The following is a 115,343-nucleotide window of genomic DNA, read 5'->3' as shown; positions in this document are numbered from 1 at the left end:
CCGGCCCGATGGCGAACCTCAGCGGTGACGCAATCGTTGAGAAGATGCTTGGCCATGAGCTTAACGATATCTATCCGCCGGCCCGTCCTGCGCACAGTGACGAGACATTACTGCGCGTGGAAGGGCTGCACGATGACGCGCTGTTGAAAGATATCTCCCTGCACCTGCGAAAAGGCGAAATTCTGGGCATTGCCGGGCTGGCGGGAGCGGGCAAAACGGAACTCTGCAAGGCGCTGTTTGGGGCCAGCAAAAGCCGTGTAGCGCGTGGTGAGCTAAATCATCAGCCCTGGCAGCCGCGCGATCCGGCGGATTCGGTATTGCGCGGTCTGGCGCTGGTACCGGAGGAACGGCGTAAAGAGGGCATTTTTATTGATGAACCGGTGAGCATGAACCTGGCGGTCACCGCGGATAACAGCTTCTCGCGCTGGAGCCTGTTCGGCCACCGTCAGGCGTGGCGCTGGGCGGAAGAGGTGATTGCCCGCGTCGGCGTGCGTGCGCGTGGGCCGGGGCAGGTGCTGCGTCGTCTGTCGGGGGGCAACCAGCAGAAGATTGCCATCGGCAAGTGGCTGCGCAACGACGCCAGCGTGTTGATTTTCGATGAGCCGACCAAAGGCGTCGATGTCAAAGCGAAAACCGATCTGTTCCAGTTAATTGACGGCCTGGCGCGCGAGGGCAAAGGGGTGATTTACGCTTCCGGTGAATTCGCTGAACTGGTGGGGCTGTGCGATCGCATTTGCGTGCTGTGGGACGGACGTATCGTGGCGGAAATCGCCGGGGCCGAGGCCCACGAAGAGACACTACTTTATTATTCAACCGGAGGAACGGCGTCGTGAGCAAGGCCCTTTCAGTGACGGCGGCAGCGTCTGGTCGTCAGCAAATTTTTGATTTTCTCTACAAGTGGGGCATGTTGCTGACCGTGGTGGCGCTGGTGGCCATCTTTGGCCTGGCGTCGGACAACTTCCTCGATCCGAACAACATTATCAATATCCTGCGCTCCATTGCCATCGTGACGGTGATTGCTATCGGGGTATCAATTTCGCTGACCATCGGCGGGTTTGACCTGTCGGTTGGTTCAACGGCATCGCTGGCTAACGCGCTGGTGGTGTCACTGTTCGTCTGGTACGGCTTCGGCACCACCGAATCGATACTGATTACCCTAGCGCTTTGTACTCTGGTTGGCCTGTTTAACGCGTTTCTGATTGTCATCCTGCGGATCCCGGACATGCTTGCCACGCTTGCCAGCCTGTTTGTTATCCAGGGCGTGGCGATGACCTACAGCTACGGCGGGTCAATTACCGAAAACATGGTGCTGCCGAGCGGCGACATGGCTGAAGGGACCATTCCGGCGGCATTCAGCCTGCTGGGACAGGTGCCGACTATCGTGATCATCATGCTGGTGGTAACGATCCTCGCACAGCTGGGGCTGTCACTGACCACCCACGGACGACGCATGTATGCCATCGGCGGTAATCCGGAGGCGGCACGTCTCTCCGGTATTCGCACCACGCGCTACAAGGTGGCGGCCTACGTGATTGCCTCTCTGCTCGCCGGATTAGGCGGCATTTTACTGGCCTCGCGGATTGGATCGTCACAGGTGAATGCGGGCGGCGGCTATCTGATGGATGCGGTTGCGGCGGCGTGGATTGGCTTCTCGCTTGCCGGGTCCGGAAAACCGAACGCACTGGGTACGCTCGTCGGGGCAGTCATTCTTGGCGTGCTGTCGAACGGTCTGGTGATGCTTTCCGTACCCTATTACGCGATGGACATTATAAAAGGGCTGGTGCTCGCCGTGGCGCTGGCGATTACCTACATACAAAAACGCTAACGATTGATCACAACACAACGGGAAAACAGAATGAAAAAAATCACCCTCTCTCTGGTGGCATTAGGGTTACTGACGTCGCTGCCAGGCCTTGCGGCAACCCCCGCACCGCTTCCGCCCGCCATTGCAAATCATGACGGCCCCATACGCATTGCGGTGATCCGTAACCTCGGCTCTGACGACAACACCACGCAGTTTGTCGCCGGTGCCATTCAGGAAGGCAAAAAGCTCGGCTTTAAGGTCAGCACCTTTTTGAGCAATGGCGACGACGCCAAATTCCAGGACTTCGTCAATCAGGCGATCAGCCAGAAATATGACGGGATTATCCTCTCTCAGGGGCGCGACCCCTATGCGACCGCGCTCGTGAAAAAAGCCGTCGATGCCGGCATTAAAGTGTCGGTGTTTGATACCGCCGTTCAGGGCGACATCCCCGGGGTGACCGTGACCCAGCAGGATGATGCTTCCCTGACCCATCTCTCCTTCGGCCAGCTGGCGAAAGATTTCAACGGTAAAGCCAACATCGTGAAGCTGTGGGTTGCCGGTTTCCCGCCGATGGAACGTCGTCAGGCAGCCTATAAAGCGCTGCAGAAGCAGTATCCGGACATCAAAGAGCTGGAGTCTATCGGTGCCGTTTCGTCTGACGTGCAGGGAGATACCGCGAATAAAGTGGGCGCTATTCTGGCGAAATACCCGAAAGGCAAAATTGACGCCATCTGGGGAACCTGGGATGCCTTCAGCCAGGGGGCCTACAAAGCCCTGAAAGAGAACGGCCGCACCGAAATCAAACTCTACAGCATCGATATCTCAAACCAGGATCTTCAGCTGATGCGCGAGCCAGGTAGCCCATGGAAAGTGAGCGTGGCGGTGGATCCGAAGCTGATTGGTGCAACCAACGTACGTCTGATTGCCAACAAGATTGCCGGTGAAACCACACCCGCCACGTATGATTTCAAAGCGGCGGCGATCCCGCAGGCGCTGCTGACCGCCCAGCCAGGCGCGGTGAACGTGGCGTCGCTGGGGAAAATCATTCCAGGCTGGGGTCAGACCGAAGATTTTATCGCCCCGTGGTTTGCGACGCTTGAAGCGAAACATCAATGAGTGTGCTTCCCACGCCTGAATACAGCCGCAATATGCGGCTGATTGGCCATAGCGACCAGGGCGGTCGCCCGGACGGCGTGCAGCTGATGGTGCATCGCGGTTTCGCGTACATCGGGCATATGGTCTCACAGGGCTTTTCCATTGTGGACGTGCGTGACCCGAAACATCCCAAACCGGCAGGCTATATGCCCGCGCCGCCCGGCACCTGGAACGTTCATCTTCAGGCGCACGACGATCTCCTGCTGGTCATTAATGCGCGAGACTTGTTCGCAGATGCCCGTTTCGCTGACGAAAAGGTCTACTACACCCGTCAGGTAGGAGAAACCGTACGCGACGTGCAGGACAAAGGCTGGAGCGCCGGGTTGCGGGTGTTTGATATCTCCACCCCTGACCAACCGCGTGAGATCGGCTTTTTATCCCTGAGCGGCATCGGCATTCACCGTATCTGGTACGTCGGCGGGCGCTGGGCGTATGTTTCGGCGCTGATCGACGGCTTTACCGACTATATTTTCCTGACGATCGATCTGGCCGACCCGCAAAAGCCTGAGGTGGCCGGGCGCTGGTGGCTGCCGGGGATGAACCAGGCCGACGGTGAGCAACCCAATTGGCCGGAAGGTAAACGCTACGCGCTGCACCACGCGATTATTGCCGGGGATACCGCTTACGGGAGCTGGCGCGACGGGGGACTGACGCTGCTGGACGTGAAGGATCGCACGCAGCCGAAGCTGATTAGCCATCGCAACTGGAGCCCGCCGTTTGGAGGTGGCACGCACACCGCGCTGCCATTGCCGGATCGTGACCTGCTGGTGGTGCTGGATGAAGCGGTACTGGATAACCAGGAGGACGGTGAGAAGTTCATCTGGCTGTTTGATATTCGCGAGCCGTCGAACCCGGTAAGTATTTCCACATTCCCGCAGCCGCAGGAGCGGGATTATGTGGCGAAAGGGGCGCATTTTGGTCCACACAACCTGCACGAGAACCGGCCGGGAAGCTTTGTCAGCTCAACGCTGATTTTTGCGACCTGGCAGAATGCGGGCGTGCGCGCGTTTGATATTTCCAATCCTTACCGTCCGGTTGAAACCGGTGCGCTGGTGCCGGCGGCGCCTGAGAGGATGATGGATACGCGGCCGAATCGACCGCAGGTGATCCAGTCATGCGATGTGTTTGTCGATGCGCAGGGCATTATCTACAGCACGGATTATAACGGTGGATTGTCGGTGATTGAGTATCTGGGGTAACGGCGCGCTGGTGTCTTTCTGACGGCCCTCTTCATCGGGAGAGGGCCGAGGCGTTTAACTGTACTGACGCACCCGCGCCACCAGATCTTCGGCGGTGTCGATACGGTCGGCAATCACAATCAGCGCCTTGCCAAGCGTAATCGCGTGGCGCAGGCATTCGTGGCGCATTGCTTCATCCTGAATGGTCTCGATATCCGCCACGTGCGACAGACCGACACTGCGGCGAATCAGCTCCGTGCCGCAGAATCCGATCGCGTCTTTCCATACCTTTTTCAGGAATTCAGAGGCGTAGCCCGGTGCAGCAAGTGCCGCATCGCGCGTTTTCTCACTGGCCAGGATCTGGAAGCGCTCCGCGAAGGTGTTCCACAGCGTCTGAATGTCGGCCAGACGCTGTTCACGGGCCGCGGCGGCATCGCGAATACCCAGATGCCCCGGCAGGCCGCAGAAATTGAGCAGCAGGTTGCCGATGGCGGTGCCGACGTCAAAACCGATGGGGCCGAAGTAGCCGAACTCTGCGTCGATGGCTTTCAGACTGCCGTCTGCCACGAAAATCGAGCCACTATGAATATCGCCATGCAGCAGGGCTTCAGCGTGTGAGAAGAAGCGGTGCTTCAGCGAGGCCACGGCAATTTTTAACTGAGCGTCATCGTGCAGGGCGGCAACGTCTTTTTCCAGTTCAGCAGGGTAGTTGTTACGTTCGTGGACCTGGTACGGATCGTTGAAGAACAGATCTTCGGTGATCTCGCACATCTCCGGATTAAGGAATTTCGCGACCTGCGCTTTCTTTTCATGCGGGTGCAGGTAAAAGTCGCTGGTATGGAACAGCGTGTGCGCGAGGTATTCACCCAGCTGACGCGCCGCCTGCGGGTAGTAGGTATTTTTGATCAGCTCCCCGCGCCAGATGGCATGGCTGGAGAGATCTTCCATCACCATCACCGCCAGTTCGGGGTCGAAGTGGTGGATTTTCACCGTGTGCTGCGGGCTGTGCTGGTAGTGTTCGACCAGCGTTTGCGCCTCCAGGCGGGCGCGATCCAGGGTCAGTGGCCAGGATTCGCCGACGCAGCGCACATACGGCAGCGCCTGCTTAACAACGATGCGGCTTACACCCTCGGTATCGAAAATTTTGAACACCAGATTGAGGTTACCGTCGCCCACTTCCTGCGCCTCCACCAGCGATGAGGGATCATCAAGGCCGCCGAACTGCTTTGCATACTCCACGGCATCCTGGGCGGTAAAGGTACGGTATTGCGACATTGCCTGTTCCTCACTGGTTTTGCTAATAAAGACATTTAGACGTCTATACATCTGGATTTCATCCTGACACAATGTGCTACAACAACGCAACAGGGAATTAACGACATGCAGACATTACAGACGACCAGCCTGCGAGTGGCGGAGAATCAGTTATTTATTCTCGATCAGCAGGCGCTTCCTCAGGAGAAACGCTGGCTTGACGCCTCGACGGTAGAGGCGCTGGTCGGCCATATTCACGCCCTGCGCGTACGCGGGGCACCGCTGATTGGTCTCTCTGCAAGCCTGCTGCTGGCCCTTCTGGCGGAAAACGGCAAAAGCCGTGATGAACTGGCTGTGGCGCTGGAGACCCTGCGGGCATCCCGCCCGACGGCGGTGAACCTGATGAACAACCTCGACCGCATGAAGCTGGCTCTCTGGCAGGAGGATTTTGTGCCTGCGCTGGTGGCGGAAGCGCTGCGTCTGATTGATGAAGACAAGCAGCTGTGCGAGGCCATCGCGAATGCCGGCAGTACGCTGGTGAAACCCGGCAGCCGTCTGTTGACCCACTGCAATACCGGCGGGCTGGCGACGGCAGGGGTTGGCACCGCGCTCGGCGTGATTGCCCGCGCGCATCAGGAAGGACGCGTCAGCTCTGTCTGGGTGGATGAAACCCGCCCCCTGTTGCAGGGTGGAAGACTGACCGCATGGGAGCTCGGCGAGCTGGGCGTGCCGTACCAGCTGATCGCCGATTCCATGGCCGCCAGCCTGATGGCAAAAGGGCTGGTTGACGCGGTGTGGGTGGGCGCAGACCGTATTGCGGCTAACGGCGACGTGGCGAATAAAATTGGCACCTATTCTCTGGCGGTTCTGGCAACGTTCCACGGTATTCCGTTCTATGTCGCTGCCCCGCATACCACGCTTGACCCGGCGTGCCCAAACGGTGAGGCAATCCCCATTGAACAACGTGCGGCCAGCGAAGTGACGGGCGTGGCCGGGAGCTTTGGCGCGGTGCAGTGGGCTCCTGAAAACGCGCAGGTCTACAACCCGGCCTTTGACGTCACGCCAGCGGCATTGATAAGCGGTTGGGTGCTGGATACGGGCATCGTCACGCCGGAAGAGGTGGCAAAAGGGAAATTCGCCTGAGGACGACTATCCTTTAAGGGGTTCCCTTTAGGAGGACAGTCACGTGACGCTTGATCCTGATACAGACTTAAAACTGGAACGCGTGGTGGATGCCCCGCGCGATCTGCTGTGGCTCTGCTGGACGACACCCGAGCACATCAAAAATTTCTTCATTCCGGTTCCGCACAAAGTGACCGAGTGTGATCTTGACCTGCGCGTTGGCGGGCGGTTTAACACGGTGTTTGAGGTAGACGGGCAACGGATGGATAACCGGGGGGTGTTTCTCGAAATCGATCCCGGCAGGAAGCTGGTCTTTACCGACGGTTACACGGAAGGCTGGAAGCCCGCCGAAAAGCCGTTTATGACGGCCATTCTACTGCTGGATGATGTGGGGGAGGGCAAAACGCGTTATACCGCCATTGCTCGCCACCCAACGGCGGAAATCCGCGAGCAGCATGAACAGATGGGCTTCCACGAAGGGTGGGGGATTGTGCTGGACCAGCTGGTGGCGTATACGAAGGGGTTGAAACACTGACGTTTTTTCGCCCCCTCTCCCTGAAGGGAGAGGGGAAAAATCATGCCAGACGCGGATACGCATCTGCAATCGCATCGCCGGTGAACTGCGCAACCCACCCCTCGGGGTTATCAAAAATACGAATGGCGGTAAAGTTCGGCTCTGAGCCCATATCAAACCAGTGCGGCGTTCCGGCAGGGACGGAAATCAGGTCGTTTTTCTCACACAATACCTGACACACCTCGTCGCCAATGTGCAGGCAAAACAGCCCCGCACCCTCAACAAAGAAACGCACTTCATCTTCCCCGTGAGTATGCTCGTTCAGGAACTTTGCGCGCAGCGCCTCTTTTTGAGGGTTATCGGCACGCAGGCTGATGACATCCCAGCTCTGATAACCTTTCTCTGCCACTAACGTGTCGATCGCGTGCTGATAAGCCGCGATAACCGCATCGGGGGCAGGATCGCGGCCTAAGTCGCGGTCTGCGGCCCAGCGTTCAAAACGCACCCCTCTGGCGTTGAGCTGTTGGGCGATCTCGGCAGCGTCGGTGCTGTGCCAGCGAGGTTGACTGGGGTCTTTATCGGAATAAATGGTCAATGCGCTCATGAAGGGATCTGCTCCGGGTTAATCTCGTCGAACTGGTGTACCTGATGGTGATGGCTTGCACCGTCATCATCGCCGCGAATCAGCTGCAGGGTGCGAAAACCTGCCTGCTCAGCGGCGTCCAGCTCCTGATGTATATCCGACAGGAACAGGATCTGCGATGGGGGGATACCCGTTTGTGCCGCAATGTTCTGGTAAGACTGGACGTCGCGCTTGGCACCGATGTGGGTATCAAAATAGCCGCTGAACAGATGAGTAATATCACCTTCGTCGCTGTAGCCAAATAACAGTTTCTGCGCCGCGACGGAGCCTGAGGAATAAACATAGAGATCAATACCCTGCGCTTTCCATTTTTCCAGCGCAGGCAGTACGTCCGGATAGAGGTGGCCGGTAAAATCGCCGTTAACGTAGCCGTCGTGCCAGATGATCCCCTGCAGCGCCTTTAACGCGGTTGACTTGCGGTCTTCATCCATAAACGTAAAGAGTGTGTCGATAAGGTCGCTTACGCTGGCGTGCGGGTGGTTAATTTCATCACGCAGGTTGTCCAGAATCGATTTGACCGGCTCGGCGTACTGCTGCGCGGACACAAAGGCCGACAGACGCTCACGCGCGTAGGGGAACAAAACATCATGGACAAAACGGATATCGCTGGTGGTCCCTTCAATATCCGTCACAATCGCGCGAATCATACTCTCTCCCAGTGTCGTAAACGCATTTCGCATTCAAATAAGAATTCCAGTCCTTCCAGATGACGGCGGGCCTCGGCCACATCGCGTCCCCAGCAGGTTAAGCCATGACCGCGCAGAAGAAAACCATAATTAAACGGGTGCGTCTGAGCGTATTCGGCAATGCGCACGGCGAGTGCGTCGATATCCTGGTCGTTATCAAACACCGGGATGGCGACCGTATCCAGATGCGTGCTCTGCCCGGAGAGGGATTTTTGCATCTCAAAGCCGGTGATCTTCAGCTCAGGCTCTTTGACCAGCCGCGACAAGACCGTGGCATTGACGGTATGGACGTGCAGAACCGCGTTGGCTTCGGGAAACAGACGATAGATGAGCGTGTGAAGCCCGGTTTCAGCCGACGGCGTGCGGCCAGACGGTGCACGGTTGGTCGCAATCTCCACCTGCAGAAAATCGTCGGTGGTCAGGCTGCCTTTATCTTTACCGGATTCACTGAGCCAGCACAGATGCGCATCCTGACGCACGGACATGTTGCCGCCGGTCGCGGGAGCCCAGCCTTTTGCGCCGATCCAGCGGCAGGCGTCGACCAGGTGTGTGAGTTGCAGGTTGTCGGTCATCTTCCTTTTTCCCTCTCGGTCAGGAATATTCATATTGTTTAGACGTCTAAGCGTCTTGATTGCCAAAGACTAACATCGTGTTATAGTGTCAGCAACATAAGTATTACATGCAGGCACAACACAATGAGCAATAACGCATTGATTCCTCAGAGTAAACTTCCCAGTCTTGGCACCACCATCTTTACGCAAATGAGCGCACTGGCCCAGCAGCACAACGCCATTAATCTCTCGCAAGGGTTCCCGGATTTTGATGGCCCGCGTTATTTGCAGGAACGTCTGGCGTACCACGTTGCGCAGGGGGCGAACCAGTATGCACCGATGACGGGCGTGCAGGCACTGCGGGACGCCATAGCAGACAAAACGGCTGAGTTGTATGGCTATAAGCCAGACGCTACCAGCGACATCACGGTGACAGCAGGGGCGACCGAAGCGTTGTATGCCGCAATTACCGCGCTGGTGCGCACGGGTGATGAGGTGATCTGCTTTGACCCGAGTTATGACAGCTACGCGCCGGCGGTTGAACTCTCCGGCGGGGTGGTGAAACGTATCGCGCTACAGCCACCGCATTTCCGTCCGGACTGGCAGGCGTTTGCTGCCTTGCTGAGCGACAAAACCCGTCTGGTTATTATCAATACCCCGCACAACCCGTCGGCGACCGCATGGCAGAAAGCTGATTTCGCAAAGCTTTGGCAGGCGATTGCCGGGCGTGAAATTTACGTGCTGAGCGATGAAGTGTATGAGCACATCTGTTTTGCGCAGGAAGGGCATGCCAGCGTGCTGGCCCATCCGCAGCTTCGCGAGCGTGCCGTGGCGGTATCGTCATTTGGTAAAACCTATCACATGACCGGCTGGAAGGTGGGGTACTGCGTGGCTCCCGCGGCCATCAGCGCTGAGCTGCGTAAAGTACATCAGTACCTGACGTTTGCCGTAAACACGCCGGCCCAGCTGGCCCTGGCTGATATGCTGCGCGCCGAACCGGAGCACTACCGCGACCTGCCGGCATTCTACCGTCAGCGTCGGGATCTGTTTGTGAATGCGCTAAGCCAGAGCCGTCTGGAGATTTTACCCTGCGAAGGGACCTACTTCCTGCTGGCGGACTACAGCGCGATTTCGGATCGGGATGACGTGAGTTTTTGCCAGTGGCTGACAAAAGAGGTGGGCGTTGCTGCCATTCCGCTGTCCGTATTTTGCGACGACCCGTTCCCGCATAAGCTGATCCGGCTCTGTTTTGCGAAACAGGAATCGACGCTTCTCGCGGCGGCGGAGCGGCTGAATACACTCTGAGCGTGTCATCCCTCTCACGTTAGAATAACGGCGGTCTGCGCATAATAAGTGAGAGTAATATCAGTCAAAATAACGCGAAAGCGCGTTATAAAATATAAGTCAGGATTATGTATTAACAAAGAGAACGGGCTGTGAGCGACACAGCCCGTCGCTGTTATTTTTCTGTTACTTCGTTAATGAATTTCGCGAATGCCGTACTGTTTAATGCCGAGCGGTTATAAATCATAAAAATGTCAAGCGAGGGAAGGGTGAACGGTGCAGTGATTTTTTTGAGTCTTAGCACTTCACTGTATTTATCAAATAAAATTTCGGGTACGTAACCAATTAAATGAGAGGCACTTATCATCGAAATAATAGTAAATACAGAGTCACAGCGAAAACCGATTGTCTTTTCCGCATGCACTTTTTCTGCCATCGATTGATAGGTTTTAACGCCCGGCTCATCACTGAGGAATATCGTAAACTTCTCTTCCTGAAGCTCTTCCATGGTGGCCACCTCTTTCATCCGCGGATGATCCTGGCTGCAGACCAGCAGGACGGAATAGGATGCATATGGCACACAAATCATTGAACGGTTACTAACCGGGGCCATTGAGAAAATTAAGTCTGCTTTACGGTATGCCAGCAGATCCTCTGCGGAGTCAGCAGAGAGCAGCATGTCATGCAGTTCAATCTCGTAATTGTGCTCTCGCATCAATAATTTAAGCGGGCCCAGCAGGTTTTCTGTGGTCAGGATTTGCGGGCTGTACACCACAAAATTCTTTTTTAGCGTTGAGCCATGCATGATGTTAATCGTCTGCTCAAGCTGGTTGAGGTTTTGCTCAAGATGATGGTGCAGATTCACGCCTACCGTGGTGGGCGTAATCCCTTTCCCGGAACGAATGAACAGGGGATCGTTGAGCTGATTACGCAACCTTTGCAGCGACTGGCTGACCGCCGAGGGCGTAATATAGAGCGTTTCTGCTGCCTTGCTGATGCTTAAGTGCTGATAAATACACTCGAAAATTACCAGCAGATTAAGATCAAATTTTTTCAGATCGTAGAGATTAGCCATGTTTCATCCTGAGTGGACTGCGTTGCGTTAACACATCACTGATAACTATAGAAGGAAGTTAATCATTTGCCATCCATGCAATTAACTTACTTAATTAGAGTTGTATGTTGACTTAATATATCACGATGGCAGATTTATAAAATAGAGCTTCAATGAATATTAAGATATTTTTATCTCTAAAACTGCGAGGGTGTTTGCAGTAAAATAGTCTCAATTATATATAGACAAATAATTATCATTCATTTTTATTAATCCTCGCCGGCGCGTATTCAGTCCTGCGCGATAAACCGTGTTCGATGAAACCTATCACAGCCATAGATACGATTAGCGCTCATGTACATTGCCCTCGCGCTGTGCGGGTGTTGTAATCAAGGCGCTGTTACGGCCTTGATATGAGGTTTGTAGAGCGCAACGCAACGCCAGCAATTGCTGGCACTGAAAGTTCCTGTGGAAAGTTCAGGTATCAGGGCCGCCCACCAGGGCGGCCTTTTTACTTTTGGCTTTTCGTTAATTCAGTTCATCACGTTGTCTTGTTCGGGTTGTTAGGTATGGCTGATTGATTTGATAAAGCAAACGCATTAGCCCACCCGGCGAAAGTTGGTTACCTTACATCTCAACGAAAACACGGAGGAAGTACAGATGTCTTTGATTAATACCAAAATTAAACCTTTCAAAAACCAGGCGTTCAAAAACGGTGAATTCATCGAAGTGACCGAGAAAGATACCGAAGGCCGCTGGAGCGTCTTCTTCTTCTATCCGGCTGACTTCACCTTCGTTTGCCCTACCGAACTGGGTGACGTTGCAGACCATTACGACGAACTGCAGAAGCTGGGCGTAGACGTTTACTCTGTTTCTACCGACACCCACTTCACCCACAAAGCATGGCACAGCAGCTCTGAAACCATCGCGAAAATCAAATATGCGATGATCGGCGACCCGACTGGCGCCCTGACCCGTAACTTCGACAACATGCGTGAAGATGAAGGCCTGGCTGACCGTGCTACCTTCGTTGTTGACCCGCAGGGCATTATCCAGGCAATCGAAGTTACCGCTGAAGGTATCGGCCGTGATGCTTCTGACCTGCTGCGTAAAGTGAAAGCGGCGCAGTACGTTGCTTCTCACCCAGGTGAAGTTTGCCCGGCGAAATGGAAAGAAGGCGAAGCGACTCTGGCACCGTCTTTAGACCTGGTTGGCAAAATCTAAGTTTCCCGCCGTCTTTCGCGCAGAGCATCGCCTGCTCTGACGCGACAGGCTCCGGAAATGACAGTCGTAATGGGCGCGCCCGCGCCCATTTTATTCCAGCACCATGATGCAAGTTGCATTCAGGCCGCCCGAATAAGGCAGCTTGCATGATGACGTTTTTAGAGAGGGAAGAATAATGCTCGACACCAATATGAAAACCCAGCTCAAGGCCTACCTTGAGAAACTGACCAAACCTGTTGAGCTGATTGCCACGCTGGACGACAGCGCTAAATCGGCAGAGATCAAGGAACTGCTGGCAGAGATCGCCGAACTGTCACCGAACGTGACCTTCAAAGAAGATAACGGTCTGGCGGTGCGCAAGCCCTCCTTCCTGATCACCAATCCGGGTTCTGACCAGGGGCCGCGTTTTGCCGGTTCTCCACTGGGCCACGAATTTACCTCGCTGGTGCTGGCACTGCTGTGGACCGGTGGTCATCCGTCAAAAGAGGCGCAGGCGCTGCTCGAGCAGATCCGCGATATTGACGGCGATTTTGAGTTTGAAACCTATTACTCACTCTCCTGCCATAACTGCCCGGACGTGGTGCAGGCGCTGAACCTGATGTCGGTGCTGAACCCGCGCATTAAGCACACGGCGATTGACGGCGGTACGTTCCAGAACGAAATCACCGATCGTAACGTCATGGGCGTTCCGGCGGTCTTTATGAACGGTCAGGAGTTTGGCCAGGGCCGTATGACGCTGACCGAAATCGTTGCCAAAGTGGACACGGGTGCCGAAAAACGTGCGGCAGAAGCGCTGAACAAACGTGACGCGTATGATGTTCTGATTGTCGGCTCAGGCCCGGCGGGCGCGGCGGCGGCGGTTTACTCCGCCCGTAAAGGCATTCGTACCGGCCTGATGGGCGAACGCTTCGGTGGCCAGGTGCTCGACACCGTGGATATCGAAAACTACATCTCTGTGCCGAAGACCGAAGGCCAGAAACTGGCTGGCGCACTGAAGGCGCACGTCAGCGATTATGAAGTGGATGTGATCGACAGCCAGAGCGCCAGCAAGCTGGTTCCGGCCGCGGTTGAAGGGGGGTTACACCAGATTGAAACCGCCTCCGGCGCGGTGCTGAAAGCGCGCAGCATTATCATTGCCACCGGCGCCAAATGGCGCAACATGAACGTCCCGGGTGAAGATCAGTATCGCACCAAAGGCGTCACCTACTGCCCGCACTGCGACGGCCCGCTGTTTAAAGGTAAACGCGTGGCGGTGATCGGCGGCGGTAACTCCGGTGTGGAAGCGGCGATTGACCTGGCGGGTATCGTTGAACACGTCACCCTGCTGGAGTTCGCCCCAGAGATGAAAGCGGACCAGGTGCTGCAGGACAAAGTGCGTAGCCTGAAAAACGTCGATATCGTGCTGAATGCGCAGACCACGGAAGTGAAAGGTGACGGCAGCAAAGTGACCGGTCTGGAATACCGCGACCGCGTGAGCGGTGACGTGCATAGCGTGGCGCTGGCGGGGATCTTCGTACAGATTGGTCTGTTGCCAAACACCACCTGGCTGGACGGCGCGATTGAGCGCAACCGGATGGGCGAAATTATTATCGATGCGAAATGCGAAACCAGCGTGAAAGGGGTGTTCGCGGCAGGGGACTGCACCACGGTTCCGTACAAACAGATCATCATTGCCACCGGTGAAGGGGCGAAAGCGTCTCTGAGCTCGTTCGATTATCTGATTCGCACCAAAACGGCATAAAAAGAAAGCAAGACTACACCTGCAACAGCAAGAGGCCACCGAAAGGTGGCCTCTTTTTTTTTACCTGACGACCATCACCGGAATGTGGGTGTGACGGATCACGCTCGACGCGTTAGAACCCAGCAGGTGGGTGGTAATGGAAGGATTACGGGAACCGATCACCACGACGTCTGCTTTCAGTTCATTGGCCAGTTCATTAACGGCATCCCGCACGCTACCGAACCTGACGTGAGTTTTGATACGTGAAGGGTCGATGCTGAAATGCCCGACCATGGTTTGTAGACGATTTTCAGCTTCGTGCTGAAGATGCTCTTCGAAGCGACGTACATCGGCGGCAAAGCGGTGCAGACTCAGGCTGGCGGAACCCGGTAACACGTGTAAAAGATGGATGATCCCGTCCTGCTGCGCCAGGAACTCCGCGTGGCGTACGGCCTTGTCGCTCAGCTCCATCTCGAAAACATCAACCGGCATAATGATTGTCTGATACATACCCGTTTCTCCTTGTTTATAAACGCTGAATTCATTCAACCACAAAATATGAATGGTTTCTGTAAGCGCGGCGCCACTTTTTGATCTCGCCAGGAAAAATCTCAAAAGATCCGTCATCACGGGCAAGTCTTCTGGGGTAGCTACCCTTTATACACTGTCCTGGATCCTTTCGGAGGTTGCATGAAAGCACTCACGTATCACGGCCCACATCATGTTCGCGTCGAGAATGTCCCCGATCCCATCATTGAACAGCCAGACGATATTATTCTGCGGGTCACGGCTACGGCGATTTGCGGGTCCGATCTGCATCTCTATCGCGGCAAAATCCCGAAGGTGCAACACGGCGATATTTTTGGTCATGAATTTATGGGGGAAATCGTTGAGTGCGGCAGGGAGGTGAAGAGTTTACAGAAGGGCGATCGCGTGGTTATCCCGTTTGTGATTGCCTGCGGTGACTGTTTCTTCTGCCGTCTGCAGCAATACGCGGCCTGCGAGACGACCAACGTTGGGCAGGGCGCCGCGCTGAACAAAAAGCAGATTCCCGCGCCGGCCGCGCTGTTTGGCTATAGCCATCTCTACGGCGGCGTGCCGGGAGGCCAGGCGGAATATGTTCGCGTACCGAAGGGTAACGTTGGGCCGTTCAAGGTGCCGCCGCTGTTGTCCGATGACAAAGCGCTGTTCCTGTCAGATATTTTACCCACCGCCTGGCAGGCGGCAAAAAATGCGCAGATCGACAAAGGATCGAGCGTGGCCGTGTTCGGCGCCGGGCCGGTGGGGTTGCTGACCATTGCCTGCGCGCGACTGCTCGGGGCGGAACAGATCTTCGTTATCGACCATCACCCGTATCGCCTGCGATTCGCTCAGGCGCGCTACGGCGCAATCCCTGTCAACTTTGATGATGATAGCGATGCCGCCGAAAAAATCATTGAGCAAACTGCCGGCCAGCGTGGTGTCGATGCGGTGATTGATGCCGTCGGGTTCGAAGCCAAAGGCAGCACCACGGAAACAATCCTCAGCAACCTTAAAATTGAAGGCAGCAGCGGCAAAGCGCTGCGGCAGTGTATCGCGGCTGTCCGGCGCGGCGGCGTTGTCAGCGTTCCTGGCGTTTACGCCGGGTTTATTCACGGCTTCCTGTTTGGCGATGCCTTCGATAAAGGGCTGAGTTTCAGGATGGGGCAGACACACGTCCACGCCTGGCTGGGCGAGTTGCTGCCGCTTATCGAAAAAGGGCTGCTTACGCCGGAGGAGATTGTGACCCACTATCTGCCGCTGGCGGATGCGGAACGCGCCTACAAGATTTTCGAAAAACGGGAGGAGGAGTGCCGCAAGGTCATTCTGGTGCCGGGAGCGGAAACGCCTGACGCGGCGGCACAGCAGGTGAAAGGCCTGGTCAATGCTTTCCCGGGTGGGGTGGCGTGAGATTATCGCTTACCGATGACGCTCAAGATAAAGCACCGCCATGACGATGATCGCCAGAATAATGAGAAAAATAAGTGTGATAACCACTATCTCACTCATGACCGTCCCCGCGGCACCCAAACAGATTAAGCGTGGGTTAAGGGGTTTTCGGGCGATATAGGATAATCGGGTGAATTTGCGGAAAGAGGATGCGGGTGCATCCTCTGTGCAACGCGGGAGCGTTTGTTCAGATGGGGTTAACGCAGGTAGTCGCCCGCGGCTTCTGGCTGGTAGAGCAGCTCCAGCACTTCCAGATGCGCCGCGGCACCGCCTGGCAACGCCCAGTTGATGGTGTCTCCTGTACGCAGACCAAGAAGCGCGGCACCCACAGGGGCAAGGACCGAAAGCTGTGCGCTGCTGTCGGTCATCTGCGCCGGGTAGACCAGCGTTCGGGTCAGCTCTTCACCGGTGGCCAGGTTACGGAATTTAACCCGGCTGTTCATGGTGACCACGTCGTGCGGCATGGATTCAGGCGTGCACATCTGCGCCCGGTCAAGCTCTTCATTCAGGGCGTCAGCCACCGGAAGCGAAGCGAATTCTGCTTTTTCCAGCAGTCTGTCAATACGTTCTGCGTCAAGCTCATTGATGATGATGGTGGGTCTGGACATTTTTTACTCCATGTCGTTAATGCTGCGTGTAACGCAGAAACCAATCCAAAAGAAAACCCTCGCCGTCTGGCAGCGAGGGTTTAACTCTTCTGATGATACTGGCTGAGCGCACAACTTTGAAGTGATACAGGTCACATTCATGGGTCATATGAATTTTCGGTGAAAAACGTGCTCCCTTGCCAATTTGCATTATTCTTTTTAAGCGCCCCTGTGGGCGACTATCCGCATTCAGTGTTTCTTCTCAGGAGATCTCATGAGCGATTACGACAAAATTACGTTGAAAGACGGCAGTTATTTATATTTTAAAGACTGGGGAAGCGGGCAACCCGTGGTGTTTAGCCACGGCTGGCCGCTGACGGCGGATGCCTTTGAAGACCAAATGTTATACCTGGGGTCAAAAGGATTTCGCGTAATTGCACATGACCGCCGCGGACATGGCCGCTCAGCGCAGCCGTGGGATGGGCACAATATGGATCAGTACGCCGACGATCTGGCTGAGCTGACGGCGCGTCTGAATCTGAAAGACGCTGTTCACGTGGGGCATTCAACCGGCGGTGGCGAAGTGGCGCGCTATATTGGTCGCCACGGTACGGATCGCGTGGCGAAAGCGGTACTTATTGGTGCCGTGACACCGATTATGATCAAAACCGATTTCAACCCGAACGGTGTGCCGAAAGAGGTGTTTGATGGTATTCGGGAAGGCGTGATTAACGATCGTGCGGCTTTCTTCTATGCGCTGACCGAGGCGTTTTATGGCTATAACCGCCCGGGGGCGAAAGAGTCCAAAGCGGTGCGGGAGAGCTTTGTTGAGCAGGGGCTTCAGGGGTCGATCAAGGCGCTGTATGACTGCGTCAAAGCGTTCTCTGAAACCGATCTGCGTGAAGATCTGAAAAAGATGACTATCCCGACGCTGGTGATCCACGGCGACGACGACCAGATAGTCCCGATCGAGACCTGTGGTCGGGTGGCTGCAGAGATCCTGCCGAACGCTGAACTGAAGGTCTATGCCGGGGGTTCTCACGGCATATGCACCACGCATAAGCACCAGATCAATGACGATTTGCTGAAATTTATTCAGTCTTAATTCCTGGCGGATTGCGTTACGCTGAGTGTCCTGATCCAGGGTACTGAGCGAAACGCAATTCGTGTCTGCCCCACCATTAAGAGAGCACTATGTATTTCTATCAACCTTCTCTGGGACACGGCCTGCCGCATGACCCACTGAACGCGATTATTGGCCCACGCCCGATTGGCTGGATCTCCTCGTGCGACAACGCCGGTCAGCTGAATCTCGCGCCGTATAGCTTCTTTAACTGCTTTAACTATCGTCCGCCCATCATCGGTTTTTCCAGCAACGGCTGGAAAGACAGCGTGCGTAATATTACCGAAACCGGCGAGTTTGTCTGGAACCTGGCGACGCGCGATCTGGCTGAAGCGATGAATGCGACCTCGGCTATGCTTCCCCACGATGAAAATGAATTTACCTTTGCGGGATTAACGCCAGCGGCCAGCCAGCTGGTGAACGCCCCGCGGGTGGCAGAAAGCCCGGTTAACTTTGAGTGTCGCCTGTCGCAGTGTATTCAGCTTACCGGGGCCGACGGCACACCGGTTGATACCTGGCTGGTGCTCGGCGAAGTGGTGGGTATTCACATCGCCGAAACGTTGCTGGAAGAGGGGATTTATCAGACGGCGAAAGCGCAGCCCATCCTGCGTGCGGGTGGGCCGACGGCTTACTATGGCATCAGTGACGAGCACCGGTTTGACATGACCCGACCGATCGTCAATCAGTGACCGGCTTTATCAATGACGAATTGTTTTCCGCAGTTACCCGGGTGTGGCTGCGGAGCAAATGAGGTTGCAGAAAGCGGGTTATTAATGGTGTCTGCCTTCAGTGAGATCTGCATTTCAGTCAGGTAGGACGGGTTGCCATTACAGGTAAGCTTGAACGCTTTGACATTCTCCTTGCCCCAGCCTTTGGCCACGGCGCTGTCAAAGTCGCTGCGGCTTACGGTTTTTCCATAGTTATCGGCGAGGAACTTGCCGACCGCGCTGTTTTTTATCTCCTGATTCATGCGCACCATCGTGCCGAAATACGCGTCAGGATCAAAACCAAAGCACACGCCGTGTTTGGCATATTCGTAGCGTTCCAGGCAGGAGTTACCGCCAGCACCCGGCATAACGCTGTTCAGCTTAGCAGCACCTGAAAGCGACAGTCCGGTTTCGGCGGCAGCGCATTTGCGGCTGGCCTTCACCTCCGGCATGTTCGGGATTGGACGGGTTGCGCAGCCAAAACGCATCCAGCGACGTTCATCCACCCCCCGTGCGGCAACAGACTTTGGCAGCCCCGGCCATAATCCGTGCACAGTCAGAAAATCGGTTTTGTTATTACTCTCTTTTTGTAAACGGCACTCTTCGGGCTCGTTACGGTTACGGTCGGCCATGCTCTGGCAGAACCCGGTTTGCCAGGAAAGAGCCAGAACGTAGCGATCGAAATCGCCATACTGCGTTGCCTTGAGTGGGTCGGCCTGTGCGGAGAATACACAGAGTGCCAGCGCGATTGCGCCAGACGGAATAACGATATCCTTCCTGAACATGTGATTTCCTGATCGAATGAGCATGAATAATTTCTGGAAATTATTAAAGCACAAAAAGCGCCCGCAGGCGCTTTCTGGATATCAGGAATTTAGCTTAAGCTGCGCCGGGTACCAGCACCTGCGTAGCAATAATCACGATAATCAGCCCCACAATCACGGGGACGGAGGTGCGTTTGATCACTTCAAAAGGCGAGATTTTTGCCATCCCGGCAACGGCTACAACCACACCCGATACCGGCGAAATGGTGCGACCGAGGTTTGACGCCTGCAGCATGGGGATGGAGAGATAGGCCGGGTTAATGCCTGAGGAGTGAGCCAGTTTCGGGATCATCTCAACAAAGGCGTAGAACGGCGCGTTACCTGAACCGGTGGTCATGGCGGCCAGCATGGTCAGCACCACCAGAACCAGCATCAGGATAATACTGGCCGAGCCGAACGAGGTGGCGATGGAAATCAGGCTCTGAATAAAGCCGATGGTGCTCAGGCCCTGAGCGAAGACGCCTGCTGCAACCAGCAGCATAACGACCCCTGCAAACGCATCCGCCATACCGCGATAGGCCACTTCCAGACCCGAGAAGACTTTCTGCGTGTTAAACCCACGCACAAACTCCAGCAGGGCGGCCAGCAGCATGCAGATCACCAGAATGGTGATGATGTGCAGCTGCGGGCCCCATTTACCGTCAAAAATAAGCACGCCAATAATAGGTGTGAACGGCAGAATGGCATAAAACGCTGGCGCGGTGGTGGTGATTTCACTCACGTCCAGCATCTCGTGGCTGATGTTCTCTTTCTTATCGAGATAACGCTGCCAGAAGAAGTGTGCGATGCCCATGCCGACAATGGCGACGATAGAAATGGGCAGCGTGGTTTTGAACGCAAAGTCGATAAGCGACATCTCAGCGGCTTTGGCTGCGAGCACGACATCACCGGAGGTGGGGGAAAGAATAATGGCGGCTGGCGAGGCGCAAATCGCGGCGGCCGCGCCGCGGCTGATACCGACGTTAACCATAATCGGGAACAGGGTAGCCATTAACAGTACGCCCAGACCGGTGGCGGACGACACGGCGAGAGACATCAGGCAGGCAAGGAAATAGGCCGCGACCATCAGCAGATAGGGGGAGTTAATGTACTGCAGCGGTTTGGAGGCCAGTTTAACCACCATATCATTCGCGCCGATATGGGTCATGTACGCCGCAAAACCGCACAGCATCATGATCATCATACCCAGGTCGCCACCGCGGCTCATGAGCAGGATTTTAATGTATTCAACAATGTCAGTGGCGGTGTAGCCCGTACTGTCTGCGCTGGCCGGTAACACCTGATGGCCCATGATGGCGCTGATAATGAGCAGGGTTAGCCCGCCGACAAATAACACCCCTGTGGCCGAGTAACCTTTAATGATGTAGCGCGCTACACCGACAATGACGACGACTCCGATAAGGAGCTCGATAAACGTAAGCATGGTTTCCCCTGTATCCTTGCTGCCCGAGAGCACAAATAATCAATAAAAAAGAAGGATGAAATGTGCCGAATTAATGTTCTGTCCTTGCTGATTAAAATCAATAAACAGACTACTAAAGAAGATATTAACGGTATTTTTGCCATAGCCCCGGCATTTATCTCATGCGCATATTGACCGGTATAGATATCACTATATGTCAATTAAATGATAATGGGTTGTTAAATATTTTGTGGGTTTAAATTCGCCGCAGAAAGAAAAGGCAAAAACCCTTTGGGAACTGGGTTTTTAATGGCTGCCGGCAGCCCTCCGGGACGGGCCCTGGAGACCGTCATTGCTGGCGTTGGTTGGGTTATCCAGCGTATTAAAGCCTAATAAAGGCTTACTTTTGTTGTGCTTATTATGGCGTGAAGGTATGTTCCTCTCAGAATATTCCCAGGAAGAAGCTGATTAATTAGGAATAACGCTGATGCTGTTAAGCTTTGATTAAACTATTTTATGGTAAACTTTGCCTCGAATACTAAGAATGGTAATTGCATTGTGATTGTACGTAATAAATTTTTCCTCATTTTGTTGTTTATTTTTGGGCAGTTAGCATTGTCGTCTGTTGCACACGCCGAGAGCAATGCAACCGATAAAGGCTGGTTCTCCACCTTCACTGATAATGTGTCGCAGACCTGGACTGCGCCAGAGCATTATGACCTGTATGTTCCGGCAATAACGTGGCATGCGCGTTTTGCCTATGACAAAGAAAAGACTGACAAATATAACGAGCGCCCGTGGGGGGCTGGTTTTGGTCAGTCGCGTTGGGACGAAAAAGGGAACTGGCATGGCATCTATCTGATGGCCTTTAAAGATTCCTTTAACAAATGGGAACCGATCGGGGGTTATGGCTGGGAGAAAACCTGGCGTCCGTTAGCCGATGAAAACTTCCATGTGGGGCTGGGCTACACCGCCGGTGTGACCGCACGCGACAACTGGAACTACATTCCGATTCCGGTGCTGCTGCCTCTGGCCTCTATCGGCTATGGTCCGGCAACGTTCCAGATGACCTATATCCCGGGGACATACAACAACGGTAACGTTTACTTCGCCTGGATGCGTTTTCAGTTTTAACTGAAAAAACGTCACGTACTGGTGAAAAAGTGTGCAGTCGTTGATTCCGTTGAGATAAAAAACCGTCAGCAGAAATTAACGCGACTTTAGTCACTTTTTATCAAAGAACCGCTGGACAAAAGGTCCCACAATTGATGTACTGGTACCCGACACAGCATTTGTGTCGTTTTTTAATGTAAAGGTAATTTTGATGTCTAAGATTAAAGGTAACGTTAAGTGGTTTAATGAGTCCAAAGGATTCGGTTTCATTACTCCTGAAGATGGCAGCAAAGACGTGTTCGTACACTTCTCTGCAATCCAGTCTAATGGTTTCAAAACTCTGGCTGAAGGTCAGCGTGTAGAGTTCGAAATCACTAACGGTGCCAAAGGCCCTTCTGCTGCTAACGTAATCGCTCTGTAATTCAGACGCGTCAGCAAGAATTTCAAAACCCGCTCACTGAGCGGGTTTTTTTTCGCGTTGAATCAGCTAAGCAGATACATTTTGAGGAAGCTGGCAACGATCAGCACGCTCAACAACACCACACCTGCGCTCATCAGGTTCTGTTTCATTCTGTCACCCTCGTTCAGTATTGCGTTCAGAGTGACAGAGAAAAATTAAGCCAACATTAACGCAGCGTCTGTTAGTGCGTCGTGGCGGAGGAAAATAGCCAGAATGCGATCCCCGTCATCGCAAAGGAGCCGAGCATATTAATCGCAATGTTCATCAGCGCCCAGCCGACACGCCCTTCCTGAAACAGGAAAACCACTTCCGCCGAGAACGTTGAGAAGGTGGTTAAACCGCCGCAAAAGCCGGTGGTAATCAATAGCTTCCACACGGGATCGATATGCGTCATACGGTTAAACCAGGCCAGCCCCACGCCAATAATGAAAGCACCTATCAGGTTAGCCGCCAGCGTACCCATTGGAATAGCCTGATGCAGGGGATTAAAACGCATACTCAAAAACCACCGCGCAACGCTACCCGTACCCCCACCAATAAAAACGGCTAAAAGTAGTTGTAACACTGTAAATACCTGCTATTTGATGTGTAAGAGTGGCGAGTTTAACGCGGTTTTTGCTGAGGGGACAAATATGTATGTTGCGGTAGGACAGTTTGCGGTTACGCCTGACTGGCAAGAGAATGCAGATAAATGTGTCTCTCTGATGAGGCAGGCCCGCCTGAAAGAAGCTTCCTTGCTGGTGCTGCCGGAGGCGCTGCTGGCAAGAGATGACAACGACCCGGACCTGTCGGTGAAGTCTGCCCAGCCCCTGGACGGCGGATTTTTACAGCACCTGCTGGCGGAAAGTGCGGGCAATGGTTTGACCACCCTCTTTACGGTGCATGTCCCCTCGACGGCAGGACGAGCGGTAAATACGCTCGTGGCCATCCGTGACGGCGCGATCGTTGCGCGCTATGCCAAACTCCATCTTTATGATGCCTTCAGCATTCAGGAATCGCGGCGGGTGGATCCGGGAGACAGCATCCCACCGCTGCTTGATGTCGATGGCTTTAAGATTGGGTTGATGACCTGCTACGACCTGCGTTTTCCTGAGCTGGCACTTACGCTCGCGTTAAAGGGGGCTGACGTGCTGGTTGTGCCTGCCGCGTGGGTCAAGGGGCCGCTTAAAGAGCATCACTGGGCAACGCTCCTTACAGCGCGTGCGCTGGATACTACCTGTTATGTTGTGGCCTCGGGGGAGTGCGGCAATAAGAACATTGGGCAGAGCAGGGTGGTGGATCCGCTGGGTGTTACGATAGCCGCTGCGGCGGAGGCCCCGGTTTTGCTGATGACAGAGTTACAGCGGGAGAGGATTACGCTTGCACGGCAGCAATTACCGGTTCTTCGCAACCGTCGGTTTGCGCCACCGCAATTATTGTGATGTTTTTTTCAACAATGCTTGATTCACCTTGTTACAGATTGCTATTGTGTGCACGCGTCAAATGACCGTTAATACAATCAGGTTTTTGGCGCTGAATGCAGCCTGGTTTATGTAAAGAAGGTATCTATGGGTGAGATTAGTATTACCAAACTGCTGGTGGTTGCCGCACTGGTCGTCCTGCTGTTTGGTACCAAGAAGTTACGCACGCTGGGTGGTGACCTGGGTGCCGCCATCAAAGGCTTTAAGAAAGCAATGAACGACGATGATGCGGCTGCGAAGAAAAGCGCCGAGGGTGACATCCCGGCAGAGAAGCTTTCTCACAAAGAGTAACGGCAATGCCTGAGGGCTTGCGAAAAAAAACCGGCTCAAGAGGCCGGTTTTTTTGTATTACTGTAAGTGAATATTACAGTCTTATTTCACTTCTTCGCCTTTTGCCTGCATATCGGCATGGTAAGAGGAGCGAACAAATGGGCCGCAGGCTGCGTGGGTAAAGCCCATCGCCATCGCTTCGGCTTTCATCTCATCAAACTCATCCGGGCTCACGTAGCGCTGCACGGGCAGGTGGTGGCGGCTTGGCTGCAGATACTGTCCCAGCGTCAGCATGGTCACACCGTGGCGGCGCAGATCGCGCATCACTTCGATGATCTCAGCATTCGTTTCACCGAGACCAACCATCAGGCCTGACTTGGTGGGAATATGGGGATGCGCTTCTTTAAAACGCTCCAGCAGCTTCAGAGACCAGTTATAGTCCGCACCAGGACGTACCTGACGGTAGAGACGTGGCACGTTCTCCAGGTTGTGGTTAAACACGTCTGGTGGCGTTGCGGTCAGGATGTCCAGCGCGCGATCCATACGGCCGCGGAAGTCTGGAACCAGCGTCTCAATTTTGATGTTCGGGCTTTTCTCGCGAATAGCGGTAATGCAGTCAGCGAAGTGCTGAGCACCGCCATCACGCAGATCGTCACGGTCAACGGAGGTAATAACGACATAACGCAGCGCCATATCGGCGATGGTCTGTGCCAGTTTCTGAGGTTCGTTGGCGTCGGGCGCTACCGGGCGGCCATGAGCCACATCGCAGAACGGGCAGCGGCGGGTACAGATGGCACCCAGAATCATAAACGTCGCGGTACCGTGATTGAAACATTCAGCAAGGTTCGGGCAAGAGGCTTCTTCACAGACGGAGTGAAGGCCGTTCTTGCGCATCGCCGCTTTGATCCCCTGGATACGCGAAGAGTCAGCCGGAAGTTTGATTTTCATCCATTCCGGTTTTCTTAACAGCGCTTCGCGCTCTGTAGCCACGTTTTTAACCGGGATAAGGGCCATTTTATCGGCATCGCGGTATTTAACACCGCGTTCCATCACAATGGGTTTACTCATAGCGTGCGTGTTCCAGTTGCGAATATCGAAGGAAAGCGTTTCTATTCAAGGGAATGTTGTATTTATCAACTATTTTTGAACGAACGACAGGCAGTATATCATTGAAACGGTCGGTAAAGCAGCCTGCCAGGTCGCCAATTTGTAAAATAGTTGTTGTTTTGTGCGTTTTGCCCGGCAGGGGACAGGGGCTTGTGCTGTATCAACCAGTCAGAAGGCCTGGCGGATGACGCGGATAACGTTTTCCAGCACCGGATCGCGCAAGCTGAGTTTGTTGTAATGCAGTGAAATCTCGATAGATTCCGCATTGAGCTGGTTGAGAGGAATGCTCTCCAGCGGCCAACATTTACGCAACAAGGTATACAGACGCGAAGGCATGATGCAGAGCATGTCGCTGCTGCCAATCAGGGAGGCAGTGGTGAACATATTGTAACTACTGAAGCTGATCTGGCGTTCCGGGAATATCTCATCGATTCGCTGACGCAGCGCATGGTTGGACTGTCCTTCGGTCATGAAAGACGAATGATCGTAGTTGCGCAGATTTTCAATGGTCAACGGCCCGCTCAGGGCGGGATGCTGCTGGCGGCACACCAGCACCAGGTTATCCGCATACAGGACATGTTGTCCGAGCGCTCGGGCGCTAAAGCTGCCGCTTTCTATAATCAGGTCGGTCTGAAACTGAGCAAGCTGAATATCAGGCTCGTTGAGCGGCACATTTCGCAGCAGGAGCTGGGGAACATGCTCTTTTATCGCCTGAAAAATAGCGGGCATCACCAGCACGCCGACAGACGGGGTGCAGCCGATAGTGATGGTTCTCTGTTTGTCATAGCTGCCGGTTAAATCCAGCGCACCCAGAATCGACTCCAGCCCCTGGCTGATGTACTCATGCAGATGGGTGGCGTAGGCCGTCGGCGTAACCCCCTGGCCCTTACGAATAAATAACGGGTCGGGAAATATAGCGCGCAGTTTTTGAATTGACTGGCTTATTGCTGAAGGCGTGAGATTAAGAATTTTCGCAGCATTAACGATACCCTTATGGACATATACTGCCTCAAAAATAGTCAACAAATTGAGATCAATATTACGTAAAGTCCGAAAAATTTGTGGCTTGTCCTCACCACCTGGGTCATTCAGTCGTTTGGCTGGTAAATTATTATACTCCACGCTTTCACTCCGTATACATTCACATTATGAATGATAGTTGAATTTATTTATTATGCTTGTAGAGATTCGTAAAGTGTTGGTTTTGTTTCACTTGTTTATCAAAAACAAACAGTTGTGTGATTATCACGCAAGTTACTTACGCCCTGTATGCAGTTCTGGCTGGAGGCTAAATAATATGTAGCGGTAATATTCGGGCGCTTCGAAAATATAGAATAAGCGGATTATTGTAAAGCGTAAAAGCGGTAAATAAACAGTGGCCCGTCAAATAATCGAGCCATGATGCATGATATATTAAGCAGTGATATATTCGTAAGATGGATTGTTAAGTAGGGCTAAAACGTTCTTCAAAAGCACAGGACGAATATTCTCGGGCGTTGCGCTTTCAACCCACTGGCGCATTTGCGTCATCTCCATTCCGGCGTAGCCGCAGGGGTTTATGCGCTGGAAGGGGGTAAGATCCATATTAATATTCAGTGCCAGCCCGTGGAAGGAGCAGCCCTTGCGGATACGCAGCCCCAGTGAGCAAATCTTACTTTCTCCTACATAGACGCCCGGCGCATCGGCACGCGGATGGGCTTCAATACCGTATTCCGCCAGCGTGTTAACCACGGTTTGTTCCAGCAGGGTAACCAGTTCGCGAACGCCGAGCTTTCTGCGCTTCAGGTTCAGCAGAACGTACATCACCTGCTGCCCGGGCCCATGGTATGTGACCTGCCCACCGCGATCGCTTTGGATTACCGGGATATCTCCCGTCATCAATAAATGTTCCGCTTTTCCCGCCTGTCCCTGTGTAAATACCGGCAGGTGTTCGACCAGCCAGATCTCATCAGGGGTGGTGTCATCGCGTGAATCGGTGAAATCATGCATGGCCTGGGAGACAGGCTCGTAAGGTTGCAGCCCGAGATGACGGACAAGAATTTTATCCTGATACAAAAGGACGTCTCCGAAGACGAGGGACAAAAGGTGAGGGAGAGTATATCACAAGCGGGGAGGCGGGTTACCCGGCAAACCGGGTAACCGCAGAGGGACTACAGCACCATACGAACAATTTCGATATTGCCGAGCTCTTCGTACAGCGTCTCAACCTGCTCAATGTGGGTTGCGGTAATGGTAATGGATACCGAGTGGTAGTTGCCCTTGCTGCTTGGTTTTACTGACGGAGAGTAGTCACCCGGCGCATGGCGCTGTACCACTTCAACCACCTGATCAACCAGCTCAGGTTTCGCCAGACCCATTACTTTGTAGGTAAACGGGGTAGGGAATTCAAGCAGTTCGTTAAGTTTGGTTTTCATGTCAGCTCCGGCGTAACGTCAAAAAGAATAACTCCCACGACAGGTGGGAGTTATCAGGATATCTAGTATATGGGGATCAAAATCACACTTTCAAGTGTTCAATTTTTAGCCAAACCAGTGATGGAACATCAATTTAATGTAATCAATGATTTTGCCGAAGAAATTGCCTTCCGGGATTTCTTGCAGAACAACCAGCGGACGCTGATCGATGGTTTTACCATCCAGCTGGAAGTTGATGGTGCCCACCACCTGGTTTTTCTGCAGTGGCGCGTGCAGCTCAGTGGTGTTCAGTACGTAGCTGGCTTTCAGATCTTTCATGCGACCACGAGGAATGGTCAGGTACAGATCTTTATCCACGCCAAGGGAAGCACGGTCGTTATCACCGAACCAGACTGGCTCAGAAGCAAACTCTTTACCGGCTTTCAGCGGGTTCACGGTTTCGAAGAAACGGAAGCCCCAGGTCAGCAGTTTCTTGCTTTCCGTCTCACGACCTTTGAAGGTACGACCGCCCATCACGGCAGAGATCAGACGCATCTGGCCTTCGGTGGCAGAAGCAACCAGGTTGTAGCCAGCTTTATCGGTATGGCCAGTTTTGATGCCGTCAACGTTCAGGCTGTTATCCCACAGCAGGCCGTTACGGTTGGTCTGACGGATACCGTTGAAGGTGAACTCTTTCTCTTTATAGATGGAGTATTCGTTCGGCACGTCACGGATCAGCGCCTGACCAATCAACGCCATATCACGTGCGGAGCTGTACTGACCATCTGCGTCCAGACCATGTACGGTCTGGAAATGGCTGTTCTTCAGACCCAGCGCGGTGACGTAGCTGTTCATCAGACCGACGAAGGCATCCTGGCTTCCCGCGGCGAAATCGGCCATTGCCACGCACGCATCGTTACCGGATTGCAGGTTAATACCACGGATCAGCTGAGAAACAGGAACCTGCATGCCCGGTTTCAGGAACATCAATGATGAACCTTTAAATACCGGGTTGCCGGTTGCCCACGCATCGTTACCGATGGTGACCAGATCCGTTTCTTTGAACTTCCCTGCTTTCATGGCCTGGCCGATAACGTAGCTGGTCATCATTTTGGTCAGGCTGGCCGGATCGCGGCGGGCGTCGGCATTCTGTTCAGCCAGCACTTTGCCAGAGTTGTAGTCGATCAGGATATACGATTCCGCGTCGATTTGCGGAACGCCAGGGATCATGGTCTTGATATTCAGGTCATCGGCGTGAGCTGCAGAGAGAGCAGTTGCGCAAAGGGCCGTGGTCAGCGCCATGCGCTGCACAAAACGAGCAGAAAAAGTGGTCTTCATGGTCAGAACAACGACATCCGTGATGGAATTAAAAAAAGTGCCTTACTATAGCAAATGCTATTCAGGCAGGCATCCGACTTTAAGCATGAGTTTGTGAATGTGTTTTACACAAATTGACACTTTGGATGCCGCCAGTTCATTATTTCGCTACAGCGATAAATGATTGTAGTTGGGCTTCATTTTGCAGGCGCTGCTGCAGAGACGCTGCCTGCGATTTGCTGGCAAACGGCCCCATCTGAATACGCCATACTGCGCCGTTTTGCGCAACGCGTCCCGGAACACCAAACTGCTGGCTCAGACGCTGTTGATACTGCTGCGCACGGGCCTGATCGCTTACCGCCCCAACCTGAACCACAAAGCCGCCACTGGCCGCCGCTGGAGCCGCAACCGGTGTGCTTTGCGCCGTCGCCGGAGCCGTTACGGGCGCAGGTTGTGTGGCAGGAGCGGCAACAGGAGCCGGTGCTGGCGTTGGTTCGCTGCCTTCCAGCACGCCGGTGGCTAACGTAGTCGGCGCGCCAAGGAAGCCGCTACTCTTTACCGGCGCACCCGTCGTGTCTTCGCTCTGCAGCGTATCATTGCTGATTGGGCGCACTTCTCCTGCTGGCTGAGAAGACTCTGCCGGAGAAGAGACGCTTCCCATGCCGCCGTCCAGGTTCGGGCGGTCAGGAAGGGCGTAAGTCTGTTTCGCCACCGTCGTACACGCGGTACCTGGCCCGGAGAGGGAGCCATCCTGCGCCACGATAATCGGGTCAATACGGACTTTGGTATTGTTCGAGGTGTTCAGGCGGTCTGCAGCCGCGCGTGACAGGGAGATCACCCGGTCGTTACCGTAGGGACCACGATCGTTAATGCGTACCACGATCATACGACCATTCGCCAGGTTGGTGATACGGGCGTAGCTCGGGACAGGCAGGGTCGGGTGAGCCGCCGTCAGTTGCATCGGATCGAACGCTTCGCCGGTCGCCGTCAGGTTGCTGCCTGGCTCGGCATCATAAATGGCGGCAAAGCCAGCCTGGCTAAAGCGGGAGGGATCCTGAACAATTTTGTAGCTTTTGCCGTCGCGCTCGTAATCCTGATTCGCGCTGGCATTGAGCGGTTCATAAACGGGATCGGCACCGCTGATTTCAACGATCGGGCCATTACAAACCGCAGGCTGCGGCGGCGCGACGGTTGCCTGTTGCTGACCATCATCACTTGTGCAGGCCGCAAGTAAACTTGCCGCAATGCAGATCCCCAGCCACTGCTTACGCATTCCGATCCCCTTATTTTTATACGCTTTTTGACAACATTTTTCTGTGGGTATGGATCGACATCACGATACCAAACCCGGCCATCAACACGATCAGTGCCGAGCCTCCGTAGCTCACCAGCGGGAGCGGGACGCCAACAACCGGCAGAATACCACTCACCATACCAATATTTACGAAGACATAAACGAATAAAATCAGCATCAACCCGCCTGCCATCACGCGGCCAAAGGTGGTTTGCGCACGTGCGGCGATCCACAGCCCTCGCATGATCAACAGCACATACAGCGCCAGCAGAATCAGGATGCCAACCAGGCCCAGCTCTTCCGCCAGAACCGCAAAGATAAAGTCGGTGTGGCGTTCCGGTAAGAACTCCAGCTGGGACTGGGTGCCGTGCAGCCAGCCTTTACCGCGCAGGCCGCCGGAACCGATCGCTATCTTGGACTGAATAATATGATAGCCCGCACCCAGCGGATCGGTTTCCGGATCGAGCAGCATCATGACGCGTTGTCGCTGGTAATCATGCATCAGGAAGAACCAGAGAATCGGGATGAACGCTGCCACCAGCACGACTGCAATGCCAATCAGACGCCAGCTTAAACCCGACAGGAACAGGACAAACAGGCCGGAGAGGGCGATAAGAATCGAAGTGCCGAGGTCAGGCTGCGCCGCAACCAGTAGCGTCGGCAGGAAAATCAGCACCAGCGCAATGGCGGTATTTTTCAGCGAAGGCGGGCAGACGTCACGGTTAATAAAACGCGCCACCATCAAGGGAACCGCTATTTTGGCTATTTCAGAGGGCTGGAAGCGGACAACGCCCAGATCCAGCCAGCGCTGCGCGCCTTTAGAGATGGCCCCAAAGGCATCTACCGCAACCAGCAGCACAATACAGAATATGTACAGATACGGCGCCCAGCCTTCATAGACCCGCGGCGGGATCTGCGCCATGACCACCATAATGACCAGACCCATCGCGATCTGGCCGATTTTGCGCTCCATCATGCCGATGTCCTGGCCGCTGGCGCTCCAGATAACCAGGGCGCTGTAAACCAGCAGAGCCAGCAGGATCAGCAGCATGGCTGGGTCGATGTGGATTTTATCCCACAGCGATTTTTTATTTGGATTATCCGTCATGATTATTGGTCCTCCGCCGCAGCGGCGGCCGGGTTTTCAGCCGGCAGTTCGGTGTTGTTATCACCCAGCATAATGTGGTCGAGGATCTGGCGCATGATGGTCCCTACGGCCGGACCTGCGCCGCCGTTTTCCAGAATCATCGCCACCGCAACCTGCGGGTTATCATAAGGGGCAAAGGCCGTCATCAGCTTATGGTCACGCAGACGTTCAGCAATGCGGTGCGCGTTATAGGTTTCATTGGCTTTCAGACCGAAGACCTGGGCAGTACCGGATTTGGCGGCCACTTTATACGGTGTGCCGGCGAAATACTTATGTGCGGTCCCGTTCGGGCGGTTCGCCACGCCGTACATACCGTCTTTGGCAATTTCCCAGTAACCGGAATGAATGTCACCCACCGGGGCTTCATGCGGCTGGATCCACGGCACTTTTTTGCCGTCTTCAACCGTACTTTGCAGCAGGTGCGGAACTTTCACTACGCCATCGTTGATGAGGATCATCATCGCTTTGTTCATCTGAATCGGGGTCGCCGTCCAGTAGCCCTGACCGATACCCACCGGAATGGTATCACCCTGATACCACGGCTTCTTAAAGCGCTTCAGCTTCCACTCACGGGTTGGCATGTTACCGGAACGTTCTTCTGAAAGGTCAACGCCGGTGTAATGTCCGTAACCGAATTTGCTCATCCACTCTGACAGGCGGTCAATGCCCATGTCATACGCAACCTGGTAGAAGAAGGTATCCGCAGACTCTTCCAGCGATTTGGTGACGTTGAGGTGACCATGACCCCATTTTTTCCAGTCGCGATAGCGTTTTTCAGAGCCTGGTAATTGCCACCAGCCCGGATCAAACAGACTGGTATTGCGGTTGATGACGCCCGCGCTCAGCGCAGAGACCGCCACGTACGGTTTTACCGTTGACGCTGGCGGGTAAACCCCTTGTGTGGCGCGGTTCACCAGCGGTGTATTCGGGTCATTGAGCAGACCGGAATAGTCTTTGCTGGAGATACCATCGACAAAGAGGTTCGGGTCGTAGCTTGGCATGGACACCATCGCCAGAATGCCGCCGGAACGCGGATCGGTGACGACAACGGCAGCACGGCTGCCCGCCAGTAAGGTTTCAATATACTGCTGCAGCTTGAGGTCGAGCGTCAGGTAGACGTCATGCCCCGCCTGCGGTGGCACTTCTTTGAGCTGGCGAATGACGCGGCCACGGTTGTTAACTTCAACCTCTTCATAGCCGGTCTGCCCGTGCAGGACATCTTCGTAGTAGCGTTCGATCCCCAGCTTACCGATATCATGCGTCGCCGCGTAGTTCGCCAGTTTGCCGTCTTTATCGAGGCGTTCAACGTCTTTATCGTTGATCTTGGAAACGTAACCAATGACATGCGTCAGCGCGGAACCGTAAGGGTAGTAGCGACGCTTGTAACCTTTCACTTCCACGCCGGGAAAACGATACTGGTTCACGGCAAAGCGGGCCACCTGGACTTCCGTCAGGTTCGTTTTAACCGGGATTGAGGTGAAACGGTGGGAGCGGGCACGCTCTTTTTTGAACGCGGCGATATCATCGTCGGTCAGATCGACAACGCCTTTTAGCGCTTCAAGCGTATCCTGCACATTATCGACTTTTTCCGGCATCATTTCGATTTGATAAATGGTGCGGTTTAACGCCAGCGGAGTGCCGTTACGGTCGTAGATAATGCCGCGGCTGGGCGCGATGGGCACCAGCTTGATACGGTTTTCGTTTGAACGCGTCTGATAATCGGTAAAGCGGACAATTTGCAGATTATAGAGGTTGGCGATCAGCACGCCGGTAAGCAGCAAAATCCCCGTAAAGGCGACCAGCGCCCGGCGCACAAACAGCGCGGACTCAGCCGTATAGTCGCGAAAAGAATTCTGTAGTTTCATCCGCTGCTTAATCTACCCTGGTCAGTCACTACTCGCGGTGATATGGGTGGTTGGTAGTAATGCTCCACGCGCGATACAGGCTTTCTGCCACCAGTACCCGAACGAGCGGGTGGGGAAGCGTCAGCGCGGAGAGAGACCAACTTTGTTCTGCCGCCGCTTTGCAGGCAGGAGATAACCCTTCAGGCCCGCCAATCAACAGACTGACGTCACGACCATCCTGCTTCCAGCGCTCCAGTTCGTGCGCCAGCTGCGGCGTATCCCAGGGTTTACCTGGAATATCGAGGGTGACGATGCGGTTTTTGCCTGCGGCAGCCAGCATCAGCTCTCCCTCTTTATCGAGAATACGTTTGATATCGGCGTTCTTGCCGCGTTTCCCGGCGGGAATTTCCACCAGTTCGAACGGCATGTCTTTTGGAAAACGACGCAGATATTCAGTAAAACCGGTTTGTACCCAGTCCGGCATTTTGGTGCCGACGGCGACCAGTTGCAACTTCACGCATTAACCCCAGAGTTTTTCCAGCTCATACAGGCGACGACTCTCTTCCTGCATGACATGGACAATCACATCGCCGAGATCGACAACCACCCAGTCAGCGGTCGCTTCACCTTCAACGCCAAGCGGTAACAGGCCTGCTGCACGCGATTCCTGAACAACGTGGTCGGCAATCGAAACAACATGACGCGTTGAAGTACCGGTGCAGATAATCATGCAGTCGGTGATGCTGGATTTACCCTTAACGTCGATAGCGATGATGTCCTGACCTTTCAGGTCATCAATTTTGTCGATAACAAAATCCTGGAGTGCTTTACCCTGCAAGTTTTCCCCCTGGGGTGAATGAGATTGTATAACTATGAATTCGTGGCCAGACAGTATACCTGAACTGACGCCAGTGTCGGGACAAATGTCTCCGGCCGGGCTTTTGAAGGCGGGTATCATCCCACCCTCCGCCTGAGATTGCATCGCCATTTTTGTAAAACAATTTCTGTAAAGCAATGATCGGCGGGAAAGTCTGGCAGCGGAGGATAACAGTATGGCTTAACCTGTCAAGGCAGGATAATCATTACGCCGCTTTTTCATGCGCCCCCGCTATGCGTCTGCGCTTTTCTGATACAACCCATGCGCGTGAATGTAGTCCAGCACAGATGATGGCAGCAGATCGTCACAGGCTAATCCCTGCTGCAGACGCTCGCGAATGAGGGTCGCAGAAATATCGAACCACGGCGTCTCTGCCAGATAAATCTTCCCGGCAGGCTGGTTGTGCAAGTCTTCAATATTGTCTGTGAGATGCGCCTCAAGCCACTGCTGGTACTGCTCTTCTCGCATGGTCAGCGGATAGCCCGGACGGCGACAGACAAGCAGGTGGCTGTTTTCCAGAATCGTTTCATACTGGTGCCAGGTGGGAAAATTGAGCAGGGAGTCCTGACCAATAATAAAGGCCAGCGGCGTGTCCGGCCCTTGCTCGGCTCGCCACTCCTGCAGCGTTTGCGACGTCCAGGACGGTGTGTTGCGGCGCAGTTCTCGCTCATCAAGGCTAAAAAGCGGTTTATCCGCGATAGCCAGAGTGAGCATCTCTTTTCTCTGCTCGCTGCTCGCCTCAGGTTGTGGACGGTGTGGCGGCACATTATTGGGCATGATGATTACGCGCTGAAGGCCGATCAGATTCGCCAGAATTTCAACCGGCTTCAGATGTCCGTAATGGACCGGGTCGAAGGTGCCACCGTACAGGGCCTGTAAAGAATGCATACTATCCATCGATAAATACGTCTGCCAGCGCCTTATGGCAGAGCAGCAGAGAGAGACTTTCCAGCTCCGCCCAGACCGACTGACCATAATCTTGTTTCAACGTAAGCTCAGCGCGCATCAGAAGCTGCACGGCCTGACGCAGCTGTTCATGACTCAGGCGGTTGATGGCCTCGGTGGTCATCGCCCGACGGTTTTGCCACACCCGATGTTTATCAAACAGCGAACGTAATGGCGTATGTGCAGACTGACGCTTGAGCGTAATCAGCAGTAATAATTCACGCTGAAGGGTGCGCAGCAAAATAACCGGTTCGCTACCTTCCAGGCGCAGCTGTTGCAGTATATGCAGGGCGCGTTTGCTTTTCGCTGCCAGCAGCGCATCCACCCAGTGGAAGGGCGTAAAGTGCGCGGCATCGTTAACGGCCTGCTCCACGCGTGGCAGTGTCAGCTTACCGTCTGGCCAGAGCAGGGAGAGCCTGTCCAGCGCCTGCGCCAGTGCCAGCAGGTTACCTTCATAGCAGTAGCAGAGAAGCTGGTTTGCGGCGTCGTCCAGCTGAAGATTGTTTTGCTTCGCTCTTGTCGCGACCCATTTTGGCAGATGGGATTGTTCAGGCGTCTGACAGGTCACCATAACCGCATTGGCCGCGAGCTGGGTAAACCAGGCCGCGTTTTCCTGCGCTTTGGTGAGCTTGTTGCCGCGCACAATAAACAGCAGATCGCTGTGCAGCAGACTGACCAGCGTTGCCAGCTGTTCATTGATGGCCGCGTTAGGGCCATTCTCCGGTAGCAGGATCTGGATGGTCTGGCGCGATGCGAAGAGGCTCATCGCCTGGCAAAGCGAGAAGAGGGCATTCCAGTCGGTGTTGTTATCCAGTTGGACGGTGTGGTGTTCATCAAAGCCCTGACCGGCCGCCGCCTGTCGGACGGCATCCAGGCTTTCCTGAAGTAATAACGGATCGTTTCCGAGAAGCAGATACGCCGCGCGCAGCCCTTCATTGAGCTGCGCGCGGAGTTGTTCAGGATACAGCCTGATCATCAGTTACCCATGGAGGCAGAAACAGGAGGCGTGGTGGCATCCGGTTTTTCGATGATGTCAGAACCCTGTTTCGTTGATGCGGCAACGCCCGGCAGCTTACGGATCAGCTGCTCTGCGGCCTTATCGTACATTTCGTTAATGATAATCTGCTGCTCGGCGTCTTTTGCCAGAGCCGTCTGCGGGTTATCGAAGAACGAACGGTACACTTTCGTGCTGATTGGGTAGATGTCTTTACCCGGGATCAGAACGGCAGCATTAACCGACAGGACCATCTGATACTCTGCGGTACGGCCGTCCTGGAAAATGGACGCCGTGTCTTTGGCTAAGGTTGAGCCCAGAACGCGCAGGGATGGAACATCCTGACGTAACGTCCCTTTCTCAATCAACTCAACATCGTTAAGACGCAGCTGGTTTCGAATTGCCCGGCTGAGTGGACCATTCGGATCCGATGAGTCGAAAATCATCGTTTTCATTTCAGCAGGCACTGCCGTGGTATTGCGCAGATGCCAGCCACAACCAGCGGTGACAAGCACCGCCAGAGATAAGAGTATTGTTGCCAGTTGTCGCACGTTTCCTCCCGCGCTTAGCCAACGACCAGATTCAGCAATTTACCCGGTACGTAGATCACTTTACGTACGGTAACGCCCTCAAGATATTTCGCAACCAGATGTTCCTGGCCTGCGCGTTCGCGAACCTGTTCTTCGGTAGCATCGACCGCCACGGTAATTTTACCGCGAACTTTGCCGTTAACCTGGACCACAACCAGCGTGGTGTTTTCCACCATCGCGGATTCGTCAGCCACTGGCCACGGTGCGTTGTCGATATCGCCTTCGCCTTTCAGCTCCTGCCAGAGGGTGAAGCTGACGTGCGGGGTGAACGGGTTCAACATGCGAACGACGGCCAGCAGCGCTTCACGCATTAAGGCACGATCCTGCTCGCCGTCCTGCGGGGCTTTTGCCAGCTTGTTCATCAGTTCCATAATAGCCGCAATTGCGGTATTGAAGGTCTGACGACGACCAATATCATCGGTCACTTTTGCAATCGTTTTATGAACATCACGACGCAGCGCCTGCTGATCTTCAGTCAGTGCCGCGACGTTCACTGCCGGAGCATCACCCTGAGAGGTGTGCTCGTAAACCAGTTTCCAGACACGCTTCAGGAAGCGGTTAGCCCCTTCAACGCCCGATTCCTGCCATTCCAGGGTCATGTCAGCTGGAGAGGCAAACATCATAAACAGACGCACGGTATCTGCGCCGTAACGCTCAACCATCACCTGAGGGTCGATGCCGTTGTTTTTAGACTTCGACATCTTGCTCATGCCGGTATAAACCAGTTCATGACCTTCGGCGTCTTTCGCCTTCACGATACGACCTTTCTCGTCGCGCTCAACGATCGCGTCAACCGGAGACACCCAGTTACGCTCGCCGTTCGCCCCGACGTAGTAGAAGGCATCGGCCAGCACCATGCCCTGACACAGCAGCTGTTTTGCTGGTTCGTCAGAGTTGACCATGCCTGCGTCGCGCATCAGCTTGTGGAAGAAGCGGAAGTAGAGCAGGTGCATGATGGCGTGTTCAATACCACCGATGTAGATGTCCACAGGCAGCCAGTAGTTTGCTGCATCGGAATCCAGCATGCCTTCCTGATACTGCGGGCAGGTGTAACGCGCGTAGTACCATGACGATTCCATAAAGGTATCAAAGGTGTCAGTTTCACGCAGCGCTGGCTGGCCGTTAACGGTCGTTTTTGCCCACTCAGGATCGGCTTTGATTGGGCTGGTGATACCGTCCATGATCACATCTTCCGGCAGGATCACCGGGAGTTGATCTTCTGGCGTTGGCATCACGGTACCATCTTCCAGCGTCACCATTGGGATAGGTGCTCCCCAGTAGCGCTGGCGAGAGACACCCCAGTCGCGCAGGCGGTAGTTGACTTTACGCTCACCGACGCCCAGCGACGCTAACTTGTCGGCAATCGCGTTGAAGCCATCTTCAAAGCTCAGACCGCTGAATTCACCCGAGTTGAACAGCGTGCCTTTTTCGGTCAGGGCTTGTGCGGAGAGGTCTGGCTCAGAACCGTCAGCCGCGAGGATGACAGGCTTGATGGTCAGGCCATATTTGGTGGCAAATTCGTAGTCACGCTGATCGTGGCCTGGAACGGCCATGACGGCACCCGTACCGTACTCCATCAGCACGAAGTTGGCTGCCCAGACAGGGATTGCTTCGCCCGTCAGGGGATGGATAGCCTTAAAGCCGGTATCAACGCCTTTCTTCTCCATCGTCGCCATGTCGGCTTCGGCCACTTTGGTGTTGCGGCACTCGTCGATGAAGGCCGCCAGTTCCGGGTTGTTTTCCGCGGCTTTCTGTGCCAGCGGGTGACCAGCGGCCACGGCCAGATAGGTCGCACCCATGAAGGTGTCCGGACGGGTAGTGTAGACGGTCAGAGTCCGATCGTCGTTCTCAACGTTGAAGGTGATCTCCACGCCTTCTGAACGGCCGATCCAGTTACGCTGCATGGTCTTGACGGTATCAGGCCAGTGATCCAGATTATCCAGATCGTTCAGCAGCTCGTCAGCGTAGGCGGTGATTTTGATAAACCACTGTGGGATCTCTTTACGCTCAACTTTGGTATCACAACGCCAGCAGCAGCCGTCGATAACCTGCTCGTTCGCCAGTACGGTCTGGTCGTTCGGGCACCAGTTAACGGCAGAGGTCTTCTTGTACACCAGGCCTTTTTTGTACAGCTCGGTGAAGAATTTCTGCTCCCAGCGGTAGTATTCCGGGGTGCAGGTCGCCAGCTCGCGGCTCCAGTCATAGCCAAAGCCCAGCATTTTGAGCTGGTTTTTCATGTACGCGATGTTGTCGTACGTCCACGGGGCAGGTGCCGTGTTGTTTTTGACCGCCGCGCCTTCTGCAGGCAGACCAAACGCATCCCAGCCGATTGGCTGCAGGACGTTTTTGCCGAGCATACGCTGATAGCGGGCAATCACATCACCAATGGTGTAGTTACGCACGTGGCCCATGTGTAGTCGACCAGAAGGATAGGGAAGCATCGACAGGCAGTAATACTTCTCTTTGCTCTCGTCTTCGGTTACTTCAAAGGTGCGCTTCTCGTCCCAGTGTTGCTGGACTTTTGATTCTATCTCTTCCGGGCGGTATTGCTCTTGCATGGCAGCCAGTGGTCCTGTTTTCAATACAGCTACAAATGTAGCCAATGGATGTGGTAATTCAGATCCGCATAGCATAGCCCAAACGCCCGCGCCAAAACAGCCTTTCGCACAAATGCGCGCGTGAGGAATTTGTCGGGTCTGTGGTTCACCTGGCAAAGCGGTGGCGAAATAAGGTCTATTATTAGAGTCAGTTACTTACCCGGGAGGCAAAATGATGAACAAGGTTGCTCAATTTTACCGAGAACTGGTGACAACACTGACGGAACGGCTGCGTAACGGCGAGCGTGATATCGATGCGCTGGTGGAACAGGCGCGGGCCCGCGTGACGCAAACGGGTGAGTTAACGCGAACCGAAGTGGAAGAGGTGACGCGCGCCGTACGCCGCGACCTGGAAGAGTTTGCGCGAAGCTACGAAGAGAGTCAGAACGAGGTTACCGACAGCGTTTTTATGCGGGTAATTAAAGAAAGCCTGTGGCAGGAGCTGGCGGATATCACCGATAAAACGCAGCTGGAGTGGCGTGAAGTCTTTCAGGATCTCAACCACCACGGGGTCTATCACAGCGGAGAAGTGGTCGGACTGGGGAATCTGGTGTGCGAGAAATGCCATCACCACATTGCAGTCTATACGCCGGATGTGTTGCCGCTGTGTCCAAAGTGTGGACACGATCAGTTCCAGCGTCGGCCGTTTGAGCCCTAAGTAAAAGCCGCCCTCTGCCTTCAGGTCAGAGGGAGGGCATCAGGCCACAGAGCAGTCTACCATGCCCGGTGGCCATCGCTTACCGGGCCTGACTGTAATAGCTGAGTCTTTCCGCCAGCAAATCCACGAACGCTTCCCGGTCGATATCCACCATCAGCGTGGTATTGGGTTGATTGCCCGTCAGTGAATAGTAGTCCACCACCGTCATACCCTGAGTGTATTTCCCCTGGGTTTCCACGCCCACCCACCGTTCTACTGTGGTAAACATCTCCGGTTTGAGCAGCCAGGCAATGGTGCACGGATCGTGCAGCGGCGCGCCGTGAAAACCCCATTTCTCGGCTTTGTGATACGCCATAAAGAAGTCCAGCAATTCTGCGACGGTTGTCGCCACCGGGTTGCCAATGGCACGAAAGCGCGCAATGTCGTGCGCCATTATTTGTGCGCGATGGGTGACGTCCAGGCCGGCCATGACAATCGGCAGGCCAGACTGGAAGACAATCTCTGCGGCTTCCGGATCGACAAAAATGTTGAACTCCGCCGCTGGCGTCCAGTTCCCGAGTCCCATTGCGCCGCCCATGATCACGATTCGGGCGATTTTACTGTGCAATTCCGGATGGCTGTTGAGCAGCAGCGCAACGTTGGTTTGCGGGCCGGTGGCCACCAGCGTGACCGGTTCCGCGCTTTCACGCAGCACTTTCGCCATCAACTCTACGGCGGTGCAGGGTTGCGCTTCAAACCCCGGTTCGGGCAGTGCCGGGCCATCCAGCCCACTTTCACCGTGCACGTTGTCGGCAATGATCAGATCGCGCATGAGCGGTTTGACAGCACCACCGGCGACCGGTATATCGGTGCGTTTGAGCAACGTCAGCATACGCAGGACATTACGCAGCGTTTTCTCCGGGGTCTGGTTTCCGGCAGAGGACGTAACGGCTTTGATGTCCAGTTCAGGGGAGGCAAGTGCAAGGACGAGGGCGATCGCGTCATCATGACCCGGGTCGCAATCGAGAAGGATAGGTTGTGCCATAGCGTGCTCCATACGTAGCATTATTTTGTGACAAGGTTAACGCTGCAATGTGACGCCGACGAGAAGAAGAGAGCTAAAGCGTGAAGCAGTGCGCAATCCGCAGATTGCGCACCGGGGAGATTAGTGCAGGATTTTGGCGAGGAAGTCTTTTGCTCGCTCGGATTTTGGATTGGCGAAGAACTCTTCTTTCGGCGAGTCTTCAACAATCTTCCCTTCGTCCATGAAGATCACGCGGTTCGCCACTTTGCGGGCAAAGCCCATTTCGTGGGTCACCACCATCATCGTCATCCCTTCGTGCGCCAGCTCAACCATTACGTCCAGCACTTCGTTGATCATCTCGGGATCGAGAGCGGAAGTCGGTTCATCAAACAGCATGGCGACCGGATCCATACACAGGGCCCGGGCAATAGCCACACGCTGCTGCTGACCGCCAGAGAGCTGCGCCGGGAATTTATCAGCATGCGCTGAGAGCCCCACGCGTTCCAGCAGCTTCAGACCTTTATCGCGCGCGAGCTTTTTATCGCGTTTCAGCACTTTTACCTGCGCCAGCGTCAGGTTCTCGATAATGGAGAGGTGCGGAAACAGCTCAAAGTGCTGGAACACCATGCCGACGTGGGAACGCAGCTGAGCAAGGTTGGTTTTCCTGTCATTGACTTTGGTGCCATTGACGAGGATCTCACCTTGCTGCACCGGCTCCAGGCCGTTAACGGTTTTGATCAGCGTGGATTTACCGGAGCCGGATGGCCCACATACCACCACCACGTCACCTTTTTTCACTTCGGTTGAGCAGTCGGTCAGCACCTGAAAGTGCCCATACCATTTAGAAACATTTTTCAGGGAAATCATTATACAGTCCTTTTCTTCAGCCAGCTGACCAACAGCGACGCGCTTAAACTAATCACAAAATAGACGCCACCCGCGAAGAGCACCATTTCGACCTGCGTACCGTCACGTTCACCGATGGTAGACGCGGTACGGAAGAAGTCTGCCAGGCTCAATACGTAGACCAGAGAGGTATCCTGGAACAGTACGATGCCCTGGGTCAGCAGGAGGGGAACCATGGCGCGAAACGCCTGCGGCAGAATAATGAGCTGCATGGATTGCCAGTGCGTCATCCCCAGCGCCAGCGCGGCGCTGGACTGCCCACGGGAAATACTCTGAATACCCGCTCGGATAATCTCTGAATAGTAAGCAGCCTCAAACATTGAGAACGCGACCATCGCGGAGATCAGGCGGATATCGGTTTTCGGCGACAGCCCCAGCACGTTTTGCAGAAAGCCGGGAACAATCAGGTAAAACCACAGCAGTACCATCACCAGGGGGATGGAGCGGAAAACGTTAACGTAGGCCGTGGCAAACCAGGCGAACGGTTTAAAGGCCGACAGGCGCATGACCGCCAGCAGGGTGCCCCAGACGATACCCACCACAATAGCAATCACGGTGATTTTTAAGGTGATCAGCAGGCCATCCAGCAGGTAAGGCATGGATGGAACGATAGAACTCCAGTCAAATTCGTACATTATTTGCCCCCCAGATTGCCCGGCAGGCGGATTTTGCGTTCAACCAGGTTCATCACCAGCATGATGAAAGTGTTAATCAGAACATAGGCGAGTGTGATCGCCGTGAAGGATTCCCACGCGTGGGCGGAATAATCCAGCAGCTTGCCCGCCTGTGCGGCCATATCCACCAGACCGATGGTCGAGGCGATGGCCGAGTTTTTCACCAGGTTCATCATCTCAGACGTCATTGGTGGAACAATGACGCGGTAAGCGTTAGGCAGCAGTACGTAGCGGTAAGTTTGTGGCAGCGTCAGGCCCATCGCCAGGCCAGCATTTTTTTGTCCGCGCGGCAGTGACTGAATGGCGGCACGCACCTGCTCGCAAACGCGCGCGGCGGTGAAGAGCCCCAGGCAGAGCATGGAAGAGACAAAGAACTGCACGTTCGGATCCAGTTCCGACTTAAACCACATGCCAATATTTTCCGGCAGCAGTTCCGGGACGACCAGATACCAGGTGAAAAATTGCACAATCAGCGGAACGTTACGGAACAGTTCCACATACAGGGTGCCGAGAGATGAGAGAAAACGGTTAGGTACGGTGCGCAAAATACCGAACAGTGAACCGACAAGAAACGCGATAATCCACGCCGTGATCGATAAGGCGACGGTAACCTGAAAACCGCTCCACAGCCAGCCAAGATAGGTGGTGTTGCCGAACGGGGCTTGTTGCAGGAATATGCCCCAGTTCCAGTCTATTGACATAATAAACTCCAGAAAAAAAAGGGTAGCAGCGCTACCCTCGAAGATTGGTGAGAAGCTCATTTTTCGCGCTGAGTGGGGAACGACCACTCAACGTATAGTCTGTCCATGCTTCCCGACAATCGAGAGGGCAGGAGATCCCGCCCCTGTTGTTCTAATTAGTTAAGAGCCTTGTCGTTTGGTGATTTGAACAGCGCTTTCATGTCGTCAGACAGTTCGAAGTTCATGTTAAGATTTTTGGGTGGAATCGGGTTCTTGAACCATTTATCGAACCATTTTTCCGCTTCACCGGAGGTCTGAACCTGAGCGATGGTGTCATCGATCAGCTTCTTGAACTGCGGATCGTCTTTACGTAGCATACAACCGTACGCTTCTTTAGATTGCGCCGTGCCGACGATATCCCAGTTGTCTGGTTTCTTCGCTTTTGCACGTTCGCCTGCCAGCAGGGCATCATCCATCATAAACGCCACAGCACGGCCACTTTCCAGGGTACGGAAAGAGTCGCCATGATCTTTCGCGCTGATGATGCGCATATCCATTTTCTTCTCGTCGTTCAGCTTGTGCAGCAACACTTCGGAAGTGGTACCGGAGGTAACAACGACGGCTTTGCCTTTCAGGTCCGCAAAGTCTTTGATCTCGCCGCCTTTCTTGGTCAGCAGGCGGGTGCCCACGACGAAGATGGTGTCAGAGAAGGCAGCCTGTTTCTGACGTTCAAGGTTGTTGGTGGTGGAACCGCACTCAAAATCGAACGTGCCGTTTTGCAGCAGTGGAATACGGTTTTGTGAAGTGATTGGAATCAGCTTCACCTGCAGGTCAGGTTTGTTCAGCTTTTTCTTCACAGCTTCAACGATAGCGTTGGAGTAATCCTGTGAATAGCCCACGACTTTTTGCGTGTTGTCGTAGTAAGAGAACGGGACAGAAGATTCACGGTGGCCGACCACGATCACGCCGTTTTTGGCAATCTTGTCGAGAGTGCTCCCGGCAGCCGGAGCATCTTCAGCGTGAACGACGCTTGCCGACATCCCCATAACCAGCATTGCTGTGGCCAGTTTACGTAATTGCATACCCAACTCCTTTCTTATCAGCGCCAGTGACGCATTGATACCCATTGTGATGTTGTTATATCTCGCGCTATGCGAGTGCAGTGTTATGCAAGCTTGTTAACATTTAGTCTGGCTTAATGTAAAGATTTTGCTGCGTTATTGTTTATTTTTGCGAAGCGCGCCGCACCAATCAGAGGCAAATATCTCTCGTTGCACCGTTTCGGTGCTACCGGTGATCTACGCTGGTGCGACGAAGTTGCACGTTAAGCCAAACTGCGTTTACGTGGGGAAATAAAGCAAGAGACGTGCCAGAAATGCCCTCTCCCAACGGGAGAGGGGAAGGGAGGGGAAATTATCGACGACGCTGACGCAAGCTCATCAGCACCGCGCCAAATCCGAACAGCGCGGTCAGGATCCACAGCGGCCAGTTGCCGGTGCGGGCATAAGGCGTCAGGCCCGTCGCAGGCGTGACGTTGGTCGTCAGCACTTCACGGGTGAACTGCGGGATCATGGCCTGGATTTCGCCCTGCGGGCCAATCACGGCGGTAATGCCATTGTTGGTGCTACGCAGCAGCGGGCGCGCCAGCTCCAGGGAGCGCATCCGCGCCATCTGGAAATGCTGCCACGGGCCAATCGACTTACCAAACCAGGCATCGTTGGAGATAGTCAGCAGGAAGTCAGTGTCCGGACGGAAGTTATCGCGCACCTGCTCGCCGAGGATAATTTCGTAGCAGATGGCCGCCGTCAGGGCAAAACCGTGCGCATGCAGCTGGGGCTGAACGTACGGGCCACGGCTGAATGAGGACATCGGCAGGTCAAAGAACGGTGCTAACGGGCGCAGAATGGACTCCAGCGGTACAAATTCGCCAAACGGTACCAGGTGATTCTTGTTATACCGGTCAGTGGAGTTGTAGCTGTATTCGCTGTCTTTACCCAGCGTAATGATGGTGTTGTAGGTGTCGTAGCGGTTCTGCTGATTCAGACGCGCATCGACAATCCCGGTAACCAGCGTACTGCCGCGAGCCAGCAGTAGATCGTTCATCATGTTCAGGAACGGCTGCTGGTTAATTTCCAGATCCGGAATCGCCGACTCTGGCCAGATGATCAGCTGCGATTTACCCATGACCGCCTCGGTGGCGTTAGCGTAGATCTTCAGCGTGTTCAGCAGCTCTTTCTCGTCCCATTTCATTGACTGAGGGATATTCCCCTGCACCATTGAAATCTGTGTAGTGCGCTCTGGCACCAGGCTGTACCACTGGATATAACGCAGTGGGAAAGGCAGGGCAACCAACACCAGCGCCACGACCAGCGTCTTCCAGTTATGTGTGACAAGCGCCAGGACCAGCAGTCCGCTCACCACCATCAACAGGAAGTTAATCGCTTCAACGCCCATTACCGGAGCAAGCCCCTTTAGCGGGCCATCAATCTGACTGTAACCGAACTGCAGCCACGGGAAGCCAGTCAGTACCCAGCCGCGAAGGAACTCGGTAATTTGCCAGACAACCGGCGCAGCAATGGCAACGCGCAGCCAGGTGGTTTTTGGCCACAGGCGAGAAAGGATACCCGCGAACAGACCGGTATAGAGCGAGAGATAAGCGGCCAGCAGTACCACGAGGAAGACGTTAACGGGTCCTGGCATACCGCCAAACTGAGCGATGCTGACATAGACCCAGTTGATGCCGGAGCCAAACAGCCCCAGTCCCCAGAAGTAGCCAATCGCTGCCGCCTGGACGGGACGACGATTCAGGGTTAAACCCTGAAGTCCCATCAGGGAGAGAATGGCTGCAGGCCAGATATCGTAAGGAGAAAAAGCCAGCGTTCCGCTGGCTCCGAGTAACAGCGCCAGCAGCAGACGTACGCGCTGGCGTTCAAGTAATGGGGCAAATGCCATTTACATTAATCTTCCAGTTTTGGCACCGGTGAGTCGTCCGGCGTTCTGACATGAACCTGTATAATACGTCGGCTGTCGGCCATTGCCACTTTGAACTGGTAACCGTCGATGTCAACGGTCTCGCCGCGTGCCGGAAGGTGGCCAAAGGCCTGCATCACCAGCCCGCCAATAGTATCGACCTCTTCATCGCTGAAATGGGTACTAAAGGCGTCGTTAAAGTCCTCAATCGAGGCCAGCGCGCGAACGGTCCAGGTGTGACGGCTAAGCTGACGGAAGTCGATATCCTCTTCTTCGTCATACTCATCTTCGATTTCGCCCACGATCAGCTCAAGGATATCTTCGATCGTGACGAGACCGGAAACGCCACCAAATTCATCAATAACAATCGCCATGTGGTAGCGCTGAGAGCGAAACTCTTTCAGCATCCGATCCACACGTTTACTTTCCGGCACAACCACGGCCTGGCGTAACACTTTTTCCATGCTGAAGGCTTCGGCATCGCTGCGCATAAACGGCAGCAGATCTTTCGCCATCAAAATCCCTTCAATGTGATCTTTATCTTCGCTGATGACCGGGAAACGCGAGTGTGCGGATTCGATGATCACATCGAGGCACTCGTCCAGAGTCTGGTTACGTTTCAGGGTGATCATCTGCGAGCGGGGGATCATGATGTCGCGAACGCGCTGGTCGGCGATGTCCATTACCCCTTCGAGCATTTCGCGCGTATCTTCATCGATAAGGTCGTTTTGCCCGGAATCACGAATCAGCTCCAGCAGTTCGTCACGGTTTTTAGGTTCGCCGTGGAAAAGCTGGTTCAGAATGAGGGAGAAAAATCCCTTTTTGGTGTTTGTCGTGTCGCTACTGTGTGAATTGTCGTCGCTCATGGCGTTTGTTAAGGGTTCTCTTGTTAGTTCAACGTTTACCGCCGCGCTATTTCCCTACGCGGCGGCATGTTAGTCAGTCGGTCGACTGACTATTCTTTCTCGGCAATGTACGGATCCTCATAGCCCAGAGCAAGCATTATCTCTGTCTCGAGGGACTCCATCTCTTCCGCTTCGTCATCTTCAATATGGTCGTAGCCGAGCAGATGCAGGCTACCGTGTACCACCATATGCGCCCAGTGAGCTTCCAGCGGTTTTTGCTGCTCTTTAGCTTCCTGTTCCACGACCTGGCGGCAGATGATCAGATCGCCCAGCAGCGGCATCTCAATTCCCGGTGGGGCTTCGAAGGGGAAAGAGAGCACGTTGGTCGGCTTATCTTTCCCGCGGTAGGTCAGGTTAAGCTCATGGCTTTCGGCTTCATCCACCAGACGAATCGTGACTTCTGATTCTTCCTGAAACTGGGGGATAACCGCATCCAGCCATTTCTGAAACTGCGCCTCTTCTGGCAAACCGGAATTATCGTCACATGCCAGTTGTAAATCGAGGATCACCTGACTCATTTTTGTTCTTGCTCCTGCGCTTCGCGCTTACGTTCTGCGGCCAGTTCGGCCTTACGCTTCTGATCTGCTTCTTCCCATGCTTCATAAGCGTTAACGATGCGCGCCACAACCGGGTGACGGACCACGTCTTCGCTGTGGAAGAAGTTAAAGCTGATTTCGTCGACGTCGGCCAGCACTTCAATGGCATGGCGCAGACCCGATTTGGTGCTGCGCGGCAGGTCAATCTGCGTGACGTCACCGGTAATGACCGCTTTTGAGTTAAAGCCGATACGTGTCAGGAACATTTTCATCTGTTCGATGGTAGTGTTCTGGCTTTCATCGAGAATAATGAACGCGTCATTCAGCGTACGGCCGCGCATATAGGCGAGCGGGGCAACTTCAATCACGTTACGCTCAATCAGCTTCTCAACTTTCTCAAAGCCGAGCATCTCGAACAGTGCGTCGTATAACGGACGAAGGTAAGGGTCAACCTTCTGGCTCAGATCGCCTGGCAGGAAGCCCAGTTTTTCACCCGCCTCCACCGCCGGACGGGTCAGCAGGATGCGACGAATCTCCTGGCGTTCGAGCGCATCAACCGCCGCGGCAACGGCCAGATAGGTTTTACCCGTACCCGCCGGGCCCACACCGAAGGTGATGTCATGGTCGAGAATGTTGGCGATGTACTGTGCCTGGTTTGGCGTACGCGGCTTAATAACGCCACGTTTGGTCTTAATATTGATGGCCTTGCCATAGTCCGGCACACTTTCTGCGCTTTGCTCAAGCACGCGCGCCTCTTTGATCGCGAGGTGGATCTGTTCTGGCTCGATATCCTGTATTTCACCGCGCATTGGGGCGGTATCCACATACAGGCTACGCAGAATATCCGCAGCGGCGTTGACGCAGAGAGGGCGTCCGGTGAGTTTGAAATGATTATCGCGACGATTGATTTCGATACCCAGACGTCGCTCCAGTTGTTTGATGTTGTCATCAAACGGCCCGCACAGGCTCAGCAGGCGAGCGTTGTCTGCTGGCTCAAGGCTAATTTCACGCGTATCTATGTTCAAACTGTTCCTCTTTGATTGTTTAACTGACCCGGTGCCACCTGGCGTAATAAAACGGTCATTACCGAAATTATTCACGCCATAGAATAAAGGCGCAAGCGTTGCGGAAGATATTGGGGGCGATGAGAGGAAATACAAGGCCTGCCGAAACGGCAGGCCGGATGGCGTTATGGCTGGTAAATACCGACGCCAGCGTCGCTTTCTTTGCGGGTGCGGGACATGACGGATTCCGGCGACTGTGCGATGCGCAGACCCATTTCGTCTTCGGTACGGACCACTTTCGCGCGCAGGGAGTTGGTCAGCACGTCGACAATCTCCACGTCCACAAATTTACCGACCATGTCTGGCGTGCCTTCAAAGTTCACGACGCGGTTATTTTCGGTGCGTCCTGACAGCTCCATAATGCTCTTACGGGAAGTGCCTTCCACCAGAATACGCTGGACGGTGCCGACCATACGACGGCTCCAGGCGTTGGCCTGCTGGTTGATACGCTCCTGCAGAATATACAGACGCTGCTTTTTCTCTTCTTCCGGCACATCGTCGACCATATCGGCCGCAGGAGTACCTGGACGCGCTGAGAAGATAAAGCTGTAGCTGACGTCAAAATTCACTTCGCCAATGAGCTTCATCGTGCGCTCAAAGTCATCCGTGGTTTCGCCCGGGAAGCCAACGATAAAGTCGGAGCTAATCTGGATGTCAGGACGGGCTTCACGCAGCTTGCGGATGATGGATTTGTACTCCAGTACCGTATGTGGACGTCCCATCAGGTTCAGCACGCGGTCGGAACCGCACTGAATCGGCAGATGCAGGAAGCTCACCAGCTCTGGCGTGTCGCGATACACATCAATGATGTCATCGGTAAATTCCATCGGGTGGCTGGTGGTGAAGCGAAGGCGGTCGATGCCGTCGATCGCGGCCACCAGGCGCAGCAGTTCTGCAAAGCTGCCGGTGGTACCGTCGTAGTTCTCGCCGCGCCAGGCGTTGACGTTCTGGCCCAGCAGATGAATTTCACGCACACCCTGTGCCGCCAGTTGCGCCACTTCAAACAGAATGTCGTCGGTCGGACGGCTCACTTCTTCGCCGCGGGTATACGGTACGACACAATAGGTGCAGTACTTGTTACAGCCTTCCATAATGGAGACGTAGGCTGTTGGACCATCCGCGCGTGGTTCTGGCAGACGGTCAAATTTTTCGATTTCCGGGAAGCTTACGTCAACCACTGGGCGGCGATTCTCGCGAACGGCGTTGATCATCTCCGGCAGACGGTGCAGCGTCTGCGGGCCAAAAATAATATCAACATAGTGAGCACGCTGGCGGATCAGTTTGCCTTCCTGCGAGGCCACACAGCCACCCACGCCAATGATCACATCGGGTCTTTTGCGTTTGATAAGCTTCCAGCGGCCCAGTTGATGGAACACCTTCTCCTGCGCCTTCTCACGGATCGAACAGGTATTGAGCAGCAACACGTCCGCTTCGTTCGCGTTGTCAGTCAGTTGATACCCGTGCGTGGCATCCAGCAGATCGGCCATCTTGGATGAATCGTATTCGTTCATCTGACAGCCCCAGGTTTTTATATGGAGTTTTTTTGTCATCGACTTGCTCATGCTCAGGAATGCAGGGCGCGTATTGTAATGCTTTGCTGCGGTTGTGACCAGTATGAAGGTTGTCAACCTCAAGACCGAAAAAATCCGGTAAACTTAAGGTATATACCATTAAGGATAATTGACCATGACTCTCCAACAAACCGAAATTGCCGTTGTCGGCGGCGGTATGGTCGGCGGCGCACTCGCGCTGGGGCTGGCGCAGCAGGGATTTGAGATGACGGTTATCGAGCAGGCTGCCCCTGTTGCGTTTGACCCGACGGCAAAGCCGGATGTGCGAATTTCAGCTATCAGCGCTGCCTCTGTCGATCTGCTGCGCGGGCTGGGCGTCTGGGATGCCGTGCTCGGGATGCGCGCGCACCCTTACAGCCGTCTCGAAACCTGGGAGTGGGAGAATGCGCATGTCGCGTTTGATGCCGCTGAACTGAAGCTGCCCCGCCTGGGCTATATGGTGGAAAACACGGTCCTCCAGCTGGCGCTCTGGCAGGCCCTGGAGGCGCATCCGAAAGTGGCGCTGCGCGTCCCGGCGTCACTTAAAGCACTGCATCCCCACGAAGGCGGGTATTTGCTTGAGCTGGATAAGGGTGATGAGCTGGCCACGAAGCTGGTTGTCGGAGCGGATGGTGCCAACTCACAGGTCAGGCAAATGGCGGGAATTGGTATTCATGCCTGGCAGTACCAGCAGGCGTGCATGCTGATCACCGTGCAGTGTGAGAATGACCCAGGTGAGAGCACCTGGCAGCACTTTACCCCGAATGGCCCGCATGCCTTTTTACCGTTGTTTGATCGCTGGGCGTCGCTGGTGTGGTATGACAAACCGGCGCGCATTCGTCAGTTGCAGGGGCTTTCAATGGAGCAGCTGCAGCGAGAGATCCATCAGCACTTCCCACGCCGTCTGGGCAACGTCATGCCGGTTGCCGCCGGGGCGTTTCCGCTTACCCGTCGCCATGCATTGCAGTATGCCCGTGCAGGGCTGGCGCTGGTGGGGGATGCGGCACACACCATTCACCCGCTGGCGGGGCAGGGCGTGAACCTGGGATACCGTGACGTTGAGGCTTTACTGGATGTGCTGGGTAATGCGCGCGCCCACGCGGAGGCCTGGGCCAGCCATCCGGTACTGAAACGTTACCAGACGCGGCGCATGGCGGATAACTTTATCATGCAGTCGGGGATGGATCTGTTTTACGCCGGCTTCAGTAACGATCTTGGTCCGGTGCGCATTCTGCGTAACATTGGGTTGATGGCGGCGGAGCGTGCCGGTGGGCTGAAGCGTCAGGCACTGAAGTACGCGTTAGGCCTTTAATCTGAGTGCCTTCTCCTGCGGGAGAGGGCTTTCGGATGCGGTACATAATCCAACAAAAACAAAAAAGCCCGCAGAGCGGGCTTTTTTGTTACTAAGTGGCTGGGGTGCAGGGATTCGAACCCCGGAATGCTGGTATCAGAAACCAGAGCCTTACCGCTTGGCGACACCCCAATTGCGTTAAACAATGTGCTTAACGACTTTTTTAAATTGGCTGGGGTACGAGGATTCGAACCTCGGAATGCCGGAATCAGAATCCGGTGCCTTACCGCTTGGCGATACCCCAACAATTTTTTCTCGTCTACCGAATCATTCGACAGATGACTAATTTGGTGGCTACGACGGGATTCGAACCTGTGACCCCATCATTATGAGTGATGTGCTCTAACCAACTGAGCTACGTAGCCAGTACTGCAATCTTCGATGGCTGGGGTACCTGGATTCGAACCAGGGAATGCCGGTATCAAAAACCGGTGCCTTACCGCTTGGCGATACCCCAATACCGCGGAGAACCGCAAAATCGAAGAAATATGGCTGGGGTACCTGGATTCGAACCAGGGAATGCCGGTATCAAAAACCGGTGCCTTACCGCTTGGCGATACCCCATCCGTGCAACGCTTACCTGGGAATGGTGCGGGAGGCGAGACTTGAACTCGCACACCTTGCGGCGCCAGAACCTAAATCTGGTGCGTCTACCAATTTCGCCACTCCCGCAAAAAAGATGGTGGCTACGACGGGATTCGAACCTGTGACCCCATCATTATGAGTGATGTGCTCTAACCAACTGAGCTACGTAGCCATCTTTTTTTCGCGTTACCTTATCGGCGTTGCGGGGCGCATTATGCGTATAGACCCTTGCAGCGTCAACACCTTTTTCAACGAAAATAGCCGGAATGTGACTGTTTGGTTAGGTTGCGAACAGCGTGACCGAATATTCGGCAATTATTGGTTATTTATCGTTTTTGGGGAGTGAAATAGGGGGCCAAAAAAATCAGGCCCCGCAGGGCCTGATTGGATGCTTTTCGATTACTTATAGGCAGACTGGTGTACGCCTACCGCACGTCCTGATGGATCGTTCATTGACTTGAAAGATTCATCCCATTCAATGGCTTTAGCCGAAGAACAGGCAACGGACGGGCCGCCCGGAACACACTCCGCCGCACTCGGCACCGGGAACAGCTCTTCAAAGATTTCACGGTACAGATACGCTTCTTTGGAGCCTGGCGTGTTGTACGGGAAGCGGAAGCTCGCGGTTTCCAGTTGCTGATCGGAAACCTGTTTTGCCGCCACCTCTTTCAGGGTGTCGATCCAGCTATACCCGACACCGTCAGAGAACTGCTCTTTCTGACGCCATGCCACGCTCGCCGGCAGGTAGGATTCGAAACATTCACGCAGGATATGTTTCTCCATTTTGCCGTTGCCGCACATTTTGTCCTGCGGGTTGATGCGCATTGCCACGTCGAGGAATTTCTTATCCAGGAAGGGAACACGGGCTTCCACACCCCAGGCAGACATCGCTTTGTTGGCGCGTGCGCAGTCAAACATATGCAGCGCCTGCAGTTTACGTACTGTCTCTTCGTGCAGCTCTTTTGCGTTCGGCGCTTTGTGGAAATAAAGGTAGCCGCCAAACACTTCGTCAGACCCTTCACCGGAGAGCACCATCTTAATGCCCATCGCTTTGATCTTACGCGACATCAGGTACATCGGCGTGGAAGCGCGAATGGTGGTCACATCGTAGGTTTCGATGTGATAGATAACATCGCGGATCGCATCCAGGCCTTCCTGCACGGTGAAGTGGATCTCATGGTGCACGGTACCGAGATGGTTTGCCACTTCCTGCGCGGCTTTCAGATCCGGTGCACCTTCCAGGCCCACAGCAAAGGAGTGCAGTTGCGGCCACCAGGCTTCTGAACGTTCCTGATCTTCAACACGACGCGCGGCGAATTTCTTGGTGATCGCGGAGATCACGGACGAGTCCAGCCCGCCGGAGAGCAGTACGCCGTAAGGCACATCTGACATCAGGTGGCTTTTAACAGAATCTTCCAGCGCCTGACGCAGTTCGGCTTTATCAGTCACGTTGTCTTTAACCGCATCATAGTCGAACCAGTCGCGCTGATAGTACTGACGGATCTCACCGTCTTTACTCCACAGGTAACTTCCTGCCGGGAACTCTTTAATGGTGCGGCAAACCGGCACCAGGGCTTTCATTTCTGAGGCGACATAAAAGTTGCCGTGTTCATCGTGACCCATATACAGCGGGATAATACCAATATGGTCGCGGCCAATCAGATAGGCATCTTTTTCGCTGTCGTACAGGGCGAAGGCAAACATACCCTGCAGATCATCGAGGAATTCCGGGCCTTTCTCCTGATACAGCGCCAGGATCACTTCACAGTCAGAACCGGTCTGGAAGGCGTAACGGTCGCCGTACTCGGCGCGCAGCGCCTGATGGTTATAGATTTCACCGTTGACAGCCAGCGCGTGTGTTTTTTTCTCGTTATACAGCGGCTGCGCACCGGCGTTGACGTCAACAATGGACAGACGTTCGTGTGCCAGGATGGCTTTATCGCTGGCGTAAACGCCGGACCAGTCCGGGCCGCGATGGCGCATCAGGCGGGACAATTCGAGTGCCTTTTTACGCAGTTCGCCTGCGTCAGTTTTAATATCCAGTACGCCAAAAATTGAACACATAACCTTCTCCGTTAACCCTGTTGCTTTGTAATGTTGCTTGCTTATGAAAATGCCGCAAAGGAGGAGGGCGCGCAAGGGTTTTACGGGATAAAACGGAAATAGTGCAATGCTGATTGCCGAATAGTGAAAAACGAGCACGTCATGAACGCTTTTATTGATGATTATGCAATAAATCGGCTGTTTTGTTAGATGTGGGTTTGTTTATCGGGCGTGAAAATAAAAAACCACGCGCTGAGGCGTGGTTTGGGATCAGATAATATCAATTTCTTCGACGGAGGGATAAATCCAGCTCGGTCGGAAGGGCATGGCGTCAATATCGTCGAGCGTGGAGACACCGGAAAGCACCAGAATGGTTTCCAGGCCCGCCTGGAATCCGGCCAGGATATCGGTGCGCAGGTTGTCGCCGACAATCACCGTTTCTTCAGAGTGGGCCTGCATCTTGTTCAGCGCAGCACGGATGATCCACGGGCTGGGCTTGCCCACGTAGAATGGTTTCCGGCCAGAGATCTTTTCGATACCGGCACACAGCGCGCCGCAGGCAGGGTAAAAACCACGGCCGTGGGTATCCGGGTTGGTGGCAATAAAACGCGCACCGTTGGCAACAAAGTAGGAGGCTTTGTGCATCATCTCCCAGTTATAGGAGCGCGTTTCGCCAACGATCACAAAGTCCGGGTTCACATCTGTGATGGTAAACCCTGCCTTATATAACTCGTGGATCAGCGCCCCTTCACCCACCACGTAGGCCTTTTTTCCTTCCTGGCGCTTGAGGAAATCAGCGGTGGCCATGGCAGAGGTATAAAACACGCTGTCCGGCACGTTGACGCCTGCTGTGGCAAAGCGGTTTGCCAGGTCCTGACCGGTCTGAGAAGGGTAGTTCGTGAGAAGAACCAGAGGCATTCCTTTGTCGATGATGCGGTGAAGAAACTCCGCAGCACCTGGTACAGCAACGTTGTCGTGCATCAGCACGCCGTCGATATCACAAATTACATTCTTAATGGTCATGGACATTCCGACATCAAAAAAAGAAGGCGTTACTATAAGACCCGATCAACTTTCCAGCAAATGTTGCAACAGAATACCGTTGAGCATGGCGCGTTTAACCAGCGCAAATGCGCCTATCGCTGAGCGATGGTCAAGCTTAGAACGAACGACGGGAAGGTTCTGGCGGAAGGCTTTCAGCGCCTGAGTGTTAATGCAGCCTTCAATGGCGGGCAGCAGGACCTTCTCGGCCTCCACAATCTCACCGGCGATCACCACTTTTTGCGGGTTAAACAGGTTGATGGCGATGGCGATGGTTTTACCCAGATGGCGACCCACCTGCTCAATAACTTCACAGGCCAGCGCGTCGCCTTTGTTGGCGGCTTTGCAGATAGTCCCTATCTTGCAATCGTCCAGCGTGACGCGGCTCTGGTAACCCTGTTCAAGCAGATGGCGCACCCGCTGTTCAATCGCCGTGTTGGCGGCAATCGTCTCCAGACAGCCAAAGTTTCCGCAGTGGCAGCGTTCGCCAAGCGGCTCTACCTGAATATGACCAATCTCACCGACGTTACCGTTGCGGCCAATAAAAATGCGCCCGTTAGAGATGATGCCTGCCCCTGTACCGCGGTGTACGCGCACCAGAATCGAATCTTCACAATCCTGGCTCGCACCAAAGTAGTGCTCTGCCAGGGCCAGAGAGCGGATGTCGTGCCCCACGAAACAGGTCACTTTAAAGCGTTTTTCCAGCGCATCTACCAACCCCCAGTTCTCAACCTTTATATGGGGCATATAACGGATCACGCCGCTTTCGGGGTCCACCAGGCCTGGCAGGATCACCGAGATCGCAATCAGTTCACGGATTTTGCGCTGACAGCTCTCGATAAAGTGTTCAATGGTATTCAGCAGCGCGTGTTCCAGCGTCTCCTGAGTGCGCTCCGGAAGCGGGTAGTGTTCTTCCGCGATGGCTTTGCTGCTCAGATCATAGAGCGTAAGGGTGGTGTCATGACGACCAAGACGGACGCCGATCGCCTGAAAATTGCGGGTTTCGGTAATAATGGAGATGGCGCGGCGGCCTCCGGTGGAGGCCTGCTGATCGACTTCTTTGATCAGTCCGCGCTCAATGAGCTGACGGGTAATTTTTGTCACGCTGGCGGGAGCAAGCTGGCTTTGTTCGGCTATCTGAATGCGCGAGATTGGCCCGTGTTGGTCAATCAGACGATAAACCGCCGCGCTGTTAAGTTGTTTAACGAGATCGACATTACCGATTTGAGCTTGTCCGCCTGGTGTCATACTTTTACTTACTCAGTGACGACCTCGTTACCATTAACGATGGTCTTGATAATTTTATAATCGTGTGTGAATGCCGTCAGGTTTGCAACCATACCTGGTGCAATTCCGCCAAGCTGTTTATTTACGCCCATCGCGCGCGCAGGATAAAGGGTCGCCATACGCAGGACTTCATCAAGCGCAATCCCGCAATGTTCAACCAGGTTACGCACCCCTTCAATCATCGTCAGGGAGGAACCACTCAGCGTACCGTTTTCATCAACACACAGTCCATTGCGGTAGTATATTGTTTTACCGGCAAAAATGAACTGCTCAATATTTGCCCCTGCCGGTGCGGTGGCATCGGTTACCAGACAGAGTTTGTCACCTTTCAGGCGCTTGGCGTTGCGAATGTTGGTGTAATCAACGTGCAAGCCGTCAGCAATAATGCCGCAGTAAACGTCCTGCTCATCGAGAATCGCCCCGACCAGCCCAGGTTCACGACCGGTGATATACGGCATCGCGTTGTACAGGTGCGTCGCAAAGGTAATGCCGGCGCGGAATCCTGCTTTCGCTTCTTTTTGCGTTGCGTTTGAATGGCCCGCTGAAACGACAATCCCGGCGGCGGCCAGTTTGCTGATAACGTCAGGTCCCGCGATTTCAGGAGCCAGCGTCACTTTGGTGATCACATCGGCGTTGGCACACAGGTAGTCGACCAGCTCAGCGTCAGGTTTACGCACGTAATCCGGGTTATGCGTCCCTTTTTTCACGATGTTCAGCCACGGTCCTTCAAGATGCAGACCCAGCGCCTGATTAGGGTGTTTTGCCAGGTAGTCGCGCATCACGCGGATACCCTGTTTCATGAGCTCATCACTGCTGGTGATGAGGGTTGGCAGATAGCTGGTGCAGCCCGATTTCTCGTTGGCTTTCTGCATGATTTCCAGCGTGTCGACCGTCACCGCCTCCGCGGTATCATTAAATTGCACACCGCCGCAGCCGTTCAGCTGTACGTCGATGAAACCGGGGGAGATTACTGCTCCATTGAGTGAGCGCTGTTCAATCCCCGGCGGCAGTTCTGCCAGCGGGCAAACACGTTCAATCAGGCCATTGGCGATAACAATCGCATGGTCATCCAGAATATCATGGCCGGTATAAATCCGACCGTGGGTTAAAGCGTACATAACGACCCCCGGTTAAAAAAAGCGGCCGCCTCTTGATGAAGAGGCGGTTATTCAATTACAGACCTTTGATGTTCTCAGCTTCTAACTCGTTGAAGTATTTCAGCGTTTTCACTTTCAGTTCCATCGTGGACGGTTCGTCGCACACGATGACTGATTTTGGATGCAGCTGCAGGCAGCTGATGGTCCACATGTGGTTAACGTTGCCTTCAACGGCAGCCTGGAGCGCCTGCGCTTTCACGCCGCCCAGAACCAGAATCATCACTTCTTCGGCATCCAGCAGGGTGCCTACGCCTACGGTCAGGGCGTATTTTGGAACCTGGTTAACATCACCGTCAAAGAAGCGGGAGTTTGCCACGCGCGTGTCATGGGTCAGGGTTTTAATACGCGTACGGGAAGCCAGAGAAGAGGCCGGTTCGTTGAACGCGATATGGCCATCGTTGCCCACGCCACCCATGAACAGGTGGATTTTACCGTAGGAACGGATTTTTTCTTCATACTGACGGCATTCTGCGTCAATATCAGGCGCGTTTCCATTCAGCAGGTTAATGTTTTCAGCCGGAATATCAACGTGATCAAAGAAATTACGGTGCATAAAGCTATGGTAGCTTTCCGGATGATCCTTGGGTAAGCCGACATACTCATCCATGTTGAAGGTCACAACATGTTTGAAGCTAACCTGGCCTGCTTTATGCATCTCAACCAGGGCTTTATACGCGGTCAGCGGCGTGCCGCCGGTAGGAAGGCCGAGAACGAAAGGACGATCGGCGGTGGGTTTGAACGCGTTAATACGGTTAACGATATGACGGGCGGCCCATTTACCGACTTGTTCAGCAGTTGCCAGGGGAATCAGTCTCATTGTTCACCTCAAGAGTTAAAGTAGAAGAGTGGGCGGATGGCTATCGGAACCTGAACTAAGCGTAACCTGGAACCTTTCAGGCCGGATCAATCCGTCTTGATTTTTTGAATGATAAAATAAGTTTTCACTGTTAGCCAGAGAAAGGGAGGGTTATTAACGATATTTGGTGACAAAAATCACAAAAAATACGTGTTTAATTTGCGATACGAATTAATTTTTCACACACTCACAATGCCAGTGAATCATCAACTGTATTTATCGTTGTCGACACAATAAAAACATAGTTTATGCACGAGCCTTAATAAGGGTCTCGTAGGGGGAATAGGATGAATATTTTAGGTTTTTTCCAGCGCCTCGGTAGGGCTTTGCAGCTCCCTATCGCCGTGCTACCGGTTGCAGCACTGCTGCTGCGATTCGGGCAACCCGATCTGCTTAATGTGCCATTTATCGCGCAAGCGGGTGGCGCGATTTTTGACAATCTGGCGCTGATTTTCGCCATCGGTGTGGCATCCAGCTGGTCAAAAGACAGCGCGGGTGCAGCGGCGCTGGCCGGGGCTGTCGGTTACTTCATCCTGACGAAAGCGATGGTGACGATAAACCCAGAAATTAACATGGGCGTTCTGGCAGGTATCATTACCGGTCTGGTCGGCGGGGCTGTTTATAACCGTTGGGCGGGGATCAAACTGCCAGACTTCCTGAGCTTCTTCGGTGGAAAACGTTTTGTGCCGATTGCGACAGGCTTCTTCTGTCTGATTCTGGCCGCGATCTTTGGCTACATCTGGCCACCGGTGCAGCACGCTATCCATGCGGGCGGTGAGTGGATTGTTTCCGCTGGCGCAGTGGGTGCGGGTATCTTCGGTTTCATCAACCGTCTGTTGATCCCAACCGGCCTGCATCAGGTGCTGAACACCATTGCCTGGTTCCAGATTGGTGAGTTTACCAACGCCGCGGGCGCGGTATTCCACGGGGATATCAACCGCTTCTATGCAGGTGACGGCACCGCGGGCATGTTCATGTCGGGCTTCTTCCCTATCATGATGTTTGGTCTGCCGGGCGCGGCGCTGGCTATGTACCTGGCCGCACCGAAAGCGCGTCGTCCAATGGTTGGCGGGATGCTGTTGTCAGTTGCCATCACCGCGTTCCTGACCGGTGTTACTGAGCCGCTGGAATTCCTGTTCATGTTCCTGGCTCCGCTGCTGTACCTCATGCACGCTGTGCTGACGGGTATTAGCCTGTTTGTTGCAACGCTGCTGGGTATCCATGCGGGCTTCTCCTTCTCCGCCGGCGCGATCGACTACGTGTTGATGTACAACCTGCCCGCGGCGAGCAAGAACGTCTGGATGCTGGTCGCAATGGGTCTGGTGTTCTTCGTTATCTACTTCGTTCTGTTCAGCGCGGTCATTCGTATGTTTAACCTGAAAACACCAGGCCGCGAAGATACGAAAGACGACATCGTTACTGGCGAAGCTAACAGCAATACTGAAGAAGGGCTGACCCAGCTGGCAACCAATTATATTGCCGCAGTAGGCGGTACGGATAACCTGAAAGCTATCGATGCATGTATTACCCGTCTGCGCCTGACGGTAGGTGATTCTGCGCGCGTTAACGATGCCATGTGTAAACGCCTTGGCGCATCCGGCGTGGTGAAACTGAACAAGCAGACCATCCAGGTTATCGTGGGTGCGAAAGCGGAATCGATTGGCGATGAAATGAAGAAAGTGGTTGCCCGTGGACCGATCGCGGCTTCTGCAGCGAACAGCGCGCCAGTGACGGAAGCCCCGGTGGCAAAACCGCAGGCCGTCCCTAACGCAACGACCATTGCCGCGCTGGTTTCACCGATTACCGGTGAAGTGGTTGCGATTGAGCAGGTGCCTGACGAAGCGTTTGCCAGCAAAGCTGTCGGTGACGGTGTGGCGGTGAAACCCACGGACAAAACCGTGGTGTCACCGGCTGCCGGGACCATCGTTAAAATCTTCAACACCAACCATGCGTTCTGCCTCGAAACTGAAAAGGGCGCGGAGATCGTTGTCCATATGGGTATCGATACCGTCGCGCTGAACGGTCAGGGCTTTACTCGCCTGGTGGAAGAGGGGGCCGACGTGGTGGCAGGTCAGCCGATTCTGGAAATGGATCTGGATTACCTGAACGCTAACGCGCGCTCCATGATTAGCCCGGTCGTTTGCAGCAATATCGACGACTTCAGCGGCCTGGTGATTCAGGCGAAAGGTCAGGTCGTTGCGGGCCAGACGCCACTGTATGAGATTAAAGGCAAGTAATCGCTCCTGAGTAGAGTCATGCCTTAAGCGGTGGGGGTTTTCCTCCGCCGCTTTTTTTTGCAGCAATTGCCCCCATTATTTTCTTCAGAGACGTTTTAAGGGTTGTCACTACGTCCGGCTTATAAGATCATATGCCGTTATACGTTGTTTACGCTTTGAGGAATCCACGATGAGTGAGGCTGAAGCCCGCCCGAGTAACTTTATTCGTCAGATCATCGATGAAGATCTGGCCAGTGGTAAGCACACCACAGTTCATACCCGTTTCCCGCCGGAGCCAAACGGCTACCTGCATATTGGTCATGCAAAATCGATCTGCCTAAACTTTGGCATCGCGCAAGACTACCAGGGACAGTGCAACCTGCGTTTCGATGACACCAACCCAGTAAAAGAAGACATCGAATACGTTGAGTCTATTAAGAATGACGTGCAATGGCTTGGCTTCAACTGGTCTGGCGATATCTGCTACTCCTCTGACTATTTTGATCAGCTGTATGCCTATGCGGTCGAGCTTATCAATAAAGGTCTGGCGTATGTCGACGAGCTGTCTGCTGACGAGATCCGCGAATACCGCGGCACGCTGACCGCGCCGGGTAAAAACAGCCCGTTCCGCGATCGCAGCGTTGAAGAGAACCTGGCGCTGTTTGAAAAAATGCGTGCGGGTGGCTTCGAGGAAGGTAAAGCGTGCCTGCGTGCCAAAATCGACATGGCATCACCGTTCATCGTGATGCGCGATCCGGTTCTGTACCGTATCAAGTTCGCTGAACACCATCAGACCGGTAACAAGTGGTGCATCTACCCGATGTACGACTTTACCCACTGCATCAGCGATGCGCTGGAAGGCATTACGCACTCCCTGTGTACGCTGGAGTTCCAGGATAACCGCCGTCTGTACGACTGGGTTCTGGATAACATCACGATCCCGGTGCATCCGCGTCAGTACGAATTCTCTCGTCTGAATCTGGAATACACGGTGATGTCCAAGCGTAAGCTGAACCTGCTGGTGACCGACAAGCACGTTGAGGGATGGGACGATCCGCGTATGCCAACCATCTCGGGTCTGCGTCGCCGTGGTTATACTGCCGCGTCTATTCGCGAGTTCTGTAAGCGCATCGGCGTGACCAAGCAGGATAACACCATTGAGATCGCCTCTCTGGAATCCTGCATCCGTGAAGATCTGAACGACAACGCGCCGCGCGCAATGGCCGTCATCGATCCGGTTAAACTGGTTATCGAAAACTACCCGCAGGGCGCGAGCGAAATGGTCTCCATGCCTAACCATCCGAACAAGCCGGAAATGGGCACACGTGACGTGCCGTTCAGCGGTGAAATCTGGATCGATCGTGCTGACTTCCGCGAAGAAGCGAACAAGCAGTACAAGCGTCTGGTGCTGGGTAAAGAGGTGCGTCTGCGTAACGCATACGTGATCAAAGCTGAGCGTGTTGAGAAAGATGCAGAAGGGAATATCACCACCATCTTCTGCTCTTACGACGCTGAAACCCTGAGCAAAGATCCGGCAGATGGCCGCAAAGTGAAAGGCGTGATCCACTGGGTAAGTGCAACACATGCGCTGCCGGTTGAAATTCGCCTGTACGATCGTCTGTTCAGCGTGCCTAACCCAGGCGCAGCAGAAGACTTCCTGGCGACAATCAACCCGGAATCTCTGGTCATCAAGCAGGGTTATGCTGAGCCGTCTCTGAAAGCCGCTGAAGCGGGCAAAGCGTTCCAGTTCGAACGTGAAGGCTACTTCTGCCTCGACAGCCGTCACAGTACCTCGGAAAAACCGGTGTTTAACCGTACCGTTGGTCTGCGTGATACCTGGACTAAAGTCGGCGAATAATAACGCTGCTCTGGTCAATGAGAGACAAACGCCGCGTAATGCGGCGTTTTTTTATTGAATGATCATATCGTTAAGCGCGAGCAAAAATAATGTCTGCGCAATATTCAGGTCAATGTGGTGCTACTTATTTTTCTAAAAAAAGTTTGTATATTTCTGAAAAGAGTGAAGACCTGAAAATAACCAGTAATTTACACAATTACTGGCTTAAATTTAATAACTTGCCCCGCCAAATCTCGTCTCCCGCTAAATGTTACAAAGCACTACGAATTATGTGCACTTCGTCATAATCCTGACTTTTGCCCACTGAAAAGCATTGATAATTCGCGTCGCGAAAAATAACCTAAAGGCGGTAGTTAATTCGAGGGTATTTCTGACTACCCCTGACCTTTTGGTCTTTTATATTTTTCGCCGTTCAGGCGTTTTAATTCGTCAAAGAGGAATAATCTATGCGTACGTTCAGTGGCAAACGTAGTGCGCTGGCGCTGGCTATCGCCGGTGTGACAGCAATGTCAGGCCTGGTGATTGCGCCAGAGGCTAAGGCAGCAGGTTTCATCGAAGATTCTACCCTCACGGGCGGTATTTATTACTGGCAGCGTGAACGTGACCGTAAAGACGTTACCGAAGACAAATACAAAACCAACCTTTCTCACTCTACCTGGAACGCCAACCTCGACTTCCAGTCAGGCTATGCCGCCGATATGTTCGGCCTGGATATTGCCGCATTCACGGCAATTGAAATGGCGGAAAATGGCGACAGCGGACACCCGAACGAAATTGCCTTCTCGTCCAGCAATAAGGCCTATAAAGAAGACTGGTCCGGCGATAAAAGCGGTATCAGCCTGTATAAAGCCGCTGCAAAATTCAAATATGGTCCAGTCTGGGCGCGCGGCGGATATATTCAGCCAACTGGCCAAACCCTGTTAGCGCCACACTGGAGTTTTATGCCTGGTACTTACCAGGGCGCTGAAGCCGGCGCTAACTTTGACTACGGTGATGCGGGTGCGTTGAGTTTCTCCTATATGTGGACCAACGAATACAAAGCCCCGTGGCATATCGAAATGGATAAGTTTTACCAGAACGATAAAAAGACCAAAGTGGATTACCTCCACTCGCTGGGTGCGAAGTACGATTTTAAAAACGACCTCGTGTTAGAAGCCGCTTTTGGTCAGGCTGAAGGTTATATCGATCAGTATTTTGCCAAAGCCAGCTACAAGTTTGATATCGCAGGGAGTCCGTTGAGTACCAGTTACCAGTTCTACGGCACGCGAGACAAAGTCAGCGATGGTGGCGTCAACGATATTTATGACGGCACGGCCTGGCTGCAGGCGCTAACCTTTGGCTATAAAGTGGGTCAGGTGGATTTGCGTCTGGAAGGAACATGGGTGAAGGCGGAAGGGCAGCAGGGCTACTTCCTGCAGCGTATGACCCCGACTTACGCATCTTCCAACGGTCGTCTGGATATCTGGTGGGATAACCGCTCTGACTTCAACGCCGACGGCGAAAAAGCGGTCTTCTTCGGCGCAATGTATGACCTGAAAAACTGGAACCTGCCGGGCTGGGCGGTGGGCGCCTCCTACGCGTATGCCTGGGACGCCAAACCGGGCGACATGGCCACACCGGATGCGTACTACGATCCGAACTACCGTCTGAAAGAGTCCTCTTACAGCCTGGATGCCATCTATACCGTGCAGGATGGACGTGCGAAAGGCACGATGTTCAAGCTGCACTTCACGCAGTATGACAACCACTCTGATATTCCAAGCTACGCGGGCGGTTACGGCAACATCTTCCAGGATGAACGTGACGTGAAATTCATGGTTATAGCACCATTCACTATCTTCTGATGAACGCTCCGGCGGGTTCCGTCCCGCCGGAATGGAGACTGCACATGATGAAAAAAATGGTAATCGTCGCGTTGCTGGCCTCGGGGCTGGTGGCTTGCGCCCAGGACCCGGCACCGAAAGAAGATTCTCGCCTGAAGGAGGCTTACAGCGCCTGCATTAACACCGCTGAAGGCTCACCGGAGAAAATTGAAGCCTGCCAGAGCGTGCTGAATGTGCTGAAGAAAGAGAAGGCGCATGAGCAGTTTGCGACGCAGGAAAATGTTCGCGTGATGGACTATCAGGCCTGCATTCAGGCGCGTAAAACCGGTAACGATCAGGAAGTGGCGAAGCGTTGCGACCAGATCTGGAAGGAAATACGCAGTAACAACGGAAATTAATTAAGCGTGTTAAGGCCCGGTGGCGCTGTGCTTGCCGGGCTTTTTTTCGCCGGGTGACAGGCAAAAAAAAGCCAACCTTGCGGCTGGCTCAGAGTATGAAAGTTCGACTTATTTGGCGTCGTGTGCGTGATCGTCTTCGCGGCAATCACCTTCAGCACAGTGACCATACAGATACAGGCTATGGTTGGTCAGGCGGATACCATGACGAGCAGCGATTTCACGCTGACGTGCTTCGATGGAATCATCGCTAAATTCAATGACTTTGCCACAATCCAGGCAGATCAGGTGATCGTGGTGCTGCTGCTGGGTCAGTTCGAATACAGATTTACCGCCTTCGAAATTATGACGGGTAACAATGCCCGCGTCATCAAACTGGTTCAGCACGCGATAGACGGTTGCCAGCCCAATCTCTTCACCCATGTCGATAAGACGCTTGTAAAGGTCTTCCGCACTGACATGGTGATTGTCTGGACCCTGAAGCACTTCAAGGATTTTTAACCGAGGAAGCGTAACTTTCAGGCCAGCCTTCTTTAATGCGGTATTGTTGTCAGTCATGCGGAATCTGTCCTGTTGCTAAACGATTCACTTCTGGAGGAAGTGACAGAAAATGCACCTGGAATAATGCGTCTCATTATAGAACTGCCATGGCTAAATGAAAACTGCAAGTCTCAGGCAAAGTATGCTTATAAAAACGTGGTATCACCGACAAACTTACTCAATGGCACCCCATTTTACCTGGGAGACATTGTACAGGTCTGGGCGAAAAAGTTAAAAGATTGTAGCGATTAATTTAATCGTTTGACCTGGTTCCTGGGCGCAACCGGGGTTGCGCCACAATAACAATCAGGCGTTAAGAATATCGTCCAGGTGCAGTTCTTCGCGGATCTGCTTCACCCACTTCTCAACGCGCTCTGCGGTCAGTTCTGGCTGACGGTCTTCGTCGATCGCCAGACCCACGAAGTGGTCGTCATCGGCCAGGCCTTTAGACGCTTCGAAGTGATAACCTGCAGTCGGCCAGTGGCCTACGATAACTGCACCATTCGGTTCAATGATATCGCGGATAGTGCCCAGCGCGTCACAGAAGTACTCAGCGTAGTCTTCCTGATCGCCGCAGCCAAACAGGGCGACCAGCTTGCCGTTGAAGTCCACTTCTTCCAGCGTCGGGAAGAAATCATCCCAGTCACACTGGGCTTCACCGTAGTACCAGGTTGGGATACCCAGCAACAGGATGTCATAGCCTTCGAGATCTTCTTTGCTGCTCTTGGCGATGTCATGCACATCGGCAACGTCTTTACCGAGCTGTTTTTGAATGTTTTTTGCGATATTTTCGGTATTGCCGGTATCACTGCCGAAGAAAATGCCGATGATTGCCATGAGTAAAATAACCTCTTGAAACTTAATGGTATGGTGGCGCAATTTGTCCACGGATAAGGGCAATAATAGCAGAACTGGCAACCCCGCGGAAACAGCTATCGCGCAGGACTGCACTCTGTGCTACATGAAAAGGGTAAGAAAGGGGATTTTCAGACTTATGCCTGGCGGCGCAACGTCTCAAGCTGGGCGATCAACATCTCTTCAATGAGCTCGCTACGGCTGATATTACGCGCTTCAGCCAGTTCGTTAAGCGCATCGACGGCGTCGGCATTGAGCTTTAGTTCGACACGCTTAAGTCCACGATTTTTATCGCGTTTAAGCTGGTTGCGTTTATTAATACGCAGCTGTTCATCGCGCGAAAGCGGATTCGTTTTCGGTCGTCCCGGTCGACGCTCATTCGCGAACAGATCTAGTGTCGTACGGTCCGTTTGTTCTTTGGCCATGATTCTGAGACTTCGGGGGAAACAAGCCGCCCTGCTATTGCCCGGGCGATGAGCGCGCCATCATACATCACCAAAAACGGCACGCCAACGACTGGAAGCCCGCAACCTTCCAGTCGCTCTCTTTTTAATCAATTCGCAGTATCAGAGAGATAGCGACGGATGGCGCGTAACACGGCGTCAGGTTTTTCCGCGTGAACCCAGTGTCCGGCACCGGCGATGACATGGGCGCGGGCCTGCGGGAATTGCGCCAGCAAGGTGTCGCGGTAGGCGTCAGTGACATAAGGGGAGTTACCGCCGCGAATAAAGAGGGTAGGGTGTTGCCAGGCGGGCACCGTATCCCAGCCGACGATGTTGTTGTACTGCGCCCAGAGTACCGGCACGTTGAAACGCCACTGGCCGTCGACAAACGACTTCAGAAGAAACTGAATAACGCCTTCTTCATTAAGATGTTCGCGCATGACGGCTGTGGCCTGTTGGCGGGTTGAAACCCCAGCCTCTGTCACCGCATTGATGGCAGCAAAAATGTCGTCATGACGGCGCACGTCGTAATCCACCGGGGCAACGTCGATCACGACCAGACCGTTGATTCTGTCCGGTGCCAGCGCCGTCAGGGCCATTACCGCCTTGCCGCCCATAGAATGCCCGATGAGCGTCACCTTCTGAAGATGGTTGGCATCAAGCGTATCGAGCAGATCCTGGGCCATTGCCGCGTAGGTCATCTCCTCTGAACGCCCGGAAAGACCGTGATTTCGCATATCGACCTGCAAAATATCGTGATCGGTAACCAGATCGCGCGCCAGCACCCCCAGGTTATCCAGGCTGCCAAAAAGCCCGTGAACCAGTACGATGGGAGAATTATTGTTCGGCGATTGTGCAGTTTGCGCTCGGGTATTCAATTTCATGGCAAAGTTCTTTTTTTACGTATGTCAGGTTAGGGTATCATGTTGACCATTCTGCCGCCCGGCTGCAAGGTTCCAGTTTAATCTGACTTTTGCCGCCAACCTGGTTTGACGCTATCCGCTGTTGGAATTTAACTTTATAATCCCAACGACTTGTATTCAGATAAGATATCGCACTGGATTAAGATGAAAACAATCGAAGTTGATGACGAACTCTATCAGTATATTGCCAGCCAGACGCGGCATATCGGGGAGAGTGCGTCCGACATTTTACGGCGCATGCTTAAAATTTCCGCCGCCTCACAGCCTGCTACCCCAGTCACTAAAGATGTCGTGTCTCAACAAAACGTTGTTGCACAAGCAAAACCTGCCGTCGCGCAAGTGAAAGACAAAGTACGTGCGATGCGCGAGTTGCTGCTCTCTGATGAGTACGCCGAGCAGAAAAAAGCGGTTAACCGCTTCATGCTGGTGCTGTCTACACTCTATTCACTGGATAACAAAGCGTTTGCTGAAGCGACCGAGTCGCTGCACGGTCGTACCCGCGTCTATTTCGCGGGCGACGAGCAAACGCTGCTGCAAAATGGCAACCAAACCAAACCTAAACATGTCCCGGGCACACCGTACTGGGTCATCACCAATACCAATACGGGCCGCAAGTGCAGCATGGTTGAACACATCATGCAGTCCATGCAGTTCCCGGCGGAATTGATTGAAAAGGTTTGCGGTACAATTTAACCCTTGCATCAGAAGGACCCGGTAATGGCAAATCACAGCCGTGCAGGCCAACCTGCACAACAAAGCGATTTGATTAACGTCGCTCAGCTGACCGCGCAGTATTACGTGCTGAAACCGGTCGTGGGCAACGCAGAACACGCAGTGAAGTTTGGTACATCTGGCCACCGCGGTAGCGCGGCGCGCCATAGCTTTAACGAACCGCACATTCTGGCTATTGCTCAGGCCATCGCGGAAGAGCGCGCTAAAAACGGCGTTACCGGTCCGTGCTATGTGGGAAAAGATACCCATGCTCTGTCTGAACCGGCGTTCATTTCCGTGCTGGAAGTGCTGACGGCGAATGGCGTTGACGTCATTGTTCAGGAAAAAAACGGCTTCACGCCGACCCCTGCGGTCTCTAACGCGATCCTTGTCCACAACAAAAAAGGCGGCGCGCTGGCTGACGGGATTGTGATCACCCCATCACACAACCCGCCGGAAGACGGTGGGATCAAATACAACCCGCCTAACGGTGGACCGGCAGACACGAACGTCACGAAAGTGGTTGAAGATCGTGCCAATGCGCTGCTGGCGGATGGCCTGAATGGGGTGAAACGCCTCTCTCTGGATGCGGCCATGGCATCCGGCCATGTGAAAGAGCAGGATCTGGTACAGCCATTTGTGGAAGGTCTGGCGGATATCGTCGATATGGCGGCCATCCAGAAAGCCGGTCTGAAGCTGGGCGTTGACCCTCTCGGCGGCTCCGGTATCGAATACTGGAAACGCATCGCAGAGCATTACAAGCTGAACCTGACCATCGTTAACGATCATGTTGATCAGACCTTCCGCTTTATGCACCTGGATAAAGACGGCGCAATCCGTATGGACTGCTCTTCCGAGTGTGCGATGGCGGGCCTGCTGGCGCTGCGTGATAAATTCGACCTGGCATTTGCCAACGACCCGGATTATGACCGCCACGGTATTGTCACCCCGGCAGGGCTGATGAACCCGAACCATTATCTTGCGGTTGCCATCAACTACCTGTTCCAGCATCGTCCGCAGTGGGGCAAAGAGGTGGCTGTAGGTAAAACGCTGGTCTCCTCGGCGATGATTGACCGCGTGGTTGAGGCGCTGGGCCGTAAGCTGGTGGAAGTACCGGTAGGCTTCAAATGGTTTGTTGACGGTCTGCACGACGGCAGCTTCGGTTTTGGCGGTGAAGAGAGCGCGGGCGCATCCTTCCTGCGTTTCGACGGCACGCCATGGTCTACCGATAAAGACGGGATCATCATGTGCCTGCTGGCAGCGGAAATCACCGCTGTCACCGGTAAAAATCCGCAGGAACACTATAACGAGCTGGCGGCACGCTTTGGCGCGCCAAGCTATAACCGTATTCAGGCTGGCGCGACCTCCGCGCAGAAAGCGGCGCTGTCTAAACTCTCTCCGGAGATGGTCAGTGCCAGCACGCTGGCCGGTGACCCTATCACCGCCCGTCTGACGGCTGCCCCGGGTAACGGTGCCTCTATCGGTGGTCTGAAAGTGATGACCGAAAACGGCTGGTTTGCCGCGCGTCCATCCGGTACGGAAGATGCGTACAAAATCTATTGTGAGAGCTTCCTCGGCGACGAACACCGTAAGCTGATTGAGAAAGAAGCGGTAGAGATTGTCAGCGAAGTGCTGAAAAACGCGTAAATCGCTGTGGGCTGATGCCCTCACGATGCAGTCAAAACGGCAACCCCAGGGTTGCCGTTTTGCTTTTGCATTAACTGTGTTTATTTTTCAATTCAAACCGCGGTGATACCAGACCGTACAGCGTCCAGCCCATAAAGGTCACCATCGCACCATACAGCATGGCTTCCTGGCCGGAAGAGTAGAGCGCATAGAAGCTGTAAATTGCCCCAATCAGCGCCACAATATTCGCCACCCTCGCTTTGCCTGCGTCCACCTTCGCCACCTTCTGAATGATGACCAGCGCCGCCATCGACAGAATATACGGAATGATATTGGTCACTACCGCCAGGTTGACCAGCACGTTGAACTGGCTGTTCAGCGACGGGCTGATGGTCATCAAAGATAACCCACTCTGGAAGATAACAATCGCTAGCATGCCCTGAACCGGTGCCTCTGCTTTGCTGACCCGGGAGAAGATTTTCGGGAAATACCCTTCGTCAGCGGACGATTTAAAGACCTGAGCGATGGTGAACTGCCAGCCGAGGAGCGAGCCGCAGCAGGACATCACCATCAGCCCCATGATCACTTTCCCGACACCCGGCGTAAACATCTGCGCAAAGGCCAGACCGAACGGTGCCGTGGAACTGGCAAGATCCATGTTCGGTACAATCCCTGCAATCACGTTGGTTGAGACAATGTAAATGGCCGCAGCGCCCAGCGTACCGCCAAGCACGGCAATCGGTACGTTCTTCTCCGGGTTTTCCACCACTTCGGCGTTAGCACACGCAGATTCCAGCCCCAGGAAGGCCCACAGCGTCATGGCGATGGAAGAGCCCACTGCGGTGAAGAACGGAACATGGTGTGGGTTCCAGGAGTTGACGTACAGCGTGGGGCTAAACCAGAACCAGCCGATGATGCACAGCCCAACCACCGGGATAATGACCCCCCAGACGGTAATACTGCTGATCTGTCCGGTAATGCGCGCGCCGCCAAAGTTAGCCACGGTGCAGATCCACAGCACGCCGATGGTGGACAGCCCGATTTGCACCGGGGTCAGCGCCACACCGAACAGCTCCGTACCGTAACCCACGGCGGAAATGGCAATCGCCACGTTAGCGATCAGCAAAGAGACGCCGTAGGTGTAGTTGGCCATGAAGTTACCGGATTTGCCAAAGGCATATTCGGCGTAGCCGCCCATCCCGCCGGGCTTACGGCTGAACATACCGCACTTGGCGAATGCCCAGGCCAGTGCCATTGATCCCACGGCGGTCACCATCCAGGAGATAATCGAAATGGTTCCTACTTCCGCAAGCTTGGTGGGCAGCATGATGATCCCGGACCCCATCATGTTTACCATGGTGAGAATGGTCAGCTGCACCACGCCCATTTTATTGGACTTGCTCATAATTTTTCTCCTTTCAGCAGCGATGGCTGAGCGGAAGCGTGTTTGATGACGTTACAACGAACCTGCTTACGACCGTCACACTCCTCAACGTAAACGCCCTGCAGTTCCGGCGCGAAGCCCGGTAAAAGGTTGATACCCTCTTCCAGCGCAGCAAAGTAGCGCAGCACGGAACCGCCCCAGACTTCACCCGGCACAACGCACAACACCCCCGGTGGATAAGGAAGGGCACCTTCGGCGGCAATGCGACCTTCCGCATCGCGCAGTGAGACCAGCTCGACCTCACCCCGCAGGTAGGCATAGTTCGCCTCTTGCGGGTTCATCATGACGCGCGGGAAGTGAGACTTGCGGAACATCTCTTTTTGCAGCTGCTTCACGTTGTGGCGGGCGTACAGCTCATGCATTTCCTGGCAAATCTGGCGCAGGGTGTAATCTGCATAGCGCTCCGGATACTGTTTACAGACAGAAGGCAGTACCTCTTTGAGGGGGGCATCCGTCTCGAGCAGTTTTTCGAAGCGCACCAGTTGCGCGACCAGTTGCTGCAGTTTGCCCATATCCTCGGCAGGCGTGAGCAGGAACAGGATGGAGTTGAGATCGCATTTTTCCGGCACGATGCCGTTTTCACGCAGGAAGTTGGCGAGAATAGTGGCGGGGACGCCGAAATCCTCGTACTCACCGGTCCGGGCGTTAATACCCGGCGTGGTCAGCAGCAGTTTGCACGGATCGATAAAATACTGATGTTCGGCATAGCCTTCGAAGGCGTGCCAGTGTTCACCGGGCACGAAGTGGAAGAAGCGCAGGTCCGTGGCAATCTCAGCGGTGTCCCAGCTTTCCCACGGACGGCCATCAACCAGTTCCGGCACGAACGGGCGAAGATACTGGCAGTTCTGCAGGATCAGCTTACGGGCTTCGATACCGGTCACCACGCAATCCATCCACATGTTGCGGCCGCTCTGTCCCTCATGCATGCGGGCGTTGATATCCAGTGCAGCAAACAGCGGATAGAACGGGCTGGTGGACGCGTGCATCATGAAGGCGTTATTCAGCCGCTTATGCGGAACATAGCGCTGTTGGCCTTTGATGTGGCTGTCCTTCTTGTGGATTTGCGAGGTCTGCGAGAAACCGGCCTGCTGTTTATGGACTGACTGGGTGACCAGGATCCCCGGATCGTTTTCATTCAGCTCCAGCAGCAGCGGAGAGCAATCGGCCATCATCGGAATAAACTGCTCGTAACCCACCCAGGCAGAGTCAAACAGGATGTAGTCGCACAGATGGCCAATGTTATCCACGACCTGGCGAGCGTTATAGATGGTGCCATCGTAGGTACCCAGCTGGATCACCGCCAGGCGGAACGGACGCGCGTCGCGGGCACGGCCCGGCGCCACTTCGGACACCAGCTCACGCAGATAATTCTCCTCGAAGCAGTGGGCGTCGATGCCGCCAATAAAGCCGTACGGGTTACGTGCGGTTTCCAGATAGACCGGCGTTGCGCCCGCCTGAAGAAGTGCTCCGTGATGGTTGGATTTATGGTTGTTGCGATCGAACAGGACCAGGTCGCCCGGAGTGAGAAGGGCGTTGAGCACCACTTTGTTGGACGATGAGGTTCCGTTCAGCACGAAGTAGGTTTTATCGGCATTAAAGACTTTCGCCGCATGCTGCTGCGCAATGCAGGGTGCCCCTTCGTGGATCAGCAGATCGCCCATCGCCACGTCGGCGTTGCACAGGTCTGAGCGGAAAAGGGTTTCGCCAAAGAAATCAACAAACTGATTGCCGGCAGGGTGACGGCGGAAGAATTGCCCGCCCTGGTGACCCGGACAGTCGAAGGCGCTGTTACCCTGTTTGACATAGTCGACCAGAGCCCGGAAAAACGGCGGACGCAGTTGGGTTTCATACTTTTGTGCGGCCGCTTCCAGTTGGCGTCCGTGGAAGTCGTTGCTGGTGTCTGATGCTTCGAATACGCCGTGGATCCGCGATAAATACTCTGCCGGGATAATTTCTTCTTTATGCGTCGCGACAAAAACAGGAATGCCAAATCCGGTTGCTTCTATTTCTTCTATACGACCAGTGAAAATATCGCTGACGGCCAGAACAATGGCGGCAACATCAATATAATCCGTGGCGTTGATATCCACCAGTTCACGGTGAGTGGTAAAGCAATCAGGGCAGGCGCGGCTGGCTGCAATTTTTAAACTTTTCATCTTTCTCTCTTTATTTTAGGTAATAACAGTCCCTCGATTTCTTGCAGAAAAGAAATCGATAATATGCCGGAAAACAGCAAAAGGAGGCCGCTGATTAAAAAAATCAGTAATGCGTTTTTTGCTGAATAGAATTCAGTCCGCCCGGTCGCGGTTGAGCCTGAATTAAGATGAATGAGCGCACGGGTTCACAGGCAAGCGCCTGTAAAATAGGGTGTTTCAGGATAACCTGTAAGCGGGTGCGCCAGAAGTCGAAGGACTACCGGGCATTAAAGATATGAAAGTCAAAACAGTTTCGGTGGGCAAACATCATGATATGAGTTGTCCGCCTTATATGGGGCATTAAACGATTATTGTTTTCCATGTTTCATTTCCTTTCAGTAATTGAAAGCATGGACATTTTATCCTGGAAAAAGCGATTAACTGTGAAACAGATCACCGTTAACCGATCAAATCAGAAATAAATATTCTCTTTTGATGAATATCGCAGATCAAAATGCTGATATGTTGATGTTGCGTTAACGGATTGTATTATGAATGTGCTGAATGGACATAAATACACCAAAAAATAACCCGGAGATTATTTTTGCGCGTATTTTATGGGGGGGGTAGGTGTTTATTTAAAAATAAACTGAATAGTTATTCAAAGCATGAACCGATAACCGATACCGGTTTCAGTTAATAAATGACGAGGACGCGCGGGGTCAACTTCCAGTTTTTGTCGAAGGTGTCCCATATATATGCGTAAATAGTGACTATGTTCCACGGCGTTTGGCCCCCACACCTGACTCAACAGCTGGCGCTGGGTGAGTACCTTACCGTGATTATTGAGCAAAACGGCGAGTAGCCGAAACTCGATGGGGGTGAGATGGATTTCCTCTTCACCGCGAACAATGCGCCGTGCTGCCAGATCAACCCGAATATCACCAAACGTGTATGTTGGGTCGGCAGGGGTGGTGGCGCTGTGACGACGCAGCGCGACACGAAGGCGAGCCTGCAGTTCGCCAATACCAAAAGGCTTAATCAGATAGTCATCCGCTCCGGCATCCAGCGCCGCGATTTTATCCGACTCTTCGGTACGGGCTGACAGCACCAGAATGGGCATCTGACTCCACTGTCGAACCTCACGAATAAAATCGATGCCGTCGCCATCCGGCAGGCCGAGATCGAGGATCACCAGATCAGGTTTGCGCGTGGCCGCTTCAATCAAACCCCGCTGGAGCGTGCCGGCGTCATGAACGCGCAGGCCATCGCCTTCCAGCGCAGCACGCAGAAACCGGCTAATGGCGATCTCATCTTCAACAATCAGAACGTTGATCACAAATCCTCTGGTAATTCATTAAGTTCTGGCGGGGCTTCCAGAGGAAGTTTAACACAAAAACGTGCACCGCCTTCCGGGCGATTCTCCGCCGAAATGGTACCGCCATGAACGTCAATTATCGCCTGGCAAATCGCCAGACCCAGACCCACGCCGGGAATGGCCGACTCTTTATTACCGCGGGCAAATTTCTCGAAAATAGCGAACTCCTGTCCGGCAGGGATACCCGGCCCGGTATCCCAGACGTCAAGCCGTAGCGTGTGATCTTCCACTGTGGCATCCACCCCAATCCGGGCGTTTGCTCCTGCGTATTTGCCGGCATTTTCCAGCAGATTGATCAGCACGCGTTCAAACAGCGGGCCATCAACGTGAATTAACGTCAGCGGTTCGGGCATGTTCAGCGCAATATGGCGCCCACCGAGGCCTGGCTCCAGCATTTTCAGGGCGCTACCCACCACCTCTTCGAGCGTGAGCCACTCTTTTTTGAGGTTAAATCCGCCCGACTGAATGCGCGCCATATCAAGCAGATTATTTACCAGGCGTGTGGTGTTCAGCACATGCTGGCGGATCTCGCTGGCCTGCAACGCATGCTTCGAGCCTTCCGCTGCCAAATCCAGCGTCAAAATTTCTGACTGGCCAAACAGCACGGTGAGTGGGGTGCGAAGGTCGTGGGAGAGGGCGGCCAGCAATGAGTTACGAATGCTCTCGCGCTCGCTTGCCAGACGGGCCTGTTCTTCGCTGGCGGTAAGCGCCAGCCGTTCCAGCGCGCTTGCCACCAGCAGGGTAAATGTCTCCAGCAATCGCTGCTGTTCGGGGATCATCAGCTGGCGCAGATTCGAAGGTTCAACGATCACCAGCCCCTGATTTTTATCGGCACTGCGCAGCGGCAGAATTTGATACGGTACGCCGGGCAGGGTGTCCGTCCCTGCACCCGCAGGGAGTCCTTTATCAAAGCTCCAGCGCGCAATGGCTTCATCCCAGGGCGTCATACCTGAGGCCGAGGTCAGCGGGCGCAGTTTCCCGTGTTCGTCCGGAAGTAAAATCAGGTTGCTGGCGTGAAAGGTCGAGCGGATAAACTGCTCGCTGGTCTGCACAATATCCAGCGGTGTACGGCCAACCGCCAGCGATTTAGACATCTCATAGAGATGCCGTGTGCGCTGTTCGCGGTAGCGGGCGATACGGGCCTGATAGCGTACGCCCGCCGTCAGATTACCGATCACCAGCCCAACGGTAAGCATCACGGCAAAGGTGAGAATGTACTGCACATCCGAAACGGCGAGCGTTCCGCGGGGCGCGATAAAGAACAGATCGAAGCTGATGACGTTGATGAACGTTGCCAGTACCGAGGGCCAGCGCCCGTAAAAGAGCGCCACCACGACCACGCCGAGCAGGTAGATCATCACCAGATTGGCCGCGTCGAAGGCAATCAGCCAGTGGCTGGCAATCACGGTGATCAGCGCGCAGAGCACGACGGCGACAAGACAGCCGCGGATCTGAATTCGCCATTTATCATTAAAAGTGCGGCTGTCCGGTGCGCGGTTGGGTAAAGGGGTGGGTTTGTCATCCAGTGCGACAATCACCAGATCGAGGTCGGGAGCACGCCGGGCCAGTTTGTCAGCAAAGGATTCGCGGCTAAACCAGCGACGATGCTGACGACGGCCAATGACAATTTTCCCGAGGTTGTGCTCACGCGCGTAGCGCAGAATGGCTTTATCTTCCTGGGGATCGGAGAGAGTGGCGGTTTCTGCGCCCAGCTCCTGTGCCAGACGCAGCGAACTTAAGATCGCGCGGCGCTGGTTTTCAGGCAGCGCGTGAAGCTGCGGCGTCTCGACATAGACCGCATGCCAGACGCTGCCAAACTTGGCCGCCAGGCGCGCTGCGGTGCGGACGAGCTTTTCATTGCCGCTGCCGTGACCCACACACAGCAGAATGGCATCCCGCGTATGCCAGACGCGCTCCTGCCCTTGCAGGTCACGCCAGGCGCGCATCTGATCGTCCACGCGATCCGCCGTGCGACGCAGGGCCAGCTCGCGCAGGGCTATCAGGTTGCCTTTGCGAAAGAAATGTTCGATGGCGCGTTCGGCCTGACCTGCAATATAGACTTTTCCTTCATGCAGTCGCTGGCGCAGATCGTCTGGAGGCAGATCGACCAGCACCACTTCGTCCGCAGAGTCGAAAAAGGGATCGGGTACGGTTTCGCGAACCTGAATCCCGGTCACGCCGCTGACCACGTCGTTCAGGCTTTCGAGATGCTGAACATTTACCGTGGTGAAAACATCAATGCCTGCTTCAAGCAGCTCTTCAACGTCCTGCCAGCGTTTGGGGTGGCGCGAGCCTGAAGCATTACTGTGTGCCAGTTCGTCCATCAGGATAAGCGCGGGCCTGCGGGCGAGGGCGGCGTCGAGATCGAACTCCGTGACCAGACGCCCACGATGGCTGATACGGCGAGGCGGCTGTGTCGCCAGCCCCTTCAACAGTGCTGCCGTCTCTTTCCGGCCGTGGGTTTCCACCACGCCGATAAGAATATCGAGCCCTTGCGCCCGAAGCCGCTGGGCTTCTGTCAGCATGGCGAAGGTTTTCCCGACGCCAGCACAGGCGCCGAAGAAGATTTTCAGTTTGCCGCGATGGGCTTCAGCCGTCTGTTCGAGCAGCCTGTCCGGATCCGGGCGCATGGGCTCGTCGGTCATTTAGTTTTTCCTTAGCGCGTCCAGCGCCAGATTCAGCTCAACAATATTCACCACGGGCATGCCGATGAAGCTGACCAGCGGTTTTTGCGTATGCTCTGCGACCAGCTTGCTCACCTGTTCCACCGTCAGCTGACGGGCCGCCGCGACGCGGGGGATCTGCCATGCCACCGCCTTCGGCGTCAGGCTGTAGTCCAGCCCGCTTGCAGAGGCCGTCACCAGCTCCACAGGCACCTCCCGGCTGGCCTGTGGATTTGCGGCGCGCAGGGCGGCTACACGTTCGGCAATGGCTTTATCCAGCTCCGGGTTGCTGCCGGCCAGGTTACTGCCACCGGATGCCATCGGATTATACGGGCTTTCGGCAGTGGCGGAAGGGCGTCCCTGGAAGTAACGGGCGTCGGTAAAATTCTGTCCAATCAGACGCGAACCGCGGTTTTCACCGTTTTGTATGATCAGCGAGCCGTTGGCCTGATCCTTAAACCACCACTGGCCCAGCGCGGTGGTCACCAGCGGGTAAAGCCCGCCGGTAATAAGCGACAACAGAATAAACAGAAGTATAGCGGGACGTAACATCGTCATTTGATTCACCTTTTAAACCAGCCCAAACAGCGTCAACAGCAGGTCGATAACCTTGATACCGATGAAGGGGACAATCAGCCCACCCAGCCCGTAAATCCACAGGTTGCGGCGCAGCATGGCGGCCGCGGTCAGCGGTTTATAGCTCACCCCTTTGAGCGCCAGCGGGATCAGGAAGACAATAATCAGGGCGTTAAAAATAACCGCACTGAGAATGGCTGATGCTGGCGAGTGCAGATGCATCACGTTCAGCGCATTAAGCTGCGGATAGGTGGCCGCAAACGCCGCGGGAATGATGGCAAAGTATTTTGCGACGTCGTTGGCGATACTGAACGTTGTCAGTGAACCGCGCGTCATCAGCATCTGCTTACCGATGTGCACAACTTCAATCAGCTTGGTCGGGTTCGAGTCGAGGTCGACCATGTTGCCCGCCTCTTTCGCCGCCTGGGTACCGGAGTTCATGGCCACCGCCACGTCGGCCTGCGCAAGGGCTGGGGCATCGTTGGTGCCATCACCCGTCATCGCCACCAGGCGGCCTTCCGCCTGATACTGACGAATTAACGCCAGCTTGGCTTCAGGCGTTGCCTCCGAGAGAAAATCATCCACGCCTGCTTCGGCAGCAATCGCGGCGGCGGTCAGACGGTTGTCCCCGGTGATCATCACCGTTTTGATCCCCATTTTCCGCAGCTGGGCAAAGCGCTCTTTGATCCCGCCTTTTACGATATCCTTCAGCGAAATCACCCCCAGCACATGTGCCCCTTCAGCCACCACCAGCGGCGTCGCGCCCTGACGTGCCACGCTCTCGACCAGGTTGTCCACTTCTGGTGGGAAATGACCATTGTTGGCTTCAATGTGGCGACGAATTGCGTCGACGGAGCCTTTACGGATCATGCGGTCCTGAATGTTGATGCCGCTCATTCGGGTTTGTGCCGTGAAGGGAACGAAAGTCGCATGGAGACTCTGAACGTCGCGCTGGCGCAGGTTAAAGCGCTGCTTGGCGAGGATCACGATACTGCGGCCTTCCGGCGTTTCATCGGCGAGCGAAGAGAGTTGCGCCGCATCCGCCAGCGTTTTTTCATCCACGCCGGGGGCAGGTAAGAACTCTGACGCCTGGCGGTTACCGAGGGTAATTGTCCCGGTTTTATCCAGCAGCAGAACGTCTACATCCCCTGCGGCCTCTACCGCACGTCCGCTGGTCGCGATGACGTTCGCGCCCAGCATACGGCTCATACCGGCCACGCCGATGGCCGACAGCAGCCCCCCGATGGTGGTCGGGATCAGGCAGACCAGCAGCGCCACCAGGACGGTGGTGGTGACCGCGGTACCGCCGTAAGCGGAGAATGGCCACAACGTGGCGGTTGCCAGTAAAAAGACAATCGTCAACGCCACCAGCAGGATGGTCAGGGCAATTTCGTTTGGTGTTTTACGACGCTGCGCGCCTTCCACCATGGCAATCATACGGTCAAGGAAGGTTTCACCCGGGTTGACGCTACACTGGATCACCAGCCAGTCGGAGAGAATGCGTGTCCCGCCCGTCACGGAGGCGAAATCACCCCCGGATTCACGTATGACGGGAGCGGATTCCCCGGTGATGGCACTTTCATCTACCGACGCGCCGCCTTCGATGACTTCACCGTCGCAGGGGATAATGTCCCCGGCTTCGACCAGCACCACGTCACCTTTACGCAGTTCATCTGCCGGGACATGGTCCATCTGGGCACCGTATTTCGGTTCGCGTAATTTGCGCGCAAAAGCGGTCTTTTTCACCCCTTTGAGGCTATTGGCCTGCGCTTTGCTGCGGCCTTCCGCCAGCGCTTCCGCAAAGTTGGCAAACAGTACGGTGAACCACAGCCACAGGCTGATAGCGCCGGTGAACATCGCATTCCCCTGCAGATGACCCGTTCCCATGGCAATCGCCAGCGCGGTGGTGAGTAAACTCCCTATCCAGACGATAAACATCACCGGGTTGTGCCACTGCACGCGCGGGCTCAACTTTTTCACCGCATCCATGAGGGCCTGTCGAACTAACGAAGGTTCAAACAGGGCCATTTGTTTACGACTCATGACAAATTCTCCGCAAAATCAGCGTAAAGAGAGGTATTCCGCGACCGGGCCTAACGCGAGGGCGGGGATAAAGGTCAGGGCGCCGACCAGCAGCACGGTACCGGCCAGCAGTCCGATAAACAGCGCGCCGTGGGTCGGCAACGTCCCGCTGGTGGTCGGTTGAATTTTTTTGCTCACCAGCGACCCGGCAATCGCCAGCACCGGCACAATGACCCCGAAACGGCCCACGAACATGCAGAACGCCAGCAGACAGTTCCAGAACGGTGAGTTAGCGCTTAAGCCTGCGAAGGCACTACCGTTATTGTTAGAAGCAGAAGAGACGGCATAAAGCACTTCGCTAAAGCCGTGGATGCCAGGGTTGAAGATGCCGCTGCGTCCGGCCTCCGTCATCAGTGCCAGTGCGGTACCCGCCAGCACGAGGGCAGGGGTGACCAGAATCGCCAGCGCGGTTAACTTCATCTCACGGACATCGATTTTTTTGCCCAGATATTCCGGGGTGCGACCAATCATCAGACCCGCAATGAACACCGCCAGCAGAACAAACAGCAGCATGCCGTAAAGCCCCGAGCCTACGCCGCCGAAAACCACTTCGCCGATCTGCATCAGCCACATCGGGATCATGCCGCCCAGTGCCGTGAAGGAGTCGTGCATAGCATTGACCGCCCCGCAGGATGCCGCCGTCGTGACCACGGCATAAAGGCTGCTGGCGAGAATGCCAAAGCGGCTCTCTTTCCCTTCCATATTCATGGTGCCGTCAGCGCCCAGCGTCAGGAAATGCGGGTTACCTTGCCATTCGGCCCACATCACCAGCGCAACACAGACGACAAAGATGAGCGACATGGTCCAGAGCAGGGTGCGGCCCTGACGACGATCGTTCACCACATCGCCAAAAGCAAAGCACAGCGCTGCGGGGATCAGGAAGATCGCCAGCATTTGCACTGCGTTGGTCAGTGCCGTTGGGTTTTCAAACGGATGCGATGAGTTGGCATTGAAGAAACCGCCACCATTCGTACCGAGCATCTTAATGGCTTCCTGTGAGGCCACAGGCCCCATCGGCAGAAGCTGTTTTGCCCCTTCAAGCGAGGTATAAGGCGCGTAAGGCAGCAGGTTTTGCAGCGTACCTTGCTGAATAAAGAACAGCGCGATTAGCAGAGCAATCGGAAGTAAGACCCACAGAGTAATGCGCGTGAGATCAACCCAGGCATTGCCCAGCGTACCCATATTCTGACGTGCAAACGCACGCGTCAGCGCGAAGACAACCGCGATGCCGCTGGCTGCTGAGAGGAAATTTTGTACGGTTAATCCCACCATCTGGCTGAAGTAGCTCAGCGTGGTTTCGCCGGCGTAGGATTGCCAGTTGGTATTGGTGACAAAGCTGACGGCCGTATTCAGCGCAAGATGCCAGGACAGGCCCGGTAACTGTTGCGGGTTCAGCGGCAGGCTACCCTGCAACATCAGCATGACAAAGAGCGCGACCAGCCCAACAATATTCAGCAGCAGAATAGCGACCAGATACTGACGCCAGTTCATCTCCTGATCGCGTATTCCCAGTACGCGCCAGATCCCTTTTTCGATACTTCCCGTACCCGGTAAGGACACGTTGTTGATCAGCCGCGCGAGCCCCGTTCCCAGCGGTCTGGCAAGCACCATTAAGACCAGTAAAAAGCTGGCTATAAGTAAAAACGCCTGAGCAGCCATCAGAAGGCCTCCGCATTAATCAGGGCGTAGACCAGATAACCCAATAACAGGAACACCAGCACGATGCCGGTAATCAGACCTGCACTCACAATCCACCTCCGAGTGACATTTGTATTTGTGTTAACGGTAGGATTTATGGCGCAAAGATTTCGCAAAAATCGGCAGGGTGGGTGTAAAAAAAGTATAAAAATGGAAAAGGCACAATTTAACTATTGGTAAGTAAATCGTTAACTTTTTTGTAACTTACTTACGGCGGAAATGTAAATATTCACTAAATGGATGAAAATAACTGGTCTGATGAGTAGTAAAATTACAAACAAAGCGGTATTATTTTAGCCAGATCACAGATTTCAAATTTTCCGGAGCATGTTTCCGGCCAACTATAGGGGAGAAAATATGGATCTTTATAAAGCGTATCCGGCTCATATCGTTTTCATGCGTCGCACTTTCGCCGTAGTGGCTGGCGTGCTGGCCCTGCCGATGATGCTCTTCTGGAAAGACCGCGCACGTTTTTATAGCTATTTGCACCGCGTCTGGGCCAAAACCAGCGAGAAGCCGGTGTGGATGGATCAGGCCGAGAAAGCGACCTGCGATTTTTACTGATACAAAGACGACACACAGCAATAAAAAAAACCGCCTACAGCAATGTGGCGGTTTTTTTTATCCCTCAGGATCCGCGGTCCGTTGGGCCGTTTTTGGGCTCTCGTCAGAGCGTGTGTCCACCGACTTATCACCGGTGGTGAACGGTGGAGCGGTTAGCAGCAGGGACCGCATGATGAAACGCTCTTTTTGCATTGCGTTCATTGTCGCCAGCGTACTCGTGGTAAGACGTGATGAACCGACACTGTTTATTGCTTTTACCATGATGGCGCAGGACACGTAGCGTTAAGGCCGCCCCGGGCGGCCTTTTTTATTTCATCGCGTCTACACTTCATGGCAAAGTAGATAAAAGCCAGCCGCATTTTCTCTTTAGTGGCATGGCCTTACGGACATAATGGATAATTGCCAGGAGTTTTATGCCCACCCATCTGGTTTGGTTTCGCGCGGACCTGCGCGTACATGACAATCTCGCCCTTGCGGCTGCCTGCCGCTCCCCGGAAGCCCGCGTGCTGGCGGTGTTTATCGCCACCCCCGGGCAGTGGCAGCAGCATGCTATGGCACCACGCCAGGCGGCTTACCTCAGCTCACATCTGAATGGCTTGCAGTGTTCGCTTGCCGAAAAAGGGATCCCGCTCATTTATAAAGAGGTCAGTGACTTCTCCGCACAATGCCAGGCCGTGCAGGCAATCTGTGAGCAGTACGATGTCACGCACCTTTTTTACAACTATCAGTACGAATTCAATGAACGTCAGCGGGATCGTCAGCTGGAGAAAATCCTGCAGGATGTAGAGTGTCAGGGTTTTGATGACAGCGTCATGCTGCCGCCGGGCAGTGTCATGACCGGCAACCACGAGATGTATAAAGTCTTTACGCCGTTTAAAAATGCCTTCATTAAAAGACTGAAGGAGGCACTGCCAGAATGCGTGGCTGCACCCACCGTGAGGGGAGACGCCATAACGGAGATACCCGAGCGGGAGTTTGACTATCCGCAACAGGCGTTTGATGAGATTCTGTTCCCGGCTACCGAAAAAAACGCTATCGCGAAGCTGCGCCAGTTTTGTAAAGCGGGGGCTGGCGATTACGACGCGCGCAGGGATTTTCCCGCGACTGAGGGCACCAGCCGTTTATCGGCCTGTCTGGCGCTGGGCGTGCTCTCTCCGCGCCAGTGCCTGCATCGTCTTCTGGCGGAACAACCACAGGCACTGGACGGGGGCCCCGGCTCCGTCTGGCTTAACGAACTTATCTGGCGCGAATTTTATCGCCATTTGATGACGTATCACCCTGATTTATGTAAGCATCGACCGTTTATACCCTGGACTGATAACGTAAAATGGCAACACAACGAGAGCCACTTACAGGCCTGGCAGAAAGGCGAAACGGGTTTCCCGATTGTTGATGCCGCGATGCGCCAGCTCAATGAAACCGGATGGATGCACAACCGGCTGCGAATGATTACTGCCAGCTTCCTGGTGAAAGATCTGCTTATCGACTGGCGTGTCGGGGAGCGGTATTTTATTTCTCAGCTGATCGATGGCGATCTGGCGGCGAATAACGGCGGCTGGCAGTGGGCGGCGTCCACCGGAACCGACGCCGCGCCCTATTTCCGTATTTTTAATCCTGCCACGCAGGGACAAAAATTTGATGCAGACGGCGAGTTTATCCGCCGCTGGTTACCCGCGCTGAGCAATGTCCCTGCAAAAGCGATCCACGACCCGTGGGCATGGGCGGATAAACAGGGCGTGAAGCTCGATTATCCCCGTCCGATTGTTGACCATAAACAGGCGCGTGTCGCCACGCTGGCGGCGTACGAGGCCGCCCGCAAAGCTTAAGAGAGTGATGATGAAAAACAGCGAACTGGAAAGCCTGATTAACGAAAAACTGAACAGCGCCTCCTTCAGCGATTACGGCCCGAACGGCCTCCAGGTTGAAGGACGCGAAACGGTGCAGAAAATTATCACTGGCGTGACGGCAAGCCAGGCGCTGCTGGACGAAGCCGTCCGTCAGGAAGCGGATGCCGTTATTGTCCATCACGGTTATTTCTGGAAAAACGAAGCACCGATCATTCGCGGTATGAAGCGAAACCGCCTGAAAACGCTGCTGGCAAATGATATCAACCTGTACGGTTACCATCTGCCGCTGGATGCGCACCCGGAGCTGGGCAATAACGTACAGCTCGCGCAGCTGTTGGGGATTACCGTCATGGGTGAAATTGAGCCGCTGGTGCCCTGGGGAGAGCTGGCCATGCCGGTGCCCGGCCTGGAGCTGGCCTCATGGATTGAAGCGCGTCTGGGACGCCGTCCGCTCTGGTGCGGTGACACCGGTCCGGACACGGTGAAACGGGTTGCCTGGTGTACTGGTGGTGGTCAGGGCTTTATTGATAGTGCGGCACGCTTTGGTGTCGATGCCTTCATCACTGGAGAAGTGTCCGAGCAGACCGTCCATTCGGCGCGTGAACAAGGTCTGCATTTTTACGCGGCAGGTCACCATGCCACCGAGCGTGGCGGAATTCGCGCCCTCAGTGAATGGCTGACCGAAAATACCGATCTGGATGTCACGTTTATTGATATCCCTAACCCGGCCTGATGAGAGGTATCTGAGTGCAGCGAGCGCGTTGTTATCTTCTGGGGGAAACGGCAGTGGTTCTGGAGCTGGAACCGCCAGTGACCCTTGCCACGCAAAAGCGTATCTGGCGGCTAACGCAGCGCCTGGCCGATGTGCCTGAAGTGGTTGAAGCGATTCCGGGTATGAATAACATCACCGTGGTGCTGCGTAATCCGCATACGCTGGCGCTGGATGCTATTGAACGTTTGCAGCGCTGGTGGGAAGAGAGCGAGGCGCTGGAGCCGGATTCCCGGACAATTGAGATCCCGGTGGTGTATGGCGGCGAGCATGGACCCGATCTTGGCGTGGTGGCGGAACACTGCGGATTAACGGAAAAGCAGGTGGTTGAATTGCACGCCTGCGTTGATTACGTGGTCTGGTTCTTAGGTTTCCAGCCGGGCTTCCCCTATCTGGGGGGGCTCTCACCGCAATTGCATACGCCGCGTCGCGCCGAACCCCGCCTGAGCGTGCCGGCGGGCACGGTGGCTATCGGGGGTGAGCAGACCGGCATTTATCCTCTGACGTCACCGGGTGGCTGGCAGCTTATCGGGCATACGTCCAGGCCGTTATTTGAACCAGGGCAGGAGGTTCCCATACTCCTCCGTCCCGGCGATACCCTGCGCTTTATCCCGCAGAAGGAGGGGGTATGTTAACGCTGATTCGCGCCGGGCTTTACACGTCCGTGCAGGATGCCGGCCGCTTTGGCATGCGCCAGTCGGGCGTGAGCTACTGTGGTGCGCTGGACAGGCCTGCGCTTGAGATTGCAAACGTGCTGGTGGGCAACCCTGGCAGCACGGCGGCACTCGAAATTACGCTTGGCCAGTGTGTGATTGAATTCGGCGAGGAGACCTGGTTTGCCTTAACCGGGGCCGCCTGTGACGCCGAGCTGGATGGCAAAGCGGTCTGGACAGGCTGGCGGCTGCGAGCGAAAGCCGGGCAGCGTCTGACCCTCAAACGTCCTGTGCACGGCGTGCGAAGCTATCTTGCGGTCGCAGGAGGGATTGATGTGCCAGAGGTGCTGGGTTCATCCAGTACCGATCAGAAAGCCGGCATTGGCGGTCATGAAGGGCGCCTGCTGCGTGACGGCGATCGTCTGGCGGTTAAACCCTCAACGCGCCACTTCTCGACGGCCCAGGGGGTAAAACAGCTGTTATGGACCAACCAGATCCGTGCCTTACCGGGGCCGGAATATCAGGAGTTCGATGAAGTCGCTCAGGAGACGTTCTGGCGTTCGCCGTGGAAGATCAGCCCGCAAAGTAACCGTATGGGATACCGCCTGCAGGGGCAGCCATTGACCCGTACGACAGATCGGGAATTGCTCTCACACGGTTTATTGCCTGGCGTTATTCAGGTACCGGGTAACGGTCAGCCGATCGTGCTGATGAACGATGCGCAAACCACGGGGGGATACCCGCGTATTGCCTGCATCATTGAAGCGGATCGCTACCATCTGGCGCAAATTCCTCTCGGACAGCCGATTCATTTTGTGCAATGTTCGCTGGAGGAGGCGCTGAAGGCACGCCAGGATCAGCAGCGTTATCTGGAACAACTGGCATGGAGGCTCGATGGCAAAGATTGATTTAAACGCCGATCTGGGTGAGGGCGGAAGTGCCGATGCTGAACTGATGACGCTGGTCTCTTCGGTCAATATTGCCTGTGGGTTTCATGCGGGTGACGCGCAAACCATGCTGGTCAGCGTGCGTAATGCGATTAAGCACGGCGTGGCGATAGGGGCACATCCCAGTTTTCCTGACAGGGATAATTTTGGCCGCACGGCAATGGATCTCCCTCCTGAGACGGTGTATGCCCAGACGCTCTATCAAACGGGCGCGCTGGAGGCGATTGTGCGTTCCCAGCAGGGCGTGCTGCGCCATGTGAAACCCCACGGCATGCTCTACAATCAGGCGGCCAAAGATCCGGCTCTCGCGGATGCCATTGCCCGCGCGGTGCGGGACTGCAACCCGCAGCTCATCCTGGTGGGGCTGGCGGGGAGCGAGCTTATTCGTGCGGGACAGCGGCTGGGGTTAACCACCCGTCAGGAAGTTTTTGCTGACAGAGGGTACCAGCCGGACGGCAGCCTGGTTCCCCGTTCACTGCCCGGTGCGCTTATTACCGATGAATCACAGGCGCTGGCGCAAACGCTGGCGATGGTATGTGAGGGCTCGGTAAAGGCAATTGATGGTTCAACGGCCAGAGTCCGGGCGGATACGGTGTGTTTACACGGCGATGGTGAGCATGCGCTGCAGTTTGCACGCCGCTTACGGGCGGCCTTTGCGGAGCAGGGTATTCTCGTGAGTGCATGACATAACGATAAGGACAGAAAAATGCCTGAAGGCCCGGAGATCCGCCGTGCAGCGGATAGCCTCGAGGCGGCGATAAAGGGCAAACCGCTGACGGATGTCTGGTTTGCTTTTCCTCAACTGAAACCGTTTGAAGCCCAGCTGGTGGGGCAGACGGTGACGCACATTGAAACGCGCGGCAAAGCGCTGCTCACGCATTTCTCCCATAACCTGACGTTATATAGCCATAATCAGCTGTACGGCGTTTGGCGCGTGGTGAAGGCAAACGAGCAGCCGCAAACAACCCGCGTGCTGCGCGTCAGGCTACAGACGGCAGACAACGCGATTCTGCTCTACAGCGCATCCGATATCGAAATGTTAACGCCAGAGCAGCTGCTCACTCACCCGTTCCTGCAGCGCGTCGGGCCGGATGTGCTGGATATGAGCCTGACCCCGGGCGAGGTGAAAGCCCGTCTGGTGTCACCTCGGTTTCGTAACCGACAGTTTTCCGGACTGTTGCTCGATCAGGCGTTTCTGGCTGGATTAGGAAATTACCTGCGGGTGGAGATCCTCTGGGAGGTGGGCCTGGCGGCGCAGCATAAGGCATCGCAACTCAGTGATGAACAGCTGGAGGCGTTATCCCACGCACTGCTGGATATCCCGCGCCTGTCGTACAACACGCGTGGCGTGGTGGATGACAACAAGCACCATGGGGCATTGTTCCGCTTTAAGGTGTTTCATCGTGAAGGGAAGGCGTGTGAGCGGTGCGGCGGGTTAATTGCGAAAACCACGCTGTCATCGAGACCGTTTTACTGGTGTCCGCACTGCCAGAAGTAAAATGAAAACGGTAACCCAGGGGGTTACCGTTTTTAATGTCTTCACTCTCTCGGAGTAAGAGAGGGATGGGGTGAGGACATCAGGCCACACCCCGTTAACATCAGCGTTTGATGTCAGACTTAAAATCACGCTGCTCGTAGCCAGTATACAGCTGACGAGGACGGGCGATTTTCATGCCTTCGCTGTGCATTTCGTTCCAGTGCGCAATCCAGCCAACGGTACGTGCCATGGCGAAGATCACGGTGAACATGGAAGACGGAATGCCCATCGCTTTCAGAATAATGCCAGAGTAGAAATCGACGTTCGGGTAGAGTTTCTTCTCGATGAAGTACGGGTCGTTCAGCGCGATGTGCTCAAGCTCCATCGCCACTTCCAGCAGGTCGTCTTTTGTACCCAGCTCTTTCAGCACTTCGTGGCATGTTTCACGCATAACGGTAGCGCGTGGGTCGTAGTTTTTGTACACACGGTGACCGAAGCCCATCAGACGGAAGGAGTCATTCTTGTCTTTCGCGCGACGCACGAATTCAGGAATGTGCTCAACGGAGCTGATCTCTTCCAGCATCTTCAGTGCCGCTTCGTTCGCGCCGCCGTGCGCCGGTCCCCACAGGGAGGCGATACCCGCAGCGATACAGGCGAACGGGTTCGCGCCTGAAGAGCCTGCGGTACGGACGGTGGAGGTGGAGGCGTTCTGTTCGTGGTCGGCGTGCAGGATCAGAATACGGTCCATCGCACGTTCCAGTACCGGGTTCACTTCGTACTCTTCACACGGTGTGGAGAACATCATGCGCAGGAAGTTACCGGCGTAGGAGAGGTCGTTACGTGGATAAACAAACGGCTGGCCGATGGAGTATTTGTAACACATCGCTGCCATTGTCGGCATTTTGGACAGCAGGCGGAACGCCGCGATATCGCGGTGACGTGGATTATTCACGTCCAGCGAGTCGTGGTAGAACGCTGCCAGCGCGCCGGTAATACCGCACATCACCGCCATTGGGTGAGAATCACGACGGAAAGCATGGAACAGACGAGTAATCTGCTCATGAATCATAGTGTGACGGGTGACGGTGGTTTTGAATTCATCGTATTGTGCCTGCGTCGGTTTTTCGCCGTTCAGCAGGATGTAGCACACTTCCAGATAGTTGGATTCGGTGGCTAACTGATCGATGGGGAAGCCGCGATGGAGCAGGATACCTTCGTCACCATCAATGAAGGTGATTTTGGATTCGCAAGATGCGGTAGAGGTAAATCCAGGGTCGAAGGTGAATACACCTTTAGAACCCAGCGTACGGATATCAATAACATCCTGACCGAGCGTGCCTTTTAGCACATCCAGTTCAACAGCAGTGTCACCATTTAGGGTGAGCGTTGCCTTTGTATCAGCCATTTACGGTCTCCTTAGCGCCTTATTGCTTAAGACTGCCAATTACCGGATTTGCATTCTGCTGATTTCTCACCGTTACCAGTTTGTTATTTGGCTTACCGCTCAGCTCACGAGGAGAAACCAGGGTACAGAGCTATGGCGCCTTGCAGGTAAAAACATGAAAAATCAGTGAAACAACAGCAAATCAGTGTCTTCGCAGTCCGAATTATTCAAACCTGTATATCACTAATAACTGTCCTGATAACTTCGGTCAATACCATCACACTGTTACATAACTATTTGTCAGGTGAAAGTGAGACCTCATAACTTTTGCGCATTATATGCCTTTTCTGATGACGTTTGTAACAATATTGTTTAACATTTGTCAAATCAGATGATTAAAAATTAAAAAGATGTTGTTATCGTGACCCTGATCACTGTTCCAGAGAAAACCCGACAAACTGTATGTAGGTTAATTGTAATGATTTTGTGAACGGCCTATACTGCCGCCAGGTCTCCGGAACACCCTGCAATCCCGAGCCACCCAGCGTTGTAACGTGTCGTTTTAGCATTTGGAAGCAATGTTTTGCATGACGCGCAGTTATAGAAAAGGAACGCTGTCTGACCCGCATCGCAGTCCGGAGGAAGGAAACAATAAGAACAGCATGTGGGCGTTATTCATGATAAGAAATGTGAAAAAACAAAGACCTGTCAATCTGGATCTCAAAACGATCCGGTTCCCTGTAACAGCAATAGCGTCCATTCTGCACCGCGTTTCTGGTGTGATTACGTTTGTGGCGGTCGGCATTCTGCTGTGGTTACTGGGTACCAGCCTCTCTTCTCCTGAAGGATTCCTCCAGGCCTCTGCCATCATGAACAGCTTCTTCGTGAAATTTATCATGTGGGGCATTCTGACTGCGCTGGCGTACCACGTTGTCGTGGGCATTCGTCATATGCTGATGGACTTTGGCTACCTGGAAGAGACTTTCGAAGCCGGTAAACGCTCCGCTAATATTTCATTTGTATTGACTGTCGTGCTTTCACTTCTCGCAGGAGTTCTCGTATGGTAAGCAACGCCTCCGCATTAGGACGCAACGGCGTACATGACTTCATTCTGGTCCGTGCTACCGCCATCGTTCTCACCCTTTATATCATCTATATGATTGGTTTCTTCGCGACCAGCGGCACGCTGACGTGGGAAATCTGGAGTGGGTTCTTCGGATCTGCCTTCACCAAAGTGTTCACCCTGCTGGCTCTGTTCTCCATCCTTATTCATGCCTGGATTGGTATGTGGCAGGTGTTGACCGATTACGTTAAACCACTGGCGATTCGCCTTCCTCTGCAGCTGGTCATTGTCGTTGCACTGGTGGTTTACGTTATTTATGGATTCGTTGTGGTGTGGGGTGTGTAATGAAACTGCCAGTCAGAGAATTTGATGCTGTTGTGATTGGTGCTGGTGGCGCAGGTATGCGTGCAGCACTGCAAATTTCCCAGAGCGGCCAGACCTGTGCGCTGCTCTCTAAAGTCTTCCCGACCCGTTCCCACACTGTCTCCGCGCAGGGCGGTATTACCGTTGCGCTGGGCAATTCCCATGAAGATAACTGGGAATGGCACATGTATGACACGGTCAAAGGTTCCGACTACATCGGCGACCAGGATGCTATCGAATATATGTGTAAGACTGGCCCGGAAGCGATTCTGGAGCTGGACCACATGGGTCTGCCGTTCTCCCGTCTGGAAAATGGCACCATTTATCAGCGTCCGTTTGGCGGCCAGTCGAAAAACTTCGGCGGCGAGCAGGCGGCACGTACCGCAGCTGCGGCTGACCGTACCGGTCACGCACTGCTGCACACGCTTTATCAACAGAACCTGAAAAACCACACGACTATTTTCTCCGAGTGGTATGCGCTGGATCTGGTGAAAAACGCCGATGGCGCCGTTGTGGGGTGTACTGCCCTGTGTATTGAAACCGGTGAAGTGGTCTACTTCAAAGCGCGTGCTACCGTGCTGGCGACCGGCGGTGCAGGCCGTATTTATCAATCTACCACTAACGCCCACATCAACACCGGTGACGGCGTAGGTATGGCTATCCGCGCCGGCGTACCGGTGCAGGATATGGAAATGTGGCAGTTCCACCCAACCGGCATCGCCGGTGCTGGCGTGCTGGTAACAGAAGGCTGCCGTGGTGAAGGGGGTTACCTGCTGAACAAACACGGCGAGCGCTTCATGGAGCGTTATGCCCCGAATGCGAAAGACCTGGCGGGTCGTGACGTGGTGGCGCGTTCCATCATGATCGAAATCCGTGAAGGCCGCGGCTGTGACGGCCCATGGGGTCCACACGCGAAGCTGAAACTCGACCATCTGGGTAAAGAGGTTCTGGAATCACGTCTGCCAGGCATTCTGGAGCTGTCTCGTACCTTCGCGCACGTCGATCCAGTGAAAGAGCCTATCCCGGTAATCCCAACCTGTCACTACATGATGGGCGGTATTCCGACCAAAGTGACCGGCCAGGCGCTGACCGTGAACGAGCAGGGTGAAGACGTTGTTATCCCGGGCCTGTTTGCCGTCGGTGAAATTGCCTGCGTATCCGTACACGGTGCAAACCGTCTGGGCGGGAACTCCCTGCTTGACCTGGTGGTATTTGGTCGTGCGGTAGGTCTGCATCTGCAAGAGTCTATTGCCGAGCAGGGTGCGCTGCGTGATGCCACCGACGATGAAATTGATGCGTCGCTTGAGCGTCTGAACCGCTGGAACGGCAACCGTAATGGTGAAGATCCGGTGGAAATCCGCAAAGCGCTGCAGGAATGTATGCAGCACAACTTCTCGGTATTCCGTGAAGGGGATGCGATGGCCAAAGGTCTTGAGCAGCTGAAAGCGATCCGCGAGCGTCTGAAAAATGCCCGTCTGGACGACACGTCCAGCGAGTTCAATACCCAGCGCGTTGAGTGTCTGGAGCTGGATAACCTGATGGAAACGGCGTTCGCTACCGCGATGTCGGCAAACTTCCGTACCGAGAGCCGTGGCGCGCATAGCCGCTTCGACTTCCCGGATCGTGACGATGAAAACTGGCTGTGCCATTCCCTGTATCTGCCAGAGTCGGAATCCATGACGCGTCGTAGCGTCAATATGGAACCGAAACTGCGTCCGGCGTTCCCGCCGAAGATTCGTACTTACTAATGCGGAGACAGGATAATGAAACTCGAATTCTCAGTTTATCGTTATAACCCGGATGTAGATGATGCTCCGCGTATGCAGGATTACACCCTGGAAGCGGAAGAAGGCCGTGACATGATGCTGCTGGATGCCTTAATCCAGCTGAAAGAAAAAGATCCGACACTGTCGTTTCGTCGCTCATGCCGTGAAGGCGTTTGTGGCTCTGACGGTGTGAACATGAACGGTAAAAATGGTCTGGCCTGCATCACGCCAATTTCAGCGTTGCAGCGCGCGGGTCAGAAAATTGTTATCCGTCCTTTGCCTGGTCTGCCAGTCGTTCGTGATTTGGTGGTAGACATGGGGCAATTCTATGCACAATATGAGAAGATTAAGCCTTACTTATTGAATAATGGGCAAAATCCACCGGCTCGTGAGCACTTACAGTCTCCTGAGCAGCGTGAAAAACTCGATGGTTTGTACGAGTGTATTCTCTGTGCATGTTGCTCGACCTCTTGCCCGTCGTTCTGGTGGAACCCGGACAAGTTTATCGGCCCGGCCGGTCTGCTGGCTGCCTATCGCTTCCTGATCGATAGCCGCGACACCGAAACCGACAGTCGTCTGGAAGGACTGAGTGATGCTTTCAGCGTATTCCGCTGCCATAGCATCATGAACTGCGTCAGTGTATGTCCTAAGGGGCTGAACCCGACGCGCGCCATCGGCCATATTAAGTCGATGCTGCTGCAGCGCAGTGCATAAGTAACAGGAGGGGAGCGTTGTTCCCCTCACCCTGACCCTCTCCTGACAGGAGAGGGGATAAAATGTAGGAAACCTCTAAAAACTGCCCCGAGGTGCAGACAGTTTTTAAAGGTTCCTTCGCGAGCCCAAGACAACATAAGAGCTCGCAGGTGAACCCCGGCACGTACGTGTTGTACGTGGTAGTTTCTACGGCGAAAGTAAGCATAAAAATGCTTAAGGGATCACGATGCAGAACGGCGCAATGAAAGCCTGGCTGGACTCTTCTTACCTCTCTGGTTCAAACCAGAGCTGGATAGAACAGCTCTATGAAGACTTCTTAACCGATCCTGACTCAGTGGACGCAAACTGGCGTTCCATGTTCCAGCAGTTACCTGGCACTGGAGTCAAACCGGATCAATTCCATTCCAAAACACGTGATTATTTCCGTCGTCTGGCGAAGGATGCCTCACGTTACTCTTCTGCGATTTCCGACCCTGACACCAATGCGAAGCAGGTTAAAGTCCTGCAGCTTATCAACGCTTATCGCTTCCGTGGTCACCAGCATGCGAATCTCGATCCGCTGGGACTGTGGAAACAAGATCGTGTGGCGGATCTCGATCCGGCGTATCACGATCTGACCGAGGCCGATTTCCAGGAAAGCTTTAACGTAGGTTCCTTTGCCATCGGCAAAGACACGATGAAGTTGGGCGAGCTGATTGACGCGCTCAAGCAAACCTACTGCGGCTCCATCGGCGCGGAATATATGCACATCACCTCTACAGAAGAGAAACGCTGGATCCAGCAGCGCATCGAATCTGTGGCGGGCCACGCGAATTTCTCTGCTGAAGAGAAAAAACGCTTCCTCAGCGAACTGACCGCAGCAGAAGGCCTTGAACGCTATCTGGGCGCGAAATTCCCGGGTGCGAAACGCTTCTCGCTGGAAGGCGGCGACGCGCTGGTACCTATGCTGAAAGAGCTGATTCGCCACGCGGGAAAAAGTGGTACCCGTGAAGTGGTGCTGGGTATGGCGCACCGCGGTCGTCTGAACGTACTGGTCAACGTGCTGGGTAAAAAACCGCAGGACCTGTTCGACGAATTCGCGGGCAAACATAAAGAACACCTCGGCACCGGTGACGTGAAGTACCACATGGGCTTCTCGTCTGATATCGAAACCGAAGGCGGTCTGGTTCACCTGGCGCTGGCGTTTAACCCGTCACACCTGGAAATCGTGAGCCCGGTGGTTATCGGTTCTGTGCGTGCGCGTCTGGATCGTCTGGACGAGCCGAGCAGCAACAAAGTTCTGCCAATCACCATTCACGGTGACGCGGCAGTCACAGGGCAGGGCGTGGTTCAGGAAACGCTGAACATGTCCAAAGCACGTGGTTACGAAGTGGGCGGTACCGTTCGCATTGTTATCAACAACCAGGTGGGCTTCACGACCTCTAACCCACTGGATGCGCGTTCTACCCCGTACTGCACCGACATCGGTAAGATGGTTCAGGCGCCAATCTTCCACGTTAACGCGGATGACCCTGAAGCCGTGGCGTTCGTTACCCGTCTGGCGCTGGACTACCGTAACACCTTCAAACGCGATGTGTTCATCGACCTGTTCTGCTACCGCCGTCATGGCCACAACGAAGCTGACGAGCCAAGTGCAACGCAGCCGCTGATGTATCAGAAAATCAAAAAACACCCGACGCCACGCAAAATCTATGCTGACAAGCTGGAAGGCGACAACGTGACGACGCTGGAAGATGCGACCGAAATGGTCAACCTCTACCGCGACGCGCTGGATGCGGGTGAATGCGTAGTGAAAGAGCTGCGCCCGATGAACATGCACTCCTTTACCTGGTCGCCGTACCTCAACCACGAGTGGGATGAGAGCTACCCGAATAAGGTAGAGATGAAGCGCCTGCAGGAGCTGGCTAAACGTATCAGCACCGTACCAGACGCTATCGAGATGCAGTCTCGCGTAGCGAAAATTTATGCTGACCGTCAATCAATGGCGGCGGGCGAGAAGCTGTTCGACTGGGGCGGGGCGGAAACACTGGCTTACGCAACGCTGGTTGATGAAGGCATTCCTGTTCGTCTGTCCGGTGAAGATGCGGGCCGTGGCACCTTCTTCCACCGTCACGCGGTTGTTCACAACCAGACTAACGGTTCAACCTATACTCCGCTGCAGCATGTCCATAACGGTCAGGGTCAGTTCAAGGTATGGGACTCCGTCCTGTCTGAAGAAGCGGTACTGGCATTCGAATACGGCTACGCCACTGCGGAACCGCGCACCCTGACTATCTGGGAAGCGCAGTTCGGTGACTTCGCCAACGGTGCCCAGGTCGTTATCGACCAGTTCATCTCGTCCGGCGAGCAGAAATGGGGCCGTATGTGTGGCCTGGTGATGCTGCTGCCACACGGTTACGAAGGTCAGGGTCCGGAGCACTCCTCCGCCCGTCTGGAACGTTATCTGCAGCTCTGTGCTGAGCAGAACATGCAGGTCTGCGTGCCGTCCACCCCGGCTCAGGTCTACCACATGCTGCGTCGTCAGGCGCTGCGCGGTATGCGCCGTCCGCTGGTGGTCATGTCGCCAAAATCCCTGCTGCGCCACCCGCTGGCGGTGTCCAGCCTGGACGAACTGGCTAACGGCACCTTCCTGCCTGCCATCGGTGAGGTTGACGAACTGGATCCGCAGGCCGTTAAGCGTGTTGTGATGTGTTCTGGTAAGGTTTATTACGACCTGCTGGAACAGCGCCGTAAGAACGACCAGAAAGATGTCGCCATCGTGCGTATCGAACAGCTTTATCCATTCCCGCACCAGGCGGTGCAGGAAGCGTTGAAACCGTATGCTCACGTGCATGATTTTGTCTGGTGCCAGGAAGAGCCGCTCAACCAGGGCGCCTGGTACTGCAGTCAGCATCATTTCCGTGAAGTCATTCCATTTGGGTCTGCCCTGCGTTATGCAGGTCGCCCGGCCTCCGCCTCTCCGGCGGTAGGGTATATGTCCGTTCACCAGAAGCAGCAACAAGATCTGGTCAATGACGCGCTGAACGTCGATTAATTAAAGGATACATAATGAGTAGCGTAGATATTCTTGTTCCCGACCTGCCTGAGTCCGTAGCAGATGCGACCGTCGCCACCTGGCACAAAAAACCGGGCGATAGCGTTAAGCGCGATGAAGTGCTGGTAGAAATCGAAACTGACAAAGTGGTACTGGAAGTACCGGCTTCAGCGGATGGCATTCTGGATGCAGTCCTGGAAGACGAAGGGACAACCGTAACCTCCCGTCAGATCCTGGGTCGCCTGCGTGAAGGCAACAGCGCGGGCAAAGAGTCCAGCGCGAAGTCTGACGAAAAAGCGTCTACCCCAGCCCAGCGTCAGCAGGCCTCTCTGGAAGAGCAGACTAACGACGCGCTCAGCCCGGCGATCCGTCGCCTGCTGGCCGAGCACAACCTGGATGCGGCTGCCATTAAAGGCACCGGTGTCGGTGGTCGTCTGACCCGTGAAGATATCGAGAAGCATCTGGCGAAAGCCCCTGCCCAGGCAGAAGCTAAAGCGCCAGCAGCGGCAGCGGCACCGGCAGCACAACCTGCGCTGGGTGCCCGTAGCGAAAAACGCGTGCCGATGACTCGCCTGCGTAAGCGTGTGGCTGAGCGTCTGCTGGAAGCGAAAAACTCCACCGCGATGCTGACCACCTTCAACGAAGTGAATATGAAGCCAATCATGGACCTGCGTAAGCAGTACGGTGACGCGTTTGAAAAACGTCACGGTATCCGTCTGGGCTTTATGTCCTTCTACGTGAAAGCGGTTGTTGAAGCGCTGAAACGCTACCCGGAAGTTAACGCCTCTATCGATGGCGATGACGTGGTTTACCACAACTACTTCGACGTCAGCATGGCAGTCTCTACGCCACGTGGTCTGGTTACCCCTGTTCTGCGTGATGTCGATACTCTGGGTATGGCTGACATCGAGAAAAAGATTAAAGAGCTGGCTGTAAAAGGTCGCGACGGCAAGCTGACCGTAGACGATCTGACCGGCGGTAACTTCACCATTACCAACGGCGGCGTTTTCGGTTCACTGATGTCTACCCCGATCATCAACCCGCCGCAGAGCGCGATCCTGGGTATGCATGCCATTAAAGATCGTCCAATGGCGGTAGACGGCAAAGTTGAGATCCTGCCAATGATGTATCTGGCACTCTCTTACGATCACCGTCTGATCGACGGCCGCGAGTCCGTGGGCTTCCTGGTGGCCATTAAAGAGCTGCTGGAAGATCCAACGCGTCTGCTGCTGGACGTCTAGTTTTAGCAGTCTTGCCCGGCGGCGCGTTGTCTGCCGGGCCTACAAAAGCACTACCTAACGATTACCTGAAGGATGGATAGAACACATGAACTTACATGAATATCAGGCCAAACAGCTGTTTGCCCGGTATGGCTTACCGGCTCCGGTGGGTTATGCCTGTACTACCCCGCGTGAAGCAGAAGAAGCCGCATCTAAAATCGGTTCCGGCCCTTGGGTAGTTAAGTGTCAGGTTCACGCTGGTGGCCGTGGTAAAGCGGGCGGTGTGAAGGTTGTTAAGAGTAAAGAAGAGATTCGTGCGTTTGCTGAACATTGGCTCGGCAAGCGTCTGGTAACGTACCAGACAGATGCGAACGGTCAGCCTGTCAACCAGATCCTGGTTGAAGCTGCAACTGACATCGCGAAAGAACTGTACCTGGGCGCGGTTGTTGACCGTAGCTCCCGTCGTGTGGTGTTCATGGCGTCTACCGAAGGCGGCGTGGAAATCGAGAAAGTGGCAGAAGAGACGCCACACCTGATCCACAAAGTGGCGATCGATCCGCTGGCAGGCCCAATGCCTTACCAGGGCCGTGAGCTGGCGTTCAAACTGGGTCTGGAAGGCAAGCTGGTTCAGCAGTTCACCAAGATCTTCATGGGTCTGGCCACCATCTTCCTGGAGCGCGACCTGGCGCTGATCGAGATCAACCCGCTGGTCATCACCACTCAGGGCGACCTGATCTGCCTCGACGGCAAACTGGGCGCTGACGGCAACGCACTGTTCCGCCAGCCGGATCTGCGTGAAATGCGCGACCAGTCTCAGGAAGACCCGCGTGAAGCGCAGGCTGCACAGTGGGAACTGAACTACGTAGCGCTGGATGGCAACATCGGCTGCATGGTTAACGGCGCAGGCCTGGCGATGGGCACCATGGACATCGTTAAGCTGCACGGCGGTGAGCCTGCAAACTTCCTCGACGTGGGCGGTGGCGCAACCAAAGAGCGTGTAACCGAAGCGTTCAAAATCATCCTCTCTGATGACAACGTCAAAGCCGTGCTGGTTAACATCTTCGGCGGTATCGTGCGTTGCGACCTGATCGCAGACGGTATCATCGGTGCGGTAGAAGAAGTGGGTGTTAACGTCCCGGTTGTGGTGCGTCTGGAAGGTAACAACGCTGAACTCGGCGCGAAAAAACTGGCTGACAGCGGCCTGAATATTATTGCAGCGAAAAGTCTGACGGATGCAGCTCAGCAGGTTGTTGCCGCAGTGGAGGGGAAATAATGTCAGTTTTAATTAATAAAGATACCAAGGTTATCTGCCAGGGCTTCACCGGTAGCCAGGGGACTTTCCACTCCGAACAGGCGATTGCCTACGGCACGCAGATGGTTGGCGGCGTAACGCCAGGTAAAGGCGGCACCACGCACCTGGGCCTGCCGGTATTCAACACCGTGCGCGAAGCGGTTGAAGCGACGGGCGCGACCGCGACCGTTATCTACGTTCCGGCTCCGTTCTGCAAAGACTCGATTCTGGAAGCGATTGACGCGGGCATCAAGCTCATCATCACCATCACAGAAGGTATCCCGACGCTGGATATGCTGACCGTGAAAGTGAAGCTGGATGAAGCTGGCGTGCGCATGATCGGCCCGAACTGCCCGGGCGTTATCACCCCAGGCGAATGCAAAATCGGCATCATGCCGGGTCACATTCACAAACCGGGTAAAGTGGGTATCGTCTCCCGTTCCGGTACGCTGACCTATGAAGCGGTTAAGCAGACTACCGACTACGGTTTCGGCCAGTCCACCTGTGTGGGCATCGGTGGTGACCCCATCCCAGGTTCTAACTTCATTGATATCCTGAAAATGTTCCAGGAAGATCCGCAGACCGAAGCGATCGTGATGATCGGTGAAATCGGCGGTAGCGCAGAAGAAGAAGCGGCTGCGTATATCAAAGAACATGTGACCAAGCCGGTTGTCGGTTATATCGCAGGTGTGACAGCGCCGAAAGGTAAGCGTATGGGTCACGCAGGCGCGATTATCGCAGGCGGTAAAGGTACGGCTGATGAGAAATTCGCCGCGCTGGAAGCCGCAGGCGTGAAAACCGTTCGCAGCCTGGCGGATATCGGCGAAGCACTGAAATCCATCATTAAGTAAATCCTCTCTGCTCCCTGTAAAAGGGAGCGTTGAAGTAATAAGTGTCCGTTTCGACATGGTTGGCCGCTGTAAAGCGGCCTTTTTTAATGCCTGCGTTTCGCGACCAGCGTGAATTTGTAATCGTCGCTGTTAAACACGTTACGGCTGTATTCAAACACCCGCCCATCCTTCAGAAAGCCGCGTGACACCTTTTCCAGTATCGGTTTTGCCAGATCCAGCGCCAGCGCGTCGATCGCCTCCTGTGAGGGCATGATCGGAACCAGTTCCTGTTCACTGCGATCGATAACCATCTTCTTGATCTGTTCGATGTAGTGATATTTGGAATTTTCCATCACCTCCCAGGTGAGGTCGGCGAACATCGCCAGCGGCATCCACGTCTCTTCCAGATTCACCGGTTTTTGCTTAATAAAGCGGACCCGTTTGACATGCCACACTTTGTCATCCGGGCGAATGTTAAGCGTCTCAGCCAGTTTCACATCCGCTTTGATCACTTCGAATGTTTTTACGTCGCTGTGGGTATCGACGTTTCGGTCCGCCAGTTTTTCATAAAAGCCGGTAAGCTGATAAATGTCGTAATTGACGCGCTCCTCTCTCACATAGGAGCCGCTGCCCTGAATGCTCTCGATAATCTGCTCTTCAGTGAGGAGTTTCAGTGCCTGCCTCACCGTGACGCGACTGACGCTAAATGTCTCCTGCAGGCTGGATTCCGTCGGTAACGCATCACCGGGTTTTAACTCACCGGCGGTAATTTTCTCGCGAAGCGCATCCGCTATCTGCCGGTACATCGGTTTATTGCCCATGTCGTCTGCCTTCTAATACCTTTTCACGGAATTATGCCTCCAGCACAGAATTTGTAAATAATACAAATTAAATACAAATTATCGGTGTTAGTGAAAATGATCACATAAAGGTATTAGTTCGTCTGTCACAATCGATCCTGAACAATTACCCTTGAGTGTGAGGATCCTGATGAACCTGACGACCCTGACCCATCCCGACGCTGTCTGCGTGCAGGCGCAGTACACCAGTCGTGATGAAGCAATACGCCAGCTCACGATGCGGCTGGTGACGCTCGGCAAAATTACCGACGGCAATGCGTTTTTAACCGAAGTCTTTCATCGGGAATCGCTAGGCCCTACCGCGCTCGGCGAAGGGCTGGCAGTCCCGCATGGTAAATCAGCGGTGGTGAAAGAGGCGGCTTTTGCCGTAGCCACCCTACGTGAACCGCTGAGCTGGGAAGGCGTGGATGGCCCGGAAAATGTCGAGCTGATTTTCCTGCTTGCCATTCCGCCGGCTGAAGCTGGCTCAACCCATATCCAGGTGCTGACGGAACTTACTTCTCGTCTGGCGGATGAAACTCTTCGGGCGCGCGTCATGGCGGCTACCACGGCAGCAGCGCTACTCGCCGCGCTGGACGATGTGCCACAGGAAGATGACGTTGTCGCGTTCGTGGATGCGCCAACCATCGTTTGTGTAACTGCATGCCCCGCCGGTATTGCGCATACCTATATGGCAGCTGAGTATCTGGAAAAAGCGGGGCGTAAGCTTGGCGTAAACGTGGTGGTGGAAAAGCAGGGGGCGAACGGTATCGAAGGGCGGTTGACCGCGCAGCAGTTACGCACTGCTCAGGCCTGTATCATTGCCGCAGAAGTGGCTCTCAAAGAGAGCGAGCGTTTTCAGGGCATCCCGACGCTGTCCGTGCCGGTCGCGGAACCGCTTCGCCATGCCGAAGCGCTTATTAAGCGTGCGTTGGCCTTACCCCCCGCGGGAACGCATCGCCATGTGCATACCGGCAATGATGTGAGCAAGAGCCTTAAAACGGAGCTTAAGCAGGCCCTGCTCAGCGGTATTTCCTTTGCCGTGCCGCTGATTGTGGCGGGAGGCACGGTGCTGGCCGTCGCGGTATTGCTGGCACAGATGTTGGGATTACAGCATCTGTTTGAGCAAGAGAACTCATGGCTGTGGATGTATCGCAAACTCGGCGGGGGGATGTTAGGCACGTTAATGGTGCCGGTGCTGGCCGCGTATACCGCCTACTCGCTGGCAGATAAACCTGCTCTGGCGCCGGGTTTTGCAGCCGGTCTTGCCGCCAATATGATCGGTTCAGGTTTTTTAGGGGCGATTGCAGGTGGCCTGATTGCCGGCTATCTGATGCGCTGGGTGAAAAACCATATCCGTCTGAGTCAGCGTTATAACGGTTTTTTAACCTATTACCTCTACCCGGTGATTGGCGTGCTGGGCGCGGGCAGCCTGATGCTGTTCGTGATCGGCGAGCCGGTCGCGTGGATCAACACCTCCCTCACGGCATGGCTTAACGGCCTCTCCGGTGCCAATGCGCTGCTACTGGGCACTCTGCTCGGTTTTATGTGCTCGTTCGATTTGGGGGGACCGGTCAACAAAGCGGCCTATGCGTTTTGTCTGGGGGCCATGGCCAACGGCGTTTACGGGCCGTATGCCATTTTTGCTTCCGTCAAAATGGTCTCGGCTTTTACCGTCACGGCTTCAACCATGCTGGCACCGCATCTCTTTAAACCGTTTGAAATCGAAACCGGCAAGTCGACGTGGCTGCTGGGCCTTGCGGGGATCACCGAAGGGGCAATTCCGATGGCCATTGAAGATCCGCTGCGGGTGATTGGCTCGTTTGTTGTTGGCTCGATGGCAACAGGGGCGATTATCGGTGCAATGGGTATCGGGTTGTCTACGCCGGGGGCGGGCATTTTCTCTCTCTTTTTACTGCATGACGCGGGGATGGGTGGCGCGATCGCGGCGGCAGGCTGGTTTGGCGCTGCGCTGGGGGGAACGATGCTCTCTACGCTCATCTTACTGTTCTGGCGACGTCAGGGCGTAAAAAAAGGCAAATACCTGACGGAAGACGTCACGCCATAAATTCATTTACAGGAAACGAAGATGAAAGCTGTATCTCGCGTTCATATCACGCCACATATGCACTGGGACCGTGAGTGGTATTTCACCACCGAAGCGTCGCGGATCCTTTTGGTCAATAACATGGAGGAGATCCTGACCCGTCTGGAGCAGGACGAAGAGTATAAATACTACGTTCTCGATGGACAGACCGCGGTACTGGAGGATTACTTCGCCGTTGTGCCGGACAACCGGCCCCGGGTTAAAGCGCTGGTTGAGCGCGGAAAGCTGATTATCGGGCCGTGGTATACCCAGACCGACACCACGATAGTCAGCGGCGAATCGATCGTTCGCAATCTGATGTACGGGATGCGCGACTGCATGGAATTCGGTGAGCCGATGAAAATAGGGTATCTGCCGGATTCGTTTGGCATGTCCGGGCAACTTCCGCATATCTATAACGGCTTTGGTATCACCCGCACGCTGTTCTGGCGCGGATGTTCTGAGCGTCACGGCACCGATAAAACAGAATTTTTATGGCAGAGCGCAGACGGCAGCGAAGTTACAGCGCAGGTACTACCGCTGGGCTACGCGATTGGTAAGTACTTACCGGAGGATGACGCGGGGCTGCGTAAACGGCTCGATACCTGGCTTACATTGCTGGAGAACGCTTCCGTGACGAAAGAGATTCTGCTGCCTAACGGTCACGACCAGATGCCCCTCCAGCAGAACATTTTCGCGGTGATGGATACCCTTCGAAAGATGTACCCGCAGCGGAAATTTGTGATGAGCCGGTTCGAGGAGGTCTTTGAACATACTGAAGCGCACCGTGACGAACTGGCGACGCTGAAAGGGGAGTTTATCGACGGCAAATACATGCGTGTACACCGGACAATCGGCTCCACACGGATGGACATCAAAATTGCCCACGCCCGCATTGAAAACAAAATCGTGAATATCCTCGAACCGCTGGCGGCGCTCGCCTGGATGCTGGGCTTCGAGTATCACCACGGTTTGCTGGAGAAAATGTGGAAAGAGATCCTCAAGAATCATGCTCACGACAGTATTGGCTGCTGCTGCAGCGATAAAGTGCATCGTGAGATTATGGCCCGGTTTGCGCTCGCTGAAGATATGGCCGATAACCTCACGCGTTTCTCGATGCGCAAGATTGTCGACAATATGCCGCAAAGCGAGGCCGACAAGCTGGTGATGTTCAATCTGATGCCCTGGCCCCGTGAAGAGGTGATTAACACCACCCTTCGTCTGCGCGCGAGCCAGTTCCGGTTGCGGGATGATAAAGGCAATGAGATCCCCTGTTTTATTCGCCGCGCCCGGGAAATAGACCCGGGGCTTATTGACCGGCAAATCGTGCACTATGGTAATTACGATCCGTTTATGGAGTTTGATATCCAAATCTGTCAGATCCTGCCCGCGATGGGATACCGCACGCTTTACATCGAGCCCCAGGCTCCTGAAAAGAGGCTTCCCGCGAGGGCAAAAACGGATGCTCTGCTGGAAAACGCCTTCTGGCAAATTGATATAAATGACGATGGCACGCTGCGCCTGCGTGATAAAGAATCCGGACTTATTTATGACCGCGTACTGGAAATTGAAGAGGGGTCGGATGATGGCGATGAGTACGACTACTCGCCTTCCCGGGAAGAGTGGCGGCTCACTTCAGCGCACGGGCAGCATCATGTTGAGGTGATACAGGAAGCCTGGCAGAGCAGGGCGGTGATCCAGCATCGCATCGCCGTTCCGGCAAACCTGGCCGAGCGGTCGGCCCGCCTGTGCAATGGCGCTCTTGCGGTGGAATTTGAGGTTACTCTCAGCCATAACAGCAGGCGTGTAGATGTTGTGGCGCGTCTGGATAATCAGGCTGACGATCACCGGGTCCGCGTGCTTATCCCGACGCCGTTTATGACGGAGCAGGTACTGTCAGATACGCAGTTTGGCTCCATAACGCGCCCGGTTCGCGATGACGCGATGGCTAACTGGCAAGAAGAGGGCTGGAAAGAGGCACCGGTTCCCGTCTGGAATTTACTTAACTACGCCGTGCTGCAGCAGGAACGAAACGGGCTTGCCCTGTTCACAGAAGGGTTACGCGAATTTGAAGTGGTGGGGGAGGCGGAAAAAGCGTTTGCTCTGACCCTTTTACGCGGTGTGGGCGTGCTGGGAAAGGAAGATTTGCTGTTGCGCCCGGGCCGACCGTCCGGCATAAAAATGGCCGTTCCGGACTCGCAGCTTCGGGGCAGTCTCGATTGCCGTTTTAGCCTTCTGAGTTTTAGCGGCTCTCCCGAGAACGCCGGCGTTGCTCAGCAGGCGAAAGCGTGGCTTACCCCCGTCCAGTGTTATAACAAAATCCCCTGGGATGCCATGAAACTTAACCGTGCGCCGTTCAGCACGCCGGACAGATACAGCCTGCTGACCCTTTCGCCGACAGGCTGTGTTATGAGCGCGATAAAAAAGGCGGAGGATCGGGACGCGCTTATCCTTCGTCTGTTCAATCCGTCGGAATCTGTGTCCTGTGATGCCTCTTTATCGTGGAATCAGGCGCTTAAAGGCTGTTGCGAGACGAATTTAAATGAACAGGTACTGGCAGGTAGGGGAGAAGAAAAGGGCATTACGGGCCTGTTCAGGCCTGGGCAATCGCGGACTTTTAGCCTGAAAACGGAAAGGTAGCGTCTGAAGTGAACAAAAGGCTGCGCGCAGGGCAGCCTTTTTTATTGAATAGTCACATTGTGGTGTTAATTTTAAGCGTGTCGCAGGTAAAATAAATGTAATTATCTGCGGCTGTCGTCGCACAATGGAAAAAAAACGCGCTGACGACTACCTTTATACGTTAACGCGAATGTAAAGATGCGTTGTTCTTCAGCGTTAAAATAAATCACGTCTGTTTATATTCTTTCTTGCTTTTGATAACTCCAAATATCTCGTCGTACACATAGCATTAACAAGGTTTTTACCATTCACACTACATTTAAACATGGTTAACAGAAACGGTGCTTTTTGATTTAAATCAAAGTTTAATCCTTGGAAAAAGGTGTCGAAAGGCGGTAAATTGTCCCCGATCAAAATGGCTGAAAAGTGGTAATTTTGCTATAAATTGATCGCCGTCGAAAAACGTAAATGTGATTCAATAAAAACCTGTTTATTGTAAGGGTTTTGCAGCGTATTATATTTGCGGGATCAATTTGAGTTTTTTATTAACGTATTTGTAACCTATCGTCATTGCTTTTATCCTTTCTCAGGCTAAGCGCGACGACATGGATGCGAATAATTTGTATTGGGGCATGTGTGTGAATCCTTTTCTAACGGGGTTCACTCTCGGAGTCTTCATGCGATGAGCAAGGAGTCATGATGTTAGATATAGTCGAACTGTCGCGCTTACAGTTTGCCTTGACCGCGATGTACCACTTCCTGTTTGTGCCACTAACGCTCGGTATGGCGTTCCTGCTGGCCATCATGGAAACGGTCTACGTCCTCTCCGGCAAACAGATTTATAAAGATATGACCAAGTTCTGGGGCAAGTTGTTTGGTATCAACTTTGCACTGGGCGTGGCTACCGGTTTGACCATGGAGTTCCAGTTCGGGACTAACTGGTCTTACTATTCTCACTACGTTGGGGATATCTTCGGTGCGCCGCTGGCCATTGAAGGTCTGATGGCCTTCTTCCTCGAATCCACCTTTGTAGGTCTGTTCTTCTTCGGTTGGGACCGTCTGGGCAAAGTCCAGCATATGGCGGTGACCTGGCTGGTGGCACTCGGTTCGAACCTGTCCGCACTGTGGATCCTGGTCGCGAACGGCTGGATGCAGAACCCTATCGCGTCTGATTTCAACTTCGAAACCATGCGTATGGAGATGGTCAGCTTTGCCGAACTGGTGCTGAACCCGGTCGCACAGGTTAAATTCGTTCACACCGTGGCGTCTGGCTATGTGTGCGGCGCGATGTTTGTACTGGGCATCAGCTCTTACTACATGCTGCGTGGTCGTGACTTCGCGTTTGCTAAGCGCTCCTTTGCTATCGCTGCAAGCTTCGGTATGGCTGCAATCCTCTCTGTTATCGTGCTGGGTGATGAATCCGGTTACGAAATGGGTGACGTGCAGAAAACCAAACTGGCCGCTATCGAAGCCGAATGGGAAACCCAACCCGCGCCTGCTGCCTTTACTCTGTTCGGTGTTCCCGACCAGGATGCACAGGAAAACCGCTTCGCCATTCAAATTCCTTACGCGCTCGGCATCATTGCTACCCGCTCCGTCGACAAGCAGGTGACGGGTCTGAAAGAGCTGATGGTGCAGCATGAAGGCCGTATTCGTAACGGTATGAAAGCCTACGCGCTGCTGGAGCAGCTGCGTGCGGGTTCTACCGACCAGGCCGTGCGTGACCAGTTCAACGATGTGAAGAAAGATCTGGGTTACGGTCTGCTGCTGAAACGCTATACCCCGAACGTCTCCGACGCGACGGAAGCGCAAATCCAGATGGCGACCAAAGACTCCATTCCACGCGTGGCGCCACTGTACTTCGCATTCCGTATCATGGTGGGCTGCGGCATCATCATGCTGCTGATCATTGCGGCGTCCTTCTGGTCCGTGATTCGTAACCGCATCGGTGAGAAAAAATGGCTGCTGCGTACCGCGCTGTATGGTATCCCACTGCCGTGGATTGCTATCGAATCCGGCTGGTTTGTTGCGGAATATGGCCGTCAGCCATGGGCGATCGGTGAGGTGCTGCCAACGGCGGTAGCGAACTCCTCTCTGACTGCAGGCGATCTGATCTTCTCCATGCTGCTGATTTGTGGTCTGTACACCCTGTTCCTGGTGGCTGAACTGTTCCTGATGTTCAAGTTCGCGCGCCTTGGCCCAAGCAGCCTGAAAACCGGTCGCTATCACTACGAGCAGTCCGGTGCGACTACTCAGCCGGCACGCTAAGACAGGAGTCATCAAATGATCGATTATGAAGTATTGCGTTTTATCTGGTGGCTGCTGGTCGGTATTCTGCTGATCGGTTTCGCAGTCACTGACGGTTTCGACATGGGGGTGGGGATGCTCACCCGTTTCCTCGGTCGTAATGACACCGAGCGTCGAATCATGATTAACTCCATCGCCCCGCACTGGGACGGTAACCAGGTGTGGCTGATCACCGCAGGCGGCGCGCTGTTCGCTGCCTGGCCGATGGTCTACGCGGCTGCGTTCTCCGGTTTCTATGTGGCGATGATTCTGGTGCTGGCTTCTTTATTCTTCCGTCCGGTTGGTTTCGACTACCGTTCCAAGATTGAAGACACCCGCTGGCGCAACATGTGGGACTGGGGCATCTTCATTGGTAGCTTCGTTCCACCGCTGGTGATTGGCGTGGCGTTCGGGAACCTGCTGCAGGGTGTACCGTTCCACATCGATGAATACATGCGTCTTTACTACACCGGTAACTTCTTCCAGTTGCTGAATCCGTTTGGTCTGCTGGCAGGCGTGGTGAGTGTGGCAATGATCATTACTCAGGGTGCGACCTATCTGCAGATGCGTACCGTAGGTGAATTGCATCTTCGCTCTCGTGCAACGGCGCAGGTTGCTGCGCTTATTACCCTGGTGTGCTTCGCACTGGCCGGCGTATGGGTGATGTACGGTATCGACGGTTATGTCATTACGTCTGCAATTAACCACACGGCACCGTCTAACCCGCTGACGAAAGAAGTGGCACGTCAGGCTGGTGCTTGGCTGGTGAACTTCAATAATATGCCTGTTCTGTGGGCTATTCCGGCTCTGGGTGTGTTGCTGCCGCTGCTGACGATACTGACGTCACGTCTGGAAAAAGGTGCCCTGGCATTTGTATTTTCCTCACTGACGCTGGCGTGCATTATTCTGACTGCAGGTATCGCGATGTTCCCATTCGTCATGCCGTCCAGCACGATGATGAATGCAAGCCTGACCATGTGGGATGCAACGTCCAGCCAGCTGACGCTTAACCTGATGACGTATGTTGCTTGCGTGTTCGTACCGATTATCCTGCTGTACACCGCCTGGTGTTACTGGAAAATGTTCGGTCGTATCACGAAAGAAGATATTGAAAGCAACACTCATTCTCTGTACTAAGTAAGGAGCTGAATATGTGGTATTTCGCATGGATTTTAGGGACGCTTCTTGCCTGTGCATTTGGTGTCATTACTGCCCTGGCGCTTGAGCACGTCGAAGCGTCTAAAGCAGGTGAAGACAAACACTAATGAACATTATCGCGACGCTTTACGCGGTAATGGATAAGCGCCCGTTAAGGGCGCTTTCTTTAGTGATGGCATTACTGCTGGCAGGTTGTATCTTCTGGGACCCTTCGCGCTTTGCAGCGAAGACCAGCGAGCTTGAGATCTGGCACGGCTTCCTCATTATGTGGGCGGTGTGCGCAGGTGTGATCCACGGCGTAGGCTTTCGTCCGAAAGCGCTGCACTGGCAGGGGATTTTCTGCCCACTCATCGCCGATCTGGTGCTTCTCGCTGGCTTGATTTTCTTCTTCTTCTGAATAAGAAATGTCCGTTAATGATATGGGCTTACCCTGGCCCATAAAAATTTACTCTCCGTTTACTTTCTCCCATTCCAAACCATCTTTCCCGCGCGTATAGTAGCGAAGTTTAAAAGCTCTAACTTTTGTTGCATTACCGGGATGTAAAGTGAATACAACGCTGTTTCGATGGCCGGTTCGTGTCTATTACGAAGATACCGATGCCGGGGGTGTGGTTTACCACGCCAGCTACGTTGCTTTTTATGAACGGGCACGCACAGAGATGCTGCGCCATCATCACTTTAGTCAACAGGAGCTGTTGGCTGAGCGAGTTGCCTTCGTGGTTCGCAAGATGACGCTTGAGTATTTTGCGCCTGCCAGACTCGACGATATGCTCGAAGTCCAAACTGAAATTACATCAATGCGCGGAACCTCAATGGTTTTCACGCAGCGGATAGTCAATGCAGAAAATACGGTACTGAACTCAGCTGAAGTCCTGATCGTCTGTGTTGATCCAACCATAATGAAGCCTCGTGCGCTTCCTAAGTCTATTGTCGCGGAGTTTAAGCAGTGACTGACATGAATATCCTTGATTTGTTCCTGAAGGCAAGCCTTCTGGTTAAACTTATCATGTTGATTTTGATTGGTTTTTCAATCGCATCCTGGGCCATCATCATCCAGAGAACGCGTATCCTCAATGCGGCTGGCCGTGAAGCAGAAGCGTTTGAAGATAAGTTCTGGTCGGGTATTGAGCTTTCTCGTCTGTATCAGGAAAGCCAGGGACGCCGTGATAACCTCGTAGGCTCCGAACAGATTTTCTATAGCGGATTCAAAGAGTTTGCTCGTTTGCATCGCGCAAACAGCCACGCGCCCGAAGCGGTTGTGGAAGGTGCCTCGCGTGCGATGCGTATCTCCATGAATCGCGAGCTGGAAAACCTTGAAACGCATATTCCTTTCCTGGGGACCGTTGGTTCCATCAGCCCGTATATTGGTCTGTTTGGTACGGTCTGGGGGATTATGCACGCCTTTATCGCCCTGGGGGCGGTGAAGCAGGCGACGTTGCAGATGGTTGCCCCGGGTATTGCAGAAGCACTGATTGCGACCGCTATCGGTCTGTTTGCGGCGATCCCGGCGGTTATGGCTTACAACCGTCTGAACCAGCGCGTGAATAAACTGGAACTGAACTACGACAACTTTATGGAAGAGTTCACCGCGATTCTGCACCGTCAGGCGTTTACCAGTACCGAGAGTAACAAGGGGTAAACCATGGCCAGATCGCGTGGACGAAATCGTCGCGAGCTCAAGTCCGAAATCAATATCGTTCCACTGCTGGACGTTCTGTTGGTACTGCTGCTGATCTTCATGGCGACAGCACCCATCATTACCCAGAGCGTGGAGGTTGATCTGCCGGATGCGACAGAATCACAGGCGGTAAGCACCAATGACGATCCTCCGGTCATCATTGAGGTTTCCGGTGTAGGGCAATACAGCGTAGTGGTAGAAAAAGATCGTATGGATCAACTGCCACCTGAGCAGGTTATTGCTGAAGCGCAGCGACGCCTGGAGTCAAATCCGAAAACGGTCTTCTTAATCGGTGGCGCGAAAGACGTACCATACGATGAAATTATTAAAGCGCTGAACTTGCTACATAGCGCGGGCGTTAAGTCAGTTGGCTTAATGACTCAGCCTATTTGATCATCTGCGTAGTTTTTGGGAACCGATAGTGTCAAAGGCAACCGAACAGAACGACAAGCTTAAGCGAGCGATAATCGTCTCCGCAGTGCTGCACGTTATTCTTTTTGCAGTGCTGATCTGGAGTTCGTTCGACGAGCACATTGATGCATCATCGGGCGGCGGTGGAGGCTCTTCCATTGACGCCGTCATGGTGGATCCCGGTGCGGTAGTGCAGAACTATAACCGCGAGCAACAGCAGAAGGCGAGTGCAAAACGGGCTGAAGAGCAGCGTGAAAAACAGGCGCAACAGCAAGCGGAAGAACTGCGTGAAAAGCAGGCCGCTGAGCAGGAGCGACTGAAGCAGCTTGAGAAAGAACGTTTGCAGGCGCAGGAAGCGGCGAAAGAGCAGGCGGAACAGCAGAAGCAAGCTGAAGAGGCCGCGAAGAAAGCTCAGGAACAGCAGAAGCAGGCGGAAGAGGCGGCAGCCAAAGCCGCGGCGGACGCGAAAGCACAAGCTGATGCCCAGGCAAAATTAGCGGCGGAAGCGGCGAAGAAAGCCGCAGCCGATGCTCAGAAGAAAGCTGAAGCCGAAGCGGCGAAGAAAGCCGCTGCTGATGCTCAGAAGAAAGCTGAAGCGGAAGCGGCAAAAAAAGCTGCTGCTGATGCTCAGAAAAAAGCTGAAGCGGAAGCCGCGAAGAAAGCCGCTCAGGAAGCAGAGAAGAAAGCTGCTGCCGATGCTGCGAAGAAAGCGGCTGCTGCCGAGAAGGCTGCAGCAGAAAAAGCGGCCGCTGCTGAAAAAGCCGCAGCAGAGAAGAAAGCCGCCGCCGAGAAAGCGGCTGCTGACAAAAAAGCTGCAGCAGAAAAAGCCGCTGCCGATAAGAAAGCTGCTGCAGAGAAAGCCGCCGCCAAAAAAGCGGCCGCCGCTGAGAAAGCCGCGGATGCCGCTGGCGTTGACGATCTCCTGGGCGACCTGAGTTCTGGTAAGAATGCGCCGAAAGCGGGCGGTGGTGCGAAAGGCAGTGGTCAGCCCTCTAAAGACAGTGGTACTTCTGGTGCCAATGGTGGGGCGACGGGTGCTGATATCAGCGCTTATGTTAAGCAAATCCAGGTTGCGATTCAGAACCGCCTGTTTGATGCAAGCATCTATCAGGGCAAACAATGTGTACTGCATATCAACCTTGCGCCAGATGGTAGGTTGAAAAGCGTGACCTCTGAAGGGGGTGATCCTGCGCTTTGTCAGGCAGCATTGGCCGCTGCAAGGTCGGCGAACATTCCTAAACCGCCTAGTGAGGCTGTTTATGAACGGATAAAAGATGCCAAACTGGACTTTAAACTGTAATCGACTGTCCTTACGGAAGTATGAAAAACAGTCTATTGTCCTAACGAGTGTTTAGTAGTTTTGTCTATTTGGGTTTGTTAACATTCTGCTAAATTATCGTGGGTAAGGTTACCCGGATAAGGGAGATATGATGAAGCAGGCATTACGTGTAGCATTTGGTTTTTTAATGCTGTGGGCAGCAGTACTGCACGCAGAAGTACGTATCGAGATCACCCAGGGGGTGGATTCGGCACGCCCAATCGGTGTTGTTCCGTTCCAGTGGGCCGGCCCTGGCGCTGCGCCTGAAGATGCCGGTGGCATCGTTGCGGCTGACCTGCGTAACAGCGGTAAATTCAACCCATTAGATCGTTCTCGTCTGCCTCAGCAGCCGGGCAGCGCGCAGGAAGTACAGCCTGCCGCATGGTCTGCACTCGGTATCGATGCTGTCGTTGTTGGTCAGGTTACACCTAACCCGGACGGCTCTTACAACGTTGCATGGCAGCTGGTTGATACCGGCGGTGCACCGGGTACCGTTCTGGCACAGAACTCTTACAAGGTCACTAAACAGTACCTGCGCTACGCGGCACACGCTGCCAGCGATGCGGTATTTGAAAAACTGACCGGCATTAAAGGTGCGTTCCGTACCCGTATTGCTTATGTGGTACAGACCAATGGCGGTCAGTTCCCGTATGAGCTGCGCGTATCTGACTACGATGGTTACAATCAGTTCCTGGTGAAACGTTCTTCTCAGCCGCTGATGTCTCCAGCCTGGTCTCCAGACGGTTCTAAACTGGCTTATGTTACCTTCGAAAGCGGTCGTTCAGCGCTGGTTATCCAGACGCTGGCTAACGGTGCTGTTCGTCAGGTTGCGTCGTTCCCTCGTCACAACGGTGCGCCTTCGTTCTCTCCGGACGGTACCAAACTGGCGTTTGCGCTCTCTAAAACCGGTAGCCTGAACCTGTACGTGATGGACATTGGCTCTGGTCAAATTCGCCAGGTGACCGATGGTCGCAGCAACAACACCGAACCGTCCTGGTTCCCGGACAGCCAGAACCTGGCATTTACGTCTGACCAGGCAGGTCGTCCACAAATCTATAAAGTGAACGTCAACGGCGGTGCTCCACAGCGTATTACCTGGGAAGGTTCGCAGAACCAAAACGCGGACGTGAGCAGCGACGGTAAATTTATGGTAATGGTCAGCTCCAACGGTGGGCAGCAGCACATTGCCAAACAAGATCTGGTAGCGGGTGGCGTTCAAGTTCTGTCGTCAACGTTCCTGGATGAAACGCCAAGTCTGGCACCTAACGGCACTATGGTAATCTACAGCTCTTCTCAGGGGATGGGATCTGTGCTGAATCTGGTTTCTACAGATGGGCGTTTCAAAGCGCGTATTCCGGCAACTGATGGACAGGTAAAATCACCTGCCTGGTCGCCGTATCTGTAAATAATAATTAATTGATTACTAAAGGAATCATAGAAATGCAACTGAACAAAGTGCTGAAGGGGCTGATGATCGCTCTGCCTGTAATGGCAATCGCAGCGTGTTCTTCTAACAAGAATGCAAGCAATGACCAGAGCGGCGAAGGCATGATGGGTGCCGGTACCGGTATGGACGCGAATGGCAATGGCAACATGTCTTCTGAAGAGCAAGCGCGTCTTCAGATGCAGCAGCTGCAGCAGAACAACATCGTTTACTTCGATCTGGATAAATACGACATCCGTTCTGACTTCGCTGCGATGCTGGATGCTCACGCTAACTTCCTGCGTAGCAACCCGTCTTACAAAGTCACCGTAGAAGGTCACGCGGACGAACGTGGTACTCCAGAGTACAACATCTCCCTGGGTGAACGTCGTGCTAACGCCGTTAAAATGTACCTGCAGGGTAAAGGCGTTTCTGCTGACCAGATCTCCATCGTTTCTTACGGTAAAGAAAAACCTGCAGTACTGGGTCACGACGAAGCGGCTTACTCCAAAAACCGTCGTGCCGTACTGGTTTACTAAGAGAATTGCATGAGCAGTAACTTCAGACATCATCTGTTGAGTCTGTCGTTACTGGTTGGAATAGCGGCCCCCTGGGCCGCTTTTGCTCAGGCACCAATCAGTAGTGTCGGCTCAGGCTCGGTAGAAGACCGGGTCACTCAACTCGAGCGTATTTCTAACGCTCACAGTCAGCTTTTAACCCAACTCCAGCAACAACTTTCCGACAACCAAAACGATATTGATTCTCTCCGTGGTCAGATTCAGGAAAGCCAGTATCAGCTTAACCAGGTTGTGGAACGTCAGAAGCAAATCTTGCTGCAGATGGATAGTCTCAGCAGCGGTGGCGCAGCTGCGCAGCCAGCAGCAGGCGATCAGAGCGGTGCGGCGACGTCGGCCCCTGCTCCTGCGGCAGATGCTTCGGCCTCGACGGGAGCGCCTGTTCAGAGCGGTGACGCGAATACGGACTACAACGCGGCCATTGCCCTGGTACAGGATCAATCTCGTCAGGATGACGCTATCGTTGCGTTTCAGAACTTTGTGAAGAAATACCCTGATTCTACTTATCTGCCAAATGCAAATTATTGGCTGGGTCAGCTGAATTACAACAAGGGTAAAAAGGACGATGCGGCGTTTTATTTTGCCTCAGTGGTGAAAAATTACCCGAAATCACCAAAAGCGCCTGATGCGATGTTTAAAGTCGGCGTCATCATGCAGGACAAAGGTGACACTGCGAAAGCGAAAGCGGTTTATCAGCAGGTGGTTGCTAAATTCCCTGGCACCGAAGGTGCAAAGCAGGCGCAAAAACGTCTGAATTCGATGGGATGATTATCGCATGACCAGAAATCGCGTTATTTCTGGTCATGCAGCATGATTCGTAAGCAGTTAAGTGATCTTCATCGAAATTTTTGTTGCGCTGAATTCTTAAATCAGTAATATATGCCGCCGTTGCCACGGGATATCAAACAACGTGAAAACAGCGTAAAAGTGGGTCGTTAGCTCAGTTGGTAGAGCAGTTGACTTTTAATCAATTGGTCGCAGGTTCGAATCCTGCACGACCCACCACTTAAAGCAGTTCCGGTAGTACAGAGTGGGTGATTAGCTCAGTTGGTAGAGCATCTCCTTTACACGGAGGGGGTCGGCGGTTCGAGCCCGTCATCACCCACCACTCCGGGTCGTTAGCTCAGTTGGTAGAGCAGTTGACTTTTAATCAATTGGTCGCAGGTTCGAATCCTGCACGACCCACCA

At 54.3% G+C, this 115,343-nt stretch carries 107 protein-coding genes and 10 tRNA genes (1 of these 117 running past the window's edge); 55 read left to right on the top strand and 62 right to left on the bottom strand.

Features of this window, described 5'->3' with window-relative positions:
- The 4 genes in view from ACMVME_RS12925 to ACMVME_RS12910 are tightly spaced (at most 30 nt apart) and all read left to right on the top strand, a layout consistent with a single transcriptional unit that may run on beyond the window.
- Positions 1-833, top strand: partial view of a sugar ABC transporter ATP-binding protein gene (locus ACMVME_RS12925; protein WP_020885019.1) — the 3' portion only. It extends 670 nt beyond the left edge of the window; the window shows 833 of its 1,503 coding nt (coding positions 671-1,503); its start codon lies beyond the left edge, outside the window; its stop codon occupies positions 831-833.
- The gene (locus ACMVME_RS12920) at positions 830-1,825 is read left to right on the top strand and encodes an ABC transporter permease (protein ID WP_025204689.1); all 996 of its coding nucleotides are present in this window, start codon (positions 830-832) and stop codon (positions 1,823-1,825) included. The genes ACMVME_RS12925 and ACMVME_RS12920 overlap by 4 nt, the downstream gene beginning before the upstream one ends.
- Before the next feature lie 30 nt (positions 1,826-1,855).
- A complete protein-coding gene (locus ACMVME_RS12915; RefSeq protein WP_020885017.1) occupies positions 1,856-2,920 on the top strand; it encodes a sugar ABC transporter substrate-binding protein in 1,065 nt (354 codons plus the stop codon).
- On the top strand, positions 2,917-4,158 hold the full coding sequence (locus ACMVME_RS12910) for an LVIVD repeat-containing protein (RefSeq protein WP_040016913.1): 1,242 nt from the start codon (positions 2,917-2,919) through the stop codon (positions 4,156-4,158). Before ACMVME_RS12915 ends, ACMVME_RS12910 begins: the two co-directional genes overlap by 4 nt.
- Positions 4,159-4,212: 54 nt before the next feature.
- On the opposite strand, the gene mtnK is transcribed toward ACMVME_RS12910, so the two are convergent.
- Positions 4,213-5,412, bottom strand: coding sequence for an S-methyl-5-thioribose kinase (gene mtnK / locus ACMVME_RS12905; RefSeq protein ID WP_068795113.1), 1,200 nt, complete (start codon positions 5,410-5,412; stop codon positions 4,213-4,215).
- Between the two features lie 105 nt (positions 5,413-5,517).
- Here mtnK and mtnA point away from each other — a divergent pair, with 105 nt between their 5' ends.
- Positions 5,518-6,534, top strand: coding sequence for an S-methyl-5-thioribose-1-phosphate isomerase (gene mtnA, locus ACMVME_RS12900; RefSeq protein WP_025204686.1), 1,017 nt, complete (start codon positions 5,518-5,520; stop codon positions 6,532-6,534).
- A 43-nt stretch (positions 6,535-6,577) separates the two neighbouring features.
- Entirely contained in the window at positions 6,578-7,048 is a 471-nt protein-coding gene (locus ACMVME_RS12895; protein WP_014169088.1) for an SRPBCC family protein, read from the top strand.
- A gap of 40 nt (positions 7,049-7,088) precedes the next feature.
- Here the strand turns inward: ACMVME_RS12895 and ACMVME_RS12890 are convergent, their stop codons facing one another.
- The 3 genes from ACMVME_RS12890 to ACMVME_RS12880 are packed head-to-tail and all read right to left on the bottom strand — an operon-like array spanning position 7,089 to position 8,928.
- Positions 7,089-7,631, bottom strand: a complete 543-nt coding sequence (locus ACMVME_RS12890; protein WP_068795112.1) for a 1,2-dihydroxy-3-keto-5-methylthiopentene dioxygenase — start codon at positions 7,629-7,631, stop codon at positions 7,089-7,091.
- Positions 7,628-8,317 carry an acireductone synthase gene (gene mtnC, locus ACMVME_RS12885; protein ID WP_050737397.1) on the bottom strand — a complete coding sequence of 230 codons (690 nt, stop codon included), beginning with the start codon at positions 8,315-8,317 and terminating at the stop codon, positions 7,628-7,630. Before mtnC ends, ACMVME_RS12890 begins: the two co-directional genes overlap by 4 nt.
- Positions 8,314-8,928, bottom strand: coding sequence for a methylthioribulose 1-phosphate dehydratase (locus ACMVME_RS12880; RefSeq protein WP_047955225.1), 615 nt, complete (start codon positions 8,926-8,928; stop codon positions 8,314-8,316). The genes mtnC and ACMVME_RS12880 overlap by 4 nt, the downstream gene beginning before the upstream one ends.
- A gap of 123 nt (positions 8,929-9,051) precedes the next feature.
- Here ACMVME_RS12880 and ACMVME_RS12875 point away from each other — a divergent pair, with 123 nt between their 5' ends.
- Complete coding sequence (locus ACMVME_RS12875; protein ID WP_068795111.1) at positions 9,052-10,212, top strand: pyridoxal phosphate-dependent aminotransferase; 1,161 nt, start codon at positions 9,052-9,054, stop codon at positions 10,210-10,212.
- A gap of 154 nt (positions 10,213-10,366) precedes the next feature.
- On the opposite strand, the gene citR is transcribed toward ACMVME_RS12875, so the two are convergent.
- Entirely contained in the window at positions 10,367-11,266 is a 900-nt protein-coding gene (gene citR / locus ACMVME_RS12870; protein ID WP_032677673.1) for a DNA-binding transcriptional repressor CitR, read from the bottom strand.
- Positions 11,267-11,905: 639 nt separating this feature from the next.
- Here citR and ahpC point away from each other — a divergent pair.
- The gene (ahpC, locus tag ACMVME_RS12865; protein ID WP_008501015.1) at positions 11,906-12,469 is read left to right on the top strand and encodes an alkyl hydroperoxide reductase subunit C; all 564 of its coding nucleotides are present in this window, start codon (positions 11,906-11,908) and stop codon (positions 12,467-12,469) included.
- Positions 12,470-12,644: 175 nt separating this feature from the next.
- Positions 12,645-14,210, top strand: a complete 1,566-nt coding sequence (gene ahpF, locus ACMVME_RS12860) for an alkyl hydroperoxide reductase subunit F (protein WP_032681429.1) — start codon at positions 12,645-12,647, stop codon at positions 14,208-14,210.
- 60 nt (positions 14,211-14,270) lie between these two features.
- Here the strand turns inward: ahpF and uspG are convergent, their stop codons facing one another.
- Positions 14,271-14,699, bottom strand: a complete 429-nt coding sequence (uspG, locus tag ACMVME_RS12855) for a universal stress protein UspG (RefSeq protein WP_020885008.1) — start codon at positions 14,697-14,699, stop codon at positions 14,271-14,273.
- Positions 14,700-14,879: 180 nt separating this feature from the next.
- On the opposite strand from uspG, the gene ACMVME_RS12850 reads away from it, so the two are divergent.
- Positions 14,880-16,118: a zinc-dependent alcohol dehydrogenase gene (locus ACMVME_RS12850; RefSeq protein ID WP_414743445.1), complete on the top strand. Its 1,239-nt coding sequence runs from the start codon at positions 14,880-14,882 to the stop codon at positions 16,116-16,118.
- A 9-nt stretch (positions 16,119-16,127) separates the two neighbouring features.
- Here the strand turns inward: ACMVME_RS12850 and yldA are convergent, their stop codons facing one another.
- Positions 16,128-16,217: a small membrane protein YldA gene (gene yldA, locus ACMVME_RS12845; RefSeq protein ID WP_271661446.1), complete on the bottom strand. Its 90-nt coding sequence runs from the start codon at positions 16,215-16,217 to the stop codon at positions 16,128-16,130.
- Positions 16,218-16,354: 137 nt separating this feature from the next.
- Entirely contained in the window at positions 16,355-16,765 is a 411-nt protein-coding gene (gene rnk / locus ACMVME_RS12840) for a nucleoside diphosphate kinase regulator (protein ID WP_014169101.1), read from the bottom strand.
- Positions 16,766-17,018: 253 nt separating this feature from the next.
- On the opposite strand from rnk, the gene ACMVME_RS12835 reads away from it, so the two are divergent.
- Positions 17,019-17,849, top strand: coding sequence for an alpha/beta fold hydrolase (locus tag ACMVME_RS12835; RefSeq protein WP_020885006.1), 831 nt, complete (start codon positions 17,019-17,021; stop codon positions 17,847-17,849).
- An 89-nt stretch (positions 17,850-17,938) separates the two neighbouring features.
- On the top strand, positions 17,939-18,556 hold the full coding sequence (locus tag ACMVME_RS12830; RefSeq protein ID WP_025204679.1) for a flavin reductase family protein: 618 nt from the start codon (positions 17,939-17,941) through the stop codon (positions 18,554-18,556).
- Here the strand turns inward: ACMVME_RS12830 and rna are convergent.
- Positions 18,550-19,359, bottom strand: a complete 810-nt coding sequence (rna, locus tag ACMVME_RS12825) for a ribonuclease I (RefSeq protein ID WP_068795109.1) — start codon at positions 19,357-19,359, stop codon at positions 18,550-18,552. The genes ACMVME_RS12830 and rna overlap by 7 nt on opposite strands.
- A 94-nt stretch (positions 19,360-19,453) precedes the next feature.
- Entirely contained in the window at positions 19,454-20,821 is a 1,368-nt protein-coding gene (dcuC, locus tag ACMVME_RS12820) for an anaerobic C4-dicarboxylate transporter DcuC (protein WP_020885003.1), read from the bottom strand.
- A gap of 495 nt (positions 20,822-21,316) precedes the next feature.
- Here dcuC and pagP point away from each other — a divergent pair, with 495 nt between their 5' ends.
- Positions 21,317-21,934 (top strand): lipid IV(A) palmitoyltransferase PagP, encoded by a 618-nt coding sequence (pagP, locus tag ACMVME_RS12815; protein ID WP_014169108.1) that lies wholly within the window; start codon positions 21,317-21,319, stop codon positions 21,932-21,934.
- A 190-nt stretch (positions 21,935-22,124) separates the two neighbouring features.
- Positions 22,125-22,334: a transcription antiterminator/RNA stability regulator CspE gene (cspE, locus tag ACMVME_RS12810; RefSeq protein WP_002439184.1), complete on the top strand. Its 210-nt coding sequence runs from the start codon at positions 22,125-22,127 to the stop codon at positions 22,332-22,334.
- Between the two features lie 220 nt (positions 22,335-22,554).
- On the opposite strand, the gene crcB is transcribed toward cspE, so the two are convergent.
- Positions 22,555-22,938: a fluoride efflux transporter CrcB gene (crcB, locus tag ACMVME_RS12805; protein WP_014169110.1), complete on the bottom strand. Its 384-nt coding sequence runs from the start codon at positions 22,936-22,938 to the stop codon at positions 22,555-22,557.
- A 67-nt stretch (positions 22,939-23,005) separates the two neighbouring features.
- Here crcB and ACMVME_RS12800 point away from each other — a divergent pair, with 67 nt between their 5' ends.
- Both ACMVME_RS12800 and tatE read left to right on the top strand, forming a co-directional pair.
- Positions 23,006-23,794: a deaminated glutathione amidase gene (locus ACMVME_RS12800; RefSeq protein ID WP_032677679.1), complete on the top strand. Its 789-nt coding sequence runs from the start codon at positions 23,006-23,008 to the stop codon at positions 23,792-23,794.
- A gap of 126 nt (positions 23,795-23,920) precedes the next feature.
- Positions 23,921-24,124, top strand: coding sequence for a twin-arginine translocase subunit TatE (gene tatE, locus ACMVME_RS12795; RefSeq protein ID WP_014169112.1), 204 nt, complete (start codon positions 23,921-23,923; stop codon positions 24,122-24,124).
- 81 nt (positions 24,125-24,205) lie between these two features.
- Here tatE and lipA read toward each other — a convergent pair whose 3' ends face one another.
- The 14 genes from lipA to leuS all read right to left on the bottom strand — a co-directional run bounded on the left by lipA (position 24,206) and on the right by leuS (position 39,169).
- Positions 24,206-25,171, bottom strand: a complete 966-nt coding sequence (gene lipA, locus ACMVME_RS12790; protein ID WP_014169113.1) for a lipoyl synthase — start codon at positions 25,169-25,171, stop codon at positions 24,206-24,208.
- Positions 25,172-25,378: 207 nt separating this feature from the next.
- Positions 25,379-26,332: a YbeF family transcriptional regulator gene (locus tag ACMVME_RS12785; protein ID WP_020885001.1), complete on the bottom strand. Its 954-nt coding sequence runs from the start codon at positions 26,330-26,332 to the stop codon at positions 25,379-25,381.
- A gap of 291 nt (positions 26,333-26,623) precedes the next feature.
- A complete protein-coding gene (gene lipB, locus ACMVME_RS12780) occupies positions 26,624-27,265 on the bottom strand; it encodes a lipoyl(octanoyl) transferase LipB (protein ID WP_020885000.1) in 642 nt (213 codons plus the stop codon).
- 95 nt (positions 27,266-27,360) lie between these two features.
- The gene (gene ybeD, locus ACMVME_RS12775; protein ID WP_003858718.1) at positions 27,361-27,624 is read right to left on the bottom strand and encodes a DUF493 family protein YbeD; all 264 of its coding nucleotides are present in this window, start codon (positions 27,622-27,624) and stop codon (positions 27,361-27,363) included.
- Between the two features lie 105 nt (positions 27,625-27,729).
- The gene (gene dacA / locus ACMVME_RS12770) at positions 27,730-28,941 is read right to left on the bottom strand and encodes a D-alanyl-D-alanine carboxypeptidase DacA (protein ID WP_014169116.1); all 1,212 of its coding nucleotides are present in this window, start codon (positions 28,939-28,941) and stop codon (positions 27,730-27,732) included.
- A gap of 139 nt (positions 28,942-29,080) precedes the next feature.
- A complete protein-coding gene (gene rlpA, locus ACMVME_RS12765) occupies positions 29,081-30,193 on the bottom strand; it encodes an endolytic peptidoglycan transglycosylase RlpA (protein WP_032681427.1) in 1,113 nt (370 codons plus the stop codon).
- Positions 30,194-30,209: 16 nt separating this feature from the next.
- Entirely contained in the window at positions 30,210-31,322 is a 1,113-nt protein-coding gene (gene mrdB / locus ACMVME_RS12760; protein WP_014169118.1) for a peptidoglycan glycosyltransferase MrdB, read from the bottom strand.
- Positions 31,323-31,324: 2 nt separating this feature from the next.
- Positions 31,325-33,226 (bottom strand): peptidoglycan DD-transpeptidase MrdA, encoded by a 1,902-nt coding sequence (gene mrdA / locus ACMVME_RS12755; RefSeq protein WP_014169119.1) that lies wholly within the window; start codon positions 33,224-33,226, stop codon positions 31,325-31,327.
- 28 nt (positions 33,227-33,254) lie between these two features.
- A complete protein-coding gene (rlmH, locus tag ACMVME_RS12750) occupies positions 33,255-33,722 on the bottom strand; it encodes a 23S rRNA (pseudouridine(1915)-N(3))-methyltransferase RlmH (protein WP_003858701.1) in 468 nt (155 codons plus the stop codon).
- Positions 33,723-33,725: 3 nt separating this feature from the next.
- Positions 33,726-34,043 (bottom strand): ribosome silencing factor, encoded by a 318-nt coding sequence (rsfS, locus tag ACMVME_RS12745; protein WP_003858696.1) that lies wholly within the window; start codon positions 34,041-34,043, stop codon positions 33,726-33,728.
- Positions 34,044-34,313: 270 nt separating this feature from the next.
- Positions 34,314-34,979: a nicotinate-nucleotide adenylyltransferase gene (gene nadD / locus ACMVME_RS12740; RefSeq protein WP_032681426.1), complete on the bottom strand. Its 666-nt coding sequence runs from the start codon at positions 34,977-34,979 to the stop codon at positions 34,314-34,316.
- Positions 34,972-36,003 (bottom strand): DNA polymerase III subunit delta, encoded by a 1,032-nt coding sequence (gene holA, locus ACMVME_RS12735; RefSeq protein WP_032677681.1) that lies wholly within the window; start codon positions 36,001-36,003, stop codon positions 34,972-34,974. Before holA ends, nadD begins: the two co-directional genes overlap by 8 nt.
- Positions 36,003-36,572 carry an LPS assembly lipoprotein LptE gene (gene lptE / locus ACMVME_RS12730; RefSeq protein WP_020884995.1) on the bottom strand — a complete coding sequence of 190 codons (570 nt, stop codon included), beginning with the start codon at positions 36,570-36,572 and terminating at the stop codon, positions 36,003-36,005. The genes holA and lptE overlap by 1 nt, the downstream gene beginning before the upstream one ends.
- A 14-nt stretch (positions 36,573-36,586) precedes the next feature.
- Positions 36,587-39,169, bottom strand: a complete 2,583-nt coding sequence (gene leuS / locus ACMVME_RS12725; protein ID WP_020884994.1) for a leucine--tRNA ligase — start codon at positions 39,167-39,169, stop codon at positions 36,587-36,589.
- A gap of 214 nt (positions 39,170-39,383) precedes the next feature.
- Here leuS and ACMVME_RS12720 point away from each other — a divergent pair, with 214 nt between their 5' ends.
- On the top strand, positions 39,384-39,866 hold the full coding sequence (locus tag ACMVME_RS12720) for a zinc ribbon-containing protein (protein WP_025204671.1): 483 nt from the start codon (positions 39,384-39,386) through the stop codon (positions 39,864-39,866).
- A 79-nt stretch (positions 39,867-39,945) separates the two neighbouring features.
- On the opposite strand, the gene rihA is transcribed toward ACMVME_RS12720, so the two are convergent.
- The 10 genes from rihA to miaB all read right to left on the bottom strand — a co-directional run bounded on the left by rihA (position 39,946) and on the right by miaB (position 50,154).
- The gene (gene rihA, locus ACMVME_RS12715) at positions 39,946-40,890 is read right to left on the bottom strand and encodes a pyrimidine-specific ribonucleoside hydrolase RihA (RefSeq protein WP_032681425.1); all 945 of its coding nucleotides are present in this window, start codon (positions 40,888-40,890) and stop codon (positions 39,946-39,948) included.
- Between the two features lie 120 nt (positions 40,891-41,010).
- Entirely contained in the window at positions 41,011-41,736 is a 726-nt protein-coding gene (locus tag ACMVME_RS12710; RefSeq protein WP_014169127.1) for an amino acid ABC transporter ATP-binding protein, read from the bottom strand.
- A complete protein-coding gene (gene gltK / locus ACMVME_RS12705) occupies positions 41,736-42,410 on the bottom strand; it encodes a glutamate/aspartate ABC transporter permease GltK (RefSeq protein ID WP_014169128.1) in 675 nt (224 codons plus the stop codon). The genes ACMVME_RS12710 and gltK overlap by 1 nt, the downstream gene beginning before the upstream one ends.
- A complete protein-coding gene (locus tag ACMVME_RS12700; protein WP_020884992.1) occupies positions 42,410-43,150 on the bottom strand; it encodes an amino acid ABC transporter permease in 741 nt (246 codons plus the stop codon). Before ACMVME_RS12700 ends, gltK begins: the two co-directional genes overlap by 1 nt.
- Before the next feature lie 155 nt (positions 43,151-43,305).
- Positions 43,306-44,211, bottom strand: coding sequence for an amino acid ABC transporter substrate-binding protein (locus ACMVME_RS12695; protein WP_020884991.1), 906 nt, complete (start codon positions 44,209-44,211; stop codon positions 43,306-43,308).
- Positions 44,212-44,542: 331 nt separating this feature from the next.
- Complete coding sequence (lnt, locus tag ACMVME_RS12690; protein ID WP_032681424.1) at positions 44,543-46,081, bottom strand: apolipoprotein N-acyltransferase; 1,539 nt, start codon at positions 46,079-46,081, stop codon at positions 44,543-44,545.
- A gap of 5 nt (positions 46,082-46,086) precedes the next feature.
- Complete coding sequence (gene corC / locus ACMVME_RS12685) at positions 46,087-46,965, bottom strand: CNNM family magnesium/cobalt transport protein CorC (protein WP_014169132.1); 879 nt, start codon at positions 46,963-46,965, stop codon at positions 46,087-46,089.
- 89 nt (positions 46,966-47,054) lie between these two features.
- Positions 47,055-47,522 carry an rRNA maturation RNase YbeY gene (ybeY, locus tag ACMVME_RS12680; RefSeq protein WP_032681423.1) on the bottom strand — a complete coding sequence of 156 codons (468 nt, stop codon included), beginning with the start codon at positions 47,520-47,522 and terminating at the stop codon, positions 47,055-47,057.
- The gene (locus ACMVME_RS12675; protein ID WP_020884987.1) at positions 47,519-48,565 is read right to left on the bottom strand and encodes a PhoH family protein; all 1,047 of its coding nucleotides are present in this window, start codon (positions 48,563-48,565) and stop codon (positions 47,519-47,521) included. Before ACMVME_RS12675 ends, ybeY begins: the two co-directional genes overlap by 4 nt.
- Before the next feature lie 164 nt (positions 48,566-48,729).
- Positions 48,730-50,154, bottom strand: coding sequence for a tRNA (N6-isopentenyl adenosine(37)-C2)-methylthiotransferase MiaB (miaB, locus tag ACMVME_RS12670; RefSeq protein WP_020884986.1), 1,425 nt, complete (start codon positions 50,152-50,154; stop codon positions 48,730-48,732).
- A 136-nt stretch (positions 50,155-50,290) separates the two neighbouring features.
- Here miaB and ubiF point away from each other — a divergent pair, with 136 nt between their 5' ends.
- A complete protein-coding gene (ubiF, locus tag ACMVME_RS12665; RefSeq protein ID WP_068795108.1) occupies positions 50,291-51,466 on the top strand; it encodes a 3-demethoxyubiquinol 3-hydroxylase in 1,176 nt (391 codons plus the stop codon).
- A gap of 96 nt (positions 51,467-51,562) precedes the next feature.
- Here ubiF and ACMVME_RS12660 read toward each other — a convergent pair.
- The 12 genes from ACMVME_RS12660 to nagB form a co-directional block, all read right to left on the bottom strand.
- Positions 51,563-51,637, bottom strand: a tRNA-Gln gene (locus ACMVME_RS12660).
- Between the two features lie 37 nt (positions 51,638-51,674).
- Positions 51,675-51,749, bottom strand: a tRNA-Gln gene (locus ACMVME_RS12655).
- Positions 51,750-51,793: 44 nt separating this feature from the next.
- Positions 51,794-51,870 (bottom strand) — tRNA-Met (locus ACMVME_RS12650).
- 17 nt (positions 51,871-51,887) lie between these two features.
- Positions 51,888-51,962: transfer RNA gene (locus ACMVME_RS12645), tRNA-Gln, on the bottom strand.
- Between the two features lie 32 nt (positions 51,963-51,994).
- Positions 51,995-52,069: transfer RNA gene (locus ACMVME_RS12640), tRNA-Gln, on the bottom strand.
- A gap of 23 nt (positions 52,070-52,092) precedes the next feature.
- Positions 52,093-52,177: transfer RNA gene (locus tag ACMVME_RS12635), tRNA-Leu, on the bottom strand.
- 8 nt (positions 52,178-52,185) lie between these two features.
- A tRNA-Met gene (locus tag ACMVME_RS12630) sits at positions 52,186-52,262 on the bottom strand.
- A 227-nt stretch (positions 52,263-52,489) separates the two neighbouring features.
- The gene (gene asnB, locus ACMVME_RS12625) at positions 52,490-54,154 is read right to left on the bottom strand and encodes an asparagine synthase B (RefSeq protein ID WP_010428626.1); all 1,665 of its coding nucleotides are present in this window, start codon (positions 54,152-54,154) and stop codon (positions 52,490-52,492) included.
- Between the two features lie 249 nt (positions 54,155-54,403).
- Positions 54,404-55,156, bottom strand: coding sequence for a ribonucleotide monophosphatase NagD (gene nagD / locus ACMVME_RS12620; RefSeq protein ID WP_020884984.1), 753 nt, complete (start codon positions 55,154-55,156; stop codon positions 54,404-54,406).
- Between the two features lie 45 nt (positions 55,157-55,201).
- The gene (gene nagC / locus ACMVME_RS12615) at positions 55,202-56,422 is read right to left on the bottom strand and encodes a DNA-binding transcriptional regulator NagC (RefSeq protein WP_014169139.1); all 1,221 of its coding nucleotides are present in this window, start codon (positions 56,420-56,422) and stop codon (positions 55,202-55,204) included.
- A gap of 8 nt (positions 56,423-56,430) precedes the next feature.
- Entirely contained in the window at positions 56,431-57,579 is a 1,149-nt protein-coding gene (nagA, locus tag ACMVME_RS12610; protein ID WP_068795107.1) for an N-acetylglucosamine-6-phosphate deacetylase, read from the bottom strand.
- A 55-nt stretch (positions 57,580-57,634) separates the two neighbouring features.
- Positions 57,635-58,435: a glucosamine-6-phosphate deaminase gene (gene nagB, locus ACMVME_RS12605; RefSeq protein ID WP_008501061.1), complete on the bottom strand. Its 801-nt coding sequence runs from the start codon at positions 58,433-58,435 to the stop codon at positions 57,635-57,637.
- A 326-nt stretch (positions 58,436-58,761) separates the two neighbouring features.
- Between nagB and nagE the strand changes: the two genes are divergently transcribed.
- The 4 genes from nagE (at position 58,762) to chiQ (ending at position 64,769) form a co-directional block, all read left to right on the top strand.
- The gene (nagE, locus tag ACMVME_RS12600) at positions 58,762-60,711 is read left to right on the top strand and encodes a PTS N-acetyl glucosamine transporter subunit IIABC (RefSeq protein WP_032677692.1); all 1,950 of its coding nucleotides are present in this window, start codon (positions 58,762-58,764) and stop codon (positions 60,709-60,711) included.
- A 169-nt stretch (positions 60,712-60,880) separates the two neighbouring features.
- Complete coding sequence (gene glnS / locus ACMVME_RS12595; RefSeq protein ID WP_040016939.1) at positions 60,881-62,548, top strand: glutamine--tRNA ligase; 1,668 nt, start codon at positions 60,881-60,883, stop codon at positions 62,546-62,548.
- Positions 62,549-62,994: 446 nt separating this feature from the next.
- Positions 62,995-64,392, top strand: coding sequence for a chitoporin ChiP (gene chiP, locus ACMVME_RS12590; protein WP_020884980.1), 1,398 nt, complete (start codon positions 62,995-62,997; stop codon positions 64,390-64,392).
- Between the two features lie 47 nt (positions 64,393-64,439).
- Complete coding sequence (gene chiQ, locus ACMVME_RS12585; protein WP_025204664.1) at positions 64,440-64,769, top strand: ChiQ/YbfN family lipoprotein; 330 nt, start codon at positions 64,440-64,442, stop codon at positions 64,767-64,769.
- A 108-nt stretch (positions 64,770-64,877) separates the two neighbouring features.
- Here chiQ and fur read toward each other — a convergent pair whose 3' ends face one another.
- The 4 genes from fur to ybfF form a co-directional block, all read right to left on the bottom strand.
- Positions 64,878-65,324 (bottom strand): ferric iron uptake transcriptional regulator, encoded by a 447-nt coding sequence (gene fur / locus ACMVME_RS12580; protein ID WP_014169146.1) that lies wholly within the window; start codon positions 65,322-65,324, stop codon positions 64,878-64,880.
- A 288-nt stretch (positions 65,325-65,612) separates the two neighbouring features.
- On the bottom strand, positions 65,613-66,143 hold the full coding sequence (gene fldA, locus ACMVME_RS12575; RefSeq protein ID WP_008501067.1) for a flavodoxin FldA: 531 nt from the start codon (positions 66,141-66,143) through the stop codon (positions 65,613-65,615).
- Positions 66,144-66,298: 155 nt separating this feature from the next.
- The gene (gene ybfE, locus ACMVME_RS12570; RefSeq protein WP_014169148.1) at positions 66,299-66,586 is read right to left on the bottom strand and encodes a LexA regulated protein; all 288 of its coding nucleotides are present in this window, start codon (positions 66,584-66,586) and stop codon (positions 66,299-66,301) included.
- Positions 66,587-66,714: 128 nt separating this feature from the next.
- The gene (ybfF, locus tag ACMVME_RS12565; protein ID WP_014169149.1) at positions 66,715-67,488 is read right to left on the bottom strand and encodes an esterase; all 774 of its coding nucleotides are present in this window, start codon (positions 67,486-67,488) and stop codon (positions 66,715-66,717) included.
- A 183-nt stretch (positions 67,489-67,671) separates the two neighbouring features.
- Between ybfF and seqA the strand changes: the two genes are divergently transcribed.
- Both seqA and pgm read left to right on the top strand, forming a co-directional pair.
- On the top strand, positions 67,672-68,220 hold the full coding sequence (gene seqA, locus ACMVME_RS12560) for a replication initiation negative regulator SeqA (protein WP_020884977.1): 549 nt from the start codon (positions 67,672-67,674) through the stop codon (positions 68,218-68,220).
- Between the two features lie 24 nt (positions 68,221-68,244).
- Positions 68,245-69,885: a phosphoglucomutase (alpha-D-glucose-1,6-bisphosphate-dependent) gene (pgm, locus tag ACMVME_RS12555; protein WP_068795106.1), complete on the top strand. Its 1,641-nt coding sequence runs from the start codon at positions 68,245-68,247 to the stop codon at positions 69,883-69,885.
- A 70-nt stretch (positions 69,886-69,955) separates the two neighbouring features.
- Here pgm and potE read toward each other — a convergent pair whose 3' ends face one another.
- The 9 genes from potE to kdpF all read right to left on the bottom strand — a co-directional run bounded on the left by potE (position 69,956) and on the right by kdpF (position 81,890).
- Complete coding sequence (gene potE / locus ACMVME_RS12550) at positions 69,956-71,269, bottom strand: putrescine-ornithine antiporter (RefSeq protein WP_068795105.1); 1,314 nt, start codon at positions 71,267-71,269, stop codon at positions 69,956-69,958.
- Complete coding sequence (gene speF / locus ACMVME_RS12545; protein WP_068795104.1) at positions 71,266-73,464, bottom strand: ornithine decarboxylase SpeF; 2,199 nt, start codon at positions 73,462-73,464, stop codon at positions 71,266-71,268. Before speF ends, potE begins: the two co-directional genes overlap by 4 nt.
- Positions 73,465-73,720: 256 nt before the next feature.
- On the bottom strand, positions 73,721-73,825 hold the full coding sequence (speFL, locus tag ACMVME_RS12540) for a leader peptide SpeFL (protein WP_106503839.1): 105 nt from the start codon (positions 73,823-73,825) through the stop codon (positions 73,721-73,723).
- Positions 73,826-74,104: 279 nt separating this feature from the next.
- Positions 74,105-74,782: a two-component system response regulator KdpE gene (gene kdpE / locus ACMVME_RS12535; RefSeq protein WP_014169154.1), complete on the bottom strand. Its 678-nt coding sequence runs from the start codon at positions 74,780-74,782 to the stop codon at positions 74,105-74,107.
- The gene (gene kdpD / locus ACMVME_RS12530; RefSeq protein WP_014169155.1) at positions 74,779-77,466 is read right to left on the bottom strand and encodes a two-component system sensor histidine kinase KdpD; all 2,688 of its coding nucleotides are present in this window, start codon (positions 77,464-77,466) and stop codon (positions 74,779-74,781) included. Before kdpD ends, kdpE begins: the two co-directional genes overlap by 4 nt.
- Positions 77,467-78,042, bottom strand: coding sequence for a potassium-transporting ATPase subunit KdpC (kdpC, locus tag ACMVME_RS12525; RefSeq protein WP_068795103.1), 576 nt, complete (start codon positions 78,040-78,042; stop codon positions 77,467-77,469). It abuts the gene before it with no gap.
- Positions 78,043-78,054: 12 nt separating this feature from the next.
- Entirely contained in the window at positions 78,055-80,103 is a 2,049-nt protein-coding gene (gene kdpB, locus ACMVME_RS12520; RefSeq protein WP_014169157.1) for a potassium-transporting ATPase subunit KdpB, read from the bottom strand.
- Positions 80,104-80,121: 18 nt separating this feature from the next.
- Positions 80,122-81,801 (bottom strand): potassium-transporting ATPase subunit KdpA, encoded by a 1,680-nt coding sequence (kdpA, locus tag ACMVME_RS12515; RefSeq protein ID WP_040016943.1) that lies wholly within the window; start codon positions 81,799-81,801, stop codon positions 80,122-80,124.
- The gene (gene kdpF / locus ACMVME_RS12510) at positions 81,801-81,890 is read right to left on the bottom strand and encodes a K(+)-transporting ATPase subunit F (RefSeq protein ID WP_015386886.1); all 90 of its coding nucleotides are present in this window, start codon (positions 81,888-81,890) and stop codon (positions 81,801-81,803) included. The genes kdpA and kdpF overlap by 1 nt, the downstream gene beginning before the upstream one ends.
- Positions 81,891-82,197: 307 nt before the next feature.
- Here kdpF and ACMVME_RS12505 point away from each other — a divergent pair, with 307 nt between their 5' ends.
- The 7 genes from ACMVME_RS12505 to nei all read left to right on the top strand — a co-directional run bounded on the left by ACMVME_RS12505 (position 82,198) and on the right by nei (position 88,118).
- On the top strand, positions 82,198-82,404 hold the full coding sequence (locus tag ACMVME_RS12505) for a YbfA family protein (protein WP_068795102.1): 207 nt from the start codon (positions 82,198-82,200) through the stop codon (positions 82,402-82,404).
- Between the two features lie 413 nt (positions 82,405-82,817).
- Positions 82,818-84,230 carry a deoxyribodipyrimidine photo-lyase gene (phrB, locus tag ACMVME_RS12500; RefSeq protein WP_068795101.1) on the top strand — a complete coding sequence of 471 codons (1,413 nt, stop codon included), beginning with the start codon at positions 82,818-82,820 and terminating at the stop codon, positions 84,228-84,230.
- Between the two features lie 10 nt (positions 84,231-84,240).
- Positions 84,241-84,984: a type 2 GTP cyclohydrolase I gene (locus tag ACMVME_RS12495; protein WP_020884971.1), complete on the top strand. Its 744-nt coding sequence runs from the start codon at positions 84,241-84,243 to the stop codon at positions 84,982-84,984.
- A 14-nt stretch (positions 84,985-84,998) separates the two neighbouring features.
- On the top strand, positions 84,999-85,655 hold the full coding sequence (gene pxpB, locus ACMVME_RS12490; protein ID WP_014169163.1) for a 5-oxoprolinase subunit PxpB: 657 nt from the start codon (positions 84,999-85,001) through the stop codon (positions 85,653-85,655).
- The gene (gene pxpC, locus ACMVME_RS12485; protein ID WP_032677695.1) at positions 85,649-86,581 is read left to right on the top strand and encodes a 5-oxoprolinase subunit PxpC; all 933 of its coding nucleotides are present in this window, start codon (positions 85,649-85,651) and stop codon (positions 86,579-86,581) included. Before pxpB ends, pxpC begins: the two co-directional genes overlap by 7 nt.
- Positions 86,568-87,305, top strand: a complete 738-nt coding sequence (pxpA, locus tag ACMVME_RS12480) for a 5-oxoprolinase subunit PxpA (RefSeq protein ID WP_068795100.1) — start codon at positions 86,568-86,570, stop codon at positions 87,303-87,305. The genes pxpC and pxpA overlap by 14 nt, the downstream gene beginning before the upstream one ends.
- Positions 87,306-87,326: 21 nt before the next feature.
- Positions 87,327-88,118 carry an endonuclease VIII gene (nei, locus tag ACMVME_RS12475; protein ID WP_047743903.1) on the top strand — a complete coding sequence of 264 codons (792 nt, stop codon included), beginning with the start codon at positions 87,327-87,329 and terminating at the stop codon, positions 88,116-88,118.
- A 100-nt stretch (positions 88,119-88,218) separates the two neighbouring features.
- On the opposite strand, the gene ACMVME_RS12470 is transcribed toward nei, so the two are convergent.
- Positions 88,219-89,502, bottom strand: a complete 1,284-nt coding sequence (locus tag ACMVME_RS12470; protein ID WP_014169167.1) for a citrate synthase — start codon at positions 89,500-89,502, stop codon at positions 88,219-88,221.
- Between the two features lie 641 nt (positions 89,503-90,143).
- Between ACMVME_RS12470 and sdhC the strand changes: the two genes are divergently transcribed.
- The 8 genes from sdhC (at position 90,144) to sucD (ending at position 99,783) form a co-directional block, all read left to right on the top strand.
- Complete coding sequence (gene sdhC / locus ACMVME_RS12465; RefSeq protein WP_025204654.1) at positions 90,144-90,548, top strand: succinate dehydrogenase cytochrome b556 subunit; 405 nt, start codon at positions 90,144-90,146, stop codon at positions 90,546-90,548.
- Positions 90,542-90,889 (top strand): succinate dehydrogenase membrane anchor subunit, encoded by a 348-nt coding sequence (gene sdhD / locus ACMVME_RS12460; protein ID WP_010428702.1) that lies wholly within the window; start codon positions 90,542-90,544, stop codon positions 90,887-90,889. The genes sdhC and sdhD overlap by 7 nt, the downstream gene beginning before the upstream one ends.
- Complete coding sequence (gene sdhA, locus ACMVME_RS12455) at positions 90,889-92,655, top strand: succinate dehydrogenase flavoprotein subunit (protein WP_014883036.1); 1,767 nt, start codon at positions 90,889-90,891, stop codon at positions 92,653-92,655. Before sdhD ends, sdhA begins: the two co-directional genes overlap by 1 nt.
- Positions 92,656-92,670: 15 nt before the next feature.
- Positions 92,671-93,387: a succinate dehydrogenase iron-sulfur subunit SdhB gene (gene sdhB, locus ACMVME_RS12450; RefSeq protein ID WP_014169170.1), complete on the top strand. Its 717-nt coding sequence runs from the start codon at positions 92,671-92,673 to the stop codon at positions 93,385-93,387.
- A gap of 226 nt (positions 93,388-93,613) precedes the next feature.
- Positions 93,614-96,421, top strand: coding sequence for a 2-oxoglutarate dehydrogenase E1 component (gene sucA, locus ACMVME_RS12445; RefSeq protein ID WP_014169171.1), 2,808 nt, complete (start codon positions 93,614-93,616; stop codon positions 96,419-96,421).
- Between the two features lie 14 nt (positions 96,422-96,435).
- On the top strand, positions 96,436-97,662 hold the full coding sequence (odhB, locus tag ACMVME_RS12440) for a 2-oxoglutarate dehydrogenase complex dihydrolipoyllysine-residue succinyltransferase (RefSeq protein WP_025204653.1): 1,227 nt from the start codon (positions 96,436-96,438) through the stop codon (positions 97,660-97,662).
- Positions 97,663-97,747: 85 nt separating this feature from the next.
- On the top strand, positions 97,748-98,914 hold the full coding sequence (gene sucC / locus ACMVME_RS12435; RefSeq protein ID WP_006809579.1) for an ADP-forming succinate--CoA ligase subunit beta: 1,167 nt from the start codon (positions 97,748-97,750) through the stop codon (positions 98,912-98,914).
- Positions 98,914-99,783 (top strand): succinate--CoA ligase subunit alpha, encoded by an 870-nt coding sequence (gene sucD / locus ACMVME_RS12430; protein WP_014169173.1) that lies wholly within the window; start codon positions 98,914-98,916, stop codon positions 99,781-99,783. The genes sucC and sucD overlap by 1 nt, the downstream gene beginning before the upstream one ends.
- Before the next feature lie 83 nt (positions 99,784-99,866).
- Here sucD and ACMVME_RS12425 read toward each other — a convergent pair whose 3' ends face one another.
- The gene (locus ACMVME_RS12425; protein WP_068795098.1) at positions 99,867-100,583 is read right to left on the bottom strand and encodes a GntR family transcriptional regulator; all 717 of its coding nucleotides are present in this window, start codon (positions 100,581-100,583) and stop codon (positions 99,867-99,869) included.
- 169 nt (positions 100,584-100,752) lie between these two features.
- On the opposite strand from ACMVME_RS12425, the gene mngA reads away from it, so the two are divergent.
- From mngA to ACMVME_RS12345, 16 genes are all read left to right on the top strand, one after another.
- A complete protein-coding gene (mngA, locus tag ACMVME_RS12420; protein WP_068795097.1) occupies positions 100,753-102,669 on the top strand; it encodes a PTS 2-O-a-mannosyl-D-glycerate transporter subunit IIABC in 1,917 nt (638 codons plus the stop codon).
- Positions 102,670-102,690: 21 nt separating this feature from the next.
- Positions 102,691-105,327: a mannosylglycerate hydrolase gene (mngB, locus tag ACMVME_RS12415; protein ID WP_068795096.1), complete on the top strand. Its 2,637-nt coding sequence runs from the start codon at positions 102,691-102,693 to the stop codon at positions 105,325-105,327.
- Between the two features lie 678 nt (positions 105,328-106,005).
- Complete coding sequence (cydA, locus tag ACMVME_RS12410; protein WP_020884962.1) at positions 106,006-107,574, top strand: cytochrome ubiquinol oxidase subunit I; 1,569 nt, start codon at positions 106,006-106,008, stop codon at positions 107,572-107,574.
- A gap of 15 nt (positions 107,575-107,589) precedes the next feature.
- Entirely contained in the window at positions 107,590-108,729 is a 1,140-nt protein-coding gene (cydB, locus tag ACMVME_RS12405; RefSeq protein WP_014169180.1) for a cytochrome d ubiquinol oxidase subunit II, read from the top strand.
- A gap of 14 nt (positions 108,730-108,743) precedes the next feature.
- The gene (gene cydX / locus ACMVME_RS12400) at positions 108,744-108,857 is read left to right on the top strand and encodes a cytochrome bd-I oxidase subunit CydX (protein ID WP_014169181.1); all 114 of its coding nucleotides are present in this window, start codon (positions 108,744-108,746) and stop codon (positions 108,855-108,857) included.
- Complete coding sequence (gene ybgE / locus ACMVME_RS12395) at positions 108,857-109,147, top strand: cyd operon protein YbgE (RefSeq protein WP_020884961.1); 291 nt, start codon at positions 108,857-108,859, stop codon at positions 109,145-109,147. The genes cydX and ybgE overlap by 1 nt, the downstream gene beginning before the upstream one ends.
- Before the next feature lie 148 nt (positions 109,148-109,295).
- The gene (gene ybgC / locus ACMVME_RS12390; protein ID WP_014169183.1) at positions 109,296-109,700 is read left to right on the top strand and encodes a tol-pal system-associated acyl-CoA thioesterase; all 405 of its coding nucleotides are present in this window, start codon (positions 109,296-109,298) and stop codon (positions 109,698-109,700) included.
- Positions 109,697-110,389 (top strand): Tol-Pal system protein TolQ, encoded by a 693-nt coding sequence (gene tolQ, locus ACMVME_RS12385; protein WP_014169184.1) that lies wholly within the window; start codon positions 109,697-109,699, stop codon positions 110,387-110,389. Before ybgC ends, tolQ begins: the two co-directional genes overlap by 4 nt.
- Before the next feature lie 3 nt (positions 110,390-110,392).
- Positions 110,393-110,821 (top strand): colicin uptake protein TolR, encoded by a 429-nt coding sequence (gene tolR / locus ACMVME_RS12380; RefSeq protein ID WP_014169185.1) that lies wholly within the window; start codon positions 110,393-110,395, stop codon positions 110,819-110,821.
- A gap of 28 nt (positions 110,822-110,849) precedes the next feature.
- Positions 110,850-112,139 carry a cell envelope integrity protein TolA gene (tolA, locus tag ACMVME_RS12375; RefSeq protein ID WP_020884960.1) on the top strand — a complete coding sequence of 430 codons (1,290 nt, stop codon included), beginning with the start codon at positions 110,850-110,852 and terminating at the stop codon, positions 112,137-112,139.
- 130 nt (positions 112,140-112,269) lie between these two features.
- Entirely contained in the window at positions 112,270-113,562 is a 1,293-nt protein-coding gene (tolB, locus tag ACMVME_RS12370; protein WP_025204648.1) for a Tol-Pal system beta propeller repeat protein TolB, read from the top strand.
- Positions 113,563-113,597: 35 nt separating this feature from the next.
- Positions 113,598-114,119 carry a peptidoglycan-associated lipoprotein Pal gene (gene pal, locus ACMVME_RS12365; RefSeq protein WP_003858578.1) on the top strand — a complete coding sequence of 174 codons (522 nt, stop codon included), beginning with the start codon at positions 113,598-113,600 and terminating at the stop codon, positions 114,117-114,119.
- A gap of 9 nt (positions 114,120-114,128) precedes the next feature.
- Positions 114,129-114,923 (top strand): cell division protein CpoB, encoded by a 795-nt coding sequence (gene cpoB, locus ACMVME_RS12360; RefSeq protein WP_068795095.1) that lies wholly within the window; start codon positions 114,129-114,131, stop codon positions 114,921-114,923.
- Positions 114,924-115,084: 161 nt separating this feature from the next.
- A tRNA-Lys gene (locus tag ACMVME_RS12355) sits at positions 115,085-115,160 on the top strand.
- A gap of 27 nt (positions 115,161-115,187) precedes the next feature.
- A tRNA-Val gene (locus tag ACMVME_RS12350) sits at positions 115,188-115,263 on the top strand.
- 4 nt (positions 115,264-115,267) lie between these two features.
- A tRNA-Lys gene (locus ACMVME_RS12345) sits at positions 115,268-115,343 on the top strand.

The sequence above is a fragment of the Enterobacter cloacae complex sp. 2024EL-00711 genome (assembly GCF_047529885.1).
GTDB lineage: Bacteria > Pseudomonadota > Gammaproteobacteria > Enterobacterales > Enterobacteriaceae > Enterobacter > Enterobacter ludwigii.
This window is presented reverse-complemented; position numbering and strand designations above follow the sequence as displayed.

Excerpts from the sequence above, each read along its gene's own strand:
- ACMVME_RS12915 (WP_020885017.1), top strand. The coding sequence starts at position 1,856 with ATGAAAAAAATCACCCTCTCTCTGGTGGCATTAGGGTTACTGACGTCG.
- ACMVME_RS12910 (WP_040016913.1), top strand. The coding sequence starts at position 2,917 with ATGAGTGTGCTTCCCACGCCTGAATACAGCCGCAATATGCGGCTGATT.
- mtnK (WP_068795113.1), bottom strand. The coding sequence starts at position 5,412 with ATGTCGCAATACCGTACCTTTACCGCCCAGGATGCCGTGGAGTATGCA.
- mtnA (WP_025204686.1), top strand. The coding sequence starts at position 5,518 with ATGCAGACATTACAGACGACCAGCCTGCGAGTGGCGGAGAATCAGTTA.
- ACMVME_RS12890 (WP_068795112.1), bottom strand. The coding sequence starts at position 7,631 with ATGAGCGCATTGACCATTTATTCCGATAAAGACCCCAGTCAACCTCGC.
- mtnC (WP_050737397.1), bottom strand. The coding sequence starts at position 8,317 with ATGATTCGCGCGATTGTGACGGATATTGAAGGGACCACCAGCGATATC.
- ACMVME_RS12880 (WP_047955225.1), bottom strand. The coding sequence starts at position 8,928 with ATGACCGACAACCTGCAACTCACACACCTGGTCGACGCCTGCCGCTGG.
- ACMVME_RS12875 (WP_068795111.1), top strand. The coding sequence starts at position 9,052 with ATGAGCAATAACGCATTGATTCCTCAGAGTAAACTTCCCAGTCTTGGC.
- citR (WP_032677673.1), bottom strand. The coding sequence starts at position 11,266 with ATGGCTAATCTCTACGATCTGAAAAAATTTGATCTTAATCTGCTGGTA.
- ahpC (WP_008501015.1), top strand. The coding sequence starts at position 11,906 with ATGTCTTTGATTAATACCAAAATTAAACCTTTCAAAAACCAGGCGTTC.
- ahpF (WP_032681429.1), top strand. The coding sequence starts at position 12,645 with ATGCTCGACACCAATATGAAAACCCAGCTCAAGGCCTACCTTGAGAAA.
- uspG (WP_020885008.1), bottom strand. The coding sequence starts at position 14,699 with ATGTATCAGACAATCATTATGCCGGTTGATGTTTTCGAGATGGAGCTG.
- ACMVME_RS12850 (WP_414743445.1), top strand. The coding sequence starts at position 14,880 with ATGAAAGCACTCACGTATCACGGCCCACATCATGTTCGCGTCGAGAAT.
- yldA (WP_271661446.1), bottom strand. The coding sequence starts at position 16,217 with ATGAGTGAGATAGTGGTTATCACACTTATTTTTCTCATTATTCTGGCG.
- rnk (WP_014169101.1), bottom strand. The coding sequence starts at position 16,765 with ATGTCCAGACCCACCATCATCATCAATGAGCTTGACGCAGAACGTATT.
- ACMVME_RS12835 (WP_020885006.1), top strand. The coding sequence starts at position 17,019 with ATGAGCGATTACGACAAAATTACGTTGAAAGACGGCAGTTATTTATAT.
- ACMVME_RS12830 (WP_025204679.1), top strand. The coding sequence starts at position 17,939 with ATGTATTTCTATCAACCTTCTCTGGGACACGGCCTGCCGCATGACCCA.
- rna (WP_068795109.1), bottom strand. The coding sequence starts at position 19,359 with ATGTTCAGGAAGGATATCGTTATTCCGTCTGGCGCAATCGCGCTGGCA.
- dcuC (WP_020885003.1), bottom strand. The coding sequence starts at position 20,821 with ATGCTTACGTTTATCGAGCTCCTTATCGGAGTCGTCGTCATTGTCGGT.
- pagP (WP_014169108.1), top strand. The coding sequence starts at position 21,317 with ATGGTAAACTTTGCCTCGAATACTAAGAATGGTAATTGCATTGTGATT.
- cspE (WP_002439184.1), top strand. The coding sequence starts at position 22,125 with ATGTCTAAGATTAAAGGTAACGTTAAGTGGTTTAATGAGTCCAAAGGA.
- ACMVME_RS12800 (WP_032677679.1), top strand. The coding sequence starts at position 23,006 with ATGTATGTTGCGGTAGGACAGTTTGCGGTTACGCCTGACTGGCAAGAG.
- tatE (WP_014169112.1), top strand. The coding sequence starts at position 23,921 with ATGGGTGAGATTAGTATTACCAAACTGCTGGTGGTTGCCGCACTGGTC.
- lipA (WP_014169113.1), bottom strand. The coding sequence starts at position 25,171 with ATGAGTAAACCCATTGTGATGGAACGCGGTGTTAAATACCGCGATGCC.
- ybeD (WP_003858718.1), bottom strand. The coding sequence starts at position 27,624 with ATGAAAACCAAACTTAACGAACTGCTTGAATTCCCTACCCCGTTTACC.
- dacA (WP_014169116.1), bottom strand. The coding sequence starts at position 28,941 with ATGAAGACCACTTTTTCTGCTCGTTTTGTGCAGCGCATGGCGCTGACC.
- rlpA (WP_032681427.1), bottom strand. The coding sequence starts at position 30,193 with ATGCGTAAGCAGTGGCTGGGGATCTGCATTGCGGCAAGTTTACTTGCG.
- mrdB (WP_014169118.1), bottom strand. The coding sequence starts at position 31,322 with ATGACGGATAATCCAAATAAAAAATCGCTGTGGGATAAAATCCACATC.
- mrdA (WP_014169119.1), bottom strand. The coding sequence starts at position 33,226 with ATGAAACTACAGAATTCTTTTCGCGACTATACGGCTGAGTCCGCGCTG.
- nadD (WP_032681426.1), bottom strand. The coding sequence starts at position 34,979 with ATGGATAGTATGCATTCTTTACAGGCCCTGTACGGTGGCACCTTCGAC.
- holA (WP_032677681.1), bottom strand. The coding sequence starts at position 36,003 with ATGATCAGGCTGTATCCTGAACAACTCCGCGCGCAGCTCAATGAAGGG.
- leuS (WP_020884994.1), bottom strand. The coding sequence starts at position 39,169 with ATGCAAGAGCAATACCGCCCGGAAGAGATAGAATCAAAAGTCCAGCAA.
- ACMVME_RS12720 (WP_025204671.1), top strand. The coding sequence starts at position 39,384 with ATGAACAAGGTTGCTCAATTTTACCGAGAACTGGTGACAACACTGACG.
- rihA (WP_032681425.1), bottom strand. The coding sequence starts at position 40,890 with ATGGCACAACCTATCCTTCTCGATTGCGACCCGGGTCATGATGACGCG.
- ACMVME_RS12710 (WP_014169127.1), bottom strand. The coding sequence starts at position 41,736 with ATGATTTCCCTGAAAAATGTTTCTAAATGGTATGGGCACTTTCAGGTG.
- gltK (WP_014169128.1), bottom strand. The coding sequence starts at position 42,410 with ATGTACGAATTTGACTGGAGTTCTATCGTTCCATCCATGCCTTACCTG.
- ACMVME_RS12700 (WP_020884992.1), bottom strand. The coding sequence starts at position 43,150 with ATGTCAATAGACTGGAACTGGGGCATATTCCTGCAACAAGCCCCGTTC.
- ACMVME_RS12695 (WP_020884991.1), bottom strand. The coding sequence starts at position 44,211 with ATGCAATTACGTAAACTGGCCACAGCAATGCTGGTTATGGGGATGTCG.
- lnt (WP_032681424.1), bottom strand. The coding sequence starts at position 46,081 with ATGGCATTTGCCCCATTACTTGAACGCCAGCGCGTACGTCTGCTGCTG.
- corC (WP_014169132.1), bottom strand. The coding sequence starts at position 46,965 with ATGAGCGACGACAATTCACACAGTAGCGACACGACAAACACCAAAAAG.
- ybeY (WP_032681423.1), bottom strand. The coding sequence starts at position 47,522 with ATGAGTCAGGTGATCCTCGATTTACAACTGGCATGTGACGATAATTCC.
- miaB (WP_020884986.1), bottom strand. The coding sequence starts at position 50,154 with ATGACAAAAAAACTCCATATAAAAACCTGGGGCTGTCAGATGAACGAA.
- ubiF (WP_068795108.1), top strand. The coding sequence starts at position 50,291 with ATGACTCTCCAACAAACCGAAATTGCCGTTGTCGGCGGCGGTATGGTC.
- asnB (WP_010428626.1), bottom strand. The coding sequence starts at position 54,154 with ATGTGTTCAATTTTTGGCGTACTGGATATTAAAACTGACGCAGGCGAA.
- nagD (WP_020884984.1), bottom strand. The coding sequence starts at position 55,156 with ATGACCATTAAGAATGTAATTTGTGATATCGACGGCGTGCTGATGCAC.
- nagC (WP_014169139.1), bottom strand. The coding sequence starts at position 56,422 with ATGACACCAGGCGGACAAGCTCAAATCGGTAATGTCGATCTCGTTAAA.
- nagA (WP_068795107.1), bottom strand. The coding sequence starts at position 57,579 with ATGTACGCTTTAACCCACGGTCGGATTTATACCGGCCATGATATTCTG.
- nagB (WP_008501061.1), bottom strand. The coding sequence starts at position 58,435 with ATGAGACTGATTCCCCTGGCAACTGCTGAACAAGTCGGTAAATGGGCC.
- nagE (WP_032677692.1), top strand. The coding sequence starts at position 58,762 with ATGAATATTTTAGGTTTTTTCCAGCGCCTCGGTAGGGCTTTGCAGCTC.
- glnS (WP_040016939.1), top strand. The coding sequence starts at position 60,881 with ATGAGTGAGGCTGAAGCCCGCCCGAGTAACTTTATTCGTCAGATCATC.
- chiP (WP_020884980.1), top strand. The coding sequence starts at position 62,995 with ATGCGTACGTTCAGTGGCAAACGTAGTGCGCTGGCGCTGGCTATCGCC.
- chiQ (WP_025204664.1), top strand. The coding sequence starts at position 64,440 with ATGAAAAAAATGGTAATCGTCGCGTTGCTGGCCTCGGGGCTGGTGGCT.
- fur (WP_014169146.1), bottom strand. The coding sequence starts at position 65,324 with ATGACTGACAACAATACCGCATTAAAGAAGGCTGGCCTGAAAGTTACG.
- fldA (WP_008501067.1), bottom strand. The coding sequence starts at position 66,143 with ATGGCAATCATCGGCATTTTCTTCGGCAGTGATACCGGCAATACCGAA.
- ybfE (WP_014169148.1), bottom strand. The coding sequence starts at position 66,586 with ATGGCCAAAGAACAAACGGACCGTACGACACTAGATCTGTTCGCGAAT.
- ybfF (WP_014169149.1), bottom strand. The coding sequence starts at position 67,488 with ATGAAATTGAATACCCGAGCGCAAACTGCACAATCGCCGAACAATAAT.
- seqA (WP_020884977.1), top strand. The coding sequence starts at position 67,672 with ATGAAAACAATCGAAGTTGATGACGAACTCTATCAGTATATTGCCAGC.
- pgm (WP_068795106.1), top strand. The coding sequence starts at position 68,245 with ATGGCAAATCACAGCCGTGCAGGCCAACCTGCACAACAAAGCGATTTG.
- potE (WP_068795105.1), bottom strand. The coding sequence starts at position 71,269 with ATGAGCAAGTCCAATAAAATGGGCGTGGTGCAGCTGACCATTCTCACC.
- speF (WP_068795104.1), bottom strand. The coding sequence starts at position 73,464 with ATGAAAAGTTTAAAAATTGCAGCCAGCCGCGCCTGCCCTGATTGCTTT.
- speFL (WP_106503839.1), bottom strand. The coding sequence starts at position 73,825 with ATGGAAAACAATAATCGTTTAATGCCCCATATAAGGCGGACAACTCAT.
- kdpD (WP_014169155.1), bottom strand. The coding sequence starts at position 77,466 with ATGACCGACGAGCCCATGCGCCCGGATCCGGACAGGCTGCTCGAACAG.
- kdpC (WP_068795103.1), bottom strand. The coding sequence starts at position 78,042 with ATGACGATGTTACGTCCCGCTATACTTCTGTTTATTCTGTTGTCGCTT.
- kdpB (WP_014169157.1), bottom strand. The coding sequence starts at position 80,103 with ATGAGTCGTAAACAAATGGCCCTGTTTGAACCTTCGTTAGTTCGACAG.
- kdpA (WP_040016943.1), bottom strand. The coding sequence starts at position 81,801 with ATGGCTGCTCAGGCGTTTTTACTTATAGCCAGCTTTTTACTGGTCTTA.
- ACMVME_RS12505 (WP_068795102.1), top strand. The coding sequence starts at position 82,198 with ATGGATCTTTATAAAGCGTATCCGGCTCATATCGTTTTCATGCGTCGC.
- phrB (WP_068795101.1), top strand. The coding sequence starts at position 82,818 with ATGCCCACCCATCTGGTTTGGTTTCGCGCGGACCTGCGCGTACATGAC.
- ACMVME_RS12495 (WP_020884971.1), top strand. The coding sequence starts at position 84,241 with ATGAAAAACAGCGAACTGGAAAGCCTGATTAACGAAAAACTGAACAGC.
- pxpC (WP_032677695.1), top strand. The coding sequence starts at position 85,649 with ATGTTAACGCTGATTCGCGCCGGGCTTTACACGTCCGTGCAGGATGCC.
- pxpA (WP_068795100.1), top strand. The coding sequence starts at position 86,568 with ATGGCAAAGATTGATTTAAACGCCGATCTGGGTGAGGGCGGAAGTGCC.
- nei (WP_047743903.1), top strand. The coding sequence starts at position 87,327 with ATGCCTGAAGGCCCGGAGATCCGCCGTGCAGCGGATAGCCTCGAGGCG.
- ACMVME_RS12470 (WP_014169167.1), bottom strand. The coding sequence starts at position 89,502 with ATGGCTGATACAAAGGCAACGCTCACCCTAAATGGTGACACTGCTGTT.
- sdhC (WP_025204654.1), top strand. The coding sequence starts at position 90,144 with ATGTGGGCGTTATTCATGATAAGAAATGTGAAAAAACAAAGACCTGTC.
- sdhD (WP_010428702.1), top strand. The coding sequence starts at position 90,542 with ATGGTAAGCAACGCCTCCGCATTAGGACGCAACGGCGTACATGACTTC.
- sdhA (WP_014883036.1), top strand. The coding sequence starts at position 90,889 with ATGAAACTGCCAGTCAGAGAATTTGATGCTGTTGTGATTGGTGCTGGT.
- sdhB (WP_014169170.1), top strand. The coding sequence starts at position 92,671 with ATGAAACTCGAATTCTCAGTTTATCGTTATAACCCGGATGTAGATGAT.
- sucA (WP_014169171.1), top strand. The coding sequence starts at position 93,614 with ATGCAGAACGGCGCAATGAAAGCCTGGCTGGACTCTTCTTACCTCTCT.
- odhB (WP_025204653.1), top strand. The coding sequence starts at position 96,436 with ATGAGTAGCGTAGATATTCTTGTTCCCGACCTGCCTGAGTCCGTAGCA.
- sucC (WP_006809579.1), top strand. The coding sequence starts at position 97,748 with ATGAACTTACATGAATATCAGGCCAAACAGCTGTTTGCCCGGTATGGC.
- sucD (WP_014169173.1), top strand. The coding sequence starts at position 98,914 with ATGTCAGTTTTAATTAATAAAGATACCAAGGTTATCTGCCAGGGCTTC.
- ACMVME_RS12425 (WP_068795098.1), bottom strand. The coding sequence starts at position 100,583 with ATGGGCAATAAACCGATGTACCGGCAGATAGCGGATGCGCTTCGCGAG.
- mngA (WP_068795097.1), top strand. The coding sequence starts at position 100,753 with ATGAACCTGACGACCCTGACCCATCCCGACGCTGTCTGCGTGCAGGCG.
- mngB (WP_068795096.1), top strand. The coding sequence starts at position 102,691 with ATGAAAGCTGTATCTCGCGTTCATATCACGCCACATATGCACTGGGAC.
- cydA (WP_020884962.1), top strand. The coding sequence starts at position 106,006 with ATGTTAGATATAGTCGAACTGTCGCGCTTACAGTTTGCCTTGACCGCG.
- cydB (WP_014169180.1), top strand. The coding sequence starts at position 107,590 with ATGATCGATTATGAAGTATTGCGTTTTATCTGGTGGCTGCTGGTCGGT.
- cydX (WP_014169181.1), top strand. The coding sequence starts at position 108,744 with ATGTGGTATTTCGCATGGATTTTAGGGACGCTTCTTGCCTGTGCATTT.
- ybgE (WP_020884961.1), top strand. The coding sequence starts at position 108,857 with ATGAACATTATCGCGACGCTTTACGCGGTAATGGATAAGCGCCCGTTA.
- tolR (WP_014169185.1), top strand. The coding sequence starts at position 110,393 with ATGGCCAGATCGCGTGGACGAAATCGTCGCGAGCTCAAGTCCGAAATC.
- tolB (WP_025204648.1), top strand. The coding sequence starts at position 112,270 with ATGAAGCAGGCATTACGTGTAGCATTTGGTTTTTTAATGCTGTGGGCA.
- pal (WP_003858578.1), top strand. The coding sequence starts at position 113,598 with ATGCAACTGAACAAAGTGCTGAAGGGGCTGATGATCGCTCTGCCTGTA.
- cpoB (WP_068795095.1), top strand. The coding sequence starts at position 114,129 with ATGAGCAGTAACTTCAGACATCATCTGTTGAGTCTGTCGTTACTGGTT.